106 protein-coding genes and 2 pseudogenes (1 of these 108 cut by a window edge) are annotated in these 113,918 nt (G+C 68.7%); 71 read left to right on the top strand and 37 right to left on the bottom strand.

All coding sequences use genetic code 11. The features are described from left to right. Positions 1-74: 74 nt before the first annotated feature. From MRAB57_RS06305 to MRAB57_RS06290, 4 genes and pseudogenes are all read left to right on the top strand, one after another. Positions 75-308, top strand: a complete 234-nt coding sequence (locus tag MRAB57_RS06305; protein ID WP_077086815.1) for a hypothetical protein — start codon at positions 75-77, stop codon at positions 306-308. Positions 309-462: 154 nt separating this feature from the next. Next, a complete protein-coding gene (locus MRAB57_RS06300) occupies positions 463-1,563 on the top strand; it encodes an NAD(P)H-dependent amine dehydrogenase family protein (protein WP_077086814.1) in 1,101 nt (366 codons plus the stop codon). 17 nt (positions 1,564-1,580) lie between these two features. Next, positions 1,581-2,321: a glucose 1-dehydrogenase gene (locus MRAB57_RS06295; protein WP_077086813.1), complete on the top strand. Its 741-nt coding sequence runs from the start codon at positions 1,581-1,583 to the stop codon at positions 2,319-2,321. 9 nt (positions 2,322-2,330) lie between these two features. After that, a pseudogene (locus MRAB57_RS06290) lies at positions 2,331-2,931 on the top strand (DNA-3-methyladenine glycosylase I). 3 nt (positions 2,932-2,934) lie between these two features. Here MRAB57_RS06290 and MRAB57_RS06285 read toward each other — a convergent pair. Beyond that, positions 2,935-3,588 (bottom strand): nitroreductase, encoded by a 654-nt coding sequence (locus tag MRAB57_RS06285; protein ID WP_077086812.1) that lies wholly within the window; start codon positions 3,586-3,588, stop codon positions 2,935-2,937. A 73-nt stretch (positions 3,589-3,661) separates the two neighbouring features. Here MRAB57_RS06285 and MRAB57_RS06280 point away from each other — a divergent pair, with 73 nt between their 5' ends. Then, positions 3,662-5,005, top strand: a complete 1,344-nt coding sequence (locus tag MRAB57_RS06280; RefSeq protein ID WP_077086811.1) for an FAD-binding oxidoreductase — start codon at positions 3,662-3,664, stop codon at positions 5,003-5,005. On the opposite strand, the gene MRAB57_RS06275 is transcribed toward MRAB57_RS06280, so the two are convergent. The 4 genes from MRAB57_RS06275 to MRAB57_RS06260 all read right to left on the bottom strand — a co-directional run bounded on the left by MRAB57_RS06275 (position 5,002) and on the right by MRAB57_RS06260 (position 7,836). Further along, positions 5,002-5,550 (bottom strand): TetR/AcrR family transcriptional regulator, encoded by a 549-nt coding sequence (locus MRAB57_RS06275; RefSeq protein WP_077086810.1) that lies wholly within the window; start codon positions 5,548-5,550, stop codon positions 5,002-5,004. The two genes, MRAB57_RS06280 and MRAB57_RS06275, sit on opposite strands and share 4 nt — an antisense overlap. 53 nt (positions 5,551-5,603) lie before the next feature. Next, positions 5,604-6,425 (bottom strand): thioesterase family protein, encoded by an 822-nt coding sequence (locus MRAB57_RS06270; protein WP_077086809.1) that lies wholly within the window; start codon positions 6,423-6,425, stop codon positions 5,604-5,606. Positions 6,426-6,455: 30 nt separating this feature from the next. Then, entirely contained in the window at positions 6,456-7,274 is an 819-nt protein-coding gene (locus tag MRAB57_RS06265) for an SMP-30/gluconolactonase/LRE family protein (protein WP_077086808.1), read from the bottom strand. Between the two features lie 79 nt (positions 7,275-7,353). After that, positions 7,354-7,836, bottom strand: a complete 483-nt coding sequence (locus tag MRAB57_RS06260; protein ID WP_077086807.1) for a polyketide cyclase — start codon at positions 7,834-7,836, stop codon at positions 7,354-7,356. 132 nt (positions 7,837-7,968) lie between these two features. On the opposite strand from MRAB57_RS06260, the gene MRAB57_RS06255 reads away from it, so the two are divergent. The 3 genes from MRAB57_RS06255 to MRAB57_RS06245 are packed head-to-tail and all read left to right on the top strand — an operon-like array spanning position 7,969 to position 10,935. Beyond that, on the top strand, positions 7,969-8,850 hold the full coding sequence (locus MRAB57_RS06255; RefSeq protein ID WP_425436697.1) for an acyl-CoA thioesterase: 882 nt from the start codon (positions 7,969-7,971) through the stop codon (positions 8,848-8,850). Positions 8,851-8,854: 4 nt separating this feature from the next. Next, positions 8,855-9,775 carry an LLM class F420-dependent oxidoreductase gene (locus MRAB57_RS06250; protein ID WP_077086805.1) on the top strand — a complete coding sequence of 307 codons (921 nt, stop codon included), beginning with the start codon at positions 8,855-8,857 and terminating at the stop codon, positions 9,773-9,775. Further along, on the top strand, positions 9,775-10,935 hold the full coding sequence (locus MRAB57_RS06245; RefSeq protein WP_077086804.1) for an acyl-CoA dehydrogenase family protein: 1,161 nt from the start codon (positions 9,775-9,777) through the stop codon (positions 10,933-10,935). Before MRAB57_RS06250 ends, MRAB57_RS06245 begins: the two co-directional genes overlap by 1 nt. Here the strand turns inward: MRAB57_RS06245 and MRAB57_RS06240 are convergent. Next, entirely contained in the window at positions 10,932-11,594 is a 663-nt protein-coding gene (locus tag MRAB57_RS06240; protein ID WP_077090416.1) for a DUF427 domain-containing protein, read from the bottom strand. The genes MRAB57_RS06245 and MRAB57_RS06240 overlap by 4 nt on opposite strands. 57 nt (positions 11,595-11,651) lie before the next feature. On the opposite strand from MRAB57_RS06240, the gene MRAB57_RS06235 reads away from it, so the two are divergent. From MRAB57_RS06235 to MRAB57_RS06180, 12 genes are all read left to right on the top strand, one after another. Further along, on the top strand, positions 11,652-12,821 hold the full coding sequence (locus MRAB57_RS06235) for a CaiB/BaiF CoA transferase family protein (protein ID WP_077086803.1): 1,170 nt from the start codon (positions 11,652-11,654) through the stop codon (positions 12,819-12,821). A gap of 163 nt (positions 12,822-12,984) precedes the next feature. Further along, entirely contained in the window at positions 12,985-13,554 is a 570-nt protein-coding gene (locus MRAB57_RS06230; protein ID WP_077086802.1) for a hypothetical protein, read from the top strand. A 4-nt stretch (positions 13,555-13,558) separates the two neighbouring features. Then, on the top strand, positions 13,559-14,263 hold the full coding sequence (locus tag MRAB57_RS06225; RefSeq protein ID WP_077086801.1) for an NIPSNAP family protein: 705 nt from the start codon (positions 13,559-13,561) through the stop codon (positions 14,261-14,263). Beyond that, positions 14,260-15,471 carry a cytochrome P450 gene (locus tag MRAB57_RS06220; RefSeq protein ID WP_077086800.1) on the top strand — a complete coding sequence of 404 codons (1,212 nt, stop codon included), beginning with the start codon at positions 14,260-14,262 and terminating at the stop codon, positions 15,469-15,471. Before MRAB57_RS06225 ends, MRAB57_RS06220 begins: the two co-directional genes overlap by 4 nt. Before the next feature lie 2 nt (positions 15,472-15,473). Further along, a complete protein-coding gene (locus MRAB57_RS06215; protein ID WP_077090415.1) occupies positions 15,474-16,442 on the top strand; it encodes a zinc-binding dehydrogenase in 969 nt (322 codons plus the stop codon). Beyond that, positions 16,439-17,182: an HpcH/HpaI aldolase family protein gene (locus tag MRAB57_RS06210; RefSeq protein WP_077086799.1), complete on the top strand. Its 744-nt coding sequence runs from the start codon at positions 16,439-16,441 to the stop codon at positions 17,180-17,182. Before MRAB57_RS06215 ends, MRAB57_RS06210 begins: the two co-directional genes overlap by 4 nt. Further along, complete coding sequence (locus MRAB57_RS06205) at positions 17,179-17,586, top strand: nuclear transport factor 2 family protein (protein WP_077086798.1); 408 nt, start codon at positions 17,179-17,181, stop codon at positions 17,584-17,586. Before MRAB57_RS06210 ends, MRAB57_RS06205 begins: the two co-directional genes overlap by 4 nt. Beyond that, entirely contained in the window at positions 17,586-18,314 is a 729-nt protein-coding gene (locus MRAB57_RS06200; RefSeq protein ID WP_077086797.1) for an SDR family NAD(P)-dependent oxidoreductase, read from the top strand. Before MRAB57_RS06205 ends, MRAB57_RS06200 begins: the two co-directional genes overlap by 1 nt. Next, on the top strand, positions 18,296-19,822 hold the full coding sequence (locus tag MRAB57_RS06195) for a flavin-containing monooxygenase (RefSeq protein ID WP_083743313.1): 1,527 nt from the start codon (positions 18,296-18,298) through the stop codon (positions 19,820-19,822). The genes MRAB57_RS06200 and MRAB57_RS06195 overlap by 19 nt, the downstream gene beginning before the upstream one ends. Beyond that, complete coding sequence (locus MRAB57_RS06190) at positions 19,819-20,751, top strand: alpha/beta hydrolase (RefSeq protein WP_077086795.1); 933 nt, start codon at positions 19,819-19,821, stop codon at positions 20,749-20,751. The genes MRAB57_RS06195 and MRAB57_RS06190 overlap by 4 nt, the downstream gene beginning before the upstream one ends. Before the next feature lie 37 nt (positions 20,752-20,788). Beyond that, complete coding sequence (locus MRAB57_RS06185; protein ID WP_077086794.1) at positions 20,789-21,271, top strand: acyl-CoA thioesterase; 483 nt, start codon at positions 20,789-20,791, stop codon at positions 21,269-21,271. A 54-nt stretch (positions 21,272-21,325) separates the two neighbouring features. Next, positions 21,326-21,766: an SRPBCC family protein gene (locus MRAB57_RS06180; RefSeq protein ID WP_077086793.1), complete on the top strand. Its 441-nt coding sequence runs from the start codon at positions 21,326-21,328 to the stop codon at positions 21,764-21,766. A gap of 3 nt (positions 21,767-21,769) precedes the next feature. Here the strand turns inward: MRAB57_RS06180 and MRAB57_RS06175 are convergent, their stop codons facing one another. Next, a complete protein-coding gene (locus MRAB57_RS06175) occupies positions 21,770-22,465 on the bottom strand; it encodes a GntR family transcriptional regulator (protein ID WP_077086792.1) in 696 nt (231 codons plus the stop codon). Positions 22,466-22,615: 150 nt separating this feature from the next. Between MRAB57_RS06175 and fadD5 the strand changes: the two genes are divergently transcribed. The 14 genes from fadD5 to MRAB57_RS06105 all read left to right on the top strand — a co-directional run bounded on the left by fadD5 (position 22,616) and on the right by MRAB57_RS06105 (position 38,403). After that, positions 22,616-24,268: a fatty-acid--CoA ligase FadD5 gene (gene fadD5, locus MRAB57_RS06170; RefSeq protein ID WP_077086791.1), complete on the top strand. Its 1,653-nt coding sequence runs from the start codon at positions 22,616-22,618 to the stop codon at positions 24,266-24,268. Positions 24,269-24,482: 214 nt separating this feature from the next. After that, positions 24,483-25,286: an MlaE family ABC transporter permease gene (locus MRAB57_RS06165; RefSeq protein ID WP_077086790.1), complete on the top strand. Its 804-nt coding sequence runs from the start codon at positions 24,483-24,485 to the stop codon at positions 25,284-25,286. 1 nt (position 25,287) lies between these two features. Further along, on the top strand, positions 25,288-26,157 hold the full coding sequence (locus tag MRAB57_RS06160; RefSeq protein WP_077086789.1) for an MlaE family ABC transporter permease: 870 nt from the start codon (positions 25,288-25,290) through the stop codon (positions 26,155-26,157). A gap of 5 nt (positions 26,158-26,162) precedes the next feature. Continuing rightward, a complete protein-coding gene (locus MRAB57_RS06155) occupies positions 26,163-27,464 on the top strand; it encodes an MCE family protein (protein ID WP_077086788.1) in 1,302 nt (433 codons plus the stop codon). After that, complete coding sequence (locus MRAB57_RS06150; protein ID WP_077086787.1) at positions 27,461-28,501, top strand: virulence factor Mce family protein; 1,041 nt, start codon at positions 27,461-27,463, stop codon at positions 28,499-28,501. The genes MRAB57_RS06155 and MRAB57_RS06150 overlap by 4 nt, the downstream gene beginning before the upstream one ends. Continuing rightward, on the top strand, positions 28,498-30,126 hold the full coding sequence (locus MRAB57_RS06145; RefSeq protein WP_077086786.1) for a virulence factor Mce family protein: 1,629 nt from the start codon (positions 28,498-28,500) through the stop codon (positions 30,124-30,126). The genes MRAB57_RS06150 and MRAB57_RS06145 overlap by 4 nt, the downstream gene beginning before the upstream one ends. Then, positions 30,123-31,766 (top strand): virulence factor Mce family protein, encoded by a 1,644-nt coding sequence (locus tag MRAB57_RS06140; protein ID WP_077086785.1) that lies wholly within the window; start codon positions 30,123-30,125, stop codon positions 31,764-31,766. The genes MRAB57_RS06145 and MRAB57_RS06140 overlap by 4 nt, the downstream gene beginning before the upstream one ends. Beyond that, a complete protein-coding gene (locus MRAB57_RS06135) occupies positions 31,766-32,926 on the top strand; it encodes a virulence factor Mce family protein (protein ID WP_077086784.1) in 1,161 nt (386 codons plus the stop codon). The genes MRAB57_RS06140 and MRAB57_RS06135 overlap by 1 nt, the downstream gene beginning before the upstream one ends. Further along, complete coding sequence (locus MRAB57_RS06130; protein ID WP_077086783.1) at positions 32,920-34,470, top strand: MlaD family protein; 1,551 nt, start codon at positions 32,920-32,922, stop codon at positions 34,468-34,470. The genes MRAB57_RS06135 and MRAB57_RS06130 overlap by 7 nt, the downstream gene beginning before the upstream one ends. Continuing rightward, positions 34,440-35,252, top strand: coding sequence for an Mce protein (locus tag MRAB57_RS06125; RefSeq protein ID WP_077086782.1), 813 nt, complete (start codon positions 34,440-34,442; stop codon positions 35,250-35,252). Before MRAB57_RS06130 ends, MRAB57_RS06125 begins: the two co-directional genes overlap by 31 nt. Further along, entirely contained in the window at positions 35,249-36,232 is a 984-nt protein-coding gene (locus MRAB57_RS06120; protein ID WP_077086781.1) for an RDD family protein, read from the top strand. The genes MRAB57_RS06125 and MRAB57_RS06120 overlap by 4 nt, the downstream gene beginning before the upstream one ends. Next, positions 36,229-36,783 carry a mammalian cell entry protein gene (locus MRAB57_RS06115; protein ID WP_077086780.1) on the top strand — a complete coding sequence of 185 codons (555 nt, stop codon included), beginning with the start codon at positions 36,229-36,231 and terminating at the stop codon, positions 36,781-36,783. Before MRAB57_RS06120 ends, MRAB57_RS06115 begins: the two co-directional genes overlap by 4 nt. A 140-nt stretch (positions 36,784-36,923) precedes the next feature. Beyond that, the gene (locus tag MRAB57_RS06110; protein ID WP_077090414.1) at positions 36,924-37,652 is read left to right on the top strand and encodes a hypothetical protein; all 729 of its coding nucleotides are present in this window, start codon (positions 36,924-36,926) and stop codon (positions 37,650-37,652) included. A 49-nt stretch (positions 37,653-37,701) separates the two neighbouring features. After that, positions 37,702-38,403 carry a YoaK family protein gene (locus MRAB57_RS06105; protein ID WP_077086779.1) on the top strand — a complete coding sequence of 234 codons (702 nt, stop codon included), beginning with the start codon at positions 37,702-37,704 and terminating at the stop codon, positions 38,401-38,403. Here the strand turns inward: MRAB57_RS06105 and MRAB57_RS06100 are convergent. The 4 genes from MRAB57_RS06100 to MRAB57_RS06085 all read right to left on the bottom strand — a co-directional run bounded on the left by MRAB57_RS06100 (position 38,400) and on the right by MRAB57_RS06085 (position 42,694). After that, positions 38,400-39,521, bottom strand: coding sequence for a phosphodiester glycosidase family protein (locus MRAB57_RS06100; protein WP_108637890.1), 1,122 nt, complete (start codon positions 39,519-39,521; stop codon positions 38,400-38,402). The two genes, MRAB57_RS06105 and MRAB57_RS06100, sit on opposite strands and share 4 nt — an antisense overlap. 79 nt (positions 39,522-39,600) lie before the next feature. After that, positions 39,601-41,064 (bottom strand): YhgE/Pip domain-containing protein, encoded by a 1,464-nt coding sequence (locus MRAB57_RS06095; RefSeq protein WP_077086777.1) that lies wholly within the window; start codon positions 41,062-41,064, stop codon positions 39,601-39,603. Positions 41,065-41,099: 35 nt separating this feature from the next. Further along, positions 41,100-41,825, bottom strand: coding sequence for a pirin family protein (locus MRAB57_RS06090; RefSeq protein ID WP_077086776.1), 726 nt, complete (start codon positions 41,823-41,825; stop codon positions 41,100-41,102). Between the two features lie 5 nt (positions 41,826-41,830). After that, positions 41,831-42,694: a MarR family transcriptional regulator gene (locus tag MRAB57_RS06085; RefSeq protein WP_077086775.1), complete on the bottom strand. Its 864-nt coding sequence runs from the start codon at positions 42,692-42,694 to the stop codon at positions 41,831-41,833. A 61-nt stretch (positions 42,695-42,755) separates the two neighbouring features. Here MRAB57_RS06085 and MRAB57_RS06080 point away from each other — a divergent pair, with 61 nt between their 5' ends. Then, positions 42,756-43,895: an NAD(P)H-dependent amine dehydrogenase family protein gene (locus tag MRAB57_RS06080; protein ID WP_077086774.1), complete on the top strand. Its 1,140-nt coding sequence runs from the start codon at positions 42,756-42,758 to the stop codon at positions 43,893-43,895. Here the strand turns inward: MRAB57_RS06080 and MRAB57_RS06075 are convergent. After that, the gene (locus MRAB57_RS06075; RefSeq protein ID WP_083743312.1) at positions 43,886-44,827 is read right to left on the bottom strand and encodes a DMT family transporter; all 942 of its coding nucleotides are present in this window, start codon (positions 44,825-44,827) and stop codon (positions 43,886-43,888) included. The two genes, MRAB57_RS06080 and MRAB57_RS06075, sit on opposite strands and share 10 nt — an antisense overlap. 171 nt (positions 44,828-44,998) lie before the next feature. Here MRAB57_RS06075 and MRAB57_RS06070 point away from each other — a divergent pair, with 171 nt between their 5' ends. Beyond that, the gene (locus MRAB57_RS06070) at positions 44,999-45,850 is read left to right on the top strand and encodes a LysR family transcriptional regulator (protein ID WP_077086773.1); all 852 of its coding nucleotides are present in this window, start codon (positions 44,999-45,001) and stop codon (positions 45,848-45,850) included. A 13-nt stretch (positions 45,851-45,863) separates the two neighbouring features. Here the strand turns inward: MRAB57_RS06070 and MRAB57_RS06065 are convergent, their stop codons facing one another. Then, complete coding sequence (locus tag MRAB57_RS06065) at positions 45,864-47,291, bottom strand: alpha/beta hydrolase domain-containing protein (RefSeq protein ID WP_077086772.1); 1,428 nt, start codon at positions 47,289-47,291, stop codon at positions 45,864-45,866. A 25-nt stretch (positions 47,292-47,316) separates the two neighbouring features. Beyond that, the gene (locus MRAB57_RS06060) at positions 47,317-48,312 is read right to left on the bottom strand and encodes a sigma-70 family RNA polymerase sigma factor (RefSeq protein ID WP_245836068.1); all 996 of its coding nucleotides are present in this window, start codon (positions 48,310-48,312) and stop codon (positions 47,317-47,319) included. A 43-nt stretch (positions 48,313-48,355) separates the two neighbouring features. Between MRAB57_RS06060 and MRAB57_RS06055 the strand changes: the two genes are divergently transcribed. The 4 genes from MRAB57_RS06055 (at position 48,356) to MRAB57_RS06040 (ending at position 52,660) form a co-directional block, all read left to right on the top strand. After that, on the top strand, positions 48,356-49,198 hold the full coding sequence (locus tag MRAB57_RS06055; RefSeq protein WP_077086770.1) for an alpha/beta hydrolase: 843 nt from the start codon (positions 48,356-48,358) through the stop codon (positions 49,196-49,198). A gap of 86 nt (positions 49,199-49,284) precedes the next feature. Next, entirely contained in the window at positions 49,285-50,034 is a 750-nt protein-coding gene (locus MRAB57_RS06050) for a DUF2786 domain-containing protein (RefSeq protein WP_077086769.1), read from the top strand. Continuing rightward, positions 50,031-50,543 (top strand): TIGR04338 family metallohydrolase, encoded by a 513-nt coding sequence (locus tag MRAB57_RS06045; RefSeq protein ID WP_077086768.1) that lies wholly within the window; start codon positions 50,031-50,033, stop codon positions 50,541-50,543. Before MRAB57_RS06050 ends, MRAB57_RS06045 begins: the two co-directional genes overlap by 4 nt. 50 nt (positions 50,544-50,593) lie before the next feature. Then, on the top strand, positions 50,594-52,660 hold the full coding sequence (locus tag MRAB57_RS06040) for a beta-glucosidase (RefSeq protein WP_077090412.1): 2,067 nt from the start codon (positions 50,594-50,596) through the stop codon (positions 52,658-52,660). 34 nt (positions 52,661-52,694) lie between these two features. Here the strand turns inward: MRAB57_RS06040 and mymT are convergent, their stop codons facing one another. After that, positions 52,695-52,850, bottom strand: a complete 156-nt coding sequence (gene mymT / locus MRAB57_RS29070) for a copper-binding metallothionein MymT (protein ID WP_077086767.1) — start codon at positions 52,848-52,850, stop codon at positions 52,695-52,697. 155 nt (positions 52,851-53,005) lie between these two features. Here mymT and MRAB57_RS06030 point away from each other — a divergent pair, with 155 nt between their 5' ends. After that, a complete protein-coding gene (locus tag MRAB57_RS06030) occupies positions 53,006-53,665 on the top strand; it encodes an O-methyltransferase (RefSeq protein WP_077086766.1) in 660 nt (219 codons plus the stop codon). A 152-nt stretch (positions 53,666-53,817) separates the two neighbouring features. Next, entirely contained in the window at positions 53,818-54,258 is a 441-nt protein-coding gene (locus MRAB57_RS06025) for an SPW repeat protein (RefSeq protein ID WP_077086765.1), read from the top strand. 67 nt (positions 54,259-54,325) lie between these two features. Here MRAB57_RS06025 and ilvD read toward each other — a convergent pair whose 3' ends face one another. Further along, the gene (ilvD, locus tag MRAB57_RS06020) at positions 54,326-56,032 is read right to left on the bottom strand and encodes a dihydroxy-acid dehydratase (RefSeq protein ID WP_077086764.1); all 1,707 of its coding nucleotides are present in this window, start codon (positions 56,030-56,032) and stop codon (positions 54,326-54,328) included. A gap of 103 nt (positions 56,033-56,135) precedes the next feature. Here ilvD and ricR point away from each other — a divergent pair, with 103 nt between their 5' ends. The 3 genes and pseudogenes from ricR to MRAB57_RS06005 all read left to right on the top strand — a co-directional run bounded on the left by ricR (position 56,136) and on the right by MRAB57_RS06005 (position 58,912). Next, the gene (ricR, locus tag MRAB57_RS06015; RefSeq protein ID WP_077086763.1) at positions 56,136-56,438 is read left to right on the top strand and encodes a copper-sensing transcriptional repressor RicR; all 303 of its coding nucleotides are present in this window, start codon (positions 56,136-56,138) and stop codon (positions 56,436-56,438) included. A 134-nt stretch (positions 56,439-56,572) separates the two neighbouring features. Next, a complete protein-coding gene (locus MRAB57_RS06010) occupies positions 56,573-57,814 on the top strand; it encodes an MFS transporter (protein ID WP_077090411.1) in 1,242 nt (413 codons plus the stop codon). Between the two features lie 115 nt (positions 57,815-57,929). Beyond that, positions 57,930-58,912, top strand: a pseudogene (locus MRAB57_RS06005) (L,D-transpeptidase). A 9-nt stretch (positions 58,913-58,921) separates the two neighbouring features. On the opposite strand, the gene MRAB57_RS06000 reads toward MRAB57_RS06005, so the two are convergent. Continuing rightward, on the bottom strand, positions 58,922-60,910 hold the full coding sequence (locus tag MRAB57_RS06000) for a M13 family metallopeptidase (RefSeq protein ID WP_077086762.1): 1,989 nt from the start codon (positions 60,908-60,910) through the stop codon (positions 58,922-58,924). Positions 60,911-61,016: 106 nt separating this feature from the next. Here MRAB57_RS06000 and MRAB57_RS05995 point away from each other — a divergent pair, with 106 nt between their 5' ends. Next, complete coding sequence (locus MRAB57_RS05995; protein WP_077086761.1) at positions 61,017-61,655, top strand: hypothetical protein; 639 nt, start codon at positions 61,017-61,019, stop codon at positions 61,653-61,655. Then, a complete protein-coding gene (locus MRAB57_RS05990) occupies positions 61,652-62,338 on the top strand; it encodes a hypothetical protein (protein WP_077086760.1) in 687 nt (228 codons plus the stop codon). Before MRAB57_RS05995 ends, MRAB57_RS05990 begins: the two co-directional genes overlap by 4 nt. Position 62,339: 1 nt before the next feature. Here MRAB57_RS05990 and MRAB57_RS05985 read toward each other — a convergent pair whose 3' ends face one another. The 3 genes from MRAB57_RS05985 to MRAB57_RS05975 all read right to left on the bottom strand — a co-directional run bounded on the left by MRAB57_RS05985 (position 62,340) and on the right by MRAB57_RS05975 (position 67,392). Continuing rightward, positions 62,340-62,855, bottom strand: coding sequence for a transcriptional regulator (locus MRAB57_RS05985; protein WP_077086759.1), 516 nt, complete (start codon positions 62,853-62,855; stop codon positions 62,340-62,342). Continuing rightward, positions 62,852-65,875 carry an MMPL family transporter gene (locus MRAB57_RS05980; RefSeq protein WP_077086758.1) on the bottom strand — a complete coding sequence of 1,008 codons (3,024 nt, stop codon included), beginning with the start codon at positions 65,873-65,875 and terminating at the stop codon, positions 62,852-62,854. The genes MRAB57_RS05985 and MRAB57_RS05980 overlap by 4 nt, the downstream gene beginning before the upstream one ends. Before the next feature lie 335 nt (positions 65,876-66,210). Next, entirely contained in the window at positions 66,211-67,392 is a 1,182-nt protein-coding gene (locus tag MRAB57_RS05975) for a lysylphosphatidylglycerol synthase transmembrane domain-containing protein (RefSeq protein WP_077086757.1), read from the bottom strand. A gap of 139 nt (positions 67,393-67,531) precedes the next feature. Here MRAB57_RS05975 and MRAB57_RS05970 point away from each other — a divergent pair, with 139 nt between their 5' ends. After that, positions 67,532-68,677, top strand: coding sequence for an AI-2E family transporter (locus MRAB57_RS05970; RefSeq protein ID WP_077086756.1), 1,146 nt, complete (start codon positions 67,532-67,534; stop codon positions 68,675-68,677). 20 nt (positions 68,678-68,697) lie between these two features. On the opposite strand, the gene mmpL3 is transcribed toward MRAB57_RS05970, so the two are convergent. Genes mmpL3 through trmB form a run of 3 tightly spaced genes read right to left on the bottom strand, consistent with a single transcriptional unit; the run spans position 68,698 to position 73,130 of the window. After that, complete coding sequence (gene mmpL3, locus MRAB57_RS05965; RefSeq protein ID WP_083743310.1) at positions 68,698-71,526, bottom strand: trehalose monomycolate exporter MmpL3; 2,829 nt, start codon at positions 71,524-71,526, stop codon at positions 68,698-68,700. A gap of 49 nt (positions 71,527-71,575) precedes the next feature. Next, complete coding sequence (locus MRAB57_RS05960; protein ID WP_077086754.1) at positions 71,576-72,310, bottom strand: PIN domain-containing protein; 735 nt, start codon at positions 72,308-72,310, stop codon at positions 71,576-71,578. A gap of 19 nt (positions 72,311-72,329) precedes the next feature. Continuing rightward, positions 72,330-73,130 (bottom strand): tRNA (guanosine(46)-N7)-methyltransferase TrmB, encoded by an 801-nt coding sequence (gene trmB, locus MRAB57_RS05955; protein WP_173813905.1) that lies wholly within the window; start codon positions 73,128-73,130, stop codon positions 72,330-72,332. A gap of 141 nt (positions 73,131-73,271) precedes the next feature. Between trmB and MRAB57_RS05950 the strand changes: the two genes are divergently transcribed. From MRAB57_RS05950 to MRAB57_RS05925, 6 genes are all read left to right on the top strand, one after another. Further along, positions 73,272-74,381, top strand: coding sequence for a P-loop NTPase family protein (locus MRAB57_RS05950; protein WP_077086752.1), 1,110 nt, complete (start codon positions 73,272-73,274; stop codon positions 74,379-74,381). Next, positions 74,378-75,874 carry a hypothetical protein gene (locus MRAB57_RS05945; protein WP_077086751.1) on the top strand — a complete coding sequence of 499 codons (1,497 nt, stop codon included), beginning with the start codon at positions 74,378-74,380 and terminating at the stop codon, positions 75,872-75,874. The genes MRAB57_RS05950 and MRAB57_RS05945 overlap by 4 nt, the downstream gene beginning before the upstream one ends. Before the next feature lie 208 nt (positions 75,875-76,082). Next, entirely contained in the window at positions 76,083-77,912 is a 1,830-nt protein-coding gene (locus MRAB57_RS05940; protein ID WP_077086750.1) for a phosphoenolpyruvate carboxykinase (GTP), read from the top strand. Positions 77,913-78,015: 103 nt separating this feature from the next. After that, positions 78,016-78,315, top strand: coding sequence for a hypothetical protein (locus MRAB57_RS05935; RefSeq protein ID WP_077086749.1), 300 nt, complete (start codon positions 78,016-78,018; stop codon positions 78,313-78,315). Between the two features lie 66 nt (positions 78,316-78,381). Beyond that, the gene (gene fadD4 / locus MRAB57_RS05930; RefSeq protein ID WP_077086748.1) at positions 78,382-79,899 is read left to right on the top strand and encodes a fatty-acid--CoA ligase FadD4; all 1,518 of its coding nucleotides are present in this window, start codon (positions 78,382-78,384) and stop codon (positions 79,897-79,899) included. A gap of 3 nt (positions 79,900-79,902) precedes the next feature. Next, entirely contained in the window at positions 79,903-80,880 is a 978-nt protein-coding gene (locus MRAB57_RS05925; RefSeq protein ID WP_077086747.1) for an enoyl-CoA hydratase/isomerase family protein, read from the top strand. Here MRAB57_RS05925 and MRAB57_RS05920 read toward each other — a convergent pair. Together MRAB57_RS05920 and MRAB57_RS05915 are read right to left on the bottom strand one after the other, a co-directional pair. Then, entirely contained in the window at positions 80,877-81,329 is a 453-nt protein-coding gene (locus MRAB57_RS05920; RefSeq protein WP_077086746.1) for a CD225/dispanin family protein, read from the bottom strand. The genes MRAB57_RS05925 and MRAB57_RS05920 overlap by 4 nt on opposite strands. A gap of 127 nt (positions 81,330-81,456) precedes the next feature. Then, on the bottom strand, positions 81,457-82,662 hold the full coding sequence (locus MRAB57_RS05915) for an acyl-CoA dehydrogenase family protein (protein ID WP_077086745.1): 1,206 nt from the start codon (positions 82,660-82,662) through the stop codon (positions 81,457-81,459). 8 nt (positions 82,663-82,670) lie between these two features. Between MRAB57_RS05915 and MRAB57_RS05910 the strand changes: the two genes are divergently transcribed. Genes MRAB57_RS05910 through MRAB57_RS05900 form a run of 3 tightly spaced genes read left to right on the top strand, consistent with a single transcriptional unit; the run spans position 82,671 to position 86,192 of the window. Further along, positions 82,671-83,696 carry a MaoC family dehydratase gene (locus MRAB57_RS05910; protein WP_077086744.1) on the top strand — a complete coding sequence of 342 codons (1,026 nt, stop codon included), beginning with the start codon at positions 82,671-82,673 and terminating at the stop codon, positions 83,694-83,696. 10 nt (positions 83,697-83,706) lie between these two features. Then, on the top strand, positions 83,707-84,894 hold the full coding sequence (locus tag MRAB57_RS05905) for a CoA transferase (RefSeq protein ID WP_077086743.1): 1,188 nt from the start codon (positions 83,707-83,709) through the stop codon (positions 84,892-84,894). Beyond that, positions 84,888-86,192, top strand: coding sequence for an amidohydrolase family protein (locus tag MRAB57_RS05900; RefSeq protein WP_077086742.1), 1,305 nt, complete (start codon positions 84,888-84,890; stop codon positions 86,190-86,192). Before MRAB57_RS05905 ends, MRAB57_RS05900 begins: the two co-directional genes overlap by 7 nt. Here MRAB57_RS05900 and MRAB57_RS05895 read toward each other — a convergent pair whose 3' ends face one another. Then, positions 86,193-87,086: an alpha/beta hydrolase gene (locus tag MRAB57_RS05895; RefSeq protein WP_077086741.1), complete on the bottom strand. Its 894-nt coding sequence runs from the start codon at positions 87,084-87,086 to the stop codon at positions 86,193-86,195. Positions 87,087-87,225: 139 nt separating this feature from the next. On the opposite strand from MRAB57_RS05895, the gene MRAB57_RS05890 reads away from it, so the two are divergent. The 6 genes from MRAB57_RS05890 (at position 87,226) to MRAB57_RS05865 (ending at position 93,333) form a co-directional block, all read left to right on the top strand. Continuing rightward, positions 87,226-87,888 (top strand): class I SAM-dependent methyltransferase, encoded by a 663-nt coding sequence (locus tag MRAB57_RS05890; RefSeq protein ID WP_077086740.1) that lies wholly within the window; start codon positions 87,226-87,228, stop codon positions 87,886-87,888. After that, positions 87,885-89,114, top strand: a complete 1,230-nt coding sequence (locus MRAB57_RS05885; protein WP_077086739.1) for a molybdopterin-dependent oxidoreductase — start codon at positions 87,885-87,887, stop codon at positions 89,112-89,114. Before MRAB57_RS05890 ends, MRAB57_RS05885 begins: the two co-directional genes overlap by 4 nt. A gap of 1 nt (position 89,115) precedes the next feature. Beyond that, positions 89,116-89,658 (top strand): hypothetical protein, encoded by a 543-nt coding sequence (locus MRAB57_RS05880; RefSeq protein ID WP_077086738.1) that lies wholly within the window; start codon positions 89,116-89,118, stop codon positions 89,656-89,658. A gap of 102 nt (positions 89,659-89,760) precedes the next feature. Then, a complete protein-coding gene (locus MRAB57_RS05875; RefSeq protein WP_077086737.1) occupies positions 89,761-90,963 on the top strand; it encodes an alpha/beta hydrolase in 1,203 nt (400 codons plus the stop codon). Positions 90,964-91,007: 44 nt separating this feature from the next. Beyond that, positions 91,008-92,417 carry a WS/DGAT/MGAT family O-acyltransferase gene (locus MRAB57_RS05870; protein ID WP_077086736.1) on the top strand — a complete coding sequence of 470 codons (1,410 nt, stop codon included), beginning with the start codon at positions 91,008-91,010 and terminating at the stop codon, positions 92,415-92,417. 130 nt (positions 92,418-92,547) lie between these two features. After that, on the top strand, positions 92,548-93,333 hold the full coding sequence (locus MRAB57_RS05865) for a crotonase/enoyl-CoA hydratase family protein (RefSeq protein ID WP_077086735.1): 786 nt from the start codon (positions 92,548-92,550) through the stop codon (positions 93,331-93,333). Positions 93,334-93,412: 79 nt separating this feature from the next. Here MRAB57_RS05865 and MRAB57_RS05860 read toward each other — a convergent pair whose 3' ends face one another. Continuing rightward, a complete protein-coding gene (locus tag MRAB57_RS05860; RefSeq protein WP_077086734.1) occupies positions 93,413-94,360 on the bottom strand; it encodes an MIP/aquaporin family protein in 948 nt (315 codons plus the stop codon). A 261-nt stretch (positions 94,361-94,621) separates the two neighbouring features. Between MRAB57_RS05860 and MRAB57_RS05855 the strand changes: the two genes are divergently transcribed. Continuing rightward, entirely contained in the window at positions 94,622-96,115 is a 1,494-nt protein-coding gene (locus tag MRAB57_RS05855) for a class I adenylate-forming enzyme family protein (protein ID WP_077086733.1), read from the top strand. Continuing rightward, on the top strand, positions 96,112-96,408 hold the full coding sequence (locus MRAB57_RS05850; protein WP_077086732.1) for a hypothetical protein: 297 nt from the start codon (positions 96,112-96,114) through the stop codon (positions 96,406-96,408). The genes MRAB57_RS05855 and MRAB57_RS05850 overlap by 4 nt, the downstream gene beginning before the upstream one ends. 1 nt (position 96,409) lies before the next feature. Here MRAB57_RS05850 and MRAB57_RS05845 read toward each other — a convergent pair whose 3' ends face one another. The 4 genes from MRAB57_RS05845 to MRAB57_RS05835 form a co-directional block, all read right to left on the bottom strand. Beyond that, complete coding sequence (locus tag MRAB57_RS05845; RefSeq protein WP_077086731.1) at positions 96,410-97,000, bottom strand: TetR/AcrR family transcriptional regulator; 591 nt, start codon at positions 96,998-97,000, stop codon at positions 96,410-96,412. An 88-nt stretch (positions 97,001-97,088) separates the two neighbouring features. Further along, a complete protein-coding gene (locus MRAB57_RS29375; RefSeq protein ID WP_281254360.1) occupies positions 97,089-97,220 on the bottom strand; it encodes a hypothetical protein in 132 nt (43 codons plus the stop codon). A gap of 336 nt (positions 97,221-97,556) precedes the next feature. After that, positions 97,557-99,035 carry an aldehyde dehydrogenase gene (locus tag MRAB57_RS05840; protein WP_077086730.1) on the bottom strand — a complete coding sequence of 493 codons (1,479 nt, stop codon included), beginning with the start codon at positions 99,033-99,035 and terminating at the stop codon, positions 97,557-97,559. A 93-nt stretch (positions 99,036-99,128) separates the two neighbouring features. Continuing rightward, positions 99,129-99,899 (bottom strand): class I SAM-dependent methyltransferase, encoded by a 771-nt coding sequence (locus tag MRAB57_RS05835; RefSeq protein WP_077086729.1) that lies wholly within the window; start codon positions 99,897-99,899, stop codon positions 99,129-99,131. A gap of 71 nt (positions 99,900-99,970) precedes the next feature. On the opposite strand from MRAB57_RS05835, the gene MRAB57_RS05830 reads away from it, so the two are divergent. Next, positions 99,971-101,125: a glycosyltransferase family 4 protein gene (locus MRAB57_RS05830; protein WP_077086728.1), complete on the top strand. Its 1,155-nt coding sequence runs from the start codon at positions 99,971-99,973 to the stop codon at positions 101,123-101,125. Here the strand turns inward: MRAB57_RS05830 and MRAB57_RS05825 are convergent. Then, complete coding sequence (locus MRAB57_RS05825) at positions 101,122-102,819, bottom strand: MmpA family trehalose lipid delivery protein (protein ID WP_077086727.1); 1,698 nt, start codon at positions 102,817-102,819, stop codon at positions 101,122-101,124. The genes MRAB57_RS05830 and MRAB57_RS05825 overlap by 4 nt on opposite strands. 10 nt (positions 102,820-102,829) lie before the next feature. Beyond that, positions 102,830-104,107, bottom strand: coding sequence for a cell envelope lipid trafficking protein PgfA (gene pgfA / locus MRAB57_RS05820; RefSeq protein WP_157900560.1), 1,278 nt, complete (start codon positions 104,105-104,107; stop codon positions 102,830-102,832). 208 nt (positions 104,108-104,315) lie between these two features. On the opposite strand from pgfA, the gene MRAB57_RS05815 reads away from it, so the two are divergent. Continuing rightward, the gene (locus MRAB57_RS05815; protein WP_083743586.1) at positions 104,316-105,440 is read left to right on the top strand and encodes an acyltransferase family protein; all 1,125 of its coding nucleotides are present in this window, start codon (positions 104,316-104,318) and stop codon (positions 105,438-105,440) included. Here the strand turns inward: MRAB57_RS05815 and MRAB57_RS05810 are convergent. The 3 genes from MRAB57_RS05810 to MRAB57_RS05800 are packed head-to-tail and all read right to left on the bottom strand — an operon-like array spanning position 105,437 to position 108,450. Next, positions 105,437-105,916, bottom strand: coding sequence for a type III secretion system chaperone family protein (locus MRAB57_RS05810; protein ID WP_077086725.1), 480 nt, complete (start codon positions 105,914-105,916; stop codon positions 105,437-105,439). The two genes, MRAB57_RS05815 and MRAB57_RS05810, sit on opposite strands and share 4 nt — an antisense overlap. A 56-nt stretch (positions 105,917-105,972) precedes the next feature. Beyond that, positions 105,973-107,472, bottom strand: a complete 1,500-nt coding sequence (locus tag MRAB57_RS05805) for an AMP-binding protein (RefSeq protein WP_077086724.1) — start codon at positions 107,470-107,472, stop codon at positions 105,973-105,975. Continuing rightward, positions 107,473-108,450, bottom strand: coding sequence for a phosphotriesterase family protein (locus tag MRAB57_RS05800; protein ID WP_077086723.1), 978 nt, complete (start codon positions 108,448-108,450; stop codon positions 107,473-107,475). It abuts the gene before it with no gap. 122 nt (positions 108,451-108,572) lie between these two features. Here MRAB57_RS05800 and MRAB57_RS05795 point away from each other — a divergent pair, with 122 nt between their 5' ends. From MRAB57_RS05795 to MRAB57_RS05785, 3 genes are all read left to right on the top strand, one after another. Continuing rightward, positions 108,573-110,282, top strand: a complete 1,710-nt coding sequence (locus MRAB57_RS05795) for an acyl-CoA dehydrogenase family protein (protein WP_077086722.1) — start codon at positions 108,573-108,575, stop codon at positions 110,280-110,282. A gap of 173 nt (positions 110,283-110,455) precedes the next feature. Further along, a complete protein-coding gene (locus tag MRAB57_RS05790) occupies positions 110,456-111,142 on the top strand; it encodes a TetR/AcrR family transcriptional regulator (RefSeq protein ID WP_077086721.1) in 687 nt (228 codons plus the stop codon). Further along, positions 111,139-112,074: a R2-like ligand-binding oxidase gene (locus MRAB57_RS05785; protein WP_077086720.1), complete on the top strand. Its 936-nt coding sequence runs from the start codon at positions 111,139-111,141 to the stop codon at positions 112,072-112,074. The genes MRAB57_RS05790 and MRAB57_RS05785 overlap by 4 nt, the downstream gene beginning before the upstream one ends. A gap of 10 nt (positions 112,075-112,084) precedes the next feature. Here the strand turns inward: MRAB57_RS05785 and MRAB57_RS05780 are convergent, their stop codons facing one another. Then, the gene (locus MRAB57_RS05780) at positions 112,085-113,461 is read right to left on the bottom strand and encodes an NADP-dependent succinic semialdehyde dehydrogenase (RefSeq protein WP_077086719.1); all 1,377 of its coding nucleotides are present in this window, start codon (positions 113,459-113,461) and stop codon (positions 112,085-112,087) included. An 81-nt stretch (positions 113,462-113,542) separates the two neighbouring features. On the opposite strand from MRAB57_RS05780, the gene MRAB57_RS05775 reads away from it, so the two are divergent. Further along, a protein-coding gene (locus MRAB57_RS05775) for an acetolactate synthase large subunit (RefSeq protein WP_077086718.1) crosses the window boundary here: on the top strand, positions 113,543-113,918 show its start. The gene runs 1,271 nt beyond the window's last position; the window shows 376 of its 1,647 coding nt (coding positions 1-376); it begins with the start codon at positions 113,543-113,545; the stop codon falls past the right edge of the window.

Genomic DNA, 113,918 nt, shown 5'->3' with positions numbered 1-113,918 from the left:
TGCATTGCGCAGAATCCGTCGCTAGCGTCGAATTTGTCAGTTGAAAACATTTGATGAAAAAGGAGCAACCGATTATGTCGATTTCACTGCCTTCGGTCCGCACCGCTGTCGTCGGCGCGGTGGGTGCCGGCGTACTGGGCGGCACCATGCTGTTCGCGGCCACCGCCGTCGCCAACGCCGAGACGACTTCTCCCGCGCCGACGCCCGCGGTCGCCCCGGCGGATTCGGCGCACGTCAACCTCGCGTCGATCTGGCACCACGACCCGCACCACCGCCACGACCTGCACCACTCGGTGAACATCTTGTAAGTCCGAAGGCGCAGCGCTCCCGCACCGCGGTTCATGCCGATCTGACACAGTCAGGTCGGCATGAATCCGTTTGAAGCTCGGCCCGTAGGCACGTCAAAACTTATGGACTAGTGTCTAGAAAAGTTGTCGGAGGGCTCAAGGGACGGAGACTGTCGTGGCTATCCGTGTCGCGCACGTCGGTACCGGAAATGTCGGCGGACTGGCTCTGGCCGAACTGATCGCCAACCCGCAGTTCGAACTCACCGGCGTGTGCGTGTCCACGCCAGAGAAGGTGGGCAAGGACGCGGGCGAGTTGTGCGGCGTCGGCCTGGACGCGCCCGTCGACACCGGCATCAAGGCCGTCGACAACATCGACGCCCTGCTGGCCACCAAGCCCGAGTGCGTCGTCTACTGCGCCATGGGCGACACCCGGCTGCCCGACGCGATGGCCGACGTCATGCGCATCCTGGCCGCCGGCGTCAATGTGGTCGGGTCGTCGCCGGGTCTGTTGCAATTCCCCTGGGGCGTCATGCCCGACAAGTACATCGGCCGCGTGGAAGATGCTGCCAAGCAAGGCAATTCGAGTATCTTCATCAGTGGCGTGGACCCGGGATTCGCCAACGACCTGATCCCGTTCGCGCTCGCCGGGACGTGCCAGCGCATCGAGCAGGTCCGCTGCATGGAGATTCACGACTACGCCAGCTACGACGGCGAAGAGGTCATGAGCTACATGGGGTTCGCCCGCCCGATGGACGAAATCCCGATGCTGCTGCAGCCAGGGATCCTCAGCATCGCCTGGGGCACCGCGATCCGTCAGCTGGCGGCCGGGCTCGGCATCGAGATCGACGAGATCACCGAGTCTTACCAGCGCGAGCCGGCACCCGAGGATTTCGACATCGCGATCGGACACGTTGCCAAGGGCACCGTGGCGGTGCTGCAGTTCGAGATTCGCGGCATGGTCAAGGGCCACCCCGCCGTCGTCATCGAACACGTCACGCGGCTGCGGCCCGACCTGCGCCCCGACCTGCCGCAGCCCGCCGCGGGCGACGGCTCGTACCGCGTAGAGATCACCGGCGAGCCGTCCTACGCCGTCGACATCGTCCCGACCAGCCGCAAGGGCGACCACAACCACGCGGCCATCGCGGGCGCCGCCGGACGGGTCGTCAACGCCATCCCGGACGTGATCGCCGCGCCGCCGGGCATTCGGACGACACTCGACCTGCCGCTGGTGACGGGCAAAGGCCTTTACGCACCAAGCACTTTGGTGACCACCTAAACGAAAGGAGACCCTCCGTGGGTCGGGTTGACGGAAAAGTTGCGCTCATCAGTGGTGCCGCCGGCGGGATGGGGGCCGAAGACGCGCGCCTGCTGGTCGAGGAGGGCGCCAAGGTCGTGATCGGCGACATCCTGGACGACCAGGGCAAGGCGCTGGCCGACGAGCTCGGCGACTCCGCGCGTTATGTCCACCTCGACGTCACCCAGCCCGACCAGTGGGACGCCGCCGTCGCCACCGCGATCGGCGAATTCGGCAAGCTGAACGTGTTGGTCAACAACGCCGGCACGGTCGCGCTGGGCCCGCTGAAGGACTTCAAGCTGGACAAGTGGCAGAAGGTGATCGACGTCAATCTGACCGGCACCTTCCTGGGCATGCGGGCGGCCGTCGAGCCCATGACCGCCGCCGGGGGCGGCTCGATCATCAACGTGTCGTCCATCGAGGGACTGCGTGGCGCGCCGATGGTGCATCCGTACGTCGCGTCCAAATGGGGCGTACGGGGCCTGGCGAAATCGGCGGCGCTGGAGTTGGCGCCGTTGAACATCCGGGTGAATTCGATCCACCCCGGCTTCATCCGCACCCCGATGACCGCCCACCTGCCCGAGGACATGGTGACGATCCCGCTCGGGCGTCCGGGCGAGGTGCGGGAGGTCGCGACGTTCGTGCTCTTCCTGGCCAGCGACGAGTCGTCCTACTCCACCGGCAGCGAGTTCGTCATGGACGGCGGCCTGATCACCGACGTGAATCACAAGGAGTTCTAGGCTCGTCCGATGAAGGCGATGGCCGGTGTCGGCATGGCACCGGAGTTGCCCACGGTGGTGACCGGTGTCGACGGCATCGTGCGCTGCCGTTGGGCCACCGAGACGGGCCGCGATCTGCGGGCCTATCACGATCACGAGTGGGGGAAGCCGACGCGCGACGAGGCCAGGCTGTTCGAAGCGCTGGTGCTGACCTACTTCGAAAACGGCCTGTCCTGGGCGATCGTCTTCGACAAGCGCGACAACCTGCGCGCGGCATTCCATGGATTCGATCCGCCGGCGGTGGCGGCGATGACGCCCGCCGACGTCGACCGGCTGATGGGCGACGCCTCCATCGTTCGGAATCGGCGAAAGATCGAGGCGACCGTGCATAACGCCCACCTCTTGTCGAAATGCTCTCTGGCAACTGGTATGGCAACACCAACCGCGCACCCAGCACCGGCTGCGCAGCTGGGACGACGGCCGGATGACGAGCCCGGAGTCGGTCGATCTTGCGGCGTCGTTGCGGCAGAACGGGTTTCGATTCGCTGGCCCAGTCGTCGCGCACTCGTTCATGCAGACCGTCGGAATCGAGAACGGCCACTTCGAAGGCTGTTTCCGCGCCGCCGCGTAGGCGCTACTCGTCCACGAAACGGACGTTGTGCGCCAAGGGTTCCCGGCCGACCCGGGCCCGGTTCCCCGGGAAGTCGGGATCGGTGTAGCCGACCGCCAGGCCGCATAGGATGGTGAACTCCTCGCCGATGTTCAGCTGCTCGCGCAGGATCTCGGGGTAGCCCGCGATCGACACCTGCGGGCAGGTGCCCAGCCCGCGCGCGGTCAGCCCCAGCAGCAGGGTCTGCAGAAACATCCCGACACCGACGGCGTCGGCCAGCCCGAGTTCGCGGTCCATGCAGACGACACCGGCGAGCGGCGCGCGGAAGAATTCCCAGTTGCGCAACACCGCGATTCGCCTGCCTTCGGTGTCCTCGCGCTTGATGCCCATCGCCCCGTATACGACTTTGCCTGTGTCGCTTCGGAAATGAGCGAACGCCTCCGGCAGCGGGGGCACCTTCGGCGGCCCCTCGTGTGCACCCTTGAGCAGGGCCGCCACCAACCGGTCTCGCGCCGCGCCCGAGGCGAATACCACGCGCCAGGGCTGGATGTTGGAGTTCGACGGTGCGCGGATAGCGAGCTCGAGCGCCTCGTCGACCAGCGCCCGCGGCACCGGCCGGTCGGGCAGGAACATCCTGACCGCGTGGCGCTGCCTGATGGTCTCGTCAAGGTCGTACATTCGCGCTCCTCGCGTCCGGCGTGATGCGATCCGAGTTGCCTGGATCAGTATCGCGGGTGCTATAACCGCGAGCATGCCCCTGGAGACCCTGGCGAGCGTCGTCGGAGCCAGCCATATCATCACCGACCCCGACGTGCTGGCCGGGCGCAGCGTCGACCACACCGGCCGATACCGCGGCCGCGCCAGCGCGCTGGTGCGCCCCGGCGACGCCGAACAGGTCGCCCAGGTGCTGCGGATCTGCCGCGACGCCCGGCTGAACGTGACCGTGCAGGGCGGCCGCACCTCGCTGGTGGCCGGCACCGTCCCCGAGCACGACGACGTGCTGCTGTCCACCGAGCGGCTCAACACCATCGGCGACGTGGATAGCGTGGAGCGCCGCGTCGAGGCCGGGGCGGGCGCCACGCTGGCCGCGGTGCAACACGCGGCGAGCTCGGCCGGTTTGGTGTTCGGCGTCGACCTGGCCGCCCGCGACACCGCGACCGTCGGCGGCATGGCCTCGACCAACGCGGGCGGTCTGCGCACCGTGCGCTACGGCAACATGGGCGAGCAGGTCATCGGCCTGCAGGTCGCGCTGCCCGACGGGACGCTGATGCGCCGGCACAGCCTGGTGCGCAGCGACAACACCGGATACGACCTGCCCGCGCTGTTCGTCGGCGCCGAAGGCACCCTGGGTGTCATTACCGCACTGGACTTGCGGCTACACCCCAGCCCGTCGCATCGGGTGACGGCGGTGTGCGGCTTCGCCGATCTCGAGGCGCTGATCGAGGCGGGCCGGACATTCCGCGACGTGGACGGGATCGCCGCGCTGGAATTGATCGACGGCCGGGCGGCCGCGCTGACCGGCGAGCACCTGGGCGTTGGCGCCCCGGTCGAGGGCGACTGGTTGCTGTTGATCGAGTTGGCCGCCGATCACGATCAGACCGAGCGGCTGGCCGATCTGCTCGACGGCGCGCGGCTGTGCGGCGAGCCCGCAGTGGGCGTGGATACCGCTGCGCAGCAACGGTTGTGGCGGGTTCGCGAGTCGCTGGCCGAAGTGCTCGGCGTGTACGGGCCGCCGCTGAAGTTCGACGTGTCGCTGCCGCTGTCGGCCATCGCCGGATTCGTCCGCGACGCGGTCGCGTTGATCGGTGACCAGGTAGACGATGCGCTGCCGCTGCTGTTCGGCCACATCGGCGAGGGCAACCTGCACCTCAACGTGCTGCGGGTGCCGCTGGACCGGGAGAAGGCGCTGTACGGGCCGATGATGGACCTCATCGCCCGGTGTGGCGGCAATGTCAGCTCGGAGCATGGCGTCGGCACCCGGAAGCGACCTTACCTCGAAATGTCTAGGGAGACAGGCGATATCGCGGCGATGCGAGCGGTCAAGGCGGCGTTGGACCCGACGGGCTACCTGAACGCCGCGGTGTTGTTCGACTAGTCGGCCGTCGGCCTGATCCCCACCGCGTGGCGCAGCTGCGCCAGGAATTCGTCGGCGTCGTCGCTGCGAACGATGTAGTGCGAGATGGCGATTCGGATCACCGTCGCGGCCTTGACCGCGGCGTTGGGTCCGGGCAGGTGCCGCTGCAGGCCGTCGCGCATCTGCGGGATGACGTGAGCGAACTGGGCGATGGTGTGCTCGGGTTCGACATCGACCATGCGCACACCCGAATACGAATGCTGGTACTCGACGATGAAGCGCAGCACCGCGTCGAGCTTGTCGATGCCCTTGAGTCCCGCGGTGGCTTTGATCAAGCCGCTTTCGAAGACCTGTCGTTCGTAGCTGGAGAACGCCGAGAGCAACTCCTCCTTGGACGCGAACCACCGGTACAGCGTGGGCCGCGACACCCCGGCCTGGGTGGCCACCTCGGACAGGCTGAGTTTGGTCTTGCCGTTGCGGCCGAGGACCTCGGCGGTGGCCGCGAGGATCCGCTCCGGCGTCGAGGCGTCGGTCTCGGTGTGGCTCAACGCCGCGGGCTGGCTCATACCTGAGACTTTACGAACTATTGCCGAAGTAGCCATGGTCTTCTGCTTCCGCGTCAGGCTTTCGGTGGGCGCCGGCGCACCAACACCGACTGCTGGATGGCGCCGACCGCGCCCTGCTCGTCGAACAACGTGCCGATGGTGGTCCCGATGCCATCGGGCCCGTAGCTGGTTTCGGCACGAATCCCGACCCAGTCCCCGTCCGGGATCCGGAACACGTGTACCGCCAGATCGGTGTTCAAAAACGTCCACTTGGTGATGTCGAGCTTGCTGCCGATGCCGTTGGCGCAGTCGGCCACCGCGAACAGCCGCTCCAGCGGGGTCATGGTCTCGCCCTTGACCAGGTCCACCAACGGGTTGATCCACGATTCGCCGGCGCCCGGGCTCAGCGGCTCGGTCAGCCACAGCCACTCCAGGCTGTGCACGTAGTTGCGGTCCCACTCCCTGGCCTTGAGGTTGCGGTTGCGGGCGTCGGTCCGCGGTCGGGGCAGCTCGGCCGCCGCGTGCGCGACCTCCTGGGTGTCCTGCTGGTGCAGCCGCCAGCCGCTGGCCCGCGCGACGGGCCGGGGCTGGCCGTCGGGGCCCTGGGCCAGCAGCTCGGCGCTGACCAGCTCGATCTGCTTGCCGCCGCGCTGCAGCTCGGAGCGGACCCACAGGTCACCCTCGGACGGGACACCGCCCAGCAGGTCGATGACGACCCGCGACAGCCGGGTGTCCTCGCGCTGCTCGCAGCGTTCCAGCGCCCGGGCCAGCAGCGCCGACACCGGGCCGCCGTGCTGGATGGCGGCCGACCACGTGCCGCGCGCCAGGTCGGTCGCCCGGAACTTCTCGCCCAACGCGTCGGCCGGGTCGATGAGCTCGTAATAGGAGTCGGTCACTCGTCTCCATTCCTGCGGTTGGATCGGGTGTTAGGGCAGGCCGGCGCCGGGGCTGGTCACCGTCACGGCGTCCAGCCGCGACAGCTTGGTCCCCACAAGCCGCTCGGGGTAGGCCTCGGTGCTCGACAGCAGGAACAGGGTGCGGCGTTCGGGGCCGCCGAGCGTGCAGGCGATGGCGACGCGCTCACCCATGTCGATGCGGTCGGTGACGGCGCCGCCCTCGACGATCCGCTCGAACTGATGGGCCAGCGTCATCGATGTCCACACCCCGCCGTCGGCGTCCAGCGCGATGCCGTCCGGCGGCCCGTCCAGGCCGTCGGCGAAGACCCGCCGGTCGCTCAGCCCGCCGCCTTCGTCGATGGTGAACGCGGTCAGCCGGCGGCCGACCGACTCGGCGACGATCAGCGTCTTGCGGTCGTCGGTGATGACCATGCCGTTGGGGAAGTCGAGATCGCTCGCGACGACGGTGGCGCTGTCGTCGGGATCGAGTCGAATGATCACCCCGCCCGAGAAGGCCTGCGACCCGATGTAGGCGCGGCCAAGGTCGTCGATGACCATGTCGCCGAGGTTGGCCGGCGCCAGCCCGGCGAGGTCGGCGATGGACACCACGGTGTCCCCGTCATAGCGCAACACCTGGCGGTCTTCGGTCGAGGCGATCAGCAGGGACCCGTCGGGCCGGAAGCCCAGTCCGGACGGGGCGCGCCCGGGCAGCGGCAATGTCGTCAGCGAGCCGCCCATGGTCGCGGTGTGCACGGCCTCGCCCAGCATGTCGGAGAACCACAGCAGGCCCTCGAACCAGCGCGGGCCCTCGCCGAAGCAGAAGCCGTTGGCCAGCGGCTCGGGGATCATCCGCCCACGCCTTTGGCAAATCTTCCGCCCTCGCCTTTACAAAACACCGCAAAAGTGTCATGCACCGCGGGTACCGGTGTCAATCTCCTGCGAGTTCGCGCGCGACGGCCGCGTGGTACTCGTCGATCCTGGCCGGGTTGGCCTGCTGAAAGAGCTGATCGGGCAGCGGGGCGTGCTTGTAGGCCTCGATCATCATCGTCCGGGCGAACAGCGTGATGTCCTGGCCCGGCCGGGTGAACCGGTAGGTCACCGTGATGCGGCCCTCGAGCCCGCTTTTCAAACCGTGGGGGTCGTCCCGGTCGTGGCCCAGCCGGCCCACCGAGGTGAACACGAACAGCGTGGGCCGCACGGCGGTGGCGAGCTGCCAGCTGAAGATCCGGTTGCCGTCCGGCCCGGCTTCCTCCCAGGTATCGCCGACCTTGAGCGGAAGTGCGGGCAGATTGCCGATGTGCGCGCTGCCGGGGTAGGTCTTGGTCCAGTTCGCGGGATTGGTGACGAAGTCGTACACCGTCTCCGCGGACTGGGTGAACGCGGTCTCTGAGGTGGTGGTCACGATGCCCAATTGCGTTGCCTCTCTGTGCTTTCCATCGGCCTAGCGCCGGGGCGGCCGCCGCCTTGTTAGCCAAGCTTTACAAATCCTACTCAAAGTGTCACGCTGAGCCGGAAGCTGCCAATGCGAGAGGTGGAGTGCGACTTGACCACGGAATCTGAGCAGACCGAGTGGACCGTGCAAGGCCTGCTGGACCTGTTTGACGTCCAGGAAGACGGGCAGGACAAGTTCACCGGTGCGACCGGCATCGCCGTCGGCGACGAGCGGCAGGTGGTCGAAGGAACCCAGGTGCTGGCCCAGGCGATCGTCGCGGTCGCGAAGCGATTCCCGGACAAGTCGGTGCGCTCGGCGCACGCGGTTTTCTCCCGCGCCGTCATCGTCGGCCCGCCCATCGAACTCGTCCTCGACGTGGTGGCCGAAGGCCGGTCGACGGCCACCGCCGTCGTCGCCGTGCACCAGAACGGCAAGCGCTGCCTGAGCATCACGGTGCTGGCCGACGTCCCGACCGACGACGTCATCCGCCACCACCTGCCCCGGCCCGACGTCGCGGCGCCGGCCGACGCCAACCACTCGCCGATGCCGATGGTCGGGCGCGAACTGCGCCTGGTCGACGTCGTCGACGTCAACAGCCCCGACGAGGTCGGGCCGCCGGAGCTGCACGCGTGGTTGCACTACGACCCGATTCCCACCCGGGACGATCTGGCCAAGGCGCTGCTGGCGTACTTCACCGGGCACCTGGGGATCTCCACCACGATGCGCCCGCACGAGGGCATCGGCACCGCGCAGGCACACCTGACCGTGTCCACCGCCCCGATGAGCATCTCGGTCGCCTTCCACGAGCCGGTGGACTGGACGGGGTGGCTGCTCTACACCCACGAGAGCACCCAGGTCGGTGCCGGCATGTCGTATGTGCGCGGCGCCGTGCACGCCGAGGAGGGCGACCTGCTGTGCTCGTTCGCGCAGGAGGCGCTGATCCGCCCGCTGCGCACCACCGACACGGCGATCGATTCACGCGCGCGGTTCTAACGCCATGAAGTTCACTTTCACCCACCCGATGCACAGCCATCCCTACAACCCGGAGTTGGTGAGCGGGGCGGCTATTGGGAAGGTGGCCGCGGCCGCCGAGGCGGCGGGTATCCACGGGTTCGGCTTCACCGATCATCCCGCGCCGTCGCAGCGGTGGCTGGAGGCCGGCGGTCACGACGCGCTGGATCCCTTCGTCGCTTTGGGTTTCGCGGCGGCCACGACGTCGACGCTGCGGCTGATCCCCAACATCGTGGTGTTGCCGTATCGAAACCCGTTCGTGGTGGCCAAGTCTGGTGCCACCCTGGACCTGCTGTCGGGCGGCCGATTCACGCTCGCGGTCGGGGTGGGCTACCTCAAGCGGGAGTTCGCGGCGCTGGGGGTGACCTACGACGAGCGCGCCGAGCTGTTCGAGGAGTCGCTGCAGGTGATCCGGGCCATCTGGACCGGCGACGACATCTCTTTCGAGGGAAAGCATTTCAGCGCCAAAGGAATCACGGCGCACCCCAGGCCGGTCAGCGACCCGCATCCGCCGATCTGGATCGGCGGCAACACCACAACGGCTCGCCAGCGGGTGGCCCTCTACGGCGACGGCTGGTGCCCGTTCCCCGCGCCGCCACAACTGGCGCAGACCGCGGGCACCGCGTCCATCACCTCCACCGAGGAACTGTCGGCGGCGATCGACGACCTGCGGCGCAGATGCGATGCCGCCAAACGGGATTGGTCGGCCATCGATATCACCTTCAGCAACTTCGAGGGCGGCAGCGTCACCGATGACGACTTCAACGCCGACGCCTACCTGCACGGGCTGGAGAAGCTGGAGAAGCTGGGCGTGACGTGGGTCAGCGTGCACCTGCCCGGCGACAGCATGGCCCACGCCCTCGACACCCTGGAGCGGTTCCGCACCCTGGTCATCGAAGCGGCCTGATGGACTTCTCCCGCGTCGAGCTCTCGCCAGAGGACCAGGAATTTTACGACCAGTTCCGGGAGTTCATCGGCGAGCACGTCACCGACGAAGTGCGGCGAATCGATCGCGAGACCGGTGAAAACTTCAGCGAGCCATTGCATTTGGCGTTGGGCGAGGCGGGGTATCTGACGTCGGACTGGAAGCAGGAGTCCGAAGGCGGATTCGATCCGGTGCAACGGCGGATCTTTCACCTGGAGATCGGCCGCGCCCACGCCCCGTGGTTTCACTGGGGTACCACGGGCGTCGTCGCCCGGTTGATGCAGCAGTTCGGCGCGCCGGAGCTCGTCGACGCGGTGCTGCCGGGAGTGCTCTCCGGCGAGATCCGGCTGTGCCTGGGCTACACCGAGCCCGAGGGCGGCTCGGACGTCGCCACCTGCAAGACCCGCGCCGTGCGCGACGGCGACGGCTGGGTTATCAATGGCTCCAAGATGTTCACCTCCAACGCGCAGAACGCCAAGTACGTGTTCCTGCTCACCAACACCGATCCGCAGGGCCGTAAACACAGGAACCTGACCATGTTCCTGGTGCCGCTGGATTCACCGGGCATCGAGATTCAGGGCATCCGCACGCTCGACGGCGACCGCACCAACATCGTGTATTACAGCGACGTCCGCGTCGACGACCGGTACCGGATCGGTGAGGTCAACGGCGGCTGGACGGTGATGCGGTTCGCCCTCGACGCCGAACACGGCATCACCGAGGCCGTAGACCATGGGCTGCAGAACATTTCGATGATGTCCGAGCACGGCCACCTGATGGCCGAGGCCGCCGACGGGGTCGCGGCGGCGGTGGCGCAAACGGCCGACGACTCGGTGCGCTACCGGCTGGGGCGCAGCATGGCCCGCATCGAGGCGGCGCTGTCGACCCCCGGGATGTACGGGCGCGTCGCGCTGATCCAGACCATGCGTGAGGTCTCGCCGGAGCTGATGGACCTGCTGGGCGCGGCGTCCGCATTGCCCACCGACACAACGGGTTCGGCCGACTTCGCCGATAATGGCGCCATCGAGTTCATCTTCCGGCACGCGGTGCCCGCCGGAATCTACGGCGGCAGCCTGGAAGTGTTCCGCAACATGATCGCCCAGCACGAGCTCAAGCTCGGGCGTCCCAGCTACGGCGCCTAGCCGGGCAGCTCCGCCGTCACGTCGGCGCGGGCGGCATCAAAGCTCAGAAACCCTTTGATGGGAAGGCTTTCCGGCGGCGGGTCGGGGTAGCTCCATGCGACGTCGTCAACCTCGCCGGCGGACCAGTACGTCGCGAAACCCTTGTAGTTGCAGTAGCTCGACGTCTCCGAGCGGCGCAACAGGTCGGTGCGCACCAGCGCCGGGTCGACGTAGAGCCGGGGCGCGAGCGCGGTCTCGAACACGATCACCGTGTCGTCGGTGTCGACCAGTTTGGTGCCCGCGACGCTGACGCGCAGCCGCCGCCTGGTCGGCCGGCAGTCGATCCGGTGGTACGGGTTCGGCGGGTAGTGGACGAGCTCGCGGCCTTCTTCCAGCCAGGTGTCGACGGCGTCCCACGCGACGTGGACGAAGCCGGGTGCCTCCGGCTCGGGCTCGGACGGCAGGCCGCCGACCGTGTCGGCCGGGAAGGCGTAGCTGAGCGGGTGGCCCTGCCGGTGCACCAGCAGGGCACCCTCGGTGTCGATCACGATGCGGCCGCCCAGCACCGCCTGGACGCGGCGGGGATGCGGCTCGATGTAGACGGCGCCCGCGGGTATCGGGGGAGCGAACCGCCCGGCCGGGTCGGTGGACAGCGGCCCGCGTCCTGCTACCAGAGTCACCACACCTTTGTATGCCCCCAGACGCCGCCGCAACATGCTGGGTGTAGGAACTTAGCCATGGCCGGACCGGTGGAGGGCATCAAAGTCGTCGAGCTCGGAGTCTGGGTGGCCGGCCCCGCGGCGGCCGGCATCCTGGCCGACTGGGGCGCCGACGTCGTCAAGATCGAACCGCCCACCGGCGACCCGGCGCGCACGTTCGGCCGGATCATGGGGCTCGACCAAGGCGTCAACCCGCCCTTCGAGATGGACAACCGCTCCAAGCGCAGCATCGTCTTGGACCTCACGGACGACGACGATCGCGAGACCGCCTTCGAATTGATCTCCGACGCAGACGTTTTCGTCACGAACGTGCGTCCCGGCGCGCTGGAACGGCTCGGTTTCGACTTCGAGTCGCTGGCGGCGCGCAACCCGCGCTTGGTGTACGGGCTGATCACCGGTTACGGCCAGGGTGGTCCCGACGCGGACCGGGCCGCCTACGACGTCGCGGCCTTCTGGGCGCGCGCCGGGGTGGCCAGCCTGCTCACCCGGCCGGGGCAGACGCCGCCCTTTCAGCGCGGCGGCATGGGCGACCATTCGGCGGGCATGACCCTGGCCGCCGCGATCTGTGCGGCGCTGCTGGCCCGCCACCGCACCGGGACCGGCCAACTGGTCAGCACGTCGCTGTACCGGCAGGGCGCCTACACGGTGAGCTTCGATCTCAACACCTACCTGCTGGCCGGCCAGACCATCGCGATCGGCCAACGCGAGACGATGGCCAACCCGTGCATGAACAATTACGCGACCGCCGACGGCCGCCGGTTCTGGATCGTCGGGCTCGAAGTCGACCGGCACTGGCCACCGCTGTGCCGCGCCGTCGGGCATCCGGAGTGGCTCGACGACCCCAAGTTCGCGGACGCCTACTCCCGCTACGTCAACGCGGTCGAGCTGATCGGCGAACTGGACGCCATCTTTGCCACCCGCACCCTCGACGAATGGGCGCAGGCGTTTGCGGCCGAGCCCGATTTCTTCTGGTCGCCGGTGAACACCCTGGAGGACGTCATCGCCGATGAGCAGTTCCACGCCGCGGGTGGCATCGTCGACGTCCCGGACGAGCAGGCCAGCATCGCGATGGTGGCCACACCGGCCGATTTCGGTGGTACCCCGTGGTCACCGCGTTCTGCGGCACCGGAACTGGGCCAGCACACCGACGAAATCCGCGCCGAGCTGAAGGCGCGCCGCGGGTCCTGACCGCTCGGGCAGACCTTTACAAATTTCGGCAGAAGTGTCACGCTGTCCGGTGAGTCGAGTCGCCGGCGTCGCGCCGCGCGATGCGGCGCAGCCCAAGACGAAAACGCCCACCGACAGTGCGTCAGATCCCGACGCACACCGTGGGCGGTGAGGAACGGATGTGATGGTCACTCCAACGATCGACATCAGCGACGGCGGACGGGTCAGCGCTGGTGTGTGCTTGCGTTATCGGCTGGACGTCATCGCGGCCGACGCCGTCGACGTCGTGCAGTCGGCGGGGGGCTGGCTGTATGACCGGGTGATGGCCGGATGGGAGGTGACCGTGCTGTTGCCGAACAACCGCGACACCCGGTCGCTGCGCATCCTCGGCGTTTCGGTGGTGGACGACGAAGCGGAGTCCGTCGCGGCCGCGCTGAACTCGACGAGCCAGACGCTGGCGGTCAGCGCCGCGGCGTTCGGCGTCGATGCGCGGCTGCGCGACAAGGTGCTCGACGCCCTGGACAACCGCATGACGGAGGTCGCCCTGTGGGGCCAGCCGCATCAAGGGTGGCCGCTGGGCGTGGACCGCGGACTGACCAAGGCGCAGCACCTGCTCAGCGGGGCGGCGCGCCGGTTCAAGGGCGCGGCGCTGGCCGCCGCGGGAATGCCTTGCGGGGACGTCGGTTTCACCGAAACGCTGCTGTGCGACCCGACTCGTACGCACGGCGACTCTGAACTGATCCGGCTCACCTGACGCGATGAAGAAGTACTACGGCCACACACTGCTCTACCTGCACGAGACGATCTCGCTGGGATCCGGCCGAAGCGACCGCTTCACAGAGGTCTTCACCGACACCTACCAGCCGATGATGGACGAGCTCGGTGCGCGGTTGTTCGCGATCTGGGAGTCCACCGCGTACAACGGCCACTGGCCACAGGTGACGGTCATCTGGGAAATCGACGGGTTCGCCGACTACGCCCGCATCGGTGCCGCCCAGAACCGCGGCGGCAGTCACGAGGCCGCGGCCGGAAAGTGGTCGGCATTTCTGGCCGACATCGGCGCCTCGGGGGAGGGTCGCATCATGTACCCAGGGCCGAGTAACAAGCCGCTGGCTCAGCTGCGCGAGGCCAATTTCACTGCGCCGCTGGTAATTCAGGAGATCATGCAGACCAAGCCGGGGCGCCAGGACGATTACATCCGCGAGCTCGAACGGCTCTACGTCCCGTGGTCGGAGCGCACCGGCAAGCGCTGGCTGGGTTCGTTCACCACGACCTTCCGCTTCAACGAGGTCATCCACTACTGGGCCCTGGACGGCGGTTGGGAATGCTTCGCCAACCACTACCCGTCGTGGAAGGACAGCCCACCCGCCGAGATCGTGACCTGGATGAGCGTGGCGCCGGCGCTGCGCGACGGCTGGGAAGACTCGATTCTGCAGGCCCTACCGCCGTCTCCGCTGCAATGAGCTTCGCCTACGACCCGTTCGACCCGCGGGTGATGGCAGACCCGCTGCCCTACTACAAGACACTCCGCGATCAGCATCCGCTGTACTACATGCCGCAATGGGATACGTTCGCGCTCTCGCGTTTTGAGGACATCTGGCAGGTGCTCGAGGTCAACGACGGCACCTTCGTCGCGACGGAGGGAACGCTGCCCGCGGCCTCGGTGCTGGCCAAGCACAACACCGGGCCGCTCGACGATCCGCCGCTGCATCCGATGCCGTTCCACGCGGTGTTCGACGCCGACCTCTACGGCGAGATCCGGCGCGCGCATTCGGCGCCGCTGCGGCCGAGGTCGGTCGTCGCCCTGGCCGACCGGATCCGCGAGCTGGCCAACGAACGGCTCGACCTGTTGCTGCCCCAGGGATCGTTCGACCTCACCCAGGAGTACGGCGGGATCGTGGCGGCCTCGATGGTGTGCGATTTACTAGGACTGCCAACGGATCTCGCGCCGCAGGTGCTGGCCGCCGTCAACGCGGGCAGCCTGGCCCAACCCGGCGAGGGCGTCGACACCGCGCAGAACCGGCCCAACTACCTCGAGTTCCTCAAGCCGGTCGTCGAGCGCCGCAGGGCCGACGCGTCCGGGGACCCGCTGCCCGTCGTCGACGGACTGCTGGGCTACCGCCTGCCCGACGGCAGCGCGCTGTCCGACCTCGAGGCCGCCACCCAGATGCTGTGCATCTTCATCGGCGGCACCGAGACGGTGCCCAAGATCGTCGCGCACGGGCTGTGGGAGCTCAGCCAGCGGCCCGACCAGTTGGCGCAGGTGCGCTCCGATCCGGCGGCGAACATCCCCGTCGCGCGCGAGGAGATGCTGCGCTATTGCGCGCCGGCGCAATGGTTCGCCCGAACGGCCCGCAAGCCGTACACCATCCACGGCAGGACAATTCAGCCAGGGCAGCGCATCATCAGCCTGCTGGCGTCGGCCAACCGCGACGAACGGGAGTATCCGGATCCCGACGAGTTCATCTGGAACCGAGAGATCCACCGCACGCTGGTGTTCGGTCGCGGCCAGCACTTCTGCATCGGCTACCACCTGGCCCGCCTCGAAGTCGATGTGCTGCTTACCGAATGGCTGCGCCGCGTGCCGGACTACGCGATCCAGGCCGACGCCGCCACCCGGCTGCCGTCCAGCTTCCAGTGGGGATGGAACAATATCCCGGTGGAGGTGTGACGGTGTGGTCCTATCGGCTCGTTGCCCCGTATCAGTTCGAGCGCACGTCGATCGCTGACAAGACGCCGGACGACCTCGTCGATGGCCAAGTGCTGCTGCGCTTCCTGGCCGCCGGCGTCTGCGGCAGCGACATGCCCGCATTCCGCGGGGCGAAGGGCAGGCTGCCGGGCGACGACGGCCGCAGCGCCGCGGAGAAGGACGGCTTCCCGGTGCACGAGGTGGCCGGCGAGGTGGTCGCCAGCCGGCACCCCGAACACCGGGCCGGCGACCTGGTAGTGGGCTGGGCCTCCGGATTCGACGGGCTGATGGAAAAGGTGATCAGCGACGGCAACGGGCTGGCGCCCTACGACCCGACGCTTACCCCGGCGCAGGCGGTCGGCCTGCAGCCGCTGGCGTGCGTCCTGTATGCCTGCGAGCAGCTGCCGGACCTGGCCGGTCGGCACGTCGCGATCATCGGGCAGGGATCGATCGGGCTGCTGTTCGCCTACGTCGCCAAGGCCGCCGGCGCCCGCCGCGTCACCGGCGTCGACCCTGTCGACCGCGCAAGCCTCGCAACGGCATTCGGCGTCGACGACCCGGTGCGCGCCACCAGCGACCGCTGGGTGAGTCAACTCGCGGCCGCCGACCGGGCCGACATCGTGATCGAGGCCGTCGGTCATCAGGTCGCCACGCTGGGCCACGCCATCGAGGCGACCGCGTTCGGCGGCACCGTCTTCTACTTCGGCGTGGCCGACGACGAGGCCTACCCGATCAGCATGCGCCTCATGCTGCGCAACAACCTGACGCTGAAATCCGGTGTGACACTTGATCGCCGCCGGATGCTGGAGCTGGCCGGCAAGTTCGCCGGCGAGCACCCCGAGCTGCTTGGCACGTACCTGACCCACACCTTCGCCGTCGACGACGTGCAGGGTGCGTTCGACCTGGCCTGCCGCCCGGTGCCCGGGCGCGTGAAGATTGCGATCGCGCAGTGAACACCTTCGCCCAGGCGCTGGAAAAGCCGCCGATCTGGGGCGGCTGGATCACCGGGCCCACCGCGATCGGGCCGGAGGAATTCGCCCGCGCGGGTTACGACTACGTGGGCTTCGACGCCCAGCACGGGTATCTCGACGACGCCGACATCGCCGGCATGCTGCGGCGCCTCGAACACGTTCCGATCGCGACCGCGGTGCGGCTGCCCAACGCCGACGCGGCGCCGATCGGCCGGGTGCTCGACGCCGGGGCCGACGCCGTGTTCATCGCGATGATCGAATCGGCCGACCAGGCCGCGGCGGCGGTGGCCGCCACCCGGTATGCGCCTGCGGGCATCCGCAGCTTCGGCCCGCTGAGCCCCAGCCTGGGGCTCGACCCCGCCGCTCACGAGGAACGGGTGAGCGTGTTCGCGATGATCGAAACGGCCGCGGCGCTGACCAATCTCGACGAGATCTGCGCGGTGGACGGCCTGACCGGAATCTATGTCGGCCCCGCCGATCTGGCCATCTCGCTGGGATTCGGCCCGGTCGGATCGACGAAACAGCCCGACGTGCTGGACGCGATCAAGCGGATCCATGGCACCGCGACGGCCGCCGGGCTGATCACCGGGATCCACGCCAACGACGGCAAGACCGGTAATGCCATGGCGCAGCTCGGGTTTCAGCTGATCACCCTGGCGGCCGAGTCGCAGGCCCTGCGCCGCGGCGCGGCGGAGCATCTGCGAGAGGCCACCGGCCAGTGAGCGACGGCAATCCCACCGATCACGCCGCCATCCGCGAGCTGATCGCCGGCTACGCGCTGGCACTGGACGCCAGGGACATCGACGCGTGCGTGCAATTGTTCACCGCCGACGGCGAATTCCTGGTGTACGGGCGGTCTTTCAGCGGGCCGGAAGCCGTTCGCCAGATGTTCGCCGACTCCCCGCACGGGCTGCACCTGACCGGAGTCTCCCGCATCGACGTCCGCGGCGACACCGCGACGGCCCGTTCGCAGGTCCTGTTCGTCCGCGCCGGCGATCTGGTGCTGCGGCCGGCGCTGTACGACGACGACCTGACGCGTGACGGCCAGCGGTGGCGTTTCCGGCGGCGGCGCTGCCAATTCATCACCAGCCATGGCCTGTCCGACAGCCCGGAGGAGGCGTCCTGATGACCGAACGTGTCGCACTGGTGACCGGCGCAGCCGGCGGGCAGGGCTGGGCCATCGCCAAACGGCTTCGCGCGCAAGGGTATTCCGTAGCGGCCTGCGACCTGCGCGCTGACGACGCCGCCGCCGCGGCCGCCGATCTGGGCGACGAGGGGGTGATCGCATACGGGCTCGACGTGACATCCGCCGAGCAGTGGGACGCGACGGTGCGCCAGGTGGTGGATCGATTCGGGTCGCTGAGCACGCTGGTCAACAACGCGGGCGTGCTGCACCGAACGTCGCTCGCCGACGAAACGGCCGAGGCATTCGAAAACTCCTGGCGGGTCAACTGTTTGGGCGTCTTCCTCGGCATGCGCGCCTGCCTCGATCACCTGCGGTCGGCCGAGCACGCGTCGATCGTCAACATCTGCAGCACCGGGGCGATCCGCCCCTTCCCGCAGCACTGCGCCTACGGTTCGGCGAAGTGGGCGCTGCGCGGCCTCACCCAGGCCGCCGCCGCCGAGCTCGGCCCGTCCGGCATTCGCGTCAACGCGGTGTTCCCCGGCCCGATCGCCACCTCGATGCTCGACGAGGCCACCCAGACCCGGCTGGCGGCCACGGCCATGTTCGGGCGCATCGGTCAGCCCACTGAGATCGCCGACGCGGTGGCCTTTTTGGTCTCCGAGGCGGCCTCGTTCATCACCGGCTCGGAGCTCGTCGTCGACGGCGGACAATGCCTGCAGATCAAATGAGCACGAAGCTGTCGGTCGGAATCATCGGCGCCGGGCCGGGCGGCCTAGCGCTGGGAATCCTGATGTCCCGGGCCGGTTTTGGTGACTTCACCATCTTCGACCGCGAGGACGACGTCGGCGGCACGTGGCGGATCAACACCTACCCGGGCCTGGCGTGCGACGTCAAGTCGCACCTGTACTCCTACTCGTTCGACCTGAACCCGCACTGGTCGCGGCTGTGGTCAGGGCAGCGGGAGATCCTGGACTACTTCGCACGCTGCGCCGACACCTACGGCCTGCGGCCCCACCTGCGGCTGCGCACCGAAATCCGCTCGGCGCGTTGGGAGGAGGCCGACCAGCAGTGGTGCCTGACAACGGCCGACGGTACCCAGCATCGCTTCAACGTCGTGGTGTCCGCCGTCGGCCTGTTCACCCGGCCGCTGCTTCCGGAGCTGGTCGAGCAGGAGCCGTTCACCGGCACGGTGATGCACTCCGCGCGCTGGGACCACTCAATCCCGTTGGAGGGCAAGCGGGTAGCCGTGCTGGGCACCGGCTCGACGGCGTCGCAGCTGCTGCCCGAACTCGCGAAGGTCGCCGGCAAGGTGTACTCGGTGCAGCGGTCGCCGACCTGGATCCTGCCCAAGCCCGACCGGCACTACACGCGGCGCGAGCATTGGATCTTCGCCCACGTGCCGTTCGCCAAGAAGCTCTACCGGACCCGGCTGTGGCTGCGCAGCGAATCCAACATCTCGGTGATCGAGCACGGCAGCGAGAAGACGCAGGACTTCACCGCGATCGCGCTGGGTCTGCTCGAAAAGACGGTTGCCGACGAGGAATTGCGCCGCAAGCTGACCCCCGATCATCCGATGGGCTGCAAGCGGCTGGTGTTCTCCTCGGACTACCTGCCCGCGCTGACCCAGCCCAACGTCGAGGTGGTGACCAGCCCGGCCCGCTACCTCAAGGCCCGATCCCTGGTCACCGCGGACGGCGCCGAACATGACGTCGACGTGGTGGTGTGCGCGACCGGCTACGCCGCGGCCGACTACCTGGGGGAGCTCCACGTGTCCGGGGAACAGGGGAGCACGCTGCGGGAGCAGTGGAGCGACGGCGCCCAGGCCTATTTCGGCATGGCCGTTCCGGGCTTCCCGAATTTCTTCATGCTGTACGGACCCAACACCAACGTCGGCTCCAACAGCGTGATCTTCATGCTCGAGGCCCAGGCCCGCTACATCGTGCGGGCGCTGAAGTACATGCGGCGCAAGAACAAGGCCTACGTCGCGGTGCGGCCGTCCGCGCTGGCGGAGTTCATCGCCAAGATCGACGAATGGATGGCCGGCACCGTGTGGACCACTAAGTGCAGCAACTACTTTCGCGCGGCCAACGGCCGCGTGGTAACCCAGTGGCCGCGCAGCGCCCGCAGCTTCTGGGAGATGACGCGCAGGTTCTCACCGGCCGACTACAGCTTCACGGCCCCGCGGCCCGAGGCGGCCGACCAATCGGTCACCGCGCTGGACGGACGTGGCCAATGACCGGATTGGACGGCGCCGAGCGGCTCGACCCCGCGCTGCGCGCCATCGCGACCACGCGAACCGCGTTCACGGCCGAAGCGATCCAGCTCATGCGCGAGCCGTTCGATCAGCGCCGCCGCGACGTTGCCCAGCAAAACGACACCCCCGGCGTGCAGATCACCGCGCACAACGTGATGGCCGAAGCCGGCGTGGTGCCCATTCGCATCTACCGCGGCGGCCCGGTGCCCGCCCCGGTGGTGATCTACTGCCACGCGGGCGGATTCGCGCTGGGCAATCTCGACACCGACCACCCCCAGTGCATCGAGCTCGCGCGGCGCGCCCGGTGCACGGTGGTGTCGGTCGACTACCGGCTGGCCCCGGAGCATCCGTATCCGGCCGCGTTCGACGACGCGATCGCGGTGCTGAGGTGGGTGGTCGACAACGCCGACGACCTGGACGTCGATGCCGCGCGGGTGGCCGTCGCGGGCAGCAGCGCGGGCGGCGCACTGGCCGCCTGCCTGGCCCATGGCGCCGCCGACGGGTGGCTGCCGCCGGTCGTCTTCCAGCTGCTGCACCAGCCGGTGCTCGACGACCGGCCGACGCCGTCCAAGGCCGAGTTCCGCACCAGCCCGGCCTTCGACGGCGAGGCTGCCGACCTGATGTGGCGGCACTACCTGGGCCCAGAAGCCGGCTCGCCGGACGCCGTCCCGGCGCGCCGCACCGAATTGGAGGGCCTGCCAACGGCTTTGATCACCTGCGCCGAGGTCGATCCCTTCCGCGACGAGGCCATCGAATACGCGCAGCGGCTGCTGCGCGCCGGGGTCTCGGCCGAACTGCACGTGTTCGCGGGGGCCTGCCACGGGTTCGATTCGCTGCTGCCGGACTGGCCCGGCTCTCAGCGGCTGTTCGCGCTGCAGGCCGACGCCCTGTCGCGCGCCTTCCACGGTTGACGTCCGCCCCCGGCGCCGAACGTGTTGGAATACCTCTATGTCGTCAGGCTCGTTGGTCCCGCCGGCGCCCGACCAGCTCGCCGGCGGCGACTTCCCGGTGTGGTGGCCGGTGGGCACCCGGTGGGCGGACAACGACATGTTCGGCCACCTCAACAACGCCGTGTACTACCAGCTGTTCGACACCGCGATCAACGCCTGGATCAACACCAGCACCGGCCTTGACTCGATGGCCACGCCCGCACTGGGCATCGTCGCGGAGTCGGGCTGTCGCTACTTCTCCGAACTGCAGTTCCCGCAGCACCTGGCGGTCGGGCTCGCGGTGACCCGGCTGGGCCGCAGCAGCGTCACCTACCGGCTCGGGCTGTTCCGGTCGACGGGCGATCAAGAGGAGGACCGGTCCCAGCCGATCACCGCGCTGGGGCACTGGGTGCACGTCTATGTCGATCGGACCACCCGCAAGGCCGTGCCGATTCCCGACGCCATCCGTTCGCTGCTGGCGACCGCGACCGTCGACGCATAAGCCCGAGATTGCGCCCGGCGCTGTGACTTTCGCTCACCCGGCTATGCTTCGCCAATGCCGGTTCTGAGCAAGACTGTCGAGGTCGGGGCCGACGCCGCCTCGGTGATGGCCATCGTCTCCGACTTCGAGCGGTACCCGGACTGGAACGAAGGGGTCAAGGGCTGCTGGGTGCTTGCTCGCTATGACGACGGCCGCCCCAGCCAGGTGCGCCTGGATGCCTCCTACCAAGGCTTCGACGGCGTCTTCATCCAGGCCGTGTACTACCCGGGCCCGAACCAGATTCAGACCATCCTGCAGCAGGGTGAGCTGTTCAAGAAGCAGGAGCAACTGTTCAGCGTGGTGGAGATGGGGGCCGCGAGCCTACTGACGGTGGACCTCGACATCGAGTCGTCCCTGCCCGTTCCCGCGCCCATGGTGAAGTCGTTGGCCAACAACGTGCTGGACCGCCTCGCCGAGAACCTCAAGGCGCGCGCCGAAGAGCTGTCCGCCGGCTAGCCGTCAGCCGAGAATGCCCGCCCGCTCCCGCATTTCGGTGAGTCGGCCGGCGGCGTCGGTGAATTGCCAGACCGTGTGCTCGATGACGGCGGGCGTGTCCCGGCGGCGCAGCGCGGCGATCAGCTGGCGGTGGTTGTCGACGGCGGCCACGCCCCACTGCGGATCGGCGGCATAGACCAGCACCGGCATGTAGCGGGCCGCGTTGAGCAGGAACCACGCCAGCTTGATGCGCCCGCTGGCCTGATTGAAGACGCGGTGGAACGCGAACTCCATTCCCGCGACGGTCTCGGCGTCACTGCTGCCGACGGCGTTTTCGAGCGAGTTGTTGATGCGGTCGAGCTCGTCGATCTCGGCGTCGGTGATGTTCGCGGTGGCCGCCTCGGCCACCTCCCGGGCGATGGTCGCCTGCAGCCAGAAGATGTCGTCGATGTCCTGCGGGGTCAGCGGGAGCACGACGTGGCCCCGGTGCGGCTCGAGCTGGACCATGCCCTCGCCGCGGAGCTTCAGCAGCGCCTCGCGCACCGGTGTCACGCTGACCCCGAGTTCGGCCGCCGTCTCGTCGAGACGGATGAAGGTCCCCGGGCGCAGCGCCCCCGACATGATCGCCCCGCGCAGATGACCCGCGACCCCATCCGACAGCTGCGGCCGGCGCAGTGGTCGGCGGCTTCTGAGAGGCCGCGCGGAGATCGGTGCGTTCACGGGAGCTGCCTGGTCTTTTTGAGGTTTATTAGGGACTCATCGGGGACTTGTCATTGGGCCAATCAGGCCATAGTGTGACCCACACAACACTATGTTTTATCAAATATCAACCTGTCGCAAGCGGTGCGTAAGTGAAGGGACCATATCTAGTTGACCGCGCAACTTGCCAGCCACCTGACACACCAGGGATCGCCCGCCAGCGAGCAGCCATACCTGGCCCGTCGACAGAACTGGGTTAACCAGCTCGAGCGGCACGCGATGATGCAGCCGCAAGCGACGGCGCTGAGGTTCACCGGTCGCACCTTGACGTGGGCGGACCTGCAGGGCCGGGTCGCCGCGCTGGCCGGGGCCCTGAGCCGTCGAGGGGTCGGCTTTGGGGACCGGGTCATGATCCTCATGCTGAATCGGCCCGAGTTCATCGAGTCGATGCTGGCTATCAACATGCTCGGAGCGATCGCGGTTCCGCTGAACTTCCGGCTCACGCCGGCCGAGATCGCGTTCCTGGTCGACGACTGCGAAGCGCGCGTAATGATCACCGAAGCGGTGCTGGCGCCGGTGGCCACCGGGGTCCGCGACGTTCAGTCCCTGCTCGGCACGATCGTCGTGGCCGGTGGCGCGTCGGACGATCAGGTCCTGGGCTACGAGGACCTCGTCGACGAGCCCGGCGAGCCCCAGGATCTCGTCGACATCCCGAATGACGCGCCCGCGCTGATCATGTACACCTCGGGCACCACTGGCCGTCCCAAGGGCGCGGTGCTGACCCACACCAATTTGACCGGCCAGACGATGACCGGGCTGTACACCAATGGCGCGGACATCAACAGCGACGTCGGCTTCATCGGCGTTCCGCTGTTCCACATCGCCGGGGTGGGCAACCTGCTGGGTGGGCTGCTGCTCGGCCTGCCCACCGTGATCTATCCGCTAGGCGCGTTCGAGCCCGGCCAGCTGCTGGACGTGCTGGCGGCCGAGAAGGTGACCGGCATCTTCCTGGTTCCGGCGCAATGGCAGGCCGTCTGCGCCGAGCAGCAGGCACGGCCCCGCGAGCTGAAGCTGCGCGTCATGTCGTGGGGGGCGGCCCCGGCGCCGGACGCGTTGCTGCGGGAGATGTCGTCGACCTTCCCCGGAACCCAGATCCTGGCGGCCTTCGGCCAGACCGAGATGTCGCCGGTCACCTGCATGCTGCTGGGCGAGGACGCCATCCGGAAGCGCGGCTCGGTCGGCAAGGTGATCCCGACGGTCGCCGCGCGCGTCGTCGACGAGAACATGAACGACGTACCCAACGGCGAGATCGGCGAGATCGTCTACCGTGCCCCGACGCTGATGAGTGGCTACTGGAACAACCCCGAGGCCACCGCGGAGGCGTTCGCCGGGGGCTGGTTCCACTCCGGAGACCTCGTCCGGATGGACGACGAGGGCTACGTCTGGGTGGTCGACCGCAAGAAGGACATGATCATCTCCGGCGGCGAGAACATCTACTGCGCGGAGGTGGAGAACGTCCTCGCCGAGCACCCGGTCATCGTCGAGGTCGCCGTCATCGGGCGGACCCACGAGAAATGGGGCGAGGTACCGATCGCGGTCGCGGCCGTCACCGAGGAGGGTCTGCGGCTGGACGCCCTGGACGAGTTCCTCAACGAGCGGCTCGCGCGCTACAAGCATCCCAAGGCGCTCGAGATCGTCGATGCGCTGCCGCGCAACCCCGCCGGGAAGGTCCTAAAGACCGAGTTGAGGGTTCGCTACGGCCTCGAAGCTGCCGCTGAAAGCCATTCAGCACCAATACATTTCAACAACGAACAGGAAAGTTGAGGAATCCGTAACGTTTGCCAGCTGTTGACGAAGGGTTAATTGTGCATCTGCGGTTCACACCTGCTTGGCCATCGGGTACATTCCTGTGGTCTCCGTTACTACTTGCCAGTAGGGAGCCGATGGTCACACCTGTGAATTCATGGCGACGAGGGGGCGTGGAGCACGATCCGCCGCGGCGCTGGGAGGCACGCGGGACTGGCGTGAGGGGGCAGGGGTGACGGCGTCGCAAGGTCCACACTTGGTGGGCTACCTGCGCGACCAACTCGAGACGCCGCTGACCCTCGTCGGTGGTTTCTTCCGGATGTGCGTGCTGGCCGGGCGGGCGTTGTTCCGTCGGCCGTTCCAGTGGCGCGAGTTCGTCCTGCAGTGCTGGTTCATCATGAGGGTCGCGTTCCTGCCGACGGTCTTCGTGTCGATCCCGCTGACCGTCCTATTGATCTTCACCCTCAACGTCCTGCTGGCCCAGTTCGGTGCGGCCGACCTGTCCGGTGCCGGCGCGGCGATCGGCGCCGTCACCCAGCTCGGCCCGCTGACCACGGTGCTGGTGGTGGCCGGCGCCGGCTCGACTGCCATCTGCGCCGACCTGGGCGCGCGCACCATCCGCGAGGAAATCGACGCGATGGAGGTGCTCGGCATCGACCCGATCCACCGCCTGGTGGTGCCGCGCGTGTTGGCCGCGACCCTGGTGGCCACGCTGCTCAACGGCCTGGTCATCACCGTCGGCCTGGTGGGTGGCTACCTGTTCGGGGTGTACCTGCAGAACGTGTCGGGGGGCGCCTACCTGGCCACCCTGACCACCATCACCGGCCTGCCCGAGGTCGTCATCGCGACCGTCAAGGCCGCAATCTTCGGCCTGATCGCCGGGCTGGTCGGCTGCTTCCGCGGCCTGACGGTGCGCGGTGGTTCCAAGGGCCTGGGCACCGCCGTCAACGAGACCGTCGTGTTGTGCGTGGTCGCGTTGTACGCGGTCAACGTGGTCCTGACCACCATCGGCGTGCGCTTCGGAACGGGGCACTGACATGTCAACCGCTGCCGTTTTACGTTCCCGCTTTCCGCGGGCGGCCGAGAACCTGGATCGCTACGGCGGTGCCGCCGGCCGTGGGCTCGATGACATCGGCAAGATGGGCTGGTTCGGGATGCTCTGCATCGCGCACGTGCCGCACGCGCTGCGGAACTACCGCAAGGAGACGCTGCGGCTGATCGCCCAGATCGGTATGGGCACCGGCGCCATGGCGGTCGTCGGCGGCACCGTGGCCATCGTCGGCTTCGTGACGCTGTCCGGTAGCTCGCTGGTCGCCATCCAGGGTTTCGCGTCCCTGGGCAACATCGGTGTCGAGGCGTTCACCGGCTTCTTCGCCGCCCTGATCAACGTGCGCATCGCCGCCCCCGTCGTCACCGGGATCGCGATGGCCGCCACGGTCGGTGCCGGGGCCACCGCGGAGCTCGGCGCGATGCGAATCAGCGAGGAGATCGACGCCCTGGAAGTGATGGGCATCAAGTCGATCTCGTTCCTGGCGACCACCCGGTTCATGGCCGGCCTGGTGGTGATCATCCCGATCTACGCGCTGGCGATGATCATGTGCTTCCTGTCGCCGCAGATCACCACGACCGTGCTCTACGGGCAGTCCAACGGCACTTACGAGCATTACTTCCGGACGTTCCTGCGGCCCGACGACGTGTTCTGGTCGTTCCTGGAGGCCATCATCATCACCGCGGTCGTGATGATCACGCACTGCTACTACGGCTACAACGCCGGCGGCGGACCCGTCGGCGTGGGTGAGGGCGTCGGACGCTCGATGCGTTTCTCGCTGGTCTCGGTCCAGGTGGTCGTCCTGTCCGCCGCGTTGGCGCTCTACGGCGTCAACCCCAACTTCGCGCTCACGGTATAGCCGCCATGACCAGACCCATCAAGAGCAACCGGTCGCGGACCCCGCCGTACAAGCTGGCGGGCATCGGGATGCTGGTCATCTTCGCGCTGGTCCTCGTCCTGGTCTACGGGCAGTTCCGCGGCGACTTCACGCCGAAGGCCAAGCTGACCATGCTGGCGTCGCGGGCCGGTCTGGTGATGGACCCCGGGTCCAAGGTCACCTACAACGGGGTGGAGATCGGCCGCGTCGACTCCATCTCGGAGACACAGCGCGACGGGAAGCCGGCGGCCAAGTTCACCCTCGACGTCTACCCGCGGTACCTCAAGCTGATCCCGGCCAACGTCAACGCCGACATCAAGGCCACCACCGTGTTCGGCGGTAAGTACGTGTCGCTGACAACGCCGCAGAACCCGTCGGCGCAGAAGCTTTCGGCGTCCACGGTGATCGACGCCCGGTCGGTGACGACGGAGATCAACACGCTGTTCCAGACCATCACCTCGATCGCGGAGAAGGTGGATCCGGTCAAGCTGAACCTGACGCTGAGCGCGGCCGCGCAGTCGCTGGCCGGGCTGGGTGACCGGTTCGGGCAGTCGATCGTCAACGGCAACGCGGTGCTCGACGACGTCAACCCGCAGATGCCGCAGATCCGCCACGACATCCAGCAGCTGGCCGGCCTGGGCGACACCTACGCCGACGCCGCGTCCGACCTGACCGACTTCCTCAACAACGCGGTCGTCACGGCGCGCACCATCAACGCGCAGCAGAAGGACCTGGATCAGGCGCTGTTGTCGGCGGCCGGCTTCGGCAACACCGGCGCGGAGCTCTTCGAGAAGGGCGGGCCGTACCTGGCCCGGGGCGCGGCGGACCTGGTGCCGACCGCGCAGCTGCTGGACACCTACAGCCCGGAGATCTACTGCACCCTGCGCAACTACCACGACATCGAGCCCAAGGCCGCGTCGTTCCTCGCCGGCAACGGTTACTCGCTCGCGGCCCACAGCCAGGCGCTGTCCGGGCTGGGTCTGCTCGCCAACCCGGTCTCGGCCGTCGCCGTGATCGCCAGCCTTCTCGGCGGCATCGCCGGCGTGGTCGGCGGCGCGCCCAATCCCTACACCTACCCCGAGAACCTGCCGCGCGTTAACGCCCGCGGCGGACCCGGCGGCGCGCCGGGCTGCTGGCAGCACATCACCCGTGACCTGTGGCCCGCGCCCGAACTCGTCATGGACACCGGCAACAGCATCGCGCCGTACAACCACCTGGAAACCGGTTCGCCATACGCCATCGAGTACGTGTGGGGCCGCCAAGTCGGGGACAACACGATCAACCCATGAAAATCACCGGAACCATCATCCGACTCGGCATCTTCTCGCTGGTGCTGCTGGTCTTTACTGTGATGATCGTCGTCGTGTTCGGTCAGATGCGCTTTGACCGAACCAACAGCTACGCGGCGGAATTCAGCAACATCAGCGGCCTGCGACAGGGCCAGTTCGTCCGCGCCTCGGGTGTGGAGATCGGCAAGGTCGACTCGGTCGAGCTGATCGACGGCGGCAAGCGGGTGCGGGTGAACTTCAACGTCGACCGCTCGGTGCCGCTGTATCAGTCGACCACCGCGCAGATCCGCTACCTGGACCTGATCGGCAACCGCTACCTGGAGCTCAAGCGCGGCGAGGGCGAAGGTGCCGATCGGGTGCTGCCGCCGGACGGATTCATCCCGCTGTCACGGACGTCGCCCGCGCTGGACCTCGATGCGCTGATCGGTGGTTTCAAGCCGCTGTTCCGGGCGCTGGACCCCGACAAGGTGAACACCATCGCGACGGCGCTGGTCACCGTGTTCCAGGGCAACGGCGGAACCATCAACGACATCCTCGACCAGACCGCGCAGCTGACCAACGCGATCGGCGAGCGCGACCAGGCGATCGGTGAGGTCATCAAGAACCTCAACATCGTCCTGGACACGACGGTCAAGCACCGCCAGCAGTTCGATCAGACGGTCAACAACCTCGAGGTGCTCATCACCGGGCTGAAGAACCACGCCGACCCGTTGGCGGCCGGGACCGCGCACATCAGCAACGCCGCCGGCACCGTGGCCGACCTACTTGGCGAGGACCGGGCGCTGCTGCACAAGACGCTGAACTACCTCGACCAGATTCAGCAGCCGCTCATCGATCAGCGTGAGCAGCTCAACGACTACTTCCACAAGGTGCCGACCGCGTTGAACATGATTGGGCGCGGCATCGGGTCCTACGGAGACTTCGTGAACTTCTACGCCTGCGACATCACCCTCAAGATCAACGGGCTGCAGGGTGGCGGTCCGGTCCGGACGGTCCGGCTGTTCCAGCAGCCCACGGGTAGGTGCACGCCGCAATGAGAACGCTAGAACCTCCGAATCGGATGCGCATCGGCCTGATGGGCATCATCGTCACGGTGCTCGTCATCGGCGTCGGGCAAAGCTTCACGACGGTCCCGATTCTGTTCGCCAAGCCGGCCTACTACGGGCAGTTCACCGACTCCGGTGGCATCAACGCCGGCGACAAGGTGCGCATCGCGGGCATGGACGTCGGCAAGATCGAGGCCCTCAAGATCGATGGCGACCACATCGTCGTCAAGTTCTCCGTCGGCACCAACATCATCGGCACCGAGAGCCGGCTGGCGATCAAGACCGACACCATCCTCGGCAAGAAGGTCATGGAGATCGAGGTGCGCGGCAACCAGGAACTGCGGCCCGGGGCCTCGCTGCCGATCGGTCAGAGCACCACGCCGTATCAGATCTACGACGCTTTCTTCGACGTCACCAAGGCGGCGTCGGGCTGGAACATCGACGAGGTCAAGCAGTCGCTGCACGTGCTGTCGCAGACCATCGACCAGACGTATCCGCACCTGAGCGCCGCGCTGGAAGGCGTCGCGAAGTTCTCCGACACCGTCGGCAAGCGCGACGAAGAGGTCAAGCACCTGCTGACCCAGGCCAACCAGGTGGCGAGCATCCTCGGTGACCGCAGCGAGCAGATCGACCGGCTGCTGGTCAACGCCAAGACGCTGCTGGCGGCGTTCAACGAGCGCGGCCAGGCGATCAACGCCCTGCTGGGCAACGTCGCGGCGTTCTCCCAACAGGTCAAGGGTCTGATCAACGACAACCCCAACCTCAACCACGTGCTCGAGCAGCTGCGCACGATCAGCGACATCCTGGTGCAGCGCAAGGACGACATCGCCAGGGGCTTGGTCGAGGTCGGCGCGTTCCTGCCGTCGCTGAACGAGGCCATCGCGTCCGGACCGTTCTTCAAGGTGGTCCTGCACAACCTGGCCCTGTACCAGATCCTGCAGCCGTGGGTTGACGCCGCATTCAAGAAACGCGGCATCGACCCCGAGAACTTCTGGCGCAGCGCGGGATTGCCGGAATCCAGGTTCCCCGACCCCAACGGCACCCGGTTCCCCAACGGCGCGCCGCCGCCGTCGCCGCCGCTGCTGGAGGGCACCCCGGATCATCCGGGACCGGCCGTGCCGCCCGGTTCACCGTGCTCGTACACGCCGGCCAACCCCGGCGGCAACGTCACCATCGGTGACGAAGGGCTGCCGCGGCCGTGGAACCCGTTGCCGTGCGCCGGTGCTGCCGGCGGCCCGTTCGGCGGCGGGGGCTTCCCCGCGCCGACCGACATCCTGGCCTCGCCGCCGAACCCCGACGGCCTGCCGCCGACGCCGGGCATGAACATTGCCGGGCGGCCGGGCGACGCGCCGCCGAACGTGCCGGGCACCCCGGTGCCGCTGCCGCAGCAGGCGCCGCCGGGTGCGCGCACCGAGAACCTCGGGCCGCCCGCCCCGCTGGGTGCGCGCACCGAGAACCTCGGGCCGCCCGCCCCGCTGGGGCCGCCGTCGGCGTTCGCGCCGGCGCTGCCGCCGGGTCCCCCCGCCCCGCCCGGGCCGGGGAACCAGCTTCCGGCGCCGTTCATCAACTCGGGCGGAGCAGGCGGTAGCGGTGTCACGGGAGGTAGCCAGAATTGAGCACCATCTTTGATGTCCGCAACCTGCGGCTACCCGCGCTGTCCCGGACGTCGGTGATCGTCGGGTCGCTGGTCGTGGTGCTGGCCCTGGTCGTCGGCTACGTTGGCTGGCGGCTCTACGAGAAGCTGACCAACAACACCGTCGTCGCCTACTTCCCGGCGGCCAACGCGCTGTACCCCGGGGACAAGGTCCAGATCATGGGTCTGCGCGTCGGCGCGATCGACAACATCGAGCCGGCCGGCGACAAGATGAAGGTGACCTTCCACTACGAGAACCAGTACAAGGTTCCGGCCAACGCGTCGGCGGTGATCCTGAACCCGACCCTGGTGGCGTCGCGGGCGATCCAGCTGGAGCCGCCGTACAAGGGCGGGCCCGCGCTGGCCGACAACGCCGTGATCCCCGAAGAGCGCACCCAGGTGCCGGTGGAGTGGGACGAGCTGCGCAACAGCATCACCAACATCATTTCCAAGCTGGGGCCGACGTGCCCGAACGACTCCGGGGCGGGATGCACGCTGCTGCAGCGCGAGGGGCCGTTCGGTGAGGTCCTCACGTCGTTCGCCGACGGGTTGGAAGGCAAGAGCAAGCAGATCAACAACGCGCTGAACAGCCTGTCCTCGGCGCTGACCGCGCTCAACGAGCGCCGCGGCGACTTCTTCGCGGTGTTGCGCAGCCTGGCGCTGTTCGTCAACGCGCTGCACGCCGACGACCAGCAGTTCGTGGCGCTGAACCAGAACCTTGCCGATGTCACCGGCCGGCTGGCCAGCGATGACGGCGCCTTATCCAATGCGATCCAGCAGTTCGACGGCCTGCTGACCACGGTGCGCCCGTGGCTGGACAAGAACCGCGAGGTCCTGACCACCGACATCGGCAACCTGAACACGGCCACGTCGACGCTGCTGCAGCCGGACCCGTTGAACGGGCTGGAGACAGCGCTGCACGTCTTGCCGACGGCCGCGTCGAATATCAACCAGATCTATCACCCGTCGCACGGCTCGGTGGTGGCCATTCCGGCGATCACCAACTTCGCGAACCCGATGCAGTTCATCTGCAGCTCGATTCAGGCCGGCAGCCGGCTCGGGTATCAGGAATCGGCCGAGCTGTGCGCGCAGTATCTGGCGCCGATCCTCGATGCGATCAAGTTCAACTACCCGCCATTCGGGTTGAACCTGTTCAGCACCGCTGAGACGCTGCCCAAGGACGTCGCGTACTCCGAGCCGCGGCTGCAGCCGCCCAACGGTTATAAGGACACGACCGTGCCGGGCATCTGGTCGCCGGACACCCCGACGTCGCACCGCAACACCCAGCCCGGCTGGATCGTCGCCCCGGGCATGCAGGGGCAGCAGGTTGGGCCGATCACCGCGGGCCTGATGACGCCGGACTCGCTGGAAGAGCTGATGGGCGGCCCGAACATCGCGCCGGTGCAGTCCCAGTACCAGACCCCACCGGGGCCCCCGAACGCTTACGACGAGGGCCCGACGCCGGTCATCGGTCAGAACCCGCCGCAGGTTCCGGTACCGCCACCGGCACCGGGACCCGAGGTGGCGCCGGGACCGGTCGCGCCGACGCCCGGACCGGTGATGGCGCCCGCGCCTAACGCCGGCGGCCCGGCGAATGCCGCAGGCTTCGGGGGTGGCCAGTGATGACGTGGAGTCGACTGATTCGGCGCCGGTCCTGGCAGGCGCTGGTGCTGCTGATGGCCGCGATGGTGCTCAGCTCGTGTGGCTGGCGCGGCATCTCCAACGTGGCGATCCCGGGCGGTCCGGGCGACGGGCCGGGCTCCTACATCGTCTACGTGCAGGTGCCCGACACCCTCGCGATCAACGGCAACAGCAAGGTGATGGTCGCCGACGTGTTCGTCGGTTCGATCAAGGCCATCAACTTGAAGAACTGGGTGGCCACCCTGACGCTGGGGCTCAGCAAGAGCACCAAGCTGCCCAAGAACGCCATCGCCAAGATCGGCCAGACCTCGCTGCTGGGTTCGCAGCACGTGGAGCTGGTCGCGCCGCCCAACCCGTCGTCGGAGCTGCTGCGGAATGGCGACACCATTCCGCTGAAGAACTCGTCGTCGTATCCGACCACTGAGCAGACGCTGGCCAGCCTGTCGCTGATCCTGCGCGGCGGCGGCATCCCGAACCTCGAGGTGCTGCAGAACGAGGTCTACAACATCTTCCACGGCCGCGGCGAGCAGATCCGGTCGTTCCTGGGCAAGCTGGACACGTTCACCGACCAGCTCAACCAGCAGCGCGACGACATCACCCACGCGATCGACTCCACCAACCGGCTGCTGGTCTACATCGGCAACCGGTCGGACGTCCTGGACCGGACGCTGACCGACCTCCCGCCGCTGATCAAGCACTTCGCCGACACGCAGAACCTGCTGATCAACGCGGTCAACTCGGTGGGACGGCTCAGCGGCGCCGCCGACCAGTACCTGTCGGAGGCGCGCGCACCGCTGCACACCGATCTGCAGGCGCTGCAGTGCCCGCTGAAGGAACTCGGCCGCTCCTCGCCGTACCTGATCGGCGCGCTGAAGCTGATCCTGACGCAGCCGTTCGACATCGACACGGTGCCGAAGATGTTCCGCGGCGACTACGTGAACGTCTCGCTGACGCTGGACGTGACCTACAGCGCGGTCGACAACGCCTTCCTGACGGGCACCGGGTTGTCCGGATCGTTGCGTGCGCTCGAGCAGTCGTTCGGCCGCGACCCCAACACGATGATCCCCGACGTCCGCTACACCTCGAACCCGAATGACGCCCCCGGCGGTCCGTTGGTGGAACGGGGGGACCGGAATTGCTGACCCCCTTCATCCGGCGGCAGCTGGTCGCGTTCGGGATCCTGACGGTGGTCTCGCTGCTGGTGCTGGGCATCTACTACCTGCAGATGCCCAGCCTGGTCGGCATCGGGCGATACACGCTCAAGGCTGAGCTGCCCGCGTCGGGCGGCCTGTACCCGACGGCCAACGTCACCTATCGCGGCATCACGATCGGCAAGGTCACCGACGTCGAGCCCACCGAGAAGGGCGCCGAGGCGACGATGAGCCTCGACAGCAAGTTCAAGGTCCCCGTCGACACCGTCGCCAACGTGCACTCGGTGTCCGCGGTCGGTGAGCAGTACCTGGACCTGGTGTCCTCGGGGAACCCGGGCAAGTACCTGTCGGACGGACAGACCATCGCCAAGGGCACCGTGCCCGCCGAGATCGGCCCCGCGCTGGACACGGCCAATCACGGCCTCGAGGCGTTGCCGAAGGACAAGATCGGCAAGCTGCTCGACGAGACCGCCGAATCCGTCGGTGGGCTGGGCCCCGCGCTGCAGCGGCTGGTCGACTCCACCCAGGCGATCGTCGGTGACTTCAAGACCAACATCACCAACGTCAACGACATCGTCCAGAACTCCGGGCCCGTCCTGGACAGCCAGGTCAAATCCGGTGCCGCCATCGAGCGCTGGGCGCGCAACCTGAACTCGCTGGCCGCGCAGGCCGCGCAGCGGGACCAGAACGTGAAAAGCGTGCTGTCGCAGGCCGCGCCGACCGCCGATCAGGTGAACTCGGTGTTCGGCGACATCCGTGACTCGCTGCCCCAGCTGCTGGCGAATCTGGAGGTGGTGTTCGACCTGCTGAAGCGCTACCACACCGGCCTGGAGCAGGTGGTGGTCTTCCTGCCGCAGGGCGCGTCGATCGCGCAGACGGTGGCCGCGCCGTTCCCGAACCAAGCCGCGCTGGACCTGGCGTTGTCGATCAACCAGCCGCCGCCGTGTCTGACGGGTTTCATTCCGGCGCCCGAGTGGCGGTCCCCGGCCGATACCAGCATGCAGCCGTTGCCCAACGGCACCTACTGCAAAATCCCGATGGACACCCCGGCCAACGGGGTGCGCGGGTCGCGCAACCTCCCCTGTGTCGACATCCCGGGCAAGCGCGCCGCGACCCCGCGGGAGTGCCGCGACCCCAGGCCGTACGTGCCCGCGGGCACGAACCCGTGGTACGGCGACCCGAACCAGATCCTGACCTGCCCGGCCCCCTCGGCGCGTTGTGACCAGTCCGTGCGACCGGGCATGGTGATCCCGGCGCCGTCGGTGAACAACGGCATGAACCCGGCGCCGTCGGATCGCGTGTCGGGGACGCCGCCGCCGACCAGCGACCCGCTGTCCCGGCCGGGATCCGGTACGGTGCAGTGCAACGGCCAGCAGCCCAACCCGTGCGTGTACACCCCGGGCGGACCTCCGTCTGCGGTATACAGCCCGCAAAGCGGTGAGCTGGTAGGGCCCGACGGCGTCAAATACTCCGTCGAGAACTCGAAGAAAACAGGAGACGACGGATGGAAGGAGATGCTGGCGCCAGCCGGCTGAACCCCCCACCGATGTCGATGATTAGTCGTCTGCGTCGGCGGCCGCCGAAGGACCCACAGGAACCGGGCGACGCCGACGATCAGACCAGTACCGAGGCGACGGCCGAGGATTCGCCGTCCGCCGAGGCGGAAACCGAGATCGCGCCCGCTCCCGCAGAGTCGCCTGCCGCGCAGGCCGAGACCGAGGTCGCGGTAGCAGCCGACGCGGCCGATGAGGCCGACGCCGACGGTGAGTCCGACGCCGTCGATGAGGGCGAAGTCGCGGACACGGCCGTCGAGCGGGGTCCCTCGCGGCTAAGCGGCAGGTTGCGGGTCGGCATCGCCGCGCTGCTGGTCGTGCTCGCGGGGGCGATCAGCGCGGGTGGCTACTTCGCGCTGCGCTACCACCAGCAGAGCCTGGCGATCGCGCGCAACGACGCGGCCGCGCTCAAGGCGGCGATCGACTGCGTTTCGGCCACCCAGGCGCCGGACAGCAACGCGATGCTCGCGAGCGAGCAGAAGATCATCGACTGCGGCACAGACGCTTTCCGCACCCAGGCGCTCCTGTACACCAGCATGCTCGTGCAGGCCTACAAGGCGTCGAACGTCCACGTGGAAGTGTCCGACGTGCGGGCAGCGGTCGAGCGCAACAACCCCGACGGTTCGGTCGAGGTGCTCGTCGCCATGCGGGTCAAGGTGGCCGGCGATCAGGGCGCAAACGAAACCGGCTACCGGCTGCGGGTGAAAATGGCGATGGCCGAGGGCTCGTACCGGATCGCCAAGCTCGACCAGGTGACCAAGTGACGTTGGTGGTCGAGGAGCATCCGATTCAGACTCAGACCACGGCGGCTACCCCTGTGTCATCGGTAAATGCGTTGGCGCCCTGGCACATTCGCGCCTGTGCGTGGGCCGTCGACGTGCTGCCGGCCGTCGCCGTGGCGACGACGATGGCGTTGGTGTCCTTCACCGTCCCGGCCCGCGGCCCGTGGTGGTGGGTGTGCGTATCCCTGCTGGGCCTGGCCATCCTCGCCCTGCTGGTCAACCGCCTGCTGCTGCCGGTCCTCCTGGGCGCGAGCCTGGGGCGCGCGTTGTGTGGAATCGGCGTCGTCCGCCGCGACGGCGCCGCGATCGGTGCGTGGGGATTGCTGCTGCGCGACCTGGCGCACCTGCTCGACACCGTGTCGGTGGTGGGATGGCTTTGGCCGCTGGGGGATTCGCAGCGCCGCACCTTCGCCGACATGTTGCTGCACACCGAAGTCCGACGGGCCGAGCTCAGCGTGGCGGCGCCCAAGGTGCGGCAGTGGGTCGCGGCGGCGGTGCTGACGGCCACGGTCCTGTGCCTGGGTGGCGCGCTCGTGAGCTACGCGGTGGTGTACTCGCGGGACCGGGCGACCGACCAGACGCGCGACCAGATCGCGATCCAGGGACCCAAGATCGTCGCGCAGATGCTGACGTACGACCCGAAGTCGTTGCAGGACGACTTCGCGCGCGCCCGGTCGCTGGCCACCGACAGATACCGGAGCCGGCTGAAAGAGCAGCAGGACATCGTCGGCAAGGGCAACCCGGTGATCAACGAATACTGGGTGACCGACAGCTCGATCCAAGCGGCATCGCCGGATTCCGCGACGATGCTGTTGTTCATGCAGGGGCGGCGCGGCGTCGCGCCCGAGGAGCGGTACATCACCGCCACCGTGCGGGTGAACTTCGTCAAGGCCGGCGACGCTTGGCGCGTCAACGACCTCACTGTGCTGACCAAGCCGAAACAGCCCGGGAACGAAAAATGAGTCCCCGCCGCAAGTTTTCGCCCGGTGAAGCGCCGCTGCTCAGCGAGCAGCCGTTGCCTCCCGGACGCGATCGGCGGCTCCCGGTTGTCGGCGCCGTCGCTGCGGTGCTGATGGTCGCCGCGATCACGGTCTGCACGTTGATGCTGATTTCCCATGAAGCCCGGGTGACTACCGCGTCGAAGAACCGCGAGGTGCTCAGTTACGTCACCGGATTCATGACGGGGTTCACCTCGCTCGATCCGTTTCACGCCAACGACTACGTGCTTCGGGTGCAGGGCGACGCGACCGGCGACTTCGCCAAGGAGTATCAAGACAAGGCCAACGAGATCCTGCTGCAGGTTGCCCGTGCCGAACCGGCCACCGGGAGCGTGCTCGACGCCGGCGTAGAGCGGTGGAACGACGACGGCAGCGCCAACGTCATCGTGGCGACCCTGGTCACCTCCAAATCGCCCGACGGCAAACGGGTTTTCGAGAACACGACTCGTTGGATGGCAACTGCTACCCGGGAAGGAAATCGGTGGAAGATCAGCAATCTGACGACAGTGGTCTGACCGGCGACGAGACCGGAAAAGTCGCTGGCGCAACGGAATCCAGCGGCGAACTCGGCACGGCCGAACAGGGCGACGGCGGCACGGAGACGGTCGAGAAGAGCTCGGCCCACGCCGGCGGTCGCAAGGCCCGGCGCGGGTGGCTGCGGGGGAAGCACGCGAACGCCGCTGCCACAACGGAATCCGGCGACGAGCCCGAGACGGCGGCGCCCGCCGATGGCGACGAGCCCGAGGCGACCGCGGCTACCGATAAGGCCGCCGACGACGCGGAGGAGACCGACAAGGCGGACGACGAGGCCGGGGCCGAAGAAGCCGAGGAGGCCCCCACCAAAGAGGCCAAGGTCCGGCGTCGCTGGCTGGCCGGCAAGTGGGCCGGCATCGCCGTGGGGACCGCCGCCGCGCTGTTCATCGGGTCCGCGGCGTTCGCGGGCGCGACCCTGCAGCCGTACCTGACCGACCGCGCCACCGCCGCAACGAAATTGAAGGTCGCCCAGACCGCGGCCAATGCAATCACGGCGCTGTGGACCTACACGCCCGACAACATGGACAAGCTCGCCGACCGCGCGGCGTCCTATCTCAGCGGCGACTTCGAGGCCCAGTACCGCAAGTTCGTCGACGCGATCGTCGCCCCCAACAAGCAGGCGAAGATCACCAACAGGACCCAGGTCACCGGCGCGGCGGTCGAGTCGTTGGACGATTCGAATGCCGTCGTCATCGTCTACACGAACACCACGTCCACGAGCCCGCTGACCAAGGAAATCCCGGCGCTGAAGTACCTGTCCTACCGGCTGTTCATGAAACGCATGGACGGTCGCTGGCTGGTGACCAGGATGACGACCGTCACCTCGTTGGACCTGACGCCGCACACGTAGCGCCACTCGGCGAAAGCGAGCTAGCCCGCCGCGAAAGGGATTGCGCCCCATGGCAGTTACGTCGCCGATCTCCGAACGGTCGTTGACCGTGGCGCTGCTGCTGCTGACCTTCGCGACGGGGCTGGCCGACTCGATCAGCATCCTGGTGCTCGGCCACGTCTTCGTCGCCAACATGACGGGCAACGTGGTCTTCCTCGGCTTCTGGCTGGCCCCGAGGACCGCCGTCGACCTGACCGCCGTCGTGGTGGCGCTGCCCACCTTCGTGTGCACCACTATCCTCAGCGGCCGGCTGGCGCGGCATTTCGGCGAGCGGACGCGTCCGTGGATCGCCACCGTGTTGGGCATCGAGATCGCGTTGTTGGTGACGATCGCGATCCTGGCCGGCGCGGGCGTGCTGCACTACCACGACGACACCAAGCTGATCATGATCGGGCTGCTGGCGGTGACGTTCGGCCTGCAGCATTCCAGCGCCCGCCAGTTCGGAATTCAGGAACTGTCCACCACGGTGCTGACGTCGACGATCGTCAGCCTCGGGCTGGACAGCCGCCTGGCCGGTGGCACGGGGGCTCGCCAAAAGCTGCGCGTGGTCGTGGTTTCCACGATGTGCGCGGGCGCCTTCGCCGGTGCCACCATGTCGCGCTACGTCGTCGCGCCGGTGTTCGCGGTGATCGCCGCCGTGATAGCCACCAGCCTGCTGATATTCCTCTTCGGGCCCGCCGCTACGAAAAGCGCTGCGCCAGAATCTAGTTAGTTGAACGCCAGCCAGCTGGGCAGCGCGCGTTCGTGCGAATCGCAGAGCACACCGCGGGTGTCACACGATCCCCTCGGCGATCCGGCGCCGGCCCACATCCCGCCGCCGTCGCGGCGCAGCACGATCGCCGAGGAGCCGCCGCCGTCCAGCAGGACCGCCGTGTCGCTGCCCAGGCCGCGGAACAGGTCCTGCATGTTGTCCGGGGTGTAGCTGCCGCCCTCGAAGATGTACATCTCGTCGCGCTGCTTCACGTAGGCCAGCGCCGTACGCGCCGCGCTGGGCCCGCCGTCGTGCAGCTGCTGGGTCTGGCCGGGGGCCAGCAGCCCGATCCCCGACACGGCGACGAACTTCTCGTTCTTGTTCAGCAGGTCGGCCACCACCGGGGTGGCGGCGTCGTAGTCGTTCTTGCCCCTGGGCCACACCACATATGGCGCACCGCCGGACGGCAGGATCATCGTCGTCAGCGACGACCAGTTCTCGCCGCCGCCCGAGAGCCCCTGCTTGCCCGGGTAGGCGGCGGTCCCGGTGACCGCCTGGTTCGCGCGGCCCTGGCCGTTGGTGTTGTCGACGAACGCGCCCAGCGGCGAGCTGCAGCCGGTCGTGCGCCAGCTGCCACCCTTCTGCCCGCGCACGTCGAAGAAGTTGGCGTTGATCGCGATGCTCGGCTGTCCCATCCGCTGCCAGGCCTGCAGCGGCGTGTAGAGCTCGGATGCCTGCCACAACCCCTCGCCGGTACGGGCCCCGGGATTGTTCTCGCAACGCGCCTGATCGCCCTGGTGCGTGTCGACCAGCAGGTGCGGCGCCAGCCTGCTCGCCGCGTTCTTGATGATCATCAGGTGGCCGCCGCTGTTCATCTCGTACCAGTGACCGGAGGCGTCCAGCAGCGGGGTGGGGTGGCCGGGGCCAAAGTTGTAGACCAGGTACGTGCCCTTGGTGGAACCGATGGCGCTCGCCAGCGCCTCGCGGCCGTCGGCGGCATGTGCCGTCGGCGCCCCGGCGATGGTCGCCAGCGCCGCGCAGGCCGCTACCGCCGTCAGACTGGCCGCGAACTTGGCCGCCAGTCGACGCAACCTGGCGGTACGTGTCCGCACGATAGCCCTTTCGGCCAGAACGTCAATGCAACAGGAACATCATCAGTCACATCTGTCACACTGTCAATCAAGATCACGGTTGCGTGACGGTATGGCCGCGCTGGAATTACGTTTGCTCGCTTGGGGTTTCGCGCTCGGCCGGTTCGGGCTTGGCGGCCTCGGACTCAGGGCTGGCGGCCTCGGACTCAGGCTCGGCGGGCTCGGCCTTGGCGGGCTCGGCGTCGACGGGCGTCGCGCCCTTGCCCGCGCGCGACTTGTGTTGCGCCTGGTGGCCCTCGGCGATCGCCAACTCGACGGCCCCGGGGATTCGGTGGAATCCGCTGCGGTCGTAGAGCCTCGTGACGATGCCGCCGACCAACAGGCCGATCGCCAGTCCGGCCGCCGTCAGCCACACCGCCTGCGACAGGCCGGCCTGTCCCGCGCCGTTGAGGTACAGCAGGCAGCGCACGCCCAGGAACACCTGGTGCATCGGCTCGAATTCGGCCAGCCACCCGAACAGCGGCGGAACCGCCTGCAGCGGCACCGTGGCGCCCGCTGACGGCAGGCCGAGGATCACGAAAATCAGCATGCTGAACAGCAATCCCATCGACCCGAGCACCGCGATCAGCGAACTGGACGTGACGCCGACCGCGACGATGGCGAATGCCCCAAATGCCCACAGCTGGAAGCCAAGTGGAATTGGCATGCCCAGCCCATGGGCGATGGCGAGATAGACGGCCGAGGTCACCAGCGCCAGCACCACCATGATCGCCCACTTGACCAGCAGGGTGCGAAAGCGCGAGATGTTGGCCTGTTCGGCGAAGCGGTACACCGGGCCCCACTCGGCGGGCACGTAGCCGAGCAGGGAGTCGACCAGGGTGCTGACCACGATGCTGCCGGTGAACCCGGCCAGCAGCAGCAACAGCGCATAGTAGAAGGCCGACAGCCCGTTGCCGGTCCCGTCCGGGAGCGGGTTGTAGACGGTCGACTTGAAGTCGATGGGGTCGGCGAGTCCCAGCTGCGCGATCCCGGGCAGCGGCACCCCGGCCGACCGGGCGGCTACCTGGTGCGAAAGTTGTTGGGCAACAGCCTTGTTGATCTCCACCGCCGCCGCGTTCAGGGTCTGACCCGCGATGGCCGAACCCAGGGTGCCCGCGCGCTGGTTGGTGAAGATCGTGATCGACGGCCGGTCGACGTGTCCGGGCTCGAACGCGCTCTCGCCGAGCTCGCGCAGCCGGGTGGACAGGTTGACCGGAATCAGCATCTCGCCATATACCTGGGCGTTGTCCAGCAGTCGCTTGCCCTCTTCGTGCGAGACCACGCGGACGTCGAATTTGTTCTTGTCCAGATTCGCCGTCAGGCCGTTGGCGATCCTTGCGCCGGTGGGCCCGGCGTCCTCGTTGACGACGGCGATCGGGAAGTGCCGCAGGTTGGCCGCGGGATTCAGGATGCCGCCGAGATACAGCGCGCACAGGGCCGACATCAGCGCCAGCGTGGCCAGGATCGGCAACGCCCAGAACCGCACGCTCCGAAGCGCTTTTACGTTGTGCTTCGGGTTCGGCGCCGCGTGCCGCGGCTGCGATTGAGACATGCGGGCTCCTGTCCGTCCTGCCCAACCCTATTGGGTTAGCCGCCCAGTCCCGCGTGCATCTCCCAGATCAGGACTTCTGCCGGGTCGCTCGCCGTCAGCCGTCGCCCGTCGTCGTCGATGAACCGGACCGCGTCGCCGGCGCCGACTTCGCCGATGCCCTCCACGGCGACCCGGCCGCGTGCCACGAACAGATGCACGTAGCGGGCGGCCGGCGTGCCGGCGGTGCCGCCGGGCTGCAGCCGTGCGACGTGCAGCGCGGCGTTGCGATTGTGCAGCGAGATGGCGGCGTCGTGCCCGGGCATGCCCGACGCGATGGTCACCAGGCCCGCGCTCAAGAGCTCGTCGTCGACGAGCTGCTGCTGGTAGCCGGGGGCGATGCCGGCCTCGTCGGGCGCCACCCACATCTGCACGAAATGCACTGGCGCGAAAGATGAATCGTTCTTCTCCGAATGCAGGATCCCGCTGCCCGCCGACATGCGCTGGGCCAGGCCCGGATAGATCACGCCATGATTTCCCGCGGAGTCGGAGTGGGTGAGCTCGCCGCGCAGCACCCAGGTCACGATCTCCATGTCCCGGTGTGGGTGGGTGTCGAAGCCGGTGTTGGGTTCAACGATGTCGTCGTTGTTCACCAGCAGCAGCCCGTGGTGCGTGTTGTCCGGGTCATAGTGGTCGCCGAACGAGAACGAGTGCCGGGACTGCAGCCAGGGCGCCGTGGTGACCGCCCGGTCGGCCGCGCGCCGGAGCTCCGCGGTGGCAGACATGATCTTCAGGGTAGTGCCGTCAGCAGCCCCTGCGCGTGCGCGAGTGCGGCATCCAGGTCGGCCGGCGTCAGACCGGCCGGCCCGCCCAGATGGATTTCGATCTGGAATTCGGGCTGCCCGTCGGATCCGAAGATCGGCAACACCACGAATTCGGTTGACGGCAAATCCGTTTCGAGCGAATCGGTCACCGACTGCAGCGTGACCATCGTCATCAGCGTGGTCAGTTGGCGGGTGATCTGCGCGGTCGGCTCCAGCGATGCCAGCACGCCGGCCAGGCGGTGGTGCAGCGACTGGTGGGTGTCGTCGAACCGCCACGCGCCGTAGCCCCGGGCCCGGATGTCGGACAGCACCCGCTGATGCTGCGCGATCTCGGTGCGGGTCAGCCGCGGCAGCACCCGCTGCAGCCACGCCGCGACGGACTGGTCGTCGCGCCAGGCCATCGCGACCAATCCGAACGGCGGATCGATCGGGAAGCGCTGCCCGACGGCATGCCCACCGTCGGTGCCGTGCCCGACGGTGTCGATGGTGGTGAGCTGCCGGCCGCCGATCCGCGACATCGAGCAGCCCGCGCCGAGCGTGTCGTGCAGGAAGTCCAGCGCCTCGCGCCCGCGGTCGAGCAGCGGGAACTGCGCCCGCAGGCCGTGCACGAGCCCGAACAGTCCGCTGCCCAGGCAGAAGCGGCGATCGTCACGCCGCGACACCCAGGATCGGCGTTCCAGCTCGGCGAGCACCAGGGCGCACGTCGAGGTGCTGATGCCGCAGATCTTCGCCAGTTCGGCCGAGGTGCGCCCGTGCGGCGAATTCGCCAACGTGCCAAGCACGTCCATCACCCGGGCGGTCGGCGGTGACTTGGTGGTTGACGTATCCATGGCCAGGTTCCTACCATCCGTCCAAAATGTAAGAAAGCGCGTCCTAATATTAGGAGAAACTGTGATCAAGGTGGGGGTTTGGGGCCCGGGTTCCATGGGCGTGATCGCGCTGCGCGGGGTAATCGACCACCCCGAGCTGGAACTGGTCGACGTCGTGGTGCACAGCGACGCCAAGGCCGGCCGCGACGCGGGGGAGCTGTGCGGCATCGCGCCGGTCGGGGTGCTGGCCACGCAGGACCCGGCGGCGCTGCTGGCCGGCGACGCCGACGTGGTGGTGTACGCGGCGGGCGCCAACCTACGGCCGCTGGAGGCCGTCGGCGACATGGTGTCGATCCTGCGGGCCGGTAAGAACGTGGTGTCGTGTTCGGTGGTGCCGCTGGTCTATCCCGACGGCGTCGACGCGGCGTTCACCGATCCGCTGCGCCAGGCCGCCGCCGACGGCGGGGTGTCCTTTTTCACCACCGGTATCGACTCCGGCTTCGCCAATGACGTTCTGCCGCTGGTGCTTACGGGCGTCTCGCGGGTCATCGACTCGGTCCGGGTGACGGAGATGTTCAACTACGCGACCTACCCCGACGAGGCGGCGGTCTACGAGATTCTCGGCTTCGGCAAGCCACCGGAATACCAGGCCTTCGCGGCGACCCCCGGCGTCTTCACGTTCGGCTGGGGCCCGGTGGTGCATCAGCTCGCCGCCGGGCTGGGCGTCAAAGTCGACCGCATCGAGGAGAGCAACGAACGCGCCGCGGCCACCGAGTCTTTCGACACGCCGACCGGCCATATCGCGGCCGGGACGATCGCCGCGATGCGCTCGACGCTGACCGGATACGTCGGCGACACGGCCACTTTCGTGATCGATCACGTGACGCGGATGCGCGACGACATCGCCCCGCAGTGGCCGCAGCCGTACATCAGCCTGCCGCCGAAGGACCTCGGCTACGGGCCGGCCTCGGGCCAGGGTGTGTACCGCGTCGAGATCGACGGATCGCCCAGCATGCGCTGCGAATTCGAGATGGCCGAGGACCACGACCACGACCTGGGCGCGCGCATCGCGGGCTCGTCCCGCATGGTCAACGCCATCCCTGCGGTCTACGCCGCGGCGCCCGGACTGTTGTCCGCGCTGGACCTGCCGTTGATCACCGGCGCCGGGCTGGTCCGCCCGGTGGACGGGCCGTCGCCGGACAGCCGCCTGTTTCAGTTCTGACGAACGGGTGCCGCCGCCGAACACGCCGCCAGATCCGGTTGCACCACAACGGGTTCCGGGCTTGGCTGCGCCGCGCGACGGCGGGCCGAGGCGCGGCTGTTCAGCCAGCACGCGAGACCACCGGCGACCAGGCCGATCGCGACGCCGATGTCCGGGCGCTGCCCGAGCATCAGCCAGCACAACACCGCGGCGACCGCGGGAATGACGGCGAACAGCATCGCCACCGCCGCCGCGCCGTGATTGCTGATGGCGCGCAGGTACAGGCTGACGGCGAGCGTCGCGTTCAGCAGCACCATGCCGGCAACCGCGACGTAGGCGTTGGCGGCGTCGTGCACGGCGAAGGGCGTCAGCGCGGCGAGCGCCGCCGCGGGAACCAGCGCCACCGCGTTCTGCACCGCGCCCATCGCGCGAAAGTCGACGCCCGCGCAGTACCGCTGTTGGTACACCCCGCCGGCCGAAAGCCCGAGCAACCCGATCACCAGCAGCGCGATGACGGGGTCGACGCCGTGCGCGCTCACCAGCCTGTTGGCGCACGCGGCGAACACCGCGACGACGCCGAGGACCAGCGCGATCACCCGTTGCGTGCCGAGCGGTTCCCGCAGGAACAGCGCGGCCAGGATCGCGGTGGCGACGGGGTTCATCGCGATCACCACCGCGCAGAGCACCGCGGGCGCCCCGAGCAGTAGCGCCTCGTACAGGCAGCAGAACTGCACGGCCTGGATGAGCAGGCCCGTGACGACGACGTGGCCCAGCTGCGCGCCACGCGGCCAGGCGGTCCGGGCCACCAGCGCCAGTAACGCCAAAATGATTGCCGCCAAAGAGAATCGCAGGACCAACACGGCCATGGGGGTCATCGCGGCCACGGCGAGCGCCCCGATGGGATATCCGATCGCGTAGGACAGGGTCACCGAGGAGGCGGTGCGCAGCGGCATGCGTGGCAGGGGCATACCGAACATGGTCGCCAAGACGGACCCATCTCGTCCAACGATTATTGGCGATCGCAACCGATCACGATTCGTAATTAGTTAGGCCGACGTTTCGGGAATACAGGGGCGATCTTGCAGGCGATTGATCAAATTTCCTAATCAATCTAGGCTGGCGACATGCCTCAGGTGCTCGACATCGCGCCGCTGCGCAGCCTCGTCGCGGTCGCCGATTGTGGCGGGTTTCACCGGGCGGCCGCCGCGCTGCACCTGAGCCAGTCGGCGGTCAGCCAGCATCTGCGCAAGGTGGAGAGCGTGGTCGGCGAGCCGGTGGTCGAGCGCTCGGGCCGCGGCATCTCGTTCACCGAGGTCGGTCAGAAGGTGCTACGGCATGCCCGCACGATCCTGGCGGCGCACGACGCGGCGCTCGACGACCTCGGCGCCACCGAACACACGTTGGTGACCATCGGGGCCACCGAGCACGGGGCTGACGTGATGCTGCCCGCGCTGACCAGCGTGCTGCGCGAGCGGCTGCCCGATCGGCGGACCCGCTTCCGGCTGGACCGCAACGTCTCGCTGGCCGACGCCCTGGACCGGGGCCTGGTCGACCTGGCGATCATGCTGGACGGATCGGGGCTGGATCGCGCTAACGCCTCGGGGATCGTTGCGCTGCACTGGGTTTCGGCGCGGACGTTCACCGCCCGGCCTAACGAGCCGCTACCGCTGGTGATCTACGCCGAGCCGTGCACGCTGCGCGAGCCCGCCTTCGCGATCCTCGACAATCACGGCATCGACTACGAGGTCGTCGCCGAATGTGCCGATTTGGCGGGCCTTTACGCGGCGGTGCGGTCGGGGCTCGGGCTGGCCCTACTGCCGATCATCGGCAAGCTCCCCGATGGCCTGTGCCCCGCGGAGGGCCCGCCGGCCGCCAACTACGCCTCGGTGCTGGTGCGCGGCCGCGCCGGCATCGATGCCGACCTGCTCAGCGCCGTCGACACCGCGGTGCGCGACGTGCTGGCCACCGAAAGCTGAACTCGCCCTTGGCCTAACCGCTGGGGTAGGTCGCGGCCGCGAGCTCGAGGATCTCGGCGCGGTCGGCGGGCAGGATGAACCCGGACTTGATCGCCGCATCGAGCGCACCGGTGAAGCGGTCCAGGTATTCGGCCAGCCCGCCCGGGTACAGCCGGTGCACGGTGTCCGCGTCGAACGGCTCACCCGAGCCGAAGATGGCGGCCATCAGGGTCTCGGTGTTGAGTTCGAAGCCGCCGGCGCCCGACGTCCGGGCGAGCGGAACGTCCACCCACGGTGTGCGCAGGCCGTCCTGGACTAGGCCGTTGGCATCCAGAACCGCGTGTGGCTCACCGCTTTCCGGATCAGCGGTGACTCTGATGGGTGGCGCGGCCGGCGCCGGGTCGCCGGTGCGGACCCAGCTACGCAGGGCCTCCAATGCCGCTTGGACAACGTAGTGGTGTTGCGGCGCGAAGTTGATGAAGTGCGGGAGTTGTTGTCCCATCAGCATGTTGGTCGGCGCGTAGGCGGCCACGATGGCGTCGATCGGCGCGGCGCCGGTGTCGATCGGCGCGACTTGGATCGTGTAGTTGTCCGCGTGCGCGGCACCGGCGATCTCCCAGACCCGCAACAGCTCGTGGTCCGCTTGCCGCGCAAAGTAATAGCCGTGCTGGACGGCGCCGAGCAGATCGGTTTCGGTGATGATCGTGAAGACGGGCACCCGCAGGTCCCTGCGAAACTTCACCGCCTGCGGAGTGGGATTCTCCAAATCGTCGAAGATGGAACGGTTTTCCAGCGGTGCGGCGGTGCCGAACCGGGAATGCACCAGAAACCCGTCGTACACCTGGGCCAGCGGATCGACGGCGTTGATGTAGGTGGTGAGGAACATCGCGGACTGCGATTCGCCAAGGGCCACAACGTGTTCCGGGCGCAATCCGCGCAGCAGGTCGTCGGTGGCGGCCCTGACCAGGGTACCGGCCTGCGAAAAGATGTCGTAGCTGAATGCGTCGCCCGGGTGCTCGAGGGCGGCATACCGGGTCGGATCCTGGCTCTTGAGCGACATGTCGATGCCGAGCAGGCTGACGCCGCCGTCGACGCCGACCTTCTGGGCCGACACCGTGACGTAGGCGTAGCCGGCCCGCAGGATTTCGCGGTGCGCCATCATCCACACCGCGGGAGCGTCGATGCCGCCGCTCACGTTGAGCCACTCGACCAGCGCGGTGCCGTTGAATTGCGCGGGGTCGGCGGGTGTGAGCACCACGATCCGCGTGGCGTAGTCCTGCGTGTCGTCCGGCGTCACCGGCCAGCGGCCGTCGGAACCCAGCTCGCCGGCCCGCGCATACGACGTCGCGGTACCGGAGAGGAAGAACTCCTCGGCAACATAGCCCAGGTCGCCGATCTCGAACCCGCCCAACAGCAGCGCGGGTTTTCCGGGCACGGGCGTAACGACTGGCAAATCCGTCATGGGGCACACCTTCTTTGGCGAGCCGTCACAGCGAACTGGGCAGCCCGAATTTCGCGAACAACGTGTCGTCGGAGAATGCAACCACATGCGACACCCCGTCGCTGCGGATATCCAGTACATGCAGCTGAAACGCCACGTGTGCCGCGCCCACCCGCATGTACATCGCCACCGCGGGCTGGCCGTTGGCGGCCAGCGGAATCATGCGCATGTCGCCCGCGTGCTCGGCGGGGCACTGCTGGTGGATGAGGGTGACGATGGCCTGCGGCCCCTGGTACCAGCCGGTGTACGGCGGCATCTCCCAGATCGCCTCGGCGGTGAACAGCTCCACCAACCGGTCGATGTCGTAGGACTCGAAGGCCGCGATGTAGCGGGCCAACAGGTCTTGCGCCTCCGGTGAATCCGGCGCCGCCAGCCGATCGGTTGCGGCGGGCCGGACCGTGTCCAGCTGCGACCGGGCCCGCTGCAGCAGGCTGTTGACGGCGGTCGTGGTGCTGCCGATCGCCTCCGCCACTTCGGCTGAGCGCCACTGCAGTACGTCGCGCAGCAGCAGCACCGCCCGTTGCCGCGGGGAGAGGTGCTGCAGCGCCGCGACGAACGCCAGTCGCACCGACTCGCGCGAGCCGACGATGACCGAGGGGTCGGCCGGGTGGTCGGTCGAATCCGGCAGCGGCTCCAGCCAGGCCACCTCGCTGCGCTGCACGAGTTCGGCCGTCGGATCGGAGCTGGGCCCGCCGAGCCCGGTCGGCAACGGCCTGCGCTGCCGTCCCTCCAGCGCGCTCAGACAGGTGTTGGTGGCGATGCGATGCAGCCAGGTGCGCACCGACGACTTGCCCTCGAACCGGTCGTAGGCCTTCCAGGCCCGCAGCAAGGTCTCCTGCACCAGGTCCTCCGCGTCGTGCAGGGAGCCGGTCATCCGGTAGCAGTGCGCGAGCAGTTCGCGGCGGTACGGCTCGGCGATCGCGGAAAAATCCGCGTCGCCGGATCGGTCTGCGAGCACGCTCACCCGAGTGAGCCTACGCAGAGCCTCCGACTACCGCCTTCCATGAGCCATTACGCTGCCCGTAATGACAACGACGACCCGCACTGAACGAAGCTTCGACGGCGTGGGCGGCGTGCGCATCGTGTACGACGTCTGGACACCCGACACTCCGCCGCGTGCGGTGGTCGTGCTCTCGCACGGCCTCGGTGAGTACGCCCGCCGCTATGACCATGTGGCAGAGCGCTTCGGGCAGGCGGGGCTGGTCACCTACGCGCTGGACCATCGCGGCCACGGCCGCTCCGGCGGTAAGCGCATGCTGGTGCGCGACATCGGCGAGTACACCGCCGACTTCGACACCCTGGTCGGCATCGCGACCCGGGAACACCACGGTCTGAAGTGCATCGTGCTCGGCCACAGCATGGGCGGCGGCATCGTCTTCGCCTACGGCGTCGAACGCCCGGACAACTACGACCTGATGGTGCTCTCGGCCCCGGCGGTGGCGGCCCAGGACGCGGTGTCACCGGTGCTGGCGTTCGCCGCCAAGGCGCTGGGTGCCCTGATCCCCGGCGTGCCCGCGCAGGAACTCGACGTCGACGCCATCTCGCGCGACCCTGAGGTGGTGGCCGCCTACCGGGCGGACCCGCTGGTCTACCACGGCAAGGTCCCGTTCGGCGTCGGCCGGGCCCTGCTGCTGGTCGGCGAGACCATGCCGCAGCGGGCGCCGGCGTTGACCGCGCCGCTGCTGGTGGTGCACGGGTCCGACGACCGGTTGGTGTCGGTCGAGGGCAGCCGGCGGCTGGTGGGCAGCGTCGGGTCCTCCGACGTCGAGCTGAAGGTCTATCCCGGTCTGTATCACGAGGTTTTCAACGAGCCCGAGCAAGACCAAGTGCTCGGCGACGTGGTCTCCTGGATCACCGCTCGGCTCTGAGCGAAATGTCGGATTGCTCCCGTAGGTTGGCCCTGTGAGTTGCGCCGGCGACGATGCGGAGCGAAGCGACGAGGAGGAGTGGCGCCATGAGTGACGACAAGATGCTGGCGCGCATCGCCGCCCTGCTGCGTCAGGCCGAGGGCACCGACAACACGCACGAGGCCGACGCGTTCATGAGCGCCGCGCAACGGCTGGCGACGGCGGCATCCATCGACCTTGCAGTGGCCCGGTCGCATTCGGCCACCCGGTCGGCCGCGCAGGCGCCGACGCAGCGGACCATCACGATCGGCGAGGCCGGCACCAAGGGGCTGCGGACCTACGTACAGCTCTTCGTGCTGATCGCGGCGGCCAACGACGTGAAATGCGACATCGCGTCCAATTCGACGTTCTGCTACGCCTACGGGTTTTCCGAGGACATCGACGCCAGCCACGCCCTGTACGCCAGCCTGGTCGTCCAGATGGTCCGCGCGTCGGACGCCTACCTCGCCACGGGTGCGCACCGGCCCACGCCGACGATCACCGCCCGGCTGAACTTTCAGCTCGCGTTCGGTGCCCGGGTGGGGCAGCGCCTGGCCGAGGCGCGCGAGGAGGCCCGCCGCGAAGCCACCAGGGATCGCTCTCGCCGACCGGGAACCGCTATTGCGTTGCGGGACAAGGATGTCGAGTTGCGCGACTACTACCGCGGCGCGTCCAAGGCGCGGGGTACCTGGCAGGCCAGCCGGGCGACGGCCGGATACTCGTCGTCCGCGCGGCGCGCGGGGGATAGGGCCGGCAAGCGTGCGCGTCTGGGTAACAGCCCCGAGCTGCCCGGAGCGCGGAGCTCGCTGGGCCGGTGACCGCGGCCGGCCCCGCGAAGCGGGATTCCCAGCGCGCCAGGGTTTACGCCGCTGAGGAGTTCGTCCGGACGATGTTCGACCGGGCCGCCGAACGCGGCCTGCCCACCGTGGATTTCTTCGGTGCCCGGTTGACCCTGCCGCCCGAAGGGCGATTCGGCTCGGTGGCCGCCGCGCAACGCTATGTTGACCGGGTGCTCGATCTACCGGCGGTGCGGCAGCGCTGGACCGACATCGCGCCGCTGCGGGTGCGGCCGCGGCAGGCGGCCACCGCGGCACACTACGAAAACCTCGACGGCACAGGCGTTATCGCGGTTCCCGACCGGGACACCGCGGACTGGGCGCTGCGCGAGCTGGTCGTGCTGCACGAGGTGGCCCACCATTTGTGCCAGGCCGAACCGCCGCACGGCCCGGAGTTCGTCGCGACGATCTGCGAATTGGCCGAGCTGGTGATGGGCCCCGAACTGGGCCACGTGCTGCGGGTGGTCTATGCGAAAGAGGGTGTGCGGTGAGCCAATTCGACGACGACGCCGACACGAGGGCCCGCGACGTCGAAAGCCGGATGACCGACGACGAACGATTCTCGCTGCTGGTCGCGGTGATGGGTGCGGGGGACCTGTGGCCGCTGCCGGACAAGCGCATTCCGGCCGGCACCCCGATGAGCGCCGGCTACGTGCCGGGCATCCCGCGGCTCGGCGTCCCGGCGCTGCTGATGAGCGATGCCGGATTGGGCGTCACGAACCCCGGCTACCGGCCGGGCGACACCGCGACCGCGCTGCCGGCCGGGCTGGCCCTGGCCGCCGGATTCGATCCGGCACTGGCGCGCGCCGCGGGCGAGGTGATCGGCGCCGAGGCCCGCAGCCGGGGGTTCAATGTGCAGCTGGCGGGATCGATGAACCTGGCCCGGGACCCGCGCAACGGCCGCAACTTCGAATACTTCTCCGAGGACCCGCTGCTGACCGCGACGATGGCCGCCGAGCAGGTCACCGGCATACAGCAGCAGGGCGTCATCTCGACGGTCAAGCACTATTCGCTGAATTGCAATGAGACCAACCGGCATTGGCTGGATGCGCGCATCGACCCCGACGCGCACCGCGAATCCGACCTGCTGGCCTTCGAGATCGCCATCGAGCGCGCGCGGCCCGGCGCCGTGATGACCGCCTACAACAAGGTCAACGGTGACTACGCGTCGGCCAACCGCATGCTGATCGAGGACGTGCTGAAAGGCGCCTGGGGATACCGCGGTTGGGTGATGTCCGACTGGGGCGGGACACCGAGTTGGGAGTGCGCGCTGGCCGGCCTCGACCAGGAGTGCGGCGCCCAGATCGACGCCGTCTTCTGGCAAGCCGAGACGTTCACCGAACCGCTGCGCGCCGCCTACGCCGACGGCCGGCTGCCCAAGGAGCGGCTGTCCGACATGGTCCGGCGAATCCTGCGGTCGATGTTCGCCGTCGGGATCGCCGAGCGCGTCGCCCCACCGGTGCCGGACATGGCCGCGCACAACGAGATTGCGCTGCGGATCGCGCGCCACGGCATCGTGCTGCTGCAGAACCGCGGCGCCCTGCCGCTGGGGCCGGAGGCCACCCGGATCGCGGTCATCGGCGGCTACGCGCAGCTCGGCGTGCCGACGGGGTGCGGGTCGAGCGCGGTCGTGCCGCCGGGCGGCTACGCGGGCGTGATCCCCATCGGCGGGTCCGGGCTGATGGGGGGCACCCGCAACCTGTACCTACTGCCGTCGAGCCCGGTGGACCAGCTGCGCAAGCAACTTCCGAACGCGCAGATCGAGTTCGACCCGGGCATCAGCCCGGCCGAGGCGGTGCTGGCCGCACGGCGCGCGGACGTGGCCGTGGTGTTCGCGATTCGCGTCGAGGGCGAGGGCGCCGACAGCGCCGACCTCTCGCTGCCGTGGGGCCAGGACGCGGTGATCGCAGCGGTCGCGGCCGCCCACCCAAACACCGTGGTGGTGTTGCAGACCGGCAACCCGGTAGCCATGCCCTGGCGGGAATCGGCCAACGCGATCGTGCAGGCGTGGTATCCCGGGCAGGCCGGCGCCACCGCGATCGCGGAAATCCTTGCAGGCCAGGTGAATCCGTCGGGAAGGCTGCCGATCACCTTTCCGGCCGACCTCGCCCAGACCCCGCGCCCGGAGCTGCCCGGCCTGGGCGACGCCGTGGGCACGGCGAACACGATCGACTATTTCGAAGGCGCCGACGTCGGCTACCGCTGGTTCGCGCGCCAAGGCGCGGCCCCGATGTTCGCCTTCGGGCATGGCTTGTCCTACACCAGCTTTGAGTACCGCGATCTGGTGGTGACCGGCGGCGACACCGTGCGGGCCGGCTTCAGCGTCGTCAACACCGGCAAGCGTGCCGGAGCGGACGTCGCGCAGCTGTATCTGCTCGCCGGGCCCGACGGGCAACGGCTGCGGCTGCTCGGATTCGAGCGGGTCGAGCTCGAGCCCGGCGCCGTCGCACGGGTGGACATCGAGGCCGACGCGCGGCTGGTCGCCCGCTACAGCGGCGGGTCGTGGCGCATCGCGCCGGGCGGTTACGCGGTGGCGGTCGGCGCTTCGGCAACCGCGCCGGCGTTGACCGCCGAGGTCGAGCTGGCCGGCCGTGTGTTCGGCGGGTGAGGGGCCCTAACGGAACGCACGACCGGCCCGGGCGTCAGCTGACCGGTACCAACGCGTCGCCACAGGTGCACGTGTACTGCTGGCCCGAGCCCGAGCAGTGGCATCCGACCTCGATACGGACGCGACACCCACAGCCGTCGTGACCGCAGGTCAGCAGAGTTCCCTCTTCGTATTGCGCCATGTGAATCATCCTTGTCTGGTTAGGGATTCCGGTGCATCCACCGGCCTCGTTACTGTATACCCCATACGGGTATGTAGTAAATACCACCTAGGCGTGTCGACGGGCCTGCGCGCGCTGAACTGGCGTTACTGCGCGGTGCGGCCCGCGCGGCTAGCGTTGACGCCATGACCCAAACCCCCTCCCCGCAGGACGTCGACGCCTTCGTGGACAGCACGATGATCGGCGACGACCCGGTGTTAACCGCGGCGCTGGAGGCGAGCGACGCGGCCGGGCTGCCGCACATTGCGGTGTCGGCGCAGCAGGGCAAGTTCCTGTCGCTGCTGGCCGGGGCGATCCAGGCCCGCCGCATCCTCGAGATCGGCACTCTCGGTGGCTTCAGCACGATTTGGCTGGCGCGGGGCGCGGGCCCGCAGGGACGGGTGGTGACGCTGGAGTACGAGCCCAAGCACGCGGAGCTCGCCCGGGCCAACCTGCAGCGGGCCGGCGTCGCCGACCGGGTCGAGGTGGTGGTCGGCGCCGCGCTCGACACCCTGCCGACGGTGACCGGGGGCCCCTTCGACCTGGTGTTCGTCGACGCCGACAAGGAGAACTACCCCGGCTACCTGGAATGGGCGATCAAGTTGGCGCGCCCGGGCTCAGTCATAGTGCTGGACAACGTCGTTCGCGACGGCCAGATCCTGACGCCGGAAACCGCGGACGAGCGGGTGCAGGCGACCCGGCGGACGCTGGAGCTGATGGGCGAGCACCCACGGCTGGACACCGCGGTGATCCAGACGGTGGGTGCTAAGGGATGGGACGGCTTCGCCTTCGCGACGGTGAAGTAGCCGAATCCTGCTGGTCCCCTTGGCGAAAAGGGCCTGATTTTCATTGCTGACGTGCGGTGACCGGGCGTAATCTGGAAAAAGATGGATGGCTTGCAGCGAGCCCAGAGTGGCTGTTGCATAACGGGCTTGCTGCCTTACAGAGAGGTAGCAAAATGAGTACGGTCCATTCATCAATCGATCACCACCCCGATTTGATGGCCCTGCGCGCGGGCTATGAGCGCGCCGCCGAATCGATGAGTGCGCATTTCACCTTCGGTCTGGCGATGCTGACGGGCCTGTACGTCGCGGTGTCGCCGTGGATCATCGGATTCAGCGCGACGGCATCGCTTGGCACGTCTGACCTTATTGTCGGGATCGCGGTGGCGTTCCTGGCCTACGGATTCGCGACGACGCTGGACCGCTCGCACGGCATGACCTGGACCATGCCGGTGCTCGGCCTGTGGGTCGTCGTCTCGCCGTGGGTCGTGTCGGGCGCCGCACCGACGGCCAGCATGGTCTGGTCGAATGTCGTGGCGGGTGCGTTGCTGACGTTCCTGGGTCTGCACGCCACCTACTTCGGCATGCGCACGCGCGCCGACGCTACACACGAATAGGATCAAAATCCCTTAGGCCACAACGGGTGTGGGAACACTGGCCCACACCCGGCGGGCCATCGTCGGCCTACCCGCAGACCGCACCGATCGCCGCCGAGCTGACCAGCTTGACGTACTTGGCCAGCACGCCGGTCTTGTAGCGCGGCGGGGGAGGCGTGAAACCCGCACGCCGAGAGTCGAATTCGGCGGGGTCTACCAGCACGTCGAGCGTGCCGTTGGCCACGTCGAGCCGGATCCGGTCGCCGTCACGCAGGAAGGCGATGGGCCCCGCGTCGACCGCCTCGGGCGCGACGTGCCCCACGCACAGGCCGGTCGTCCCTCCGGAGAACCGGCCGTCGGTGAGCAGCAGCACGTCCTTGCCTAGCCCGGCTCCCTTGATCGCGCCGGTGATGGCCAGCATCTCGCGCATGCCGGGGCCGCCCTTCGGGCCCTCGTAGCGGATCACCACCGCGTCGCCGTTGGTGATGGTGCCGTCCTCCAGGGCGTCCAGCGCGGCCCGCTCGCCGTCGAAAACCCTTGCGGTGCCTTCGAACACGTCGGAGTCGAAGCCGGCCGACTTGACCACCGCGCCGTCGGGCGCCAGCGACCCGCGCAGGATGGTGATCCCACCCGTCGGGTGGATCGGGTCGCTCATCGCACGTAGCACCTTGCCGTCGGGATCCGGCGGGGCGATGGCGGACAGGTTTTCGGCCATCGTCTTCCCGGTCACCGTCAGGCAGTCGCCGTGCAACAGCCCCGCATCCAGCAGCGCCTTCATCATGACGGGGACGCCGCCGATGTGGTCGACATGCGACATCACGTGCCGGCCGAATGGCTTGACGTCGGCCAGGTGCGGCACCTTGGCGCCGACCCGGCTGAAGTCCTCGAGCGTGAGCGCGACCTCGGCCTCGTGGGCGATGGCGAGCAGGTGCAGCACCGCATTGGTCGAGCCGCCGAACGCCATCACCACCGCGATCGCGTTCTCGAACGCCTCCTTGGTGAGGATGTCGCGGGCGGTGATACCGCGGCGCAGCAGATTGATGACGGCCTCGCCACTGCGCCGGGCGAATCCATCGCGGCGCCGGTCGGTGGCGGGGGGCGCCGCGCTGCCGGGTAGCGACATGCCTAGCGCCTCGGCGGCGCTGGCCATCGTGTTGGCGGTGTACATGCCGCCGCAGGCGCCCTCGCCGGGGCAGATCGCCCGCTCGATCGCGTCGACGTCCTCACGCGACATCAGCCCGCGCGAGCACGCACCGACGGCCTCGAACGCGTCGATGATCGTCACCTCGCGCTCGCTGCCGTCGGAAAGCTTGGCCACGCCCGGCAGGATCGAGCCCGCGTAGAGAAACACCGACGCCAGGTCCAGGCGGGCGGCGGCCATCAGCATGCCGGGCAGCGATTTGTCGCAACCGGCCAACAGCACCGAGCCGTCCAGCCGCTCGGCCATCATCACCGTCTCGACGCTGTCGGCGATCACCTCGCGGGAGACCAGTGAGAAGTGCATACCCTCGTGGCCCATCGAGATGCCGTCGGACACCGAGATGGTGCCGAATTCCAGCGGATAGCCGCCCGCGGCAAAGACGCCGTCTTTGACGGCCTTGGCCAGCCGGTCGAGCGACAGGTTGCACGGCGTGATCTCGTTCCACGACGACGCGACGCCGATCTGCGGCTTGGCGAAGTCCTCGTCGCCCATGCCTACCGCGCGCAGCATGCCGCGGGCGGCGGTCTTCTCCAGACCATCGGTGACGTCACGACTACGGGGCTTGATGTCGACTTGATCAGGGGGCTGGACCATCCTGCAAGTATGCGCGGCCCTGACAAGCGAATTTCCACCGGTTATACCCCGCTGGGGTACCGTTGGATGGACTGACGGAGCGGCGAGGCGGGCGGAGAGCCAGATGACAACTGCGCACGGGTATTCCGAGCAGAAGGACAACTACGCAAAACGGCTGCGCCGCATCGAGGGTCAGGTCCGCGGCATCGCGCGGATGATCGACGAGGACAAGTACTGCATCGACGTGCTCACCCAGATCAGCGCCGTGAACAGCGCGCTGCGGTCGGTGGCCCTGGGCCTGCTGGACGAGCACCTGGGCCACTGCGTCACCCGCGCGGTCGCCGAGGAGGGGCCAGAGGCCCCGGAGAGGGCGCAGGCCAAGCTCGCCGAAGCATCGGCCGCCATCGCGCGGCTAGTTCGTTCCTGATCAGTGACGTAGTTGAGACCCGTGTCCGCCCCCTAAGTCGGGGGATCTCTTGGTTGCGATCCGTACGGTAAGGCAGTGTGATCGCATTAGGCACGACAACCCAGGAACTGGGGAACCCGGCCGACACCGACGCCATGACTGCCGAACCCGGAACAGCCACAGCCACCGCGCGAACGTGGACGCCACGCATCGCCGCACAGCTCGCTGTCCTGGCCGCGGCGGCCTTCACCTATGTCACCGCCGAGATCCTGCCGGTGGGCGCGCTGTCGTCGATCTCGCGGGACCTGCACGTCAGCGTCGTCTACGTGGGAACGCTGCTGACCTGGTACGCCCTGGTCGCAGCGCTCAGCACGGTGCCGCTGGTGCGCTGGACCGCGCACTGGCCGCGCCGGCGCACACTGCTGCTCAGCCTGACCTGCCTGACGGCCTCACAGGTCATTTCGGCGCTGGCGCCTAACTTCGAGGTGTTGGCCGCGGGCCGGGTGCTCTGCGCGTTCACCCATGGCCTGCTGTGGGCGGTGATCGCCCCGATCGCCACCCGGCTGGTGCCGCCGAGCCACGCCGGCCGCGCCACGACGTCGATCTATCTGGGCACCAGCCTGGCGCTCGTGGTGGGCAGCCCGCTCACCGCGGCGATGAGCCTGATGTGGGGCTGGCGGCTGGCGGTGGTGTGCGTGACGGTGGCCGCGGCCGTCGTCACCGTCGCCGCGTGGCTGCTGCTGCCGCTGATGGTGCTCACCGAAGACCAGTTGCTCTACGTGGGCCCGCGATCGCGCCACCACCGCAACGCGCGGTTGATCAAGGTGAGCATGCTCGCGATGGTCGCGGTTACCGGTCACTTCGTCTCTTACACCTTCATCGTGGTGATCATCCGCGACGTGGTCGGCGTGCGCGGGCCCAACCAGGCGTGGCTGCTGGCCGCCTACGGCCTGGCGGGTCTGCTGTCGGTGCCGCTGGTGGCCCGGCCGCTGGACCGCCGGCCCAAGGGCGCGATCCTGGTCTGCATGGCGGGTCTGGCCGTTCCCTTCGTGGTGCTGACCGGGTTGGCCTTCCACGTCGACACCAACGCCGCGACCGTCTTGGTCGGGACCGCCGCGATCGTGTTGTGGGGCGCCATGGCCGCCGCGGTGTCGCCGATGATGCAGTCCGCGGCGATGCGCGCCGGCGCCGACGACCCGGACGGGGCGTCGGGCATGTACGTGACGGCGTTCCAGGTGGGCATCATGGCGGGCTCGCTGTTCGGTGGGCTGCTCTACGAGGTCGGGCTGAGGGAGATGCTGACCGCTTCGGCGGTCCTGATGGGTGTCGCGCTGCTGGGCGTCGCCGCGAACAAGCGGATGCTGGACTTTGCGCCGACACGCTCACACGATTCATAACGGCGCAGCTCAACACCGCTAAATCGGGGCTCGACCGGGCTTGTGACGACCTCGGAATAGGTAGCTGGTCGCCGCGCTATGGGACACTGGTCAGGACTTGACTGGAGGTGCGCGTATGTCGGGCTGGACGAGGGCCTGGTCTAAAAGGGGTCTGTTCGCGGCTCTGAACGCAGGCGGTTTGGCCGTCCTGCTGGTGCTGGGAACCGGCCCCGCTGCGGCCGATCCCGACCCGCCGCCCGGCGATCCCGGCGTGGTCGCCGCGCGATGCAACCCCCGCCTCCGCCGCCAGGTGACCCCGGGGCTCCGCCTCCGCCGCCGCCGTGGGCTCCGCCGGTGGCAACGCCGGCGGCCGACGGGCAGGACTCGACGCCGTTCACCGGCCCCGCGCCGTTCGGGCCGCCGAACTTCGTCCCGAAGGGCGGCTCGATGGTGGGTGTCGCGCAGCCGATCATCATCAACTTCCCCGGACGCGTCGACGACGCCGGCGCGGCCCAGGCCGCCGTGCACGTCTCGTCGATCCCGGCGGTTCCCGGCAAGTTCTACTGGATGACCCCGACCCAATTGCGTTGGCGCCCATTGAGTTTCTGGCCGGCCAACACCGCGGTGAACATCGACGCGGGCGGCACCAAGTCCAGCTTCCGCACCGGTGACCAGCTGATCGCCACGGCGGACGACGCCACGCACCAGCTGACGATCACGCGTAACGGCACCGTGGAGAAGACCTTCCCGATGTCGATGGGCATGACGTCGGGTAATCACCAAACGCCCAACGGCACCTATTACGTGCAGGACAAGAAGGCGTCGGTGGTGATGGACTCCTCGACCTACGGGGTTCCGGTCAACTCGACCTACGGCTACAAGGTGACGGTGGAGGACGCGGTCCGCTTCGACAACGTCGGCGACTACGTGCACAGCGCGCCGTGGTCGGTGGACGATCAGGGCAAGCGCGACGTCAGCCACGGCTGCATCAACATCAGCCCCACCAACGCCAAGTGGTTCTTCGACAACTTCGGTCCGGGCGACCCGATCATCGTGAAGAACTCCAGCGGCGGCTCGTACAAGAAGAACGACGGCTCCAGCGACTGGATCGTCAACTAGCCGCGGGCGTCAGTTCCAGATCCTGACCCGGCGCTGCGGCGCCAGGAACAGCTCGTCGTCCTCGGCCACCTCGAAGGCGTCGTAGAAGGCGTCGATGTTGCGCAGCACGCCGTTGCAGCGGAACTCCGGCGGCGAGTGCGGGTCGATCGCCAACCGCCGGATCGCCTCCGCGTCACGCGATTTGGTGCGCCACACCTGTGCCCAGCCGAAGAACACCCGCTGCACACCGGTAAGGCCGTCGATCACCGGGGCGGGGCGGCCGTTCAGCGAAAGCTGATAGGCCAGCAGCGCGATGGACAGGCCGCCCAGATCGCCGATGTTCTCCCCGACGGTGAATGCGCCGTTGACGTGGTGGCCGTTGTCGAGACCCCTGGGCGTGTAGGCCTCGTATTGCTCGATGAGAACCTTTGTGCGGGAACTGAATTCGGTGCGATCGTCGTCGGTCCACCAGTCGACCAGGTTGCCGTCGCCGTCGTACTTGGCGCCCTGGTCGTCGAAGCCGTGCCCGATCTCGTGCCCGATGACCGCGCCGATGCCACCGTAGTTGGCGGCGTCGTCGGACTCGGCGTCGAAGAACGGCGGCTGCAAAATGGCTGCGGGAAAGACGATTTCGTTCATCCCGGGGTTGTAATACGCGTTGACGGTCTGGGGCGTCATGAACCATTCGTCGCGATCCACCGGGCCGCCGAGCTTGGCCAGCTCGCGGTCGTGCTCGACGGCGTGGCCGCGCTGGTAATTCCCGTACAGGTCGCCGCGGTCGATCACCAGCGCCGAGTAGTCGCGCCACTTGGCGGGGTAGCCGACCTTGGCGGTGAACTTGTCCAGCTTGGTCAGCGCGCGCTCCCGCGTCTGCGGCGTCATCCAGCCCAGTTCGCTGATGGACTGCCGATAGGCCTCCCGTAGATTGCCCACCAGCGTGTCGATCCGGGCCTTGGCGCCGGGCGGGAAATGCTTTTGCACGTAAAGCTTTCCGACGGCATCGCCCATCAGGCTCTCCACCAGCGACACGCCGCGCTTCCAGCGGTCGCGGATCTGCTCGGCACCGGTCAGCATGCGGCCGTAGAAGTCGAAGTCGGCGGCGACGATGTCGTCGGTCAGCCAATTCGCACGGGCGCGGATCAGCCGCCAACGCGCCCAGTCCTTCCAGTCGTCGAGCTCGACGCTGTTCCACAGCTCGGCGAACGCGGTGAAGTAACCGGGTTGGCGCACAACCACTTCCGCGAGCGCGGCCGGCGTGCCGCCCAGCCCGTCGACCCAGCCGGCCCAGTCGAAGCCCGGTGCTTCGCTCTGCAGCTCGGCGAAGGTGCGCAGGTTGTAGGTGAGGTCGGCATCGCGGCGCTTGACGACATCCCAGTGCGCGCCGGCGAGTTTGGTCTCCAGCGCCACGATGCGCGCCGCGGTCTCCTCGTGATCGCCCGCACCGAACACCAGGCCGAACATCCGCGCGATGTGCTCTGGGTAGGCCGCCAGCACCTGGGCGTGCTGCTGGTCGCGGTAGTACGACTCGTCGGGCAGGCCGAGGCCGGACTGGTTGAGGTGCACCAGGTAGCGCGCCGAATTCTTCGCGTCGGTGTCGATGTAGACGCCGACGCCGCCACCCACCCCGGTGCGCTGCAGGGTGCCGATGGCCGCGGCCAGTGCGGCGGGGTCGGCGGCCGCGTCGATGACGCTCAGCTCGTCGCGCAGCGGCTGGACACCGCGGCGTTGCACGGCTTCCTCGTCGAGGAAGCTGGCGTAGAGGTCGCCGATGCGCTGCGCGTCGCCGTCCACGGTGCCGTCGCCGGAGGCTTGCTCGCTGGCGCCGATGATCAGGTCGCGCACGTGCTCCTCGGCGCGGTCGTACAGATGGCGGAACGCGCCGTCGGTGGCCCGGTCGGCGGGGATGTCGTAGTCGGCCAGCCAGCGGCCGTTGACATGACCGAACAGGTCGTCCTGGGGTCGGGCGTTGTCGTCGAGGTAGCTCAGGTCGATGCCCGAGCGAATTGCCGCATCCGTCACCCCGCCATCCTTCCATCTTCTGCGCGGGCGCCGCGGGCAGCGCGGGCGGTGCGTGCCGCGCAACCGGCATGCCTGGCTTGTGAGGGCCGCGGGTAACCTCGCGCCCATGCCCGACGCCGAGCAAAGCGAGCAAGCGGCCGACCAGGCCGACGAGGCCGAGGTCGAGTCCGGCCAGGTCGAGGCCCACGACGGCCCGGTGCTGTCCAACTACGGCATCGCCTCGGCGGTGCTCGGCGTGCTGTCGGTCGCCGCGATGGTGCTCGGGGCGATCATTTGGTCCGCGCACCGCGGCGACGCCGGGGAACGCGTGTACCAGACCCGCGTCATGCAGACCGCGGCCGACTGGACGGGCGTGCTGATCAACATGAACAGCGGCAACGTCGACAACAGCCTGCAGCGACTGCACGACGGCACCGTCGGCGAACTCAACACCGACTTCGATGCGGCCGTGCAGCCCTACCGGCAGGTGGTCGAGAAGCTGCAGTCGCACAGCAGCGGCCAGCTCGAGGCCGTCGCGATCGACACCGTGCACCGCGACCTGGACACCCGGCCCGGTGTTCCGCGGCCCGTGGTCACCACCAAGCTGCCACCGTTCGCCTCGCGGACCGACTCGGTGATGGTCGTCGCGACCTCGGTGAGCGAGAACGCCGGCGCCAAGCCGCAGACGGTGCACTGGAACCTGCGGCTGGACGTGTCCAACGTGGACGGCAAGCTGATGATCTCCAAGCTGGAGTCGATCAGATGAGAAACCTGTTGCGCCTGCTGGCGTTCGACATCGTGGCCCCGCTGGCCGCCGTCGGCGCGCTGTTGATGGTCGGGCTGGTGCTCGGCTGGCCGTTGTGGTGGGTGTCGGCGTGCTCGGTGCTGCTGGTGCTCATCGCCGAGGCCGTCGCGATCAATTTCTGGCTGCTGCGCCGCGATTCGGTGAGCGTGGGCACCGACGACGAGGCGCCCGGGTTGCGGTTGGCGGTGGTGTTCCTGTGCACGGCCGCGCTGACCGCGGCGGTGCTGACCGAGTACACGCACTGGACGACGCCGGATCGCGACTTCAAGAAGGATTCCCGCGAGGTGGTCCAGATCGCGACCGGGATCTCGGAGTCGTTGGGGACGTTCGCGCCGGGCGCACCGAGCAACGCGATCGATCGGGCCGCGGCGATGATGGTGCCCGAGCATGCGGGCGCGTTCAAGGAGCAATACCAGAAGTCGAGCGCGGATCTGGCGCAGCGCAACGGTTCTGCGCAGGCGACCGCGCTGGCGGCCGGCGTCGAGGCGCTCGGGCCGACGGCGGCCAGCGTCGCGGTCATCCTTCGGGTCGTGCAGAACGTGCCGGGGCAGCCGCCGAGTCAGGCGGCGCCGACGCTGCGGGTGGCGCTGACCAAGCGCGGCGGCACCTGGCTGGTGTCCGACGTGGTGCCGATCAGGGCGTAGCTCAGTTGGCTTCGGGCGACCGCTCGGTGTTGGCCTTCACGAACCGGTCCGACAACCGGCGGATGCGGATCATCAACGAGGCGGACGGGCTGACGCTGCCCTCGAGGTAGGTCGCCAGGTCGTCGGGGGCCACCCCGATGCGGGCGGCGAATTCCTGCGCGTTGAGGCCCGAGCGCTCGATCAACAGCCGCACGTGGCGGGCGACCTCGGCGCGCTCGTTGGCGTCGAGGTGGACGCGGGCGCGCTCAAGCACCTCCCACAGCGCCTTGGAGATGCCGTACGGGCGGCCTCCCTCGAGCACTTCCTCGACCTGGCGGGCGGTGCGCCCGTACGGGTCGCGCTTCAGCGCCGCGGCGATGCGCTTCCAGGTGTCGATGTCGCCGCCCTGCATCGCCGAGCGGATGGCCGAGGTCGGCCAGAACTCCACCGGCTGATCCGTCTCGGCGGGTGGGCGGTTCCTGTCAAACGCGGGCCGCTGGGGGGGCAGCGCGCGGCGTCGGTCGGGTGCCAACGTCACCTCGCCTCCTCCAGCATTGCCACGGCCACCGACATGCAGCGCTGCCGGACCTCGTCCCAGTCTTCCTGAAATTCTGGCTCGTCGGTGTAATCGGCGGGATCCGGATCCGCCAGCCGGCGGACCAACTGGGAGGCGATCCACTGCTGCCTGGACGATTGGCAACGGTAGTACCTGTCCATTCCGGCCAGGACGAAGGCGGCGGTCTCCGGTTCCAGGGTGTCGACCATGTCAGCGAAATCGGCGAAATCGCGGCTGCTGTTACGGCTCATGATTAGGTAGCCCTTGAGGCGCAGGGTCTCGGCGCCGGTCGGAACCTGCAGCCGGTCGCCGGTCGGCAACTGCACGTGCGTGGTCTCCACCGGGCTGCGCCGCTCGTACCGCGGCCGGTCGGTGTGGCTGCGCTTCGCCGCCTTCTGGTTTTCCAGCGCGTCGATGGCGACCGACAGCCGCCCCCGCCAGAGCGTAACGGGGTGGATCGGCCGGCCGCTCCCGGCGATCGCGCGGGCGATGCCGTTGCGCGAGGCCAGGCCGCCGACCAGTTTCTTCGCCCCGGACTGCGCCCTGGGTTGGCCGTTGCTGCCGTTCTTCGCCTCGGCCGGGCCCACGCTGACCGCGACGACGTCGTCGGTGATGTTGACCTGGTGGGGAATGTCGCCGGGGCCCAGGCCGCGTCCGTCGTCGGTGCCCTTGTTGCGTCCGCAGCCGGTGAATGCCAGCGGGTCGGCCACGCAGATGGCGTCGGGCGCGAGGTGCCGGAGCTTGGCGGCCGACTTGAGCACCATGCGCAGGTCCGCCGACGGCGCGGTGAGCGCGGAGATGTCGTCGGGGATGACGATGACGTCGGCGAGGTCGACCTCGGGCAGCGGCCGGTCGAAGTCGACCGACGGCAGCACGCGGCGCAGCCAGCCGGGCAGCCACCAGTTCCACTGGGCGAACATCGCCATCAGCGCGGGCACCAGGACCAACCGCACCACGGTGGCGTCGACCGCGATCGCGACCGCGCAGGCCACGCCGATCTCGGCGACCAGCGGCATGCCGGCGAACGCGAACCCGACGAAGACCGCGATCATGATCAGCGCCGCGCTGGTGATGGTGCGGGCGCTGGTGCTCACGCCGTAGGCGACGGCGTCGCGGGTGTTGCCGGTGTGCAGGAACCGCTCCCGGATGCGGGTGAGCAGGAAGATCTCGTAGTCCATCGACAGGCCGAACGTCATGGCCAGCACCAGCGGGGGAACGGTGCTGTCGATCGAGCTGATGTGCGCGAAGCCGAGATCGGACAGCCAGCCCCACTGGAAGATCACCACCAGGCTGCCGTAGGCGGCCGCCACCGACAGCAGCGTCATCAGCACGCCCTTGAGCGCCAGGAACACCGAGTGGATGGAGACCAGCAGCATCACGAACGCGATCAGGGCGACGAACGCCAGCACCAGCGGCTCGGTGGCCGAGACGCGGTCATCGAAATCCTTGATCAGCGCGGTGGAGCCGCCGACGTCGATGTGCGCCGTGCCGTCCCCGGGGACCTTGGCCAGCTCGCTGCGCATCCAGTCGACCGTGTGCCGTGCGCCCATGTCCTCGGGGTCGACCGACAACACCGCGGTCAGCAGCGCGCTGGTGTTGTCGTCGGCGAACGCCGGCTGGGTCACCGTGATGACGTTGGGTGCCTGCGTCATGCGGTGCCGGATCGCGTCGAGGGATTTGGCGTGCTCGGATGCGGGCCCGCCGCCTCGGTAGGACACCAAGACCTGGACCGGGCCCTGGGCACCGGGCCCGAGCGCCTGCGAGGCCGCGGAAACCCCGGCGCGGATCTCGTGCGAGGAATCGAATTGGCGCAGCAGGCTGTTGCCCAGCACCATCGACGCGGCCGGCAACGCCATGACTAGCAGCACCGTCGACGCGGCGACCGCCGTGATCCACGGCCGGCGCATCACGAACCCGACCCAGCGGTTCCAGAACCGCGACTGCGTGCTCTCCGGCCGGCGCGACCAGTGCAGCAGCGCCGACCGCTTGGCGGCCGAGCGCCCGAACGTCGCCAGCACCGCGGGCGTCAGGGTGGTCGAGGTCAGCATCGCGACCGCGACGGCCAGGATCGCGCCGGTGGCCATCGACTTCAGCGCCGGGGTGTTGATCAGGTAGATGCCGGTGAGGGAGGCGACGACGGTCATCCCGGACAGCACCACCGCCAGCCCGGAGGTGGCCATCGCGGCGTCGACGGCCTCGCGCGGCTCGCGGCCGGTGCGCAGTTCCTCGCGGAAGCGCATCAGGATGAACAGGGAGTAGTCGACCGCGAGCGCGATGCCGAACATGGACACCGTCGACGTGACGAACACCGACATGGTGGTGAACGCCGACAACAGATAGACCAGTCCCATCGTGACCGCGACCGTGCAGACGCCCAGCGCCAGCGGGATCGCCGCGGCGGCCAGCGAACCGAACACGGCGAGCAGGACGATCAGGATGATCGGCAGGTTCCAGCTCTCGGCCTTGGCGATGTCATGTTTGGTGTTGGCGGCCGCGGCGGCGGACAGCGCACCCTGACCGATGACGTAGAGCCGCACCCGGCCGTTCTCGGTCTGCCCGGACTGATCGCCGTTGACGCCGACCTTCTTGCGCAGCTGCTTGGCGACGTCGCTGGTGCCGGAGTTGGTGGGGTCCAGCCGCAGCGTCACCACGTAGGGCCGGTCGGGTTGCGGCGCCCGCTCGGTGGGGTTGGGCTTCTCCGTCACGCCGGGCAGCTCGCTGGCGATCTGTCGCAGCTGCGCCACCGCGTCGTTGATGTCCTGATAGGTGGCATCCGGGCGGGGCGCGGCCACCAGCGCCAGCGAGGAAGCACCCAGGTCGTGATACTGCTCCTGGAGCTGATCGTGCACCTGCAGCGATTGCGATCCGGCCACCTCGAAGCCACCGCCGGTGAGGTTCCCCGACTCCGTCATCACCAGATAGACGGCGGGCACCAATGCCAGCAACCAGCCTGCGAAGACCAACCACCGGTACCTGCGCAGGCTGCGGCTCAGGCGCATCATGAACTGCTGGATGTCGTCACTCCCCGGTTATCTGGCGCTACGCGTGTTCGCGAGAATACCGCAGCAGCCTATGGAATATGCGGGGTTGGAAACTTCCTGAGCTGCGCAGACGCCCCCGTAGCCAAGACGCGATCAACTCGTTGTGAACCGGTTATCAAGACGGATCCGGGTGGGCGCCGCGGCGGTCCGAATGGCGGGATGTCGCATGTCCGCGGGGGTCCGCGGGGTTCCTGGGGGCGCCGCGTCTGGTCTATCGCAATCGGTTGCGGCTGTCGCGAACTCGGCCGGCCCCGCAAACTCAGGAGTTACTCGATGAAGGCAAGCCGCAACCTCGGCTAGAGATCGCTGTCGGCCGTTCGGTCGAGTGCTTCCTCGGGCGGCGGTAGCGGGCCCTGCAGCGCGGTCTCCGTCGGATCGTTCCAGGGCTGCGGGATCTGCAGGATGGGCAGCGGGCCGGTCGGCGAATCGTCGTCGGAGCTGGCGACCTTCTCGGTACGGAAGACGAAGAAGAACACCACCCAGCCGACCGCGGAGATGAGCAGCCAGCTGATCAGCCGGTAGAGCAGCATCGCGGAAATGGCGTTGGGCAACGACATTCCGCTGGATACCAGGCCCGGCACCAGCACTGCCTCGACCACCAGCAGCCCGCCGGGCATCAGCGGGATCGTGCCGACGGCGCGCGCGGCCGCGTAGGCGACCGTCAGCCCCGCCACCGACGCGTGGTCGCCCGCCGCGTACGCGGCGAAGGCGAGGCAGGCCACGTCGGCGATCCAGTTGAACATCGACCAGCTGAACGCCACCCCCAGGTCGCGCCGGCCCAGGCTCACCGACTCGAGCTGCATCAGCGTCTCGCGCCACTTCGCCAGGCCGGTGTCGGCGGGTTTGCCGCGCACCGAGTTGGCCCACGCCAGCAGGCGCGTGCCCATCCCGTCGATCAGCTCCGGCCGCGATGCCACCGCCTGCGCCAGCAACAGCAACGCGACGAAACCGCCGAGCGTGAACAACAGCGAGAAGGGGTTGTTCTTCGCGCCGAGGAACAACGCGCCACCCAGCCCGAGCAGCGCCAACCCGACGGCTTGCAACACGCCCGACATCACCAGCTGCCAGGACGCCACCACCGTCGAGGCGCCCCACATGCGTTGCTGCCGGAACAGGAACGTCGTCGAGAGCACCGGCCCGCCGGGCAGCGTGGTGCTCAGCGAATTCGCGGCGTAGAACGCGGCCTCGGAGCGCAACTGGTTGACGTGCACCCCGGCGGACTTCAGCAGGGTGCGCTGGATTTGGGCGAAGCTGTGCATGCTGGCGGCCGCGGCCAACACCGCCGCGAACAGCCACCACCAGTTGGCTTCGTACAGGCTGATCCAGCCTTTGGCCAGCTGATTCCAGCCCAGTGAGACCTCGACGGCGAGCACGATCGCGACGATGCCGAGCACCACCCAGCGCAGCCACCAGTACTTGCCGCGCGGCGTCTCTTCGCGCGGAAAATCGATTTTGCTTGCGGCTGCGTCATACGACACGCGTTTTAGGGTAACCGTGCAGGTGGTGCGGCTCGCGGCGCGCAGCTCCGGCCGTGTCGTGGAAGTTCTGCGGTCGTAACCGGATTGTGCCGGCTTCATGGCACCCGACCAGGCGTACCACGCCAGATAGGCTTGCCAAATGACAGCAAACGTCGATGCCGATTCGGTCGAACCGCTCGTTCGCAAAACCGCGGCCTGGGCGTGGCGACTTCTGGTCATCCTGCTCGCCGCGGTGGCGTTGCTGTGGGTGGTCTCCAAGCTCGAAGTGATCGTGGTGCCGGTGCTGCTGGCGCTGATGCTCAGTGCGTTGCTGCTACCCGGGGTGGACTGGCTGGATCGGCACGGCCTGCCGCGCGGCGGCGCGGTGTCGCTGGTCCTGTTCAGCGGATTCGCGGTGCTCGGCGGCATCTTGGCGTTCGTGGTCCTGCAGTTCATCGACGGCGCCCCCGACCTGGTCGAGCAGGTCAGCCGCAGCATCGACTCCACCCGCAGATGGCTGGTCAACGGCCCGCTGCACCTGCGCAACGAGCAGATCGACAGCGCGGGCAACGCGGCGATCCAGGCGCTGCATAACAATCAGGCCAAGCTGACCAGCGGCGCGATCTCCACGGCGGCGACGGTCACCGAGCTGGTCACCGCCGCGGTGCTGGTGCTGTTCACGCTGATCTTCTTCCTGTACGGCGGCCGCAACATCTGGGAGTACGTGATCAAGATCTTCCCGGCCGGGGTCCGGAACCGCGTGCACGAGGCGGGCATCGCGGGCTACGGGTCGCTGATCGGCTACGTGCGCGCGACGTTCCTGGTGGCGCTGACCGACGCCGCCGGCGTCGGGACCGGGCTGGCGATCATGGGTGTCCCGCTGGCACTGCCGCTGGCGTCGGTGGTGTTCCTCGGTGCCTTCATCCCGCTGATCGGTGCCCTGGTCTCGGGTCTGGTGGCCGTGGTGGTCGCGCTGCTGGCGAAGGGGATCGTGTACGCGCTGCTCACGCTGGGCCTGCTGATCCTGATCAACCAGCTGGAGGCGCACATCCTGCAGCCGCTGGTGATGGGCCGCGCCGTCTCGATTCATCCGCTCGGGGTGGTGCTGGCCATCACCACCGGCGGCGTGCTGGCCGGCATCGTAGGCGCCCTGCTGGCGGTTCCGACGGTGGCCTTCCTCAACAACGCGATCCAGGTGCTGCTCGCGCGCGACCCGGAGGCCGAAGCGGAGAAGCAGGCCGAGGACGACGACGACAAAGCCATCATCCGCGCCAAGCCGGACCATCCGCAGGACGAATCCGGTTGAGCTCTACCGGCTTTCGGGTTTTATAGCCGGCCCTCGCGGCGCAGCAGATCCTGGGCGGACACCCCGCCGCCGGCGCGGCGCCGCGGACGCGGATCCTCGCCGTTGTCGCCCTTGCCGTGGGCGCTGAACTTTTCGGTGGCGGCGTCGGACTCGTTGCCCTCGGGACGCGCGGTCGGGTCGGCCGGGTCGCCGTTCACCTCACGGGTGTGTGGCACCGGCATGGCCCGGGTCTGACCGTCCGACGGCGCGGCCGGGCGCGGCGCGGCGGGCGGCGCGGAGTTACCTGGCACCGACAGCCGCGACGTCTGCGCTTCGGTCGGCTGGCTGGGCTTGGTCTGGATGCGCGTGGTGCTTGCGCCCGACGGCGGTTCCGGGGCCGGCTTGGCCTCGGGCTGGCCGGATGGGCCGGGACGGATCGCGCGCGACGGCTCCGGCGGACCGCCGGGATGGGTGGGGTCGTGAGCCGGGCGGGGCTTCGCGGCGACCAGGCTGGCGGCCACCGGCGGGCGGGCCGGCCGGCCGTTGACCGTGGGCCGCTTGCGCTCGTCGGGCAGGTCGATCTCGCCGAGGCCGATGCGGTTCTGCAGCCGCCTGGCCCAGCGCGGCGCCCACCAGCAGTCGTCGCCGAGCAGCTTCATCACCGACGGCACCAGGAACATCCGGACCACGGTCGCGTCCAGCAGCAGCGCCGCCATCAGGCCGAATGCCAGGTATTTCATCAGCACCAGGTCCGAGAACACGAACGAGCCCGCCACCACGGCCAGCACCAGCGCCGCGGCCGTGATCAGGCGCCCGGTGGTCGCGGTGCCGATCCGGATCGCCTCGGCAGTCGACATGCCCCGCTCGCGGGCCTCGACCATGCGGGACACCAGGAACACCTCGTAGTCGGTGGCCAGCCCGAAGCCCACCGCGACGACCAGGGCGATGATGACCACCATCAGCGACGTCGGGGTGAAGTTCAGCACGTTCGAGAAGTGTCCGTCGACGAAGATCCAGGTCAGGATGCCCAGCGTGGAACCGATCGTCAGCGCGCTCATCAGCGCGGCCTTGATCGGCAACACCACCGAGCCGAACGCCAGGAACATCAGCACCAGGGTGGCGCTGAGCAGCAGCACCAGCATCAACGGGGCCTTATCGAACAGGCTGTGGATGCTGTCCTGCTCCAGCGCGGGCGTGCCGCCGACCACCAGGGTCAGCCCCTTGGGGGGGTTGATCGCCCGCAAGTCCTGGATCTTCTTGGTGGCGTCGTTCTTGTTGACCAGCCCATTTTGGATCACCCGCACCGAGTCGTCCTTGGGCTGCGTCGTCCCGTTCGGCCCAGAGGCGCAGGGGTTGCCGGCGATCACCGGGCACGGCCGCTCCTCCCACGTCTTGTCGGTGAAGCCGCCGATTCCCGAGATCCTGCTACGAATGTCGGCGACCTGCTGGTCGGTGACCTTGGTGTGGTTGTTGCTCTCGATCACCACGGTCAGCTGCTCGGTGCGGTACCCGGGGAAATTCTTGTCAAAATGCTCCTGCGCCAGGCGCACGGCGTTGTCGGGTGGCAGGTATTTCTCGCTCATGCCGCCGAGCGAGAGGTTGCCGAGCGGGATGACCAGCAGGATCATGCCGACGGCGATGGGGATGGCGAACGCCAGTGGTCGCTTCATCACCCAGTTGACCAGGTTGCCCCAGAAGCCGGCCTCGACCTCTTCGCGGGTCTTGGTCTTCTGCAGCCGGTCCGCCAGCCAGTTCAGGTAGGCGCGCGAGTACTTCCAGTTACGCAGGAACGGCACCCGGAACGCGGTCCGCACGCCCAGTGCGTCGACGTTGCGGCCGAGGATGCCCAGGGCGGCCGGCAGGAAGGTGATCGACAGCACGGCAGCGAATCCGACCGCCGCGAAGATCGCGTAAGTCAGCCCATGTACGAAGCCCTGCGGCAGCACCAGCAGACTGGCGCTGGACGCGATGATCAGCACGGCCGAGAAGACGATGGTGCGCCCGGCCGTCATCACCGTGCGCCGGACGGCGGCCTCGGTGTCGTAGCCCTCCGCGATCTCTTCCCGGAACCGGCTCACGATGAAAAGCCCGTAATCGATGGCGATACCGAGACCGATCAGCGAGACCACTGGCTGGGCGAAGAAAGACACCGGCCCGAACATCGCGACGAACCGCAGGATGCCCGTCGCGCCCGCGATGCTGAGCCCACCCACGATGACGGGCAGGCCGGCGGCGACCGCGCCGCCGAACACCAGGAACAACACCACCGCCACCAGCGGCAGCGCCAGCACCTCCATCCGTTTCTGGTCGGTCGCGATGGTGCCGGTCAGGGCGTTGGCGATCGGTTCCAGGCCGGCGAGCTCGATCTTGCCGCCCTCCAGCTTCTGCAGGTCGGGGGCGATGGCCTTGTAGTTGGTCAGGATGGAGTCGTCGTCGTCGCCCTTGAGCGGGATGGTGACGAACGTGTGCTTCTTGTCCTCGGTCGCCATCCCCTTGATCTGCGCGTTGGGGGCCTCGGCGCCGGGGGGCAACGCCAGCCAGCCTGCCCAGCCGAGCACCTGGTCGGGGTGGTCCTTGACGAACTTGTTCAGCTCGTCGACGGTCTGCTGATGCCACGCCGGGTCGTCGACGGTCTTGCCGTCGGGAGCGGTGAAGGTCGCCACGATCTGGGCGGTGCGGTCGCGGCCGTAGGTCTTGTCGCCCAGTATTGAAGCCTTGACGGACTGACTGCCGTCGTCGTAGAAACCGCTCTGCGTGACGTGTTTGCCCAAGCTCAGGCCGAAGATGCCGCTGCCGAGGCACAGGGCCACCATGACCCCGATCACGATGTACCGGTATCGGTACACGGTTCGACCCCACCAGGCGAACACGTAAGCTCCTTACTGGATCGCTAACGACCCGCGTGTTGGTTTTCCAGTGTCACACACGCGCGGCTAATAGCGCGGACAGCGGCCGGAACGGCTGCAGCCACGCTCCCTGGTCAGGCAGCGAATCAAGGCCGATCCGCGGCAACGGTTCCCGGAAAACACCGTCGATGTCTTCCAGGTCGACGAATTCCAAGGTATCCGACGCTAGTGCCCAACTGGCATGCTCGCGAAATCCGATCACCTGGACCGGAATTTCCCCCATCCCGGCGCGCGCGATGTCCTCCAGCGGCTGGCGAAATGCCTGTCCGTCTGCGGATGCCACGACCAGCGCCGCGAGTCCCTCCTGCCGCCGCTGTTCGATGTGGTCGAGCATGTCGCGGTCCACATCGCTGTCTTCATCGATCTTCGGCTTGGCGAAGACCGCAAATCCCACGTTACGCAAGGCATCGACCCACGGTCGAACGACGTCGGCGCTACCGGGCGCGATGTTGGTGAAGACGGTGGCCTCGGGCTCGACTACGGCGCCGGGGTGCCCGGAGCTGACCTCCGCGGTGCGGGCCAGCAGCCACCGGCCCAGCGCGTCGAAGCGGGGACGTTCCAGCGCGGTCGGCCGGCGGCCCAGGATCGAGCCGAGCCCCATGTCGAGGTTGGGGGCGTCCCACACCAGCAGCACGCGGCCCGGCGGGGAGTCGAGATCGTCGGGGGCCCCGGCATTGCCACCGGTGACCGCCTCCGGGGCCGCGAGGTTTCCGGGTGCCGGTGTGGTCCCTGCTTCTGTGAGGCTCATACTCATCGCTTTTCCCAGATCAACGTCGCTTTTCCCAAATCAACTCGGTCACGGAGCTGCCCGCTTCTTGGGCCTTCATCTCGTATTTGGTCGTCGGGCGGGCGACCGAGATCGGCAGCGCACTGCCGGGATCGACGCGACGCAACCGGGATTCGGCATCGCCGACTTCGGCGATCTGCTCGGCATAGCCGGGGTGGTCCGTCGCGGCGTGCAGGACACCTCCGGGGAGTAACCGGTCTGCGATCAGGCCAACCGTGAATGTTTGCAGGAATCGGCGTTTGTGGTGCCGAGCCTTGGGCCACGGGTCGGGGAAAAACACCCGTACCCCGGTCAACGAGGCCGGGCCGATCAGATGGCGCAGGACGTCGATGCCGTTGCCGCGGATCAGCCGGATGTTGCGCACCCCTTCGCGGTCCATCGAGGACAGCAGCTGCGCCAGCCCGCGCTTGTAGACCTCCACCGCGATCACGTCGATGCCCGGCTCTTGCTGCGCCATGGCCAGCGTCGACGTGCCGCTGCCGCAGCCGATTTCGAGCACTACCGGTGCCGTGCGGCCAAACCACGCGGCGGTGTCCAGCGGCGCGTAGTCCTCGGGGAGCTCGGCGAGGCCGAGTTCCGGCCACAGCCGCTCCCACGTGTCGCGCTGGCCGCCGGACAGGGTGGACCGCCGGGAGCGGAAGCTCGAGGCGGGGAGATAGCCATGCCGAGGCGCGTCGGGATCCGGTGCTGAATTCATGTCCTCACCGGCCTCCGCCTCCACCGGCGTGTCGGGACGTGTCCCGACTCCGGGTTGCGCATGCATTTGTCCATGGTGGCGCATTAACCCCCGATGTAGCCGCCCCTGTTCCAGATTGATATCCAACAGTTGCCTTCAACTGGTAACTGATAAACAGTGGCTCGCATCTCGATGACACAGGTGCCACCATTCGGTGGAACCCGATCCCCCTCGCGGCACTCATATATGGATCGCCCGGATCGGGCGGACCGCAATGGACAGGGGCACCAGATTTTCGTTGACGAGCTGAAGCGCTTCGCCGCCGGGCACCCCGACGCCCGCGTGACCGCGATCGCCGAGCGCGCCGCCGCGCCGCTGCGGGTGGGCGTCCACGGCAGGCGGGGAGTGGGTCGCGGGACCGTGGCCCGCGCCCTCGGCGGGGCCGCAGCGGCGGGGATCAGCGTGCACCCGTCGGCCCGCGCGGCCGGCAAGGATGTCGACGTCGTCGTCCACGTCACCGCGGAAGTGCTGAAGCCTGAGGACGCCGACGCGATCGCCGCGGCTCGGCAGCCGCTGGTGGCGGTGCTGAACAAGGCCGACCTGGCCGGCTCGCTGTCGGGGCGCACCGGCGACGAACCGATCGCGGCGGCTCGCACCCGCTGCGCCGAACTGGGCGGGCTGGTCGGGGTTCCGGTCGAGCCGATGATCGGCCTGCTGGCCGTCGCCGCGCTCGAGGGCCTGAACGAGACGTCGTGGGCGGCGCTGCGAACCCTGGCCGCCGAGCCCGGCGGCGCCGAAGCCCTCGACGACTCCTTCGACGGCTTCCTGGCGGCGAAGAATTCGGTGCCGGCCGGCGAGCGCCGGCACCTGCTGGAAACCCTGGACCTGTTCGGCACCGCGCTGGCCGTCGCCGCGGCCCGGCGGGGCAGGACGCGGGCACAGGTCGCGGCCCTGCTGCGGCGGATGAGCGGCATCGACGCCGTCGTGGCCCGGGTGACAGCGCTGGGCGCCGAGGTCCGCTACCAGCGCCTGCTCGACGCCGTCGCGGAATTAGAGGCGTTGGCCGTCGGCCAAACCGGGTCGTGGGAGCGGATCGGTGCCTTCCTCTCCCACGACGACACCGTGGTCGCGCGGATGGCCGCCGCGGTCGACCTCGCCGAGGCGGCCGGGCTGGACGTCGGGCGCTGCGACGAGCCGGCCGAGCACCTGCCGCGGGCGGCACGCTGGCAGCGCTACAGCCGCGGACCGGTCAGCGACCTGCACCGGGCCTGCGGCGCCGACATCGCCAGGGGGTCGCTGCGGCTGTGGTCGCAGACCTGCGGGTCATTGCCCGAGCCGCACGCGGAGTCACGGTGAGCGACGAGGATCCCGCCGCCGAGGTGGACGCCCTGGTGACCGCGATCGGCCCACGGCTGGACTCGCCGGCCGTCAGCCGCCGCGACGTCGTGCTGGTGACCGGCCCGTGGATGGCAGGGGTCACCGGGCTGGTCGCGGCGCTGGCCGAGCGGCTGCCCCAGCACACCTTCGCCGAGCCGGCCGAGCTGAGCCCTGGCGAGGCGCCGATGGCGGTGATCTTCGTGGTGTCCGCGGCGGCAGAACTGACCGAATCGGATTGCGTGCTGCTGGATGCCGCCGTCGAGCACACCGACGTGGCCATCGGCGTGGTCTCCAAGATCGACGTGCACCGCAACTGGCGCGACGTGCTGAGCGCCAACCGCGACACGCTGGCCGCGCACGCGCCGCGCTACGCCAAGGTGCCCTGGGTCGGGGTGGCGGCGGCGCCCGACCTGGGTGAACCGATTCTGGACGACGTCGTCGATGCCGTCTCGGCGCAGCTCGCCGACCCTCAGGTCGCGCGTCGAAACAGATTGCGGGCGTGGGAATCCCGGCTGCAGAACGTGGCGCAGCGCTTCGAGCGCGACGCCGAGGGCGCCGGCAGGCAGGCGCGGGTCGACGCGTTGCGCGAGGAGCGCAGCGAAGCCCTGCGCCAGCGGCGGCAGGCGAAGTCCGAGCGCTCCGTCGCGCTGCGCGGCCAGATCCAGCAGGCGCAGGTCCAGCTGTCTCACTTCGCGCGCAACCGATGCTCGTCGGTGCGCAGTGAATTGCAGGCGGACGCCGCGCAGCTGTCGCGGCGCACGATGCCCGGCTTCGAGGCGCACACCCGGGAACGGGCGACCGCGGTGGTGACCGAGGTCAGCGACGGCGTCGCCACCCAACTCGACGACGTCGCCGACGCGGTCGGGGTGGCGATGGCGCTGCCGCCGCTCGAGGCGCTGCCGACGATCGACGTCGCGCCCCCGCCGCTGAAGGCGCGCCGCCAGGAGAGCTGGCTGATGTTGCTGCTGGGCGCCGGGTTCGGGCTCGGGGTGGCGCTGACGCTGAGCCGGTTGATGGCCGGTGTGCTGGCGAGGCTCAGCCCGCTGCTCGAGATCGCGGCGGCCGTGGCGTGCGTGGCGATCGGCCTGGGCGTCACCTTCCTGGTGGTCAACCTGCGCAGCCTGCTGCGTGATCGGGCGTTGCTGGACCGCTGGGCCGGCGATGTGACCTCGTCGCTGCATTCGACGGTCGAGGAGCTGGTCGCCACCCGTGTGCTGGCCGCCGAATCGGTGCTGACCACCGAGCTGAACTCCCGCGACGAAGCGGAGGGCGCGCAGGTATCCGACCAGGTCAGCGCCATCGACGCCGAACTGCGCGCGCATGCGATCGCCTCCGCGCGGGCCGCTGCGGTGCGCGACCGGGAGATGCCTACGCTGCAGGCCGCGCTGGACGCCGTGGGTGCAGAACTGGGCGAACCGGGTATACCCCTCCCCGAGAACTGTGCAGAGGAATCCGCCGAGGCTGACGAATAATCCTTCGAGGGCCCGTTGAACGTGTTCAAGGATGCTTTCGGGGCTTCTGAATCGGTCTTGTGAGAAGGCTTATACCGTCCCGGACCTTCCCCAGCAAGGTGATCACGATAACCTGTATGTAAAGCTCCGCCGTGTCAACAGTTGTGTGGGCGCCTGCGAAACCAACGCAGCATTCCCGCCCTTACTTAGATGAATTCAGGAGAGTTCGATGACCTCAGCGACCATTCCCGGTCTGGATACAGCGCCCACCAAGCATCAGGGGCTGCTGTCGTGGGTGGAGGAGGTCGCCGAGCTCACCCAGCCCGACCGGGTGGTGTTTGCTGACGGCTCCGACGACGAGTTCAACCGGCTGGCCGCCCAGCTGGTCGAGGCCGGCACGCTGAAGAAGCTGAACGAGGAGAAGCGCCCCAACTCCTACCTGGCGCTGTCGGACCCGTCCGACGTCGCGCGCGTGGAGTCCCGGACATTCATCTGTTCCGAGCGCGAGATCGACGCGGGCCCGACCAACAACTGGACCGACCCGACCGAGATGCGCGCCACGATGAAGGACCTGTACCGCGGCTGCATGCGCGGTCGCACCATGTGGGTGGTGCCGTTCTGCATGGGCCCGCTCGGTGCCGACGATCCCAAGCTGGGTGTGGAGATCACCGACTCCGAGTACGTCGTCATCTCGATGAAGGTGATGACCCGGATGGGCAAGGCCGCGCTGGACAAGATCGGCGACGACGGCTTCTTCGTCAAGGCGATGCACTCCGTGGGCGCCCCGCTGGAGCCGGGTCAGCAGGACGTGCCGTGGCCGTGCAACGACACCAAATACATCACCCACTTCCCCGAGACCCGCGAGATCATGAGCTACGGCTCGGGTTACGGCGGCAACGCGCTGCTGGGCAAGAAGTGCTACTCGCTGCGCATCGCCTCGGCGATGGCCCACGACGAGGGCTGGCTCGCCGAGCACATGCTGATCCTCAAGCTGATCTCGCCGGAGAACAAGGCCTACTACTTCGCCGCGGCGTTCCCGTCGGCGTGCGGCAAGACCAACCTCGCGATGCTGCAGCCGACCATCCCGGGCTGGCGCGCCGAGACCCTCGGTGACGACATCGCGTGGATGCGGTTCGGCAAGGACGGCCGCCTGTACGCGGTCAACCCCGAGTTCGGCTTCTTCGGCGTCGCGCCGGGCACCAACTGGAAGTCCAACCCGAACGCGATGCGCACCATGGAGGCCGGCAACACCGTCTTCACCAACGTCGCGCTGACCGACGACAACGACGTGTGGTGGGAAGGCCTGGAGGGCGAGCCCGACCACTTGGTCGACTGGAAGGGCAACGACTGGATCCTGCGCGAGACGGACACCAAAGCCGCGCACCCGAATTCGCGGTACTGCACCCCGATGTCGCAGTGCCCGATCCTGGCGCCCGAGTGGGACGACCCGCAGGGCGTGCCGATTTCGGGCATCCTGTTCGGCGCCCGCCGCAAGACGACGGTGCCGCTGGTGACCGAGGCTCGTGACTGGCAGCACGGCGTCTTCATGGGCGCCACTATGGGCAGCGAGCAGACCGCCGCCGCCGAGGGCAAGGTCGGCACCGTGCGCCGCGACCCGATGGCCATGCTGCCGTTCCTGGGCTACCACGTCGCCGACTACTTCCAGCACTGGATCGACCTGGGCAAGAACGCCGACGACTCCAAGCTGCCAAAGGTGTTCTTCGTCAACTGGTTCCGTCGCGGCGACAAGGGCGAGTTCCTGTGGCCGGGGTTCGGCGAGAACAGCCGGGTGCTGAAGTGGATCGTCGACCGCATCGAGCACCAGGCCGGCGGCCAGGACACCCCGATCGGCATCGTGCCGACGGAGGCGGACCTGGACCTCGACGGCCTCGACATCGAGGGCGGCGACGTGACCAAGGCGCTGGCGGTCAACACGGCCGAGTGGCGCGAGGAACTTCCGCTGATCGAGGAGTGGTTCGAGTTCGTCGGCGACAAGCTGCCCACCGGCGTCCGCGACGAGTTCGCGGCCCTCAAGCAGCGGCTGTCGGAAGCCGACTAGTCAGCACCACCTGGCAAACCCAAATGTTGATCGCGACAGGGCCGTTTGGGTTTGTTCGGTTTGGTCTATAGATAGCTAACAAACCGCTCCTGGAAGGCCGACGATGAAGTCCGTGAAGTCCAAGACACTCGCAGCGATCACGACAGCGATTGCCGCAGCGGGAATTCTGCTCAGTGGATGTTCTGCGTCGCAGGTGATCAACACCGGTGGCGACACGAAGTGCAAGGACTTCACCAGCCAGGATCAGAAGAAGCAGAACGACGAGATCAGCAAAATGCTCAAGGACAAGAGCGGCACCGATCCGACCAATCTGCAGATCGACGCGACGCGCCTGTCGGCGCAGACGTGGTGCCAGACCCTGGGCACGCCGGACAGCAAGATCTCCCAGTCCCCGCACGGCTGACGCCGGTGAGGCCGCCTCGTCGGCCCACTTAACACCCGTCAACTTCGGCGGCTGTACAGTCGGCGCATGCAGATCCGCCCCTATATCGGCGCCGACAAGCCGGCGATCGTCCTGTACCCCTCGGGAACCGTCGTCACCTTCGACGACCTGGAAGCGCGGGCCAACCGGCTGGCGCACCGGTTCCGTCAGGCGGGTCTGCACGAGGGCGACAGCGTCGCGATCCTGATGGAGAACAACGAGCACATCCACGCCGTCATGTGGGCGGCCCGGCGCAGCGGCCTGTACTACGTGCCGATCAACACCCACCTGACGCCGGCCGAGGCGGCCTACATCATCGACAACAGCAACGCGAAGGCCATCGTCGGTTCGGCGCCGCTGCGCGACACCTGCGCCGGTCTGGCCGAGCACCTGCCGAACGGGCTGCCGGGGCTGCTGCTGATCGCCGATGGGGACCTGCCGGGCTGGGACAGCTACCCGGAATGCGTTGCCAATCAACCCGATACCCCGATCGACGACGAGATCGAGGGCGATCTGCTGCAGTACTCGTCGGGCACCACCGGCCGGCCCAAGGGGATCAGGCGCGAATTGCCCCACGTCCCACCGGAAGACGCGCCCGGCATGATGTCGGCTCTGGTCGGGTTCTGGATGGACACCGACACGGTCTACCTGAGCCCGGCGCCGCTGTACCACACCGCACCGTCGGTGTGGTCGATGACGGTGCAGGGCGCCGGTCTCACCACGGTGGTGATGGAGAAGTTCGACGCCGAAGGCACCCTCGATGCGATCCAGCGCCACCGGGTTACGCACGGGCAGTTCGTCCCGGCCATGTTCGTGCGCATGCTGAAACTGCCGCAGGCCGTTCGTGATTCGTACGACCTGTCCAGTCTCAAGCGGGTGATGCACGCGGCCGCGCCGTGCCCGGTGCAGATCAAGAAGCAGATGATCGACTGGTGGGGGCCGATCGTCGACGAGTACTACGCCTCCTCGGAAGCGCACGGCTCGACGCTGATCACCGCCGAGGACTGGCTGGCGCATCCGGGTTCGGTCGGCAAGCCGATGGGCGTTGCGGTCCACATCCTCGACGAGGACGGCAACGAGCTGCCGCCCGGTGCGGCCGGTGAGATCTACTTCGAGGGCGGCTTCTCGTTCGAGTACCTCAACGACCCGTCGAAGACCGCCGGATCCCGTGACGGGCACGGCTGGGCCACCGTCGGCGACATCGGCTACCTCGACGAGGAGGGCTACCTGTACCTGACCGACCGGCGGCACCACATGATCATCTCCGGCGGGGTCAACATCTATCCGCAGGAAGCGGAGAACTTTCTGGTCACACATCCAAAGGTGCTCGACGCCGCGGTGTTTGGCGTCCCCGACGACGAGATGGGCCAGCGCGTGGTGGCCGCGGTGCAGACCGTCGACCCGGCCGATGCGACCGACCAGCTCGGTGAGGAGCTGATCGCGTGGCTGCGGGAACACCTGTCGCACTACAAGTGCCCACGGTCGGTCGCGTTCGAGTCGCAGCTGCCGCGCACCGATACCGGAAAGCTCTACAAGAACGGCCTGATCGAGAAGTATTCGGTGTGACCGATGCTCCAGGTGGTCGACCTATCGGATTCGGTGCCCAGCGCGCCGGAGGCCGACCTGGCGTCGCCACCGGGCGTCATGGTCGCCGTCGGTTCGGCCGCTGACCTGGCCAAGGCCGAAACCTGGCTGGATGCAGCGACTTTCACGCTGACCGAAGAGCCCAGCGCCGATCGTCGGGTGATCACCGTCGACTCGGTGCCCGAGACGCTCGCCGAGCTTGGGCGGCGTTGTGAGCGTTGGCCGCATGCCAGCGCCGTCTGCGACGACGTGCTGCGCGCGGTGCGGCCAGACGGCGCCGCGCTGGCCGGCGTCATCACCGAGTCGCTGGCGTACTCGACGCTGCAGGCCGGTCCTGAGTTCGCGCGGTGGCTCGAGGAACGCGGCCCCGGCGGCATGCCCGAGATCGCCGACCCGGTACTCGCCGAGCGCGACGGCGACGTCCTGGCGATCAGGTTCAATCGGTCGCGGCGGCACAACGCGTTTTCCACCGATGCGCGCGCGGCGCTGCTGGAGGCGCTGGCCGTCGCTCAGCTCGACCCGTCGGTCACCGGGATCGTGCTGAGCGGCAACGGCCCATCGTTCTGCAGTGGCGGCGACCTCGGCGAATTCGGCACGTTCGCCGACCCGGCGAGCGCGCATCTGGCCCGCACCCGGCACAGCCCCGCCCTGGCCCTGGACGCGCTGACCGCCAGGCTGGGGCGCTCGTGTCGCGCCGAGGTTCACGGCCGGGTGCTGGGCAGCGGGCTGGAGATGGCCGCATTCTGCGGATGGGTTGAAGCACAGGACAATTCGTTGTTCGGGCTGCCCGAGCTGATGCTGGGGTTGATTCCCGGGGCCGGCGGCACCGTCAGCGTCACGCGCCGGATCGGCCGCTGGCGTACGGCCTACCTGGTGCTGTCCGGGCGCACCCTGGACGCCGACACCGCGCTGGCGTGGGGCCTAGTCGACGCGGTTTGTGTTGGGACGCAACGGGTTTCCTAGAAGCCGGGAACCGTCGTGGTGGTCGTCGGGATGTTGGGCAGCTCGTGCACGACCACCGCGGCGATGAACGCGAAGTAGATCACCATGAACAGCACGGTGACGATGGGGCCGGTGATCGCGCCGATGATGGCCCATTTCTTGGCGTTGTTGGCCGCCTCCTGCGCCTCGGGGTAGCGCCCCTGCGCCCACAGCCCGGCGACCTTATTCGAGTACACGATCGAGACGATGCCGAAGGGGAGGCAGCACAGCACCGTGCACAGGATCGCCCAGACGAGGTAGTTGTCCGGCTCCTGCTGGGCCGGCCAGCCGGGTTGCTGGCCTCCCCAGGGCGCCGGCGGCGGAGTTTGCCAGCCGGGCTGTTGCTGACCCTGCCACTCCGGTGGCTGCTGGGGTGGCTGCTGGCCCTGCCACTCGGGGGAACCTTCGTATGGTCCGGGGGGATAGCTCATGGCAGGCGCCTTCCTGTGGTCGTCACCGGCCCGAACCGGATTACTTCCGCGGCGCTTTGCTGTGCGGCGGGGGAAGTCAGCCAAAATATAGCGCACGCACCCAGGTCGAAGCGGGAATTGAACCCCTTTAGATCCCGCCGCGGGCCACCAGCTGGCCGGCGATGACGTTGCGCTGGATCTCGTTGGTGCCCTCGCCGACGATCATCAGGGGTGCGTCGCGGAAATACCGTTCGACGTCGTACTCGGTGGAGTAGCCGTAGCCGCCGTGAATGCGCACCGCGTCCAGCGCGATCTCCATCGCGACCTCGGAGGCGAATAGCTTGGCCATCCCGGCTTCCATGTCGCAGCGTTCGCCGCTGTCGTAGCGCTCGGCGGCGTGGCGGGTGAGCTGCCGGGCGGCGGTGAGCTTGGTCGCCATGTCGGCCAAGTAGTTACCGATTGCCTGGTGCTTCCAGATCGGCTGGCCGAAGCTCTCCCGCTGCTGGGCGTAGGCCAACGCGTCCTCGAGCGCGGCGGTCGCCACGCCCAGGGCCCGGGCGGCCACCTGAATGCGGCCGGTCTCAAGGCCTTTCATCATCTGTGAAAAGCCCTCCCCGGCCCGGCCGCCCAGGATGGCCGACGCCGGGACGCGGAAGCCGTCGAACGACAGCTCGCAGGATTCGACGCCCTTGTAGCCGAGCTTGGGCAGGTCCCTCGATACCGTCAGGCCCGGGCCGTGCTCGACCAGCACGATCGAGATGCCCTTGTGGCGCGGGACCGCCTGCGGGTCGGTCTTGCACAACAGCGCGATCAGGCCGGAGTGGCGGGCGTTGCTGATCCAGGTCTTCGAGCCGTTGATCACCAGGCCGCCGGAGCCGTCGTCCTGCGCGGTGGTCGACATGTTCTGCAGGTCGGAGCCGCCGCCCGGCTCGGTCAGCGCCATGGTGGCGCGCACCTCGCCGGTGGCCATGGCCGGCAGGTAGGCCCGCTTCTGCTCCTCGGTGCCGAACAGGGTCAGCAGCTTGGCCACCACCGTGTGCCCGCCCATCGCGCCGGCCAGGCTCATCCAGCCCCTGGCCAGCTCCTGGGTGACCGACACGTAGCAGGGCATCGACACCGGCGACCCGCCGTATTCCTCGGGAATGGCCAGCCCGTAGATGCCGATGCGCTTCATCTGCTCGATCCACGCCGCGGGGTAGTCGTTGGCATGCTCGACCTCGCGGACGGTCGGCTTCACGTCGCGATCGATGAACGCGCGCACCGTGGCGACCAGCATGTCTTCTTCGTCGTTCACCTGCGACCTGTCCTTCTGCCACGTCCTGCGTTGCGCTCCGATTCGACAGCCTGCCAGCATGTGGCGTTGTGACGGATAACGGGTATGCGGCGGTCCGCGACGGCGGCGCCTATTTCGACGAGCTCTCGGTGGGCCAGGTCTTCGACTGGGCGCCGACGACGACGCTCACCGGGGGCATGGCCGCCGCGCATCAGGCGATCGTGGGCGATCGCCTGCGCCTGGCGCTGGACACCGGCCTGTGTGCGGCGGTAACCGGCTCGCCGGGGCCGCTGGCGCATCCGGCACTGGTGTGCGACGTGGCGATCGGGCAGAGCACGCTGGTCACGCAGCGGGTGAAGGCCAACCTGTTCTACCGCGGCCTGACGTTCCGCCGGTTTCCGGTCATCGGCGACTCCCTCTATACCCGCACCGAAGTGGTTGGGCTGCGGGCCAACTCGGCCAAGCCGGGCCGGGCGCCCACCGGGCTGGCGGCGCTGCGCATGACCACGATCGACCAGGCCGATCAATTGGTGCTCGACTTCTATCGCTGCGCGATGCTGCCGGCCGGCCCGGACTTCGATCCCGACGGCGCACCCGACGACGACTTGTCCGCCGTCGGCGCCGACGCCGCGCCGCCGGTCGCCGACCCCGCCGCTCAGTGGGACGGCGAGGCCTTCCGAAAGCGCGTTCCCGGACCGCATTTCAGTGACTTTGGTGCCGGTGTGGCGCCGGCGGTGTTGCACAGCACCGCCGACCTAGTCAGCAGCGCGCCCGAACTGGCCCGTCTCACCCTGAATATCGCTGCACCGCACCATGATTCGCGAGTCGGCGGCCATCGGCTGGTGTACGGCGGTCACACCATCGGGCTGGCGCTCGCGCAGGCGAGCAGGCTGCTGCCGAACCTGGCGACGGTGCTGGGCTGGCAGTCCTGCGACCACACCGGGCCGGTGCACGAGGGCGACACGCTCTACAGCGAACTGCACGTCGAGTCCGCCGAGCCCGCCGACCAGGGCGGGGTGCTGCGGCTGCGGTCGCTGGTCTACGCCGTCAGCGAGGCGACGGGCGAACCCGACCGGCAAGTGCTTGATTGGCGATTCAGCGCCCTGCACTTCTGACCGGAGCACAATGGTCCTGGTGAGCGACGCGGCGTCGGAGTGGGGGAGCAGCGGGCTGGCCGCCCTGACCGGATCACCCGATGGCCCCCCCGACTTCTCGCGTGCGAACGTGCTCGACCGCGCCGACCGCGTCGCGGCCGCGGTGGGCGAGCGTCTGGGCGTCGCCGTCGACGCCGCGGCGCTGCTCGCCGGGCGGGCCGGCCTGCTCGGGTTGACCCGCGGCGGCCAAACGTCGGCCGGCGGCGCCACCCGGCTGCTGCTCGCCCGGGGTGGCTGGTGTGCCGTCACGCTGTCGCGCCCGGACGACGTCGCCGCTATCCCCGCACTGCTGGAGGCCGACGACGTGCCCGGCGACCCGTGGCCGGCGCTGCAGCGTTGGGCCGCAACGCGTCCGGTGTCCGAGATCGTGGAGCGGGCGGCGCTGCTGGACATCCCGGCCGCCGCCCTGGGCGAGGCCGCTGCCGCGCCGCCGCGAATCTGCGCTCTCGGCGACCGTTCGCCCGCGCGGCCGCTGTCCGGCCTGCTGGTGGCCGACCTCTCGTCGATGTGGGCCGGCCCGCTGTGCGGGGGTCTGCTGGCGCGCGGCGGCGCGACCGTCGTCAAGGTCGAAAGCCCCCGCCGCCCGGACGGCACCCGCGCCGGCAACGCCGCATTTTTCGACTGGATGAACGGCGAAAAGCTGTCCTACTGTGTCGATTTCGATGAGGCCATCTACGAACTGCGCGCGCTGCTTGCGATCTCCGACATCGTGATCGAGGGATCGCGACCCGCGGCGCTGGCCCGCCGCCGCCTCGGCCCCGAGCACGTGGCGCCACGCGCGGGACGAATCTGGTTGCGCATCAACGGCTATGGCGCGGATTCTGCGCGCCCGGCATTCGGCGACGACGCCGCGGTGGCCGGCGGGCTGGTGGGCACGGGCCCGGTCTTCTGCGGCGACGCCATCGCCGACCCGTTGACGGGGCTGGAGGCGGCCGCGGCGGTGCTCGACTCGCTGGGCCGCGGCGGCGGCGAACTGATCCACCTGTCGATGGCCGCGGTGGCCGCGACCTACGCGGCGCTGCCCAGCGCGGCGCCGGTCTCGGATAGTCCTGCGGCGCCCCCGCCGGTCCCGCCGGCGTGCACCCCGGCGCCCGCGTTGGGAGCCGACGGCGACGCGGTACGGCGTCTGGTCGACGAAAGACGTTGTCTATCGTGCTGATCCGGCGCGCCACCCTGCTGGACGGCACCGCCGCCGACATCCGGGTCGGTGCCCGGATCGAGGAGGTGGCCGGCCAGCTTTGGGCCGCACCCGGGGAGCGTGTGCTCGACGCGGCCGGCGGCACCGTGCTCCCCGGCCTGCACGACCATCACGTGCACGTGCGCGCCGCGGCGTCCGCGCTGGACTCGCTGTCGGTCGGGCCGCCCGCCGTCCGCACGAAAGATCAACTGGCGCAAGCGTTGGCGCGGGCCGCGCCGGGGCCGGACGGCTGGGTCCGCGCGGTCGGCTACCACGACTCGGTCGCCGGTGAGCTGGACCGCGGCGACCTCGACGCCCTGCGGCCGGACGTCGCGGTGCGCGTGCAGCATCGCAGCGGCGCCCTGTGGATCCTCAACTCCGCGGCGCTGCGCCGGGTCGGCATGGCCGAACACGCCGACGGGCGCCTGCGCGCCAGCGACCGCGGCTGGTCGGACCGGCTGCAGCGCAGGGACACCGACCTGGCCGGACTCAGCGCCAGCCTCACCGCCCTCGGCGTCACCGGGGTCACCGACGCCACGCCCGACCTCGACGCCGAGGGCATGGTGGCCCTGCTGGTGGCGCACCGGCGCGGCGAATTCCGGCCGCGGCTGGGCTTTTTGGCGCCGGGGAAGAAGATTCTGCACGACGACGATTTGGACCTGGACTCACTGACCGAGTGGATCGGCCTCGCACACTCCGACGAACGGCCGGTGGCCGTGCATTGCGTCACCGCGGCCCAGTTGGTGGTGACCATCGCGGCGCTGCGCGCGGCCGGTGGCCATCCGCGCGATCGCATCGAGCACGCCGCGGTGGCCGACGACGACAGTCTGGCCGAGCTGGCCGACCTCGGGGTCACGGTGGTGACGCAGCCCAACTTCGTTGCCGAGCGCGGTGATCAGTACCTCGTCGACGTTCCCGCCGCCGACCACGGTCAGCTCTGGCGGGTCGCGTCCCTGCTGAGAGCGAACGTGCGCGTGGCGCTGTCCACCGACATGCCGTTCGGCCGGGGCGACCCGTGGGCGGCGATGCGCGCCGCGGTGTACCGCACCACGCCCAGCGGCGCGGTGTTGGGGGCCGATGAATGTGTCTCGGCGCGAACGGCTTTGACGATGTTCCTGGGCCACCCCGGCGAACCGGCCCGTGCCAGGGCAGTCGAAGCTGGCCAGCCCGGCGACCTCTGCGTGCTGAACGTGCCGCCCGCGACCGCGCTGGCCGAGCTGGACGCCGGCATGGTCCTCGCCACCGTCATCGGTGGCGAGGTCGTCTACCCGGCGACGTGATCAGCCCGCCGGGGCCAGCGCGCCGCGCAGCGCGCCGCACTGGGTGTTGAAAAAGCCCTGCGACACATCGGCTTTCGGCACGAACAGGTCGAAGCCGTGGAAGGCACCCGGGATGACGTCGACCTGGCAGGGCACGCCGGCGCTCTGCAGCCGCTCGGCGTACGCGAGATCCTCGTCGTGGAACAGGTCGTGGGTGCCGACCCCGATCCACGCCGGCGGCAGCCCGCTCAGGTCGTCGCGCCGGGCCGGAACGGCGACCTGTGGATCGGCGTCGCCGAGATACGCCGTCCAGCCGAAGTGATTGCTGCGCGGGCTCCACAGCCGGTAGTCGCGGTTCGGGGCTGTCGCCGAGCTCCGATCGTCGATCATCGGATAGGCCAGCAGCTGGAATGCCGGGGTCACCTCGCCGCGGTCGCGGGCGAGGAAAGCCAGGGTCGCCGCGAGGCCACCGCCGGCGCTCGCGCCGCCGATCGCAATCCGCGCCGGGTCCACCGAGGGCAGCCCGGCCAGCCACGTCAGGGCCGCGTAGCAGTCATCCACCGGCGCGGGATACGGGTGTTCGGGCGCCAGCCGGTAGTCCACCGACGCGACGGTCAGGCCCAGCCTGCTGGCGAACCGCCGGCACAGCCCGTCGTCCTGCGCTGCCGTACCGATCACGTAGCCGCCGCCGTGGATCCACAGCAGGGCCGCCCCCGGGTCGGTGACGCCGACCGGACGGAACAGGCGCACACCGACTCCCGACCCCAGCGTGATGACCTCGACGTCGCTCGCCGAGCTTCGCCGGGACAGGCCCTCCAAGGCTCGCATCAGCCGCAACGTTCGGGGCACGACCAGCTGGCGGGGCGCGAAGCGGGCGATTCGGCGCAAGTCCGGATGGACATCGTGGTTCGGCACCGATCCAGTATGCCCGCGGCTCCGAATCACTAGTTTTGGTGTAGCCGGGCAAGGATCGGGGAATCGATGGAAGAGCTGACGTGCGCGGTGGTCGTCTGTGGCGTCGCGATCGGGACGGCAACGGTGCGGGGGGCTTGACATGCTTGGCCATCTCTACGAACGGGCCCTTGGCGGCGAGCGATGTTGGATCCGCGATGAGGACGGCCAGATCCGCGTGCTGCCGGCGCACCGCTGGCTGGGCACCCGATGTTGCTCCGACCCCACCGCCGAACCGGCCGACGACTCCGACGAGGTGTTCGACGAAGCCGTGACCCAGATGTGCACCGGCCCGACGATCGAATTGGGGTGCGGGCCTGGGCGTCTCATCGCGCGGCTGTTCCAGCGGGGGATACCGGCGCTGGGCATCGACCGCTCCGCGGTCGCGATCCGCCTGGCCGGGCGCGGCGGGGCGCCGGTCCTGCTTGGCGACGTCTTCGAGCCGCTGCCCGGAATAGGCCTCTGGCAGACCGTGCTGCTGGTCGACGGCAACGTCGGTCTCGGCGGCGACCCACGACGAATCCTGGGGCGCGCCGCCGAGCTGCTCGGACGGGGCGGCCGTTGTGTCGCGGAGTTCGACGCCGAGGCCATCGGGGTCCGCGCCGGCTGGGTGCGACTGGAAACCTCCAGCGACGTTGGGCCCTGGTTCCGCTGGGCGACAGTGGGTGTCGACAGTGCCGCCGCGCTCGCCGCGCAGGTGGGGCTGAAGCTGAGTAGTGTCAGCCTGATTAGCGGCAGGGTGATCGCCAGCTTGGCGGCTGGGTGAGCGGCCCGGACTTTTTCCGGTTCCGCAGTCCACTGCGGGGCCCGTGGTCGACGTCCGTGTTCGGGCTCGCGCTGCTGGTCACGCTGCCGATCGTGATCCTCACCGGATTGCTGTCCTACATCGCCTACGCCCCGCAGCTCGGTCAGGCGATCCCCGAGCACGTCGGCTGGCTGCGACTGCCGGGCTTCACCTGGCCCACCCGGCCGCCGTGGCTCTACCGGTTGACCCAGGGGCTGCACGTGGGGTTGGGGCTGGCGATCATTCCGGTGGTGCTGGCCAAGCTGTGGTCGGTGATCCCGCGATTCTTCGCGTGGCCACCGGCCAGCTCGATGGCGCAGCTGCTGGAGCGGCTGTCGCTGGTGGCGTTGGTCGGCGGGATCCTCTTCGAGATCGTCACCGGCGTCCTGAATATTCAGTACGACTACATCTTTGGGTTCAGCTTCTACACCGCACACTATTTCGGCGCGTGGGTGTTCATCGCGGGGTTCGCGATGCACATCGCGGTCAAGATCCCGCGGATGATCGCCGGGTTGCGGTCGCTGCCGCTGCGGGAGGTCGCGCGCACCGGCCGCGACGACACCCGCGCGCAGCCCGTTGATCCCGACGGCCTGGTGGCCGCCGACCCGGCCGCGCCGACGATGAGCCGGCGCGGGGCGCTGGCCCTGGTGGGCAGCGGGGTGACGCTGGTCGTCGCGTTGACGGTAGGGCAGACCATCGGCGGGCCCGCCCGTCGGGCCGCCCTGCTGCTGCCGCGCGGACGCGGCGATTTCCCGGTCAACAAGACCGCCGTCGCCGCTGAGATCAGCCCCGAAAGCGTGGGCCCCGGTTGGGTTTTGACACTGCGCGGCGGGCCCTCGGAGGTGACGTTGGATCGCGCTGCGCTGGCCGCCTTGCCGCAGCGCAGCGCCCGGCTGCCGATCGCCTGCGTCGAGGGCTGGTCGACGGTGCAGACCTGGGCGGGGGTGCGGTTGTCCGACCTGGCCCGGGCCGCGGGCGTGCCCGCGCCCCGCTCGGCGCGGGTGGTGTCGCTGCAGCGCGGCGGGGCGTTCGGGGTCGCGATGCTGCAGGCCAATCAGATTGGCGATCCCGAAGCGCTATTGGCGCTGCGGGTCAACGGGGCCGACCTGCCCCTCGACCACGGCTATCCGGCCCGCATCATCGTTCCCGCCCTGCCCGGGGTGCACAACACCAAATGGGTCGGCGCCATCGAGTTCGAGGCGGGCTGAAATGCGTTCGGCCTTAACTGGTTTCACGTCCATCTACGGATCGCGCCCACTGCACCTGCTGACCATGGTGGCGGGCTTCGCGCTGCTGGGCTACATCCTGGCCACCTTCGAACCGGCGACGCTGTGGAGCGGTGGCACCTGGTGGCAGACGATCGCCGTGTGGTTCGCCGCTTCGGTGATCGCCCACGACCTGCTGTTCTTCCCGCTGTATGCGCTGGCCGACCGGCTGCTGTTCCTCGGCGTCCGCCGGCGGGAATCCCGGATCGGGTCAAAAGTGCTCGCGCGCAATCACATTCGCGTGCCGGCCCTGGGCGCCGGGCTCACGCTCCTGATCTTCCTGCCCGGCATCATCGAACAGGGCGGCCCGACCTATCAGGCGGCGACCGGACAAACCCAACAGCCATTCCTGGGTAGGTGGTTGCTGCTGGCGGCGGCGATGTTCGGCGTCAGTGCCATCAGCTATGCCGTCCGCCTCGTCGGGCGCCGTCGGCGCGCCGCGACCGGCCCCACCGAGCAAACAGGAAATGCCGGCGCTGCCGCGTAAATCTCGCTGTAGCAAATCCCGGGTGGGTGCATTTTCCGCCGCGTTCGCCGCTTCTACGCAAACGTCAGTTTCTGGTGGCGGCGCAGGGGTAGTCTGCCCTTCATGACGGCGAGGGTTCCGCGGGTAATTCCTTCTTTGAAATGGTTGCTGCGGGCGCGTCCCGCCGACTATGCGATGGCTTTGAGCGTTGCCAGCACGTCGTTGCCGGTGGTCGGCAAGCATCTCGAGCCGCTGGGTGCCATCACCGCGATGAGCGTGTGGGGCATGCGGCTCGCGCCGGAGGCGATCACGGCGATGAGCAAGGACCGGCGAGCACCAAGCACCGGCGAAGCCCGCAAGCGCGACCGGCAGAGCACCCAACAGGTCTCCGTCGCGGCCCTGCGTGGCGTCGTGTCGGCCGCCGATCTCGACGCGCAGTGGCCCACGGCCGACCGCACCCCGCCGATGTGGAGCGCGCTGCGTCAGCGCCCGTACCTGTACCGCCGTGCGGTCCACTACGGCGACCACCCGGCGCAGCTGCTCGACGTCTGGCGGCTCAAGGACCTGCCCGTCGAACCCGCGCCGGTGCTGATCTTCGTCCCGGGCGGCGCGTGGGTGCACGGCCGCGCCATGCTGCAGGGGTCGGCACTGATGTCCTACCTGGCATCGCAGGGCTGGGTGTGCCTGGCGATCGACTACCGGGCCTCACCGAACCATCGCTGGCCGCGGCACATCACCGACGTCAAGACGGCCATCGCCTGGGCGCGGGCCAACGTCGACAAGTTCGGTGGCGACCGCAATTTCGTTGCGGCGGCTGGCTGTTCGGCCGGTGGGCACCTGTCCGCGCTGGCCGGGCTCACCCCCGACGACGCGCAGCTCGGGTCGAAACTGCCCGAAGGCGCCAACAGCTCGGTGGACGCCGTGGTCGGCATCTACGGCCGCTACGACTGGGAGGACCGTTCCACGCTGGAGCGTGAACGCTTCGTCGAGTTCCTGGAGCGGGTGGTGGTCAAGCGCAGGATCGCGCGTCATCCCGAGGTGTTCCGCGACGCGTCGCCGATCGCGCGCGTACACCGTAATGCCCCGCCGTTCTTGGTGATTCACGGCAGCAAGGACAGCGTGATCCCGGTCGAACAGGCGCGTAGCTTCGTGGAGCGGTTGCGCGCGGTCTCGCAGTCGATGGTCGGCTACGTGGAGCTGCCGGGCGCGGGCCACGGCTTCGACCTGGTCGACGGCGAACGCGCCGGTGTGGCCGCCCACGCGATCTCGCTGTTCCTGCACCAGGTCTATCGCACGGCGACACAGCGGGCCAAAGAGGTTATCTAAAGCCGCGCTCCTGAGTAGGGTCCCTTTATGGGCAAGGGGCAGCGGTGAAACGGCTAAGCGGCTGGGACTCGGTACTGCTGTACAGCGAGACCCCGAACGTGCACATGCACACCATCAAGGTCGCGGTGATCGAGGTGGCCGCGAACCGCCAGGATTTCGGCATCGACGCATTCCGTCAGGTCATCGGCGGCCGGCTGAACAAGCTCGAGCCGTTCACCTATCAGCTCGTCGACATCCCGTGGAAGTTCCACCACCCGATGTGGCGCGAGCACTGCGAAGTCGACCTGAACTACCACATCCGGCCGTGGCGGCTGCCCGAGCCAGGCGGCCGTCGCGAACTGGACGAGGCGATCGGGCAGATCGCCAGCACCCCGCTGGACCGCGACCGTCCGCTCTGGGAGATGTACTTCGTCGAGGGCCTGGCCAACGACCGGGTGGCGGTGGTCGGCAAGATCCACCACGCCCTGGCCGACGGCGTCGCCTCGGCGAACCTGATGGCCCGCGGCATGGACCTGGTGCCCACGCCGGAAAGCGGCCCGCAGGTGACGGACCCGGCGCCGACGCCGCGGCAGCTGGTGGGGTCGGCGTTCTTCGACCACCTGCGGCAGGCCCGCAAGCTGCCCGGCACCGTCCGCTACACGGCGCAAGGCATCGGGCGCGTGCGGCGCAGCTCGCGCAAGCTCTCGCCGGAGCTCACCATGCCGTTCACGCCGCCGCCGACCTTCATCAACCACCGGATCACCCCGGAGCGCCGGTTCGCCACCGCCACCCTGTCCCTCGCCGACGTCAAGGAGACGGGTAAGAAGCTCGGGGTCAAGATCAACGATGTGGTGCTGGCCATCTCGACCGGAGCGCTGCGCACCCTGCTGTTGCGCTATGACGGCACCGCCGAACCGCTGCTGGCTTCGGTGCCGGCGAGTTTCGACTTCTCGCCCGAGCGGATATCGGGCAACTACTTCACCGGGTTGATGGTGGCGCTGCCGGCCGACCTCGACGATCCGGTGCAGCGGCTGCAGGCCTGCCACGACAACGCCAACTCCGCCAAGGAGGCCTACCACCTGGTCGGGCCCGAGTTGATCAGCCGGTGGTCGGCGTACATGCCGCCGCTGGCCACCGAGTCCTTCTTCCGCTGGGCGTCCAGCCGCGACGGCCAGAACAAGGTGCTCAACCTGCCGATCTCCAACGTGCCCGGTCCCCGCGAGCGCGGCAGGGTCGGCGACGCCGTGGTCACCGAGATCTATTCGGTGGGGCCCCTGACCGCGGGCAGCGGACTGAACATCACCGTCTGGAGCTACGTCGATCAGCTCAACATCTCGGTGCTCTCCGACGGCGCCACCGTCAAGGATCCGCACGAGGTCACCGAGGCCATGGTCGCTGACTTCATCGGATTACGCAGGGCCGCAGGGCTTTCCGAGGATCTGACGGAGGTTCCGGCCGCGATGGCGCCGGCCTGACGGCCGCGCCTGGCCGCGGGTGCCGGCCGCTGGGTAACGGGACTCTTTGCTGCCGCCAATGCCATTTCCGTCGGCGGCTACCATCAGTCCAAAGCCGGCTTGCCCCGATTCAAAGGAGATTCGCAGCACCGTGAGCACTGGGAACGAAGAAGCCAACGAGCCCGAGGTCTTGGTCGAACAACGTGGCCGAATCCTGATCATCACGATTAACCGGCCGAAGGCCAAGAACGCGGTCAACTCCGCGGTGGCCAACGGGCTGGCCGCCGCCGTCGATCGGCTCGACGAAGAGGCCGGCCTGTCGGTGGGCATCCTGACCGGCGCGGGCGGCTCGTTCTGCGCGGGCATGGACCTCAAGGCGTTCGCTCGCGGCGAGCTGCCCATCGTCGAGGGCCGGGGCATGGGCTTCACCGAGCGCCCGCCGGTCAAGCCGCTGATCGCCGCCGTCGAGGGTTATGCCCTGGCCGGCGGCACCGAGCTGGCCCTGGCCACCGACCTGATCGTGGCGTCGAAGGATTCGGCGTTCGGCATCCCCGAGGTCAAGCGCGGCCTCGTTGCCGGAGGCGGCGGGCTGCTGCGGCTGCCGCAGCGCATCCCCTCCGCGATCGCCATGGAGCTGGCCCTCACGGGTGAAAACCTGAGCGCCGAGCGCGCGCACGCGCTGGGCATGGTCAACGCACTGGCCGAGCCGGGCGGCGCGTTGGACGCCGCGATCGATCTGGCCGAACGGATCGCCGCGAACGGCCCGCTGGCGGTGGCCGCCACCAAGCGGATCATGGTCGAGTCCCGCGGCTGGAGCCCGGACACCATGTTCGCCGAGCAGAACGCCCTTCTGGCACCGGTGTTTTCGTCCAACGACGCCAAGGAAGGCGCCATCGCGTTCGCTGAGAAGCGCGCGCCGAAGTGGACCGGCACCTGAGTTCGTAGCGATCGCAAGCGCGGCGTAGCCGGGCGAATGGGGGCACCTCCCGCTTGCGGGGGAGGGTCGCCACCATCGGCTAGGCCGCGCGGTCTTCGTTCTCCTTGCCGTCCGCGCTGTCCTCGACGGTGACGGGTCCCGCCACGCCTGACGCGGCGTCGGTCGTCGGCGGCGGGGCCAGGCCGGGCTCCGGGGTCAGCAGCAGCGTCGCGCGGGCCTCGAGCACGTGGCCGATGAAGAAGTCGTAGAGGAATATCCCGGCGACGGCACCCACCAGCGGGCCGACGATCGGGATCCACCAGTACTGGGTCGTGCTCCCGTAATCGCCGGACAGAGCCAGTTTTCCCCAGCCCGCGAAGTAGGCGAACAATCGCGGGCCCAGGTCGCGGGCGGGGTTGAGCGCGTAGCCCGCGTTGGTGCCGTACGAGCAGCCGATCACCGCGATGATCATGCCGATGATCAGCGGCGCCATGTTGCCCGCCGGCGCCTGGTTGCGGTGGTCGATCAGGGCGGCGATCAGCGCCACCAGGATCGCGGTGCCGACCACCTGGTCGACGAACGGTCCCAGGTAGCCGCCGTGGAAGTAGGGGGCCGGGAACGTCGCGAAGATCGAATAGGTGTCCGGTGAATTGGGCCGGGCGAGGTGATGGGTCGAGTTGTAGCTGTCGATCGCGGAGCCATACACGGCGTACACCACGACGGCCGCACTGAACGCACCGGTCAGCTGGGCGACCCAGTACGGAACGACGTTGCGCCAGCCGAACTTTCGCGCGATCGCGAAGGCGAGCGTGACTGCCGGATTCAGGTGCGCGCCGCTGATGCCGCCCGCGACGTAGGTGGCGAGCATGACCGCGAACGCCCAGCCGATGACGATGATCAACCAGTTCGCCGCGCCGAACGATTCGGTTTGCCGGCCCGACCCGGGCAGCCCGACCACGTTGAGTGCGCAGGTGCCCAGGCCAAGCAGCAGCAGCACGAAGGTGCCGAAGAACTCGGCGAGCATCGCGCCCGGCAGCCCCGCGCGCATACGTACGCCTATCGATGTGGATGTCACGTGTTTCCAAACTGGATCGCAGGTGCGTATTTCGGCCGCAGCGCCACTGCGCGGCAGGACAAACTCCGGGGAGGGTTAACCCACTGCGATCTGCGCGTAAACGTCGCCGGCGCGCTCCGGCTCCGGCCTAGGCCCATGCGCTGGGCCGAAAGATCCCCGCGTGATCTAAACTACAGTCGAGCATGACACTTTGGCCCAGCTTTGTAACGTGCTGATACGGGAGAACCTTCAAGCGTGAGTATTTCGTTGCTGCTCGAGATGGCTGCGTCGAGCAATCCCGATCGCACGGCCATCGTCTCGGGTGACCTGCGGCTGACGACGCAGGAGCTCAGCGATCTCGCCGACGGCGGGGCGGGCGTGATCGCGGAATCGGGCGCCCAGCACGTGGCCTACGTCGGGCTCGGCGGCGCGATGCTGCCGGTGTTGATCTTTGCCTCGGCCCGCGCCGGGCTGGCCTTCACCCCGCTGAACTACCGGTTGTCCGCCGAGGGCATCCAAGCCCTGATCGAGCGGCTGCCCGAGCCGCTGGTCATCGTCGACAGCCGGTACGCGGACATGATCGGCGCCTCGTCGAAACGGGTGGTGCTGTCCGACGACTTCCTGACCGCCGCGCGCAGCGCCGAACCCGTTGCGGAGTTCCCCGACCCGGACTCGGTGGCGATCGTGCTGTTCACCTCCGGCACCACATCGCAGCCCAAAGCCGTCGAGCTGTCGCACAACAACCTCACCAGCTACATCACCGGCTCGGTGGAATTCGAGTCGGCCGACGAGGCCGACGGCGCGCTCATCTGCGTGCCGCCGTACCACATCGCGGGCGTCAGCGCGGCGCTGTCCAACCTGTACGCCGGCCGCAAGATGGTCTACCTGCCCAACTTCGACCCCGAGGAATGGGTCCGGCTGATCAACGCCGAGCACGTCACCACCGCGACGGTGGTGCCGACCATGCTGGACCGCATCGTCACCGCGATCGAGGCGGCGGGCCACCAGCTGCCGTCGCTGCGCAACCTGGCCTACGGCGGCTCGAAGGTGGGCCTGCCGCTGGTTCGGCGGGCCCTGGAACTGCTGCCCGGCGTGGGCTTCGTCAACGCGTACGGCCTCACCGAGACCAGCTCGACGATCGCGGTGCTCGGCCCCGACGACCACCGCGCGGCGCAAGTGGCGTCGGACGTCGCCGTCATCAAGCGGCTGGGCTCGGTCGGCCGGCCGGTGCCCGGCATCGAGCTGGAGATCCGCGGCGAAGACGGCAGCGTGCTGCCGCCGGGCGTCACCGGCGAGCTGTACGTGCGCGGCGAGCAGGTCTCGGGCCGCTACACCGGCATCGGTTCGGTGCTCGACGAAAACGGTTGGTTCCCAACCAAAGACATCGCCATGCTGGACGAGGAAGGCTACCTGTTCATCGGCGGGCGCAGCGACGACACCATCATCCGCGGCGGCGAGAACATCGCGCCCGCCGAGCTGGAGGAGGTGCTGCTCGAACACCCGCACGTGCGCGACGTCGCCGTGGTCGGTGTGGAGGACCCGCAGTGGGGCCAGGCCATCGTCGCCGTGGTGGTGCCGCGGCCCGGCACCGAGCCCGACCCCGAGGAACTGCGCGAGCATGTCCGCAAGAGTTTGCGTGGGTCGCGAACCCCCGACCGGGTAGTGTTCCGCGACGAGCTGCCAACGACCCCCACCGGCAAGGTACTTCGCCGGGAGATCATCGAGACGCTAGAAGGATTACGCGCATGATCAAAAACGGAACCCGCCTCGCGAGCCAGGTGTGCGACACCCAGGTGATCGTCGTCCGAAGTTCCGACACTCTGGACGACCTGCGTTGCGGCGGTGCGCCGATGGTGCCGGTCGGCGGCGAGCGTTCGGGCGAACTGGACCCGGCCTTCTCCGAGGGCACGGTGATGGGCAAGCGCTACGTCGACGAAACCGGCGCCGAGGTGCTCGTGACCAAGCCGGGCGCGGGCAGCCTGAGCATCGGTGCGACCGCGCTGCAGCTCAAAGAGGTCAAGCCGCTGCCAGCCAGCGACTGACTTAGACCGCTGGTGCGTCCTCGTTCTTGGCGGGGAGGCCGTTGCGGCTGACGAATTCCCTTGCCTTGATGAGGAATTCGAGCTGCTCGCTGACCTGGCTGAGCGGCCGGACGCAGCGAGTCGAGCGGGACAACACGATCGCGCCCTCAAGCGCCGAGATCGACGTCACCGCCAGCGACGCGGCATCGTCGTCGTTGAAGCCGTCGTTGACGAACGCCTGGGTCAGCGCCCCACACCAGCGGCCCAGGATCGTGCCGGCCTCCGAGCTGAGCTGGAAGTCGTCCTCGCCGGACCCGATCGCGGCGGCCACCACGGGGCAACCCGCGTGGAAGTCCCCGTCGGTCAGCAGGCGCTCCCAGAGCTCGATGAACTCGCGCAGCAGGGCCCTGGCGCCGCGGCAGGCGGCGGCGTCGATGGTGGCGGTGATGGAGTCGCCCGAGTAGCGCAGCGCCTCGGTCAGGATCTGGGTGCGCCCCTCGGGGAAGTGGTAGTAGACCGAACCGCGCGGAGCACCGCTGCGGGCCAGGACCGCGTCGATGGTCACGCCGGAGGCGCCGCGCTCGCGCATCACCTCGGCGGCGCTGGCCAGCATCTTGGTACGGGTACCACCACGCTTGGCGGCGACGGAAGTCTGGGTTATGTCGCTGGTAGTCGGCACTGACGTACCTCCTCTAGCTGGGTCACGCAGCGTTGGATTGCCGCAGTACCGGCCAGTGGATATTACGCGGGCTGAAGCGGAACGGCGGGCGTTTCACGTCGGGAAACTCGCGCGTGAAGCGATACCCGGCGACATTAACCTCGATGATCCACATGATTCTCTCCCGGCCTGGTGTTGCACTCATGCGCCGGGGCCGGCGGTGCATAAGATTATGCTTAGAACCATATAAGACAGCGGTCTACTAAGCAATTTGTTAGTGCACCTAATTCCCAGGTACAGGGGATTTGTGATGTAAGTCATGGTCTGCGCGCAACCGCAAGCTGAGTAGATCGTAAAAATTATGGTCCCATGCATAATTGATACCGGCTCAGCAGGCCGTCACAACTCTCTAAACGACTCTGCCGGCCGGATTCTTCCCCCACGCACGAATTGGGGCCCGAATGCGCGGCTGGCCGCACACTCGAGCCCCAACGTGCACTCCCTGGGGAGGTCAGCCCTCCAGCGTGTAGCCCATCGGCATCAGCACGCTTTTCTGCTGGGTGAAGTGCTCGACGCCCTCGGGGCCGTTCTCCCGGCCGATGCCCGAGTTCTTGTAGCCGCCGAACGGACAGCACGGGTCGAAGGCGTACCAGTTGATCGCGTACGTCCCGGTGCGGATCTTCTCCGAGATCTCGATGCCGTGCTGGATGTCGGACGTCCACACGCTGCCGGCCAGGCCGTACGCCGAGTCGTTCGCGATCTTGATCGCCTCGTCCTCGGTGTCGTAGCCGATGATGCTCAGCACCGGGCCGAAGATCTCCTCCTGCGCGATCGTCATGTTGTTCTGCACGTCGGCGAAGACCGTGGGCTGCACGAAGAATCCGCCGTCGAGGCCCTCGGGGCGGCCGCCGCCACACACCACCCGGGCGCCCTCCTCGACGCCCTTGGCGATGTAGCCCTCGACGCGGGCGCGCTGCTTCTCCGAGATCAGCGAGCCGATCTGCGCGGCCGGGTCCGTCGGCGTCCCCACCGGCAGCATCTTCACGAATTCGCTTACCGCCGTGACGATCTCGTCGTACCGCGAGCGCGGGGCCAGGATGCGGGTCTGCGCCACGCAAGCCTGCCCGGTGTTCATGATGCCGGAGAACACCAGCATCGGGATCGAGGCGGCCAGGTCGACGTCCTCGAGGACGATCGCCGCGGACTTGCCGCCGAGCTCCAGCGTGCACGGCTTGAGCAGGTCGGCCGCGCGCTTGGCGACCTCCTTGCCGACGGCCGAGCTGCCGGTGAACGAGAAGATGTCGATGTCGGGGTTCGACGTCAGCGCCTGGCCGGTGTCGGCGCCGCCGGGCACCACCGACAGCACGCCCTCGGGCAGGCCGGCGTCGGCGAACGCCTGGGCCAGAAGGTTTGCGGTCAACGGCGTTTCGGCCGCCGGCTTGAGCACCACCGTGCAGCCGGCCAGCAGCGCCGGGCCCAGCTTGTTGACCGCGAGGAACAGCGGCACGTTCCAGGCGACGATCGCTCCGACCACGCCGATCGGCTCGCGGTGGACGATGGTCTGCCCGTAGCCGCCGGTGCGCACCTCTTGCCACTTGACCTGGTCGACGGCGGGGCCGGCGAAGAAGCCCAGCGCGCCGATCGAGCTCATCCAGTGCATCGTCTCGACGCTGGTCGGCGGCTGGCCGGTCTCGGCGCCCAGCCGGCTGACGAACTCGTCCTTGCGCTCCTCCATCAGCGCCATCGCCTTGGCGAGGACGGCCGCGCGCTCCTTCGGCGGGGTCGATGGCCACGGGCCGTTGTCGAAGGCCGCGCGGGCCGCGGCGACGGCGGCGTCGACGTCCGCGGGCGCCGCGAGCGGCACCTTGCCGACGTACTCGCCGGTGGCGGGGCAGTGCACCTCGATCACCTGGTCCGTCGACGGCGCCGTCCACCTGCCGCCGATGAACAGCTTGTCGTACTCCGTCGTCTGGCTCAGGGTCTGAGTCATGTCCGCCGTTCCTCCTGATTTATAGGTTCACGTTGCGTCGTCGCCGAGTGATACGCGCCACCCTACCCAAGCCGACGTAAAACGAGAACACGTTCATTCCCCCGCCCGCAGGACCAGCACGAGATTGCTCACCGCGAACTCGCGCAGCACCGGGACCGATGTCAGCCACCATGCCCATCGCGGGTGGTAGCGCGGAAATGCGGCCACCGCGACGCCGGTGTTTTCGGCCCAGCTCAGCCCCTCGGCGGCGGACACCGCGAACAACGACGACCCGTAGTCGTTCTTCGGGCGACGACCGTGTTTGCGGGCGTAGCGGGCGGCGGCGCGCGCGCCGCCCAGGTAGTGCGTCAGGCCCATCTCGTGCCCGCCGAATGGGCCCAGCCAGACGGTGTAGGACAGCACGACCAGCCCGCCCGGCTTGATCACCCGCAGCATCTCGGCGCCGAGCTGCCACGGCCGCGGCACGTGCTCGGCGACATTGGACGACAGGCAGATGTCGACCGAGTTGTCGGCGAAGGGCAGCGCCATCCCGGAGGCCCGGACGAAGGTGTCGGTGGCCCCGCCGATCGCCGGGCCTGCCGCGTGCATCTCGCTCGGATCCGGCTCGACCCCGATATAGCGGACGCCGGCGTCGGCGAATGCCGTCGCGAAATACCCCGGGCCGCCGCCGACGTCGAGCAGCGTGCGGCCCGTTGGTGGTTCGCCGTGGGCGGCCCGCCACAGGTCGCCGACCAACGCGACCGTGTCGGCGGCCAGCGCGCCGTAGAACCGCGCCGGGTCGGTCTGCTCGTAGCGGAATTCGGACAGCAGCCGCACCGAGCGGGCCAGGGTCGCCCGCCGCGCGAAGAGGTCCGTCACGGCCACCGGCCAACCCTATGCGGCCCTGCCGAGCGCGCGGCTGGCCGCACACTCGTCGACAAGTAGGCTGGCTATTCATGTCTGCCGTCCGCTCCGTGTTGCTGCTGTGCTGGCGCGACACCGGGCACCCGCAGGGCGGCGGCAGCGAGACCTATCTGCAGCGCATCGGTTCCCAGCTGGCCGCGTCGGGGGTCGACGTCACGCTGCGCACCGCCCGCTACCGCGGGGCACCGCGCCGCGAAGCGGTCGACGGCGTGCGGATCAGCCGCGCGGGCGGGCGCTACTCGGTCTACGTGTGGGCGCTGCTGGCGATGGCCGCCGCGCGGGTGGGCCTGGGACCGCTGCGGCGGGTGCGGCCCGACGTCGTGGTCGACGCGCAAAACGGCCTGCCGTTCTGCGCCCGGCTGCTGTACGGCCGGCGGGTGGTGGTGCTGGTGCACCACTGCCACCGCGAGCAGTGGCCGGTGGCCGGGCCGCTGTTCAGCCGGCTGGGGTGGTTCGTCGAGTCGTGGCTGTCGCCGCGGCTGCACCGGCGCAACCAGTACCTGACCGTCTCGCTGCCCTCGGCGCGCGACCTGGTCGCGCTCGGCGTGGACAACGAGCGAATCACCGTGGTGCGCAACGGCCTTGACGAGGCGCCGGCGCAGTCGCTGGCCGGTCCACGCTCGGCGGCCCCCCGGGTGGTGGTGCTCTCGCGGCTGGTGCCGCACAAGCAGATCGAGGACGCCCTGCAGACGGTCGCCGAACTGCTGCCCGCGCAGCCCGACCTGCACCTGGACATCGTCGGCGACGGTTGGTGGCGCCAGCGGCTGGTCGAACACGTTGCGGCCCTGGGCATCTCCGATGCGGTGACCTTCCACGGACATGTCGACGAGGTCACCAAACACCATGTGCTGCAAGGCGCTTGGGTGCATGTGCTGCCCTCGCGCAAGGAAGGCTGGGGCCTGGCGGTCGTCGAGGCCGCCCAGCATCAGGTGCCCACCATCGGCTACCGGTCCTCGGGCGGACTCGCCGACTCGATCGTCGACGGCGTCACTGGGATACTGGTCGACAGCCGCGCTGAGCTGACCGATCGCCTCGAACAGCTGCTTTGCGACCCGGTGCTGCGCGACCAGCTCGGCGCCAAAGCGCAGGCCCGCAGCGGGGAGTTCTCCTGGACGCAGAGCGCCGAGGCCGTGCGCGACGTGCTGCAGGCCGTGCAGGACGGCCGGTTCGTCAGCGGCGTGGTCTAGGCCGCAGCCCGGCGCCGGACCCGGACGGCGAGCGCGCCGCAGGCGCCCACGATGAGCGTCGCCAGCCACACCAGATGCGCGATCAGCGTCGCCCGCCGCCCGGGCGCCGATGCGTCCGCGGTGCCGCCGCCGAGCCGATACAGCGCAAACTCCTTGTCCCGCAAGGCCGGGGTGAGCCCGGCGAGCGTGCGACCCGACTTACCCATGTCGCCTGCGCTGTCGGACTCGACGACCAGCCACCTGACGCCGGCCTCGGTCAGCGCGGACGGCTCGGGCCCGGCCAGCAGCAGCTGCTGCATCGCGCGGGCGCGATCGCCTTCCCCGGGGATCGTCACGCCCGAGATGCTGAGGTCGCCGGTGGTCAGCACGTCGGCGCGGACCCAGCGTGGCAGCGGATCCAGCACCGGCGCCGCACCCGACCAGGAGAACCGCCGCATCGTGCCGGCGGGTAGCACCGCGACGAGGGCGGGCCGCTCGTTGATCGCGGCGGCCACCGCCGACCACCCGGGCGGGTAGCGCACCGCGACAACCCTGCCGCCGACCCCCCACGCCAGGTCCGGCAAGGCCAGGATCAGCGCGAGACAGCAGACCAGCGCCGTCACACCGGGCCGCAGCCACTGCCGCAGCGTCACCACCGCGCCGGCGGCGGCCAGGGTGTAGCCGGGTACCGCGAGCGCCACCCACTTCTGCCCGTCGCGCAGCACGCCGAGGCCGGGCGCGGCGTCGATCACCGCGCTCAACGCGTGCAGTCCGGGGCCGGTCGCCAGCGCCGCGGGCACCAGCACCGACACCGCCGCCAGCGCCAGCAGCGGCACCGCGGCCGGACGGCGCGCGGTCGTCGGCAGCCCGGCCAGCAGCACCGCCAGCAGCACCAGGGCCGCGGACACCGCGAAAAGCGTTGTCCGCGAATCGGGTACGGCCTGGCCGTTCCAGATCCCGCCGAGGCTGGCCAGGCTGCCCAGCGTGGCCAGGCCGGGCTCGGCGCGCGGCGCGAACGCGGCGACCCCGGGCGCGCTGCCATGGCCGCTCAGCGTCGCGCCCACCGCCGAAGCGGTCAACCAGGGCAGCGCAGCGGCCAGTGCGGCGCCCAATGCCATTGCGGCGCAACGCCAGCGCGGACGACCTGGCTCGGACGACGGAGCTACCACACAGACCAGTGCCACCGTCGCGGCCAGCATCTGCCCCGTCGGGGTCAGCCCGGCCAGCGCCAGCCAGAAGCACAGCCCGAAGAAGCCGGACCAACTCCCGCCCGAGCGCAGCGTAAGCATCACGGTCGCCACCCAGGGCAGGCAGCCGTAGCCGACCAGCAGGCTCCAGTGCCCCTGCAGAAGTCGTTCTGCGACATAGGGATTCCAGATCGCCAGCGTGGCGGCGACGAACTGGCCCGGCATACCCGCGTCGGGTAGGACCGTCGCGGCAAGCCGGGCCGCGCCCCAGCCGGCCAGCCACAGCCCCAGCACCAGCAGCGCCTTGACCACCACGCCGCCGTCGATCACGTGGGACGCGCACGCCACCGCGAAATCCTGCGGCGTGGCACGCGGGGCAGCGGTCAGCCCGAGGGCGGCGTCGGTCAGATACGAGCGGGGCGTGGATACCGCGTCCCGCAGCAACAGGTAGCCGGGTCGCAGCAGCGGCGCCAGCACCAGCAGCGCCAGGACGAACGCGTATGCCGGAAGGAGCCAGCGGCGCAACATTGCCGCTGAGCTAACCCCGTTCGGGCGGGCCGGGCGGACTGGGGTCGGACGGCCCCGGCTCGTGCGGCTCGCCCGCGGTCGGCGGCTCCGAGCCGGGCGGGCCCGGATCGGGGCGCTGCGTGGGCAGCTTCTCGGTCTCGGCCTCGGCGCCCGGGACCCGTTCCTCGAGCCCGCTGCGGCCGAAGAACTCCTCGTCGCCACGGTCCAGTCCGGGGTCGGTCAGCGCGCTCTCGGTCCGCAGGCTGAACGAGGCGAACAGCCCGCCGCCGACCAGGGCGATCAGGCCCACCGCGGTGAACGTGATGGGCAGTACCCGCGACCACAGCGCCAGCCGGTCGCGCTCGTCGCGGGCGGCGTTGACCTGGGACTCGACGGTGTCCTCGTTGGAGCTGACCTTGTAATCAACCAGCGTCAGCTCGGGCTTCAGCGGGTCGCGGGCGAAGTAGTGGTCGGCGTGCTCGGTTTCCTTGACGATGGTGCCCGACGTCGGGTCCACCCAGAAGGTCCGCTGCGCGGCGTAATAGCGGGTCATGGTGATCTGCTCGGCCGGGTCGCCGCCCTGCACGCCCCACATCGCCGCCGACGTAGTGACCTTGGCGTCCTCATCGCCGGCCAACAGCGACGGGTACTTCACCGGAGCCACCAGCTTGCCATCGCCGTTGTAGCCGACGTTCTGGGTGAACTTGTAGGTGCTCAGCCCGTTGACGTCCTCTTGGCTGTCGTAGTTGACGTCGTATGCCTTTTGCGCGATCGGATCGAAGTAGGGATACGTCTTCTTCTCGGTGTGGAACGGGAAGCGGTAGGACAGCCCGTCGTGGCGCAGCGGGGAGGCGGTGGGCGGGTTCTCGTCGCCGTAGGCGCGCGGCTTCTGCAGCGAGCCGCCGGCGTGGGTGTCGTCCGAGACGGCCGTCGCCGTCTTGCGGTTGAGCGTCACGGTGTCGACGATGGCCAGCAGCAGCCCGTTGTCCTTCTGCTTGTCGGTGCGGCGCAGCGAGCTACCGACTTGCAGCGTCACGACGTCGGCGTTGGCGGGCGACTCCACGCTGACCTGCTGCTGGGAAACCACCGGCACGTTCTGGTTGACGACCACGTGGTCACCGGACAACGACGCCGAGTCCAGCGCCTGGCTCGCGGTGCCGTCGCTGACCAGCGTGGCGTCGACGTCGAGCGGAATCTTGGCGATCCGGCTGCTGGTGTACGTCGTGAGTAGCAGCGCGGCGATCAGCAGTGCGGCTCCGAGCCCGATGATTCCGCATGCGGCGAAGCGCAACATGACTGCTCGGTTCACGTTGCTGTGTCCTCCTAGTGGTCCCTGAGGCAAACCCGTTCGACCCTAACAGCAGAAAGTAAGGCGCCGACTTACCAGCCTGCGCAGCTTTGCCCGGGTTGTTCGGGTGTACCCCGTTCGCCTGAGACCACACGACAGGCAGACTGAGCTCGTGACAGAAAGCCAGCAGGTGGGGGGAACCCGCAGCTTCCTGCCTGCCGTCGAGGGCATGCGCGCCTGCGCGGCGATGGGCGTGGTCGTCACGCACGTCGCGTTCCAGACCGGGCATTCCAGCGGGGTCGACGGCCGCCTGTTCGGCCGCTTCGACCTCGCCGTCGCGGTGTTCTTCGCGCTGTCCGGTTTTCTGTTGTGGCGCGGACATGCCGCGGCGGCAAGGGGTCTGGGGCCCAATGGTTTCCGGGGGCCGCGCACCGGCCACTACCTGAGGTCGCGCGTGGTCCGCATCATGCCGGCCTACCTGGTGGCCGTCGTGGTGATCCTGAGCCTGCTGCCCGAAGCCGACCACCCCAGCCCGACGGTGTGGCTGGCGAACCTGACGCTGACCCAGATCTATGTGCCGCTCACATTGACCGGCGGCCTGACCCAGATGTGGAGCCTCTCGGTCGAGGTCACCTTCTATTTGGCCCTGCCGATCCTGGCGTTGCTGGCCCGCCGGCTCCCGGTGCGGGCCCGGGTGCCCGCGATCGCCGCGCTTGGGGTGCTGTCCTGGGCCTGGGGCTGGGAGCCGTTCGCGCACGCCGGCCCGGGCATCAACCCGCTGAACTGGCCGCCGGCGTTCTTCTCGTGGTTCGCCGCGGGCATGTTGTTGGCGGAGTGGGTGCACAGCCGCGTCGGGCTGCCGCACCGGCTGGCCCGCCGCCGCGTGCTGATGGCCGTCATCGCGGTCGCGGCCTTCCTCGTCGCGGCTTCCCCGCTGGCCGGCCCGGAGGGGCTGATTCCAGCGACCGCCACTCAGTTCGCGGTGAAGACGGCGATGGGCGCGGTGGTGGCGTTCGCGTTGGTCGCCCCGCTGGTGCTGGACCGGGTCGACACCGGCCACCGGCTACTCGGCAGCACCGTCATGGTGACCCTGGGCCGCTGGTCCTACGGGCTGTTCATCTGGCACCTGGCCGCGCTGGCGATGGTGTTCCCGGTGCTCGGGACGTTCGCGTTCACCGGCCGGATGCCGACGGTGTTGGCGATGACGCTGGTCTTCGGCTGGGCCATCGCCGCCGTCAGCTACGCGCTGGTGGAGTCGCCGGCCCGAGAAGCGCTGCGCCGCTGGGAGAAACGCGAGAAGCCGGCCGGGGCGGGGCAGGCCGTCGACGCCGAGGCGGACGCGATCGCGCCCTAGCCGGTGCGGTCCATCCACTCTTCCAGCGCGTCGGCCGAGGGCAGGGAGATCGCCTGGTCGATCTTGGCGAACAGGTCCGCGCCGTACTCGACCCCGGACTTGATGAAGTTGCCCAGCGCCGCGACGTGGATGCCGTCGGCCAGCAGGTAGGCGGTTTCGCCGACGACGCCGACGTGGCTGGGCTGCGGCGTTTCCCGCACGAACGCCTTGGGCCAGTGGTTGTCTCGATTCCACTCGTTGACGAGTTCCATCAGGCGCGGGCGTTCGGTGGCGGGGTAATACGCGGCGGGGCTGACCGAAATCTCCAGGATGTCGCGGCGCAGGCCGTTGATCCGCAGGTGCACGTGCAACTTGCCGCGCTCGTAGTTGGAGAGCACCAGCAGGAAATCCTCGCCGTCGTCGCTGCGGAAAAACCGCAGCTCCCGTGACACCAGATAACGTTCGATCAGTTCCGCACTCAACGGCTCGATCTGCATAGCCCGCAGCCTGTGGCCGCAAGCTAAGGAGATCCTTGGCGGATCCTTGGAGCGGGTTAGCCAGGTGCTGTGGCGCTACGCGCCATGATCTCGGCGCGCACCGCCGATCGACGGGCCTTGCCGGCGTCGTCGCGCAGCGGTGTGTCGACAAATTCTATGAAGTCCGGGGCGGGCGGCACCTTGTACCCCGCGACGCGCTCGCGCAGGAACTCCTGCACGCCCGCGGCGTCCAGCGCGGCCCCGTCGGCCGTGTGCACCAGCGCGTAGGGCACCTGACCCAGATCGCCGCCGTTCGGGTCGGGCACACCGACCGCCAGGCAGGACAGCACGTCCGGGTGCTCCGACAGCGCGTTCTCGATTTCGGCGGGGTACACGTTGCGGCCGCCGACGGTGAACATGTCGACCCGGCGGTCCGACAGGTACAGGAAGCCGTCTTCGTCGAAGTAGCCGAGGTCGCCGAGGGAGTCCCAGCCGTCCCGGCTTTTCGCCGTCGAGCCGACGTAGCGGTAGGTCGGCTCGCTGCCCGGCGAGGGCCGCATGTAGATCTCGCCCTCGACCCCCGGCGGGCAGGGGTTGCCGTCGTCGTCGAGCACCTTCATCTCGCCGCTGATCACGATGCCGACCGAGCCGCGGTGGCTCAGCCACTGGTCACCGGAGATGAAGGTCAGCGCCTGTAATTCGGTGCCGCCGTACAACTCCCAGACTTTCTCGGGACCCAGCAGGTCGATCCAGGCCTCCTTGATGTTCGGCGGGCACGGCGCCGCCAGGTGCCAGAACCGCCGGACCGTCGACAGGTCGTAGGCCCCCGGGTTGGCGTGATAGACCGGCAGCACCCGCTGCATGATCGTCGGCACGGTCACGATGAAAGTGACGCCATAGTCGGCGATCACCCGCAGGAACTGATCCGGGTCGAACCGGTTGGTCAACACCAGGTGGTGTCCCATGATCAGCGCGAGCCCCGCCATGGTCATCCCGGTGTTGTGGCTCAACGGCACCGGGACGAAGGTGGTATCGCCGTCCAGGGCGCCCATGCCGTAGCCGGCCAGTGGCGAAAGCCGGCTGTCGACGCCGGCTTCGATGAGCTTGGGCCGCCCGGTGCTACCGCCGGACCCCATCGCCTTCCAGGACGGCGAGACCGCCTCGGGCAGCGGCGCATCGGACAGCTCCGGATTCGGCACGAAACCCATTGGCACGCTAGGTATTTGGCCTTGAGGATCTTCGCCGCCGACTAGCAGCGCCCGGGGCCGCAGCTCCAGCAGGCCGGACAACTCCGCGGCCGGCAGCCGTGGCGACAACGGTTGCGGCACCGCGCCCAACTTCCAGCACGCCAGCGAGGCCTGCACGAACTCCACGGAGTTGGGCAGCAGGATCGTCACGTAGTCGCCGACGCCGACGCCGCGTTCGGCGTAGGCGCGGGCCAGCCGGTTGGTCGAACGGTCCAACTCGCCGCGGGTCAGGGAGCGGCCGTCGCAACTGACGGCCGGCAGGTCGGGTGCCTCGCGGGCCAGTGCGGAAACCTGCACGCCGATCGGCGGAATCGGCTCGCTCTGGGTCATTTAGTAGGCGCCTGTCTGCTCGAAGATGCGGCGTGGGTTGTCGACCAGCATCGTGTGTAACTGGTCGTCGGTCACGCCGCGTTCCTTGAGCGCGGGGATGACGTCGTTGTGGATGTGCAGGTAGTGCCAGTTCGGCATCACCTGCGACACCAGCTCGTCGGGCAGCGCGTCGAAGTAACAGTTGGCGTCGTGCGAGAGCACCATCTTGTCGGCGTGCCCGCGCTCGCACATCTGCGCCACCGTGTTCACCCGGTCCTCGAAGGGCAGGAACGCGTCGATGCCGAAGCGGTCCATCCCGAGGTAGGAGCCGGCGGCGATGAGCTCCTCGAGGTAGCCGATGTCGGTGCTGTCGCCGGAATGCCCGATGATCACCCGGCTCAGGTCGACGCCCTCGTCCTCGAAGATCCGCTGCTGCTCGAGGCCGCGTCGCAGACCCGCGTGCGTGTGCGTGGAGATCGGCACGCCGGTGCGCTTGTGCGCCTGGGCCACCGCGCGCAGCACCCGCTCGACGCCGGGGGTGACACCCGGAGTGTCGGTGGCGCACTTGAGGATCCCGGCCTTGATGCCGGTGTCGGCGATGCCCTGCTCGATGTCGCGGACGAACATGTCGGTCATGATCTCCGGGCCGCCGAGCTCGCCACCCGGGCCGAGGTAGTGGAAGTACATCGGCACGTCGTTGAAGGTGTAAAGACCGGTTGCCACAACGATTTTCAGGTCGGTGGCCGCCGCGACGCGCGCGATGCGGGGGATGTAGCGGCCCAGGCCGATCACCGTGAGGTCGACGATGGTGTCGACCCCGCGGGCCTTGAGTTCGTTGAGCCGTTCGATGGCGTCGGCGACTCGCTGTTCTTCGTCACCCCACGCTTCCGGATAGTTCTCCGCGATCTCGGTGGTCATGATGAACACGTGCTCATGCATGAGCGTGACGCCGAGCTCGGCGGTGTCGATGGTTCCGCTTGCGGTATTGAGTTCTGACACGTCGCTGATGCTAGGCCCGCGCCGCGGTGGTCCAACAGGGGTGTTTTTCTACCCGCCTGGTCAAGTACGGTCGACCCGCGGCCCCTATCCGAAGCCATTGCGACCCGCGGGGAGTCACTGTCATGTTGCTCAATCCCAACAACCTGCAACGCCGGTACCCGGATCAACGCTCGGGCGAGATCATGGCGGCGACCGTGGACTTCTTCGAGTCCAGGGGTAAGGCCCGGCTGAAGGCCGACGACCACGAACGCGCGTGGTACTCCGATTTCCTGAACCACGTCGGGCGCGAGCGCATCTTCGCCTCGCTGCTGACGCCGAAGCAGTACGGCGGTGACGACTGTCGCTGGGACACCTACCGGATCAGCGAGTTCGCCGAGATCGTGGGCTTCTACGGGCTGAACTACTGGTACCCGTTCCAGGTCACCGCCCTTGGGCTGGGCCCGATCTGGATGAGCGATAACGAGGACGCCAAGCGCAAGGCCGCCGCCCAGCTGGACGCAGGCGAGGTCTTCGCCTTCGGCTTGTCCGAACAGACCCACGGCGCGGACGTCTATCAGACCGACATGATCCTCACCCCAAGTGAGGGCGGGTGGGTCGCCAACGGCGAGAAGTACTACATCGGCAACGCCAACGCGGCCCGCATGGTGTCGACGTTCGGCAAGATCGCCGGCCCGTCAGAACAAGAAGACGAATACGTCTTCTTCGTCGCCGACTCGCAGGACGACCGCTACGAGCTGATCAAGAACGTGGTCAACTCGCAGAACTTCGTCGCGAACTACGCGCTGCGCGACTACCCCGTCACCGAGGCCGACATCCTGCACCGCGGGCCCGGGGCGTTCCACGCCGCCCTCAACACGGTCAACGTCTGCAAATACAACCTGGGCTGGGGCGCGATCGGGATGTGCACCCATGCCATGTACGAGGCGGTCACGCACGCCTCCAACCGCATCCTCTACGGGACCGTCGTCACCGACTTCAGCCATGTGCGACGCCTGCTCACCGACGCCTACGTGCGGTTGATCGCGATGAAGCTCGTCGCCACCCGCGCGTGCGACTACATGCGCGGCGCGTCGGAGACCGACCGTCGCTACCTGCTCTACAGCCCGCTCACCAAGGCGAAGATCACCAGCGAGGGGGAGCGCGTCATCACCGCGCTGTGGGACGTCATCGCGGCCAAGGGCGTGGAGAAGGACACCATGTTCGAGGCGATGGCCCGCGAGATCGGCCTGCTGCCCCGGCTGGAGGGCACGGTCCACATCAACATCGGGCTGCTGGCCAAGTTCATGCCGAACTACCTGTTCGCCCCCAACGCCGACTTGCCGATCATCGGCCGCCGCGACGACGCGGCCGACGACTCATTCCTGTTCAACCAGGGGCCCACCGGGGGACTGGGCAAGGTTCGCTTCCACGACTGGCGCGCGCCGTTCGACGGCTTCGCGCACCTGCCCAACGTCGCGGTGCTGCGCGGCCAGATCGACGTGCTGGCCGAGATGCTCGCCAGTGCGACCCCGGATGCCTTGCAGCAGAAGGATATTGACTTCGCGTTCGCCGTCGGGCAGCTGTTCGCGACGGTGCCCTACGCGCAGCTGATCCTGGAGGAGGCCGCGCTCTCCGACATCGACGAGACGCTGATCGACGCGATCTTCGCGGTGCTTGTGCGCGACTTCAACGGCTATGCCGTCGAGCTCAACGACAAGCCGTCGACCACCGAGGCGCAGGCCCGATTCGCGATGCGCATGGTCCGTCGCCCGGTGCACGACCCGTCGCGCTACGACCAGGTCTGGAAAGAGCACATCGCGCCGATCAACGGCGCGTATCAGATGCGGCCGTAGGGCTTTCGACCGTTATCCGGCGGCGGAGAGCGCGTCCATACGTGCGTCGACGTTGAGCTGGGGTCCAGTCGGGCTTTCGGGGGCCGCCGGCTCAACTGACAACTACCGTTTCCCTTGACCGTGAGCTGGATCACAGTAAAATGACCAGTGGTCATCGATTCGAAGGAGTTTGCATGCCAACGGTGACTTGGGGCCGCGTCGACGCGGCGAGGCGCGCGGCGATCATCGAGGCCGCCGAGGCCGAGTTCGGGGCGCACGGGTTCTCCCGCGGCAGCCTGAACGTCATCGCCCGGCGCGCGGGCGTCGCCAAGGGCAGCCTGTTCCAATACTTCGCGGACAAGCGGGACCTGTTCGCGTTCATCGCCGACATCGCCAGCCAGCGGGTGCGCGCCTACATGGAGATCCGGATTCGCGAGCTCGACCCGAGCCGGCCGTTCTTCGATTTCCTGACCGACTGGCTTGACGCCTGGGTCGCCTACTTCGCCGACCACCCGCATGAGCGCGCGTTGCATGCCGCGGCCTCGCTGGAGGTCGACACCGATGCGCGTATCAGCGTGCGGTCCGTCATCCATCGCCACTACCTGGAGGTGCTTCGGCCGCTGGTGCGTGACGCCCAGAAGCGGGGTGACTTCCGCGAGGACGCCGACATCGACGCGATGCTGTCGCTGTTGCTCCTGATCTTCCCGCACCTGGCCCTGGCGCCCTACATGCGCGGCCTGGATCCGATCCTCGGACTCGACGAGCCGACGCCCGAGCAGCCCGCACTGGCGGTGCGCAGGCTGGTGGCAGTGCTGGCCGCCGCATTCTCGGCGGACTCCTCCGTCAACTCAGCCCCATTGCGATCTGAGGAGGTCACATGAACAGAACCCGAATTGCCTCGATGGCCCAAGGCGGCCTCAACTGGGATAGCTTGCCGCTCAAGCTGTTTGCCGGTGGCAACGCGAAGTTCTGGAACCCGGCCGACATCGATTTCTCGCGCGACCGCGAGGACTGGGACCGCCTGACCGACGACGAACGCCACTACGCGACCCGGCTGTGCGCCGAGTTCATCGCCGGCGAGGAATCGGTGACCCAGGACATCCAGCCGTTCATGGCCGCGATGCGCGCCGAGGGCCGGCTCGGCGACGAGATGTACCTGACGCAGTTCGCCTTCGAGGAGGCCAAGCACGTCCAGGTGTTCCGCATGTGGCTCGACGCCGTCGGCATCACCGGCGACCTGCACGAGTACCTCGAGGACGTCCCGACCTACCGGACGATCTTCTACGAGGAACTGCCGGCCTGCCTCGGCGCGCTCATGACCGACCCGTCGCCGGCCGCCCAGGTCCGGGCATCGGTGACCTACAACCACATGGTCGAAGGGATGCTGGCGCTGACCGGCTACTTCGGCTGGCACAAGATTTGCGTGGAGCGCGGCATCCTGCCCGGCATGCAGGAACTCGTCCGGCGCATCGGTGACGACGAGCGGCGCCATATGGCGTGGGGCACCTTCACCTGCCGGCGCCACGTCGCAGCCGACGACGCCAACTGGGGCGTTTTCGAAACGCGGATGAACGAGCTGATGCCGCTCGGGCTGAAGCTGATCGAAGAGGGCTTCGTCCTGTACGACCCGATGCCCTTCGGCCTGTCGGTGGACGAGTTCATGGCCTACGCCTCCGACAAGGGGATGCGCCGCTTCGGCACTATCTCCAGCGCCCGCGGTCGCCCGCTCGGCGAGATCGACCTGGACTACTCACCGCTGCAGCTCGAGGACACGTTCGCCGAGGAGGACGAGCGGGCCCTGGCGAGCGTTTGACGGATCGCCGCTAGCCGACCCAGACCGTCTTGGCGTTGCAGAACGCGCGGATGCCCAGGCCGGCGAGTTCGCGACCGTAGCCCGACCGCTTGACGCCCCCGAAACCCAGCTCCGGGTAGGACACCGTCATCCCGTTGATGAAGACCTGGCCGGCCTCGATGTCGTCGATGAACCGCTGCTGCTCGGCCTCGTCGTTGGTCCAGGCGTTGGACCCCAGCCCGAAGGTGGTGGCGTTGGCGATTTCGATGGCTTCGTCGATGTCGGCGGCGCGGTACATCGATGCGACGGGGCCGAACACCTCTTCGGTGTACAGGGCCATGTCCTTGGTGATGTCGGTGACCACCGTCGGCGGGTAGAACCACCCCGGCCGGTCGGGAGTCTTTCCGCCGCAGCGGATCTTGGCGCCGGCGGCGACGGCGGCGTCGACCTGCCCGGCGATCTCGTCGCGGCCCGACTCGGTGGCCAGCGGGCCCACGTCGGTGTCCGGGTCGGTCGGGTCGCCCACCTTGAGCGCCTGCATGTGTTCGACGAACTTGTCGACGAAGGCGTCGTAGATGTCAGCGTGCACGATGAACCGCTTGGCGGCGATACAGGACTGGCCGTTGTTCTGCGTGCGGCCGGTGATCGCCGTCTTGACGGCCTCGTCGAGGTCCACCGACGGCATCACGATGAACGGGTCGCTGCCGCCCAGCTCCATCACCGTGGGCTTGATCTCGTCCCCGCAGATCGCCGCGACGGACTGGCCGGCCGGCTCGCTGCCGGTCAGGGTGGCCGCCACCACTCGGGGGTCGCGCAAGATGGGTTCGACGGCGCCCGACGAGATGAGCAGCGTCTGGAAGCAACCCTCCGGGAACCCGCCGCGGGCGATGACGTCGGAGAGATACAGCGCCGACTGCGGCACGTTCGAGGCGTGCTTGAGCAGCCCGACGTTGCCGGCCATCAGCGCGGGCGCGGCGAAGCGCACCGCCTGCCAGAGGGGGAAGTTCCACGGCATGACGGCCAGCACCACGCCGAGCGGCTGCCAGCGGGTGTACGCCTGCTTCGCACCGACCTTGCCCGCGTCGGCCGGCTCGTCGGCGAGCAGCTTCTCGGCGTTCTCGGCGTAGTAACGAAAACCCTTGGCGCACTTGATCGCTTCGGCCTTGGCCGACTTCAGGGTCTTGCCCATCTCCAGCGTCATCATCGCCGCGACGTCGTCGGCTTCCTTTTCCAGGAGGTCGGCCGTGGCGTTGGCCCACTGGGCGCGCTGGGCGAACGTGGTGTTGCGGCGGTAGTCCTGGAACCGGGCGTGCGCGCGGGCGATGGCGGCTTCGATTTCGTCGGCGGTGGCGGGGGTGAACGTCTTGACTGTCTCGCCGGTAGCCGGGTTGATCGTGGCGATGGGCACTGTGATCGTCCTTCGTATTGGTTCGGTGTGAGGAGTCCGTCATCCAGCGTGCCACTATCGTGGCCACAAGGGAGGTGCTGGATGACAAAAGCAGCAGAACTGATGGTCAAGTGCCTGGAAAACGAGGGCGTCGAAATAGTCTTCGGGCTGCCGGGCGAGGAGAACATCCGCTTCGTGCAGGCGTTGGCGTCCTCGACGATCCGCTACGTGCTCACCCGCCACGAGCAGGCTGCGGCGTTCATGGCCGAGATGTACGGGCGGGTCACCGGCCGCGCGGCGGTGGTGTCGGCCACGCTGGGCCCCGGCGCGATCAACATGCAGCTGGGCGTCGCCGACGCCACCACGAACAGCACCCCGATGGTGGCGATCTCGGCGCAGGTCGGTCAGGATCGCCAGTTCAAGGAATCGCATCAGTACGTCGACCTGGTGTCGATGTTCGTGCCGATCACCCGGTGGG

Source organism: Mycobacterium rhizamassiliense (assembly GCF_900157375.1).
In the GTDB taxonomy this organism is placed as follows: Bacteria; Actinomycetota; Actinomycetes; order Mycobacteriales; family Mycobacteriaceae; genus Mycobacterium; species Mycobacterium rhizamassiliense.
Note: the sequence above shows the minus strand (reverse complement) of the source record. Positions and strands in the feature narration are given on the sequence as shown.

Coding starts and splice junctions, on each gene's coding strand:
- MRAB57_RS06065 (WP_077086772.1), bottom strand. CDS start 47,291: ATGACGGATTTGCCAGTCGTTACGCCCGTGCCCGGAAAACCCGCGCTG.
- MRAB57_RS06030 (WP_077086766.1), top strand. CDS start 53,006: ATGACCCAAACCCCCTCCCCGCAGGACGTCGACGCCTTCGTGGACAGC.
- MRAB57_RS06195 (WP_083743313.1), top strand. CDS start 18,296: ATGCCTGCAGATCAAATGAGCACGAAGCTGTCGGTCGGAATCATCGGC.
- trmB (WP_173813905.1), bottom strand. CDS start 73,130: ATGCGCCACCATGGACAAATGCATGCGCAACCCGGAGTCGGGACACGT.
- MRAB57_RS06275 (WP_077086810.1), bottom strand. CDS start 5,550: ATGAGCCAGCCCGCGGCGTTGAGCCACACCGAGACCGACGCCTCGACG.
- MRAB57_RS06040 (WP_077090412.1), top strand. CDS start 50,594: ATGACCGACGACGAACGATTCTCGCTGCTGGTCGCGGTGATGGGTGCG.
- MRAB57_RS05860 (WP_077086734.1), bottom strand. CDS start 94,360: ATGCGCGCGGGGCTGCCGGGCGCGATGCTCGCCGAGTTCTTCGGCACC.
- MRAB57_RS05880 (WP_077086738.1), top strand. CDS start 89,116: ATGCGTTCGGCCTTAACTGGTTTCACGTCCATCTACGGATCGCGCCCA.
- MRAB57_RS06285 (WP_077086812.1), bottom strand. CDS start 3,588: ATGTACGACCTTGACGAGACCATCAGGCAGCGCCACGCGGTCAGGATG.
- MRAB57_RS06185 (WP_077086794.1), top strand. CDS start 20,789: ATGTCGTCAGGCTCGTTGGTCCCGCCGGCGCCCGACCAGCTCGCCGGC.
- MRAB57_RS06010 (WP_077090411.1), top strand. CDS start 56,573: ATGACTGCCGAACCCGGAACAGCCACAGCCACCGCGCGAACGTGGACG.
- MRAB57_RS06245 (WP_077086804.1), top strand. CDS start 9,775: ATGGACTTCTCCCGCGTCGAGCTCTCGCCAGAGGACCAGGAATTTTAC.
- MRAB57_RS05920 (WP_077086746.1), bottom strand. CDS start 81,329: ATGAGCTATCCCCCCGGACCATACGAAGGTTCCCCCGAGTGGCAGGGC.
- MRAB57_RS05810 (WP_077086725.1), bottom strand. CDS start 105,916: ATGCAGATCGAGCCGTTGAGTGCGGAACTGATCGAACGTTATCTGGTG.
- MRAB57_RS05850 (WP_077086732.1), top strand. CDS start 96,112: ATGATCAAAAACGGAACCCGCCTCGCGAGCCAGGTGTGCGACACCCAG.
- MRAB57_RS06055 (WP_077086770.1), top strand. CDS start 48,356: ATGACAACGACGACCCGCACTGAACGAAGCTTCGACGGCGTGGGCGGC.
- MRAB57_RS06150 (WP_077086787.1), top strand. CDS start 27,461: ATGAAAATCACCGGAACCATCATCCGACTCGGCATCTTCTCGCTGGTG.
- MRAB57_RS06250 (WP_077086805.1), top strand. CDS start 8,855: ATGAAGTTCACTTTCACCCACCCGATGCACAGCCATCCCTACAACCCG.
- MRAB57_RS06085 (WP_077086775.1), bottom strand. CDS start 42,694: ATGGATACGTCAACCACCAAGTCACCGCCGACCGCCCGGGTGATGGAC.
- MRAB57_RS05875 (WP_077086737.1), top strand. CDS start 89,761: ATGACGGCGAGGGTTCCGCGGGTAATTCCTTCTTTGAAATGGTTGCTG.
- MRAB57_RS06095 (WP_077086777.1), bottom strand. CDS start 41,064: ATGTCTCAATCGCAGCCGCGGCACGCGGCGCCGAACCCGAAGCACAAC.
- MRAB57_RS05845 (WP_077086731.1), bottom strand. CDS start 97,000: ATGCTGGCCAGCGCCGCCGAGGTGATGCGCGAGCGCGGCGCCTCCGGC.
- fadD4 (WP_077086748.1), top strand. CDS start 78,382: ATGCAGATCCGCCCCTATATCGGCGCCGACAAGCCGGCGATCGTCCTG.
- MRAB57_RS29375 (WP_281254360.1), bottom strand. CDS start 97,220: ATGTGGATCATCGAGGTTAATGTCGCCGGGTATCGCTTCACGCGCGAG.
- MRAB57_RS05825 (WP_077086727.1), bottom strand. CDS start 102,819: ATGTTGCGCCGCTGGCTCCTTCCGGCATACGCGTTCGTCCTGGCGCTG.
- MRAB57_RS05990 (WP_077086760.1), top strand. CDS start 61,652: ATGAGAAACCTGTTGCGCCTGCTGGCGTTCGACATCGTGGCCCCGCTG.
- MRAB57_RS06220 (WP_077086800.1), top strand. CDS start 14,260: ATGAGCTTCGCCTACGACCCGTTCGACCCGCGGGTGATGGCAGACCCG.
- MRAB57_RS06135 (WP_077086784.1), top strand. CDS start 31,766: ATGACGTGGAGTCGACTGATTCGGCGCCGGTCCTGGCAGGCGCTGGTG.
- ricR (WP_077086763.1), top strand. CDS start 56,136: ATGACAACTGCGCACGGGTATTCCGAGCAGAAGGACAACTACGCAAAA.
- MRAB57_RS05980 (WP_077086758.1), bottom strand. CDS start 65,875: ATGATGCGCCTGAGCCGCAGCCTGCGCAGGTACCGGTGGTTGGTCTTC.
- MRAB57_RS05935 (WP_077086749.1), top strand. CDS start 78,016: ATGAAGTCCGTGAAGTCCAAGACACTCGCAGCGATCACGACAGCGATT.
- MRAB57_RS06280 (WP_077086811.1), top strand. CDS start 3,662: ATGCCCCTGGAGACCCTGGCGAGCGTCGTCGGAGCCAGCCATATCATC.
- MRAB57_RS05805 (WP_077086724.1), bottom strand. CDS start 107,472: ATGACCCAGAGCGAGCCGATTCCGCCGATCGGCGTGCAGGTTTCCGCA.
- MRAB57_RS06025 (WP_077086765.1), top strand. CDS start 53,818: ATGAGTACGGTCCATTCATCAATCGATCACCACCCCGATTTGATGGCC.
- MRAB57_RS06145 (WP_077086786.1), top strand. CDS start 28,498: ATGAGAACGCTAGAACCTCCGAATCGGATGCGCATCGGCCTGATGGGC.
- MRAB57_RS06180 (WP_077086793.1), top strand. CDS start 21,326: ATGCCGGTTCTGAGCAAGACTGTCGAGGTCGGGGCCGACGCCGCCTCG.
- MRAB57_RS05950 (WP_077086752.1), top strand. CDS start 73,272: ATGGATCGCCCGGATCGGGCGGACCGCAATGGACAGGGGCACCAGATT.
- MRAB57_RS05960 (WP_077086754.1), bottom strand. CDS start 72,310: ATGAGCCTCACAGAAGCAGGGACCACACCGGCACCCGGAAACCTCGCG.
- MRAB57_RS06225 (WP_077086801.1), top strand. CDS start 13,559: ATGAAGAAGTACTACGGCCACACACTGCTCTACCTGCACGAGACGATC.
- MRAB57_RS05815 (WP_083743586.1), top strand. CDS start 104,316: ATGCGCGCCTGCGCGGCGATGGGCGTGGTCGTCACGCACGTCGCGTTC.
- MRAB57_RS06265 (WP_077086808.1), bottom strand. CDS start 7,274: ATGATCCCCGAGCCGCTGGCCAACGGCTTCTGCTTCGGCGAGGGCCCG.
- MRAB57_RS06305 (WP_077086815.1), top strand. CDS start 75: ATGTCGATTTCACTGCCTTCGGTCCGCACCGCTGTCGTCGGCGCGGTG.
- MRAB57_RS05890 (WP_077086740.1), top strand. CDS start 87,226: ATGCTTGGCCATCTCTACGAACGGGCCCTTGGCGGCGAGCGATGTTGG.
- MRAB57_RS06050 (WP_077086769.1), top strand. CDS start 49,285: ATGAGTGACGACAAGATGCTGGCGCGCATCGCCGCCCTGCTGCGTCAG.
- MRAB57_RS06230 (WP_077086802.1), top strand. CDS start 12,985: ATGGTCACTCCAACGATCGACATCAGCGACGGCGGACGGGTCAGCGCT.
- MRAB57_RS05830 (WP_077086728.1), top strand. CDS start 99,971: ATGTCTGCCGTCCGCTCCGTGTTGCTGCTGTGCTGGCGCGACACCGGG.
- MRAB57_RS06115 (WP_077086780.1), top strand. CDS start 36,229: ATGAGTCCCCGCCGCAAGTTTTCGCCCGGTGAAGCGCCGCTGCTCAGC.
- MRAB57_RS05840 (WP_077086730.1), bottom strand. CDS start 99,035: ATGACTCAGACCCTGAGCCAGACGACGGAGTACGACAAGCTGTTCATC.
- MRAB57_RS05790 (WP_077086721.1), top strand. CDS start 110,456: ATGCCAACGGTGACTTGGGGCCGCGTCGACGCGGCGAGGCGCGCGGCG.
- MRAB57_RS06075 (WP_083743312.1), bottom strand. CDS start 44,827: ATGCCGCTGCGCACCGCCTCCTCGGTGACCCTGTCCTACGCGATCGGA.
- mymT (WP_077086767.1), bottom strand. CDS start 52,850: ATGATTCACATGGCGCAATACGAAGAGGGAACTCTGCTGACCTGCGGT.
- MRAB57_RS06070 (WP_077086773.1), top strand. CDS start 44,999: ATGCCTCAGGTGCTCGACATCGCGCCGCTGCGCAGCCTCGTCGCGGTC.
- MRAB57_RS05940 (WP_077086750.1), top strand. CDS start 76,083: ATGACCTCAGCGACCATTCCCGGTCTGGATACAGCGCCCACCAAGCAT.
- MRAB57_RS06235 (WP_077086803.1), top strand. CDS start 11,652: ATGGCCGGACCGGTGGAGGGCATCAAAGTCGTCGAGCTCGGAGTCTGG.
- MRAB57_RS06160 (WP_077086789.1), top strand. CDS start 25,288: ATGTCAACCGCTGCCGTTTTACGTTCCCGCTTTCCGCGGGCGGCCGAG.
- MRAB57_RS06105 (WP_077086779.1), top strand. CDS start 37,702: ATGGCAGTTACGTCGCCGATCTCCGAACGGTCGTTGACCGTGGCGCTG.
- MRAB57_RS06190 (WP_077086795.1), top strand. CDS start 19,819: ATGACCGGATTGGACGGCGCCGAGCGGCTCGACCCCGCGCTGCGCGCC.
- MRAB57_RS05995 (WP_077086761.1), top strand. CDS start 61,017: ATGCCCGACGCCGAGCAAAGCGAGCAAGCGGCCGACCAGGCCGACGAG.
- MRAB57_RS05970 (WP_077086756.1), top strand. CDS start 67,532: ATGACAGCAAACGTCGATGCCGATTCGGTCGAACCGCTCGTTCGCAAA.
- MRAB57_RS06200 (WP_077086797.1), top strand. CDS start 17,586: ATGACCGAACGTGTCGCACTGGTGACCGGCGCAGCCGGCGGGCAGGGC.
- MRAB57_RS06155 (WP_077086788.1), top strand. CDS start 26,163: ATGACCAGACCCATCAAGAGCAACCGGTCGCGGACCCCGCCGTACAAG.
- ilvD (WP_077086764.1), bottom strand. CDS start 56,032: ATGGTCCAGCCCCCTGATCAAGTCGACATCAAGCCCCGTAGTCGTGAC.
- MRAB57_RS05785 (WP_077086720.1), top strand. CDS start 111,139: ATGAACAGAACCCGAATTGCCTCGATGGCCCAAGGCGGCCTCAACTGG.
- MRAB57_RS06090 (WP_077086776.1), bottom strand. CDS start 41,825: ATGTCTGCCACCGCGGAGCTCCGGCGCGCGGCCGACCGGGCGGTCACC.
- MRAB57_RS05795 (WP_077086722.1), top strand. CDS start 108,573: ATGTTGCTCAATCCCAACAACCTGCAACGCCGGTACCCGGATCAACGC.
- MRAB57_RS05915 (WP_077086745.1), bottom strand. CDS start 82,662: ATGCTGGCAGGCTGTCGAATCGGAGCGCAACGCAGGACGTGGCAGAAG.
- MRAB57_RS06125 (WP_077086782.1), top strand. CDS start 34,440: ATGGAAGGAGATGCTGGCGCCAGCCGGCTGAACCCCCCACCGATGTCG.
- MRAB57_RS05925 (WP_077086747.1), top strand. CDS start 79,903: ATGCTCCAGGTGGTCGACCTATCGGATTCGGTGCCCAGCGCGCCGGAG.
- MRAB57_RS05905 (WP_077086743.1), top strand. CDS start 83,707: ATGGTCCTGGTGAGCGACGCGGCGTCGGAGTGGGGGAGCAGCGGGCTG.